This window comes from Desulfovibrio sp. JC022 (assembly GCF_010470665.1).
Classification (GTDB): domain Bacteria; phylum Desulfobacterota; class Desulfovibrionia; order Desulfovibrionales; family Desulfovibrionaceae; genus Maridesulfovibrio.
In genome coordinates this window covers 287,246-402,588 of sequence record NZ_VOPZ01000007.1, presented here as the reverse complement: position 1 = coordinate 402,588, position 115,343 = coordinate 287,246, and the positions used below count along the sequence as shown (strand labels likewise).

General features: G+C 47.7%; 100 protein-coding genes and 1 tRNA gene (1 of these 101 cut by a window edge). 52 read left to right on the top strand and 49 right to left on the bottom strand.

The genetic code is table 11. From position 1 onward, the window contains the following. The 5 genes from FMS18_RS13745 to FMS18_RS13725 all read left to right on the top strand — a co-directional run. On the top strand, positions 1-444 hold the final stretch of the coding sequence (locus FMS18_RS13745) for a hypothetical protein (protein ID WP_163295242.1). It extends 1,653 nt beyond the left edge of the window; only the last 444 of its 2,097 coding nucleotides appear in the window; the start codon falls outside the window, past its left edge; it ends in the stop codon at positions 442-444. Next, positions 441-938, top strand: coding sequence for a hypothetical protein (locus FMS18_RS13740; protein ID WP_163295241.1), 498 nt, complete (start codon positions 441-443; stop codon positions 936-938). Before FMS18_RS13745 ends, FMS18_RS13740 begins: the two co-directional genes overlap by 4 nt. Before the next feature lie 52 nt (positions 939-990). Continuing rightward, positions 991-1,764, top strand: a complete 774-nt coding sequence (locus FMS18_RS13735) for a hypothetical protein (RefSeq protein WP_239061043.1) — start codon at positions 991-993, stop codon at positions 1,762-1,764. Between the two features lie 122 nt (positions 1,765-1,886). Further along, entirely contained in the window at positions 1,887-4,277 is a 2,391-nt protein-coding gene (locus FMS18_RS13730) for a hypothetical protein (protein WP_163295239.1), read from the top strand. Beyond that, positions 4,277-4,501, top strand: a complete 225-nt coding sequence (locus FMS18_RS13725) for a hypothetical protein (protein WP_163295238.1) — start codon at positions 4,277-4,279, stop codon at positions 4,499-4,501. Before FMS18_RS13730 ends, FMS18_RS13725 begins: the two co-directional genes overlap by 1 nt. Positions 4,502-4,547: 46 nt before the next feature. Here the strand turns inward: FMS18_RS13725 and FMS18_RS13720 are convergent, their stop codons facing one another. Then, on the bottom strand, positions 4,548-5,534 hold the full coding sequence (locus FMS18_RS13720; protein WP_163295237.1) for a DUF3089 domain-containing protein: 987 nt from the start codon (positions 5,532-5,534) through the stop codon (positions 4,548-4,550). A 243-nt stretch (positions 5,535-5,777) separates the two neighbouring features. Here FMS18_RS13720 and FMS18_RS13715 point away from each other — a divergent pair, with 243 nt between their 5' ends. The 4 genes from FMS18_RS13715 to FMS18_RS13700 all read left to right on the top strand — a co-directional run bounded on the left by FMS18_RS13715 (position 5,778) and on the right by FMS18_RS13700 (position 9,087). Then, entirely contained in the window at positions 5,778-6,953 is a 1,176-nt protein-coding gene (locus tag FMS18_RS13715) for an 8-amino-7-oxononanoate synthase (protein WP_163295236.1), read from the top strand. Then, positions 6,953-7,570: an alpha/beta hydrolase gene (locus tag FMS18_RS13710; protein WP_163295235.1), complete on the top strand. Its 618-nt coding sequence runs from the start codon at positions 6,953-6,955 to the stop codon at positions 7,568-7,570. Before FMS18_RS13715 ends, FMS18_RS13710 begins: the two co-directional genes overlap by 1 nt. Then, positions 7,560-8,309: a methyltransferase domain-containing protein gene (locus FMS18_RS13705; RefSeq protein WP_163295234.1), complete on the top strand. Its 750-nt coding sequence runs from the start codon at positions 7,560-7,562 to the stop codon at positions 8,307-8,309. The genes FMS18_RS13710 and FMS18_RS13705 overlap by 11 nt, the downstream gene beginning before the upstream one ends. A gap of 97 nt (positions 8,310-8,406) precedes the next feature. Then, positions 8,407-9,087: a CBS domain-containing protein gene (locus FMS18_RS13700; protein ID WP_163295233.1), complete on the top strand. Its 681-nt coding sequence runs from the start codon at positions 8,407-8,409 to the stop codon at positions 9,085-9,087. Between the two features lie 56 nt (positions 9,088-9,143). Here the strand turns inward: FMS18_RS13700 and FMS18_RS13695 are convergent, their stop codons facing one another. Together FMS18_RS13695 and FMS18_RS13690 are read right to left on the bottom strand one after the other, a co-directional pair. Next, on the bottom strand, positions 9,144-9,521 hold the full coding sequence (locus FMS18_RS13695) for a hypothetical protein (RefSeq protein ID WP_163295232.1): 378 nt from the start codon (positions 9,519-9,521) through the stop codon (positions 9,144-9,146). A gap of 68 nt (positions 9,522-9,589) precedes the next feature. Continuing rightward, positions 9,590-9,847 (bottom strand): hypothetical protein, encoded by a 258-nt coding sequence (locus tag FMS18_RS13690; RefSeq protein ID WP_163295231.1) that lies wholly within the window; start codon positions 9,845-9,847, stop codon positions 9,590-9,592. A gap of 219 nt (positions 9,848-10,066) precedes the next feature. Between FMS18_RS13690 and FMS18_RS13685 the strand changes: the two genes are divergently transcribed. Together FMS18_RS13685 and FMS18_RS13680 are read left to right on the top strand one after the other, a co-directional pair. Beyond that, positions 10,067-11,221: a sensor histidine kinase gene (locus FMS18_RS13685; RefSeq protein ID WP_163295230.1), complete on the top strand. Its 1,155-nt coding sequence runs from the start codon at positions 10,067-10,069 to the stop codon at positions 11,219-11,221. A 20-nt stretch (positions 11,222-11,241) separates the two neighbouring features. Further along, positions 11,242-12,813 carry a response regulator gene (locus FMS18_RS13680; protein WP_163295229.1) on the top strand — a complete coding sequence of 524 codons (1,572 nt, stop codon included), beginning with the start codon at positions 11,242-11,244 and terminating at the stop codon, positions 12,811-12,813. 59 nt (positions 12,814-12,872) lie between these two features. Here FMS18_RS13680 and plsY read toward each other — a convergent pair whose 3' ends face one another. The 3 genes from plsY to FMS18_RS13665 form a co-directional block, all read right to left on the bottom strand. Further along, positions 12,873-13,460: a glycerol-3-phosphate 1-O-acyltransferase PlsY gene (gene plsY / locus FMS18_RS13675; protein WP_163295228.1), complete on the bottom strand. Its 588-nt coding sequence runs from the start codon at positions 13,458-13,460 to the stop codon at positions 12,873-12,875. A gap of 207 nt (positions 13,461-13,667) precedes the next feature. Next, a complete protein-coding gene (locus FMS18_RS13670; RefSeq protein ID WP_163295227.1) occupies positions 13,668-15,731 on the bottom strand; it encodes a ribonuclease catalytic domain-containing protein in 2,064 nt (687 codons plus the stop codon). Between the two features lie 307 nt (positions 15,732-16,038). Beyond that, a complete protein-coding gene (locus tag FMS18_RS13665; protein WP_163295226.1) occupies positions 16,039-17,313 on the bottom strand; it encodes an IMP cyclohydrolase in 1,275 nt (424 codons plus the stop codon). A 193-nt stretch (positions 17,314-17,506) separates the two neighbouring features. Between FMS18_RS13665 and FMS18_RS13660 the strand changes: the two genes are divergently transcribed. Next, positions 17,507-17,863, top strand: coding sequence for a hypothetical protein (locus FMS18_RS13660; protein WP_306774086.1), 357 nt, complete (start codon positions 17,507-17,509; stop codon positions 17,861-17,863). On the opposite strand, the gene FMS18_RS13655 is transcribed toward FMS18_RS13660, so the two are convergent. Continuing rightward, positions 17,804-19,093 (bottom strand): transglycosylase SLT domain-containing protein, encoded by a 1,290-nt coding sequence (locus FMS18_RS13655; RefSeq protein WP_368854170.1) that lies wholly within the window; start codon positions 19,091-19,093, stop codon positions 17,804-17,806. The genes FMS18_RS13660 and FMS18_RS13655 overlap by 60 nt on opposite strands. 424 nt (positions 19,094-19,517) lie before the next feature. On the opposite strand from FMS18_RS13655, the gene FMS18_RS13650 reads away from it, so the two are divergent. Both FMS18_RS13650 and FMS18_RS13645 read left to right on the top strand, forming a co-directional pair. After that, positions 19,518-20,798 (top strand): adenylosuccinate synthase, encoded by a 1,281-nt coding sequence (locus FMS18_RS13650; protein WP_163295223.1) that lies wholly within the window; start codon positions 19,518-19,520, stop codon positions 20,796-20,798. Positions 20,799-20,902: 104 nt separating this feature from the next. Then, positions 20,903-21,769, top strand: coding sequence for a DNA polymerase III subunit delta' (locus FMS18_RS13645; RefSeq protein ID WP_163295222.1), 867 nt, complete (start codon positions 20,903-20,905; stop codon positions 21,767-21,769). Positions 21,770-21,779: 10 nt separating this feature from the next. Here the strand turns inward: FMS18_RS13645 and FMS18_RS13640 are convergent, their stop codons facing one another. From FMS18_RS13640 to FMS18_RS13615, 6 genes are all read right to left on the bottom strand, one after another. Then, positions 21,780-23,264 (bottom strand): S41 family peptidase, encoded by a 1,485-nt coding sequence (locus FMS18_RS13640; protein WP_163295221.1) that lies wholly within the window; start codon positions 23,262-23,264, stop codon positions 21,780-21,782. A 178-nt stretch (positions 23,265-23,442) separates the two neighbouring features. Further along, positions 23,443-24,219, bottom strand: coding sequence for an ABC transporter substrate-binding protein (locus FMS18_RS13635; RefSeq protein ID WP_163295220.1), 777 nt, complete (start codon positions 24,217-24,219; stop codon positions 23,443-23,445). A 709-nt stretch (positions 24,220-24,928) separates the two neighbouring features. Then, positions 24,929-25,939: an alpha-hydroxy-acid oxidizing protein gene (locus FMS18_RS13630; protein WP_203544637.1), complete on the bottom strand. Its 1,011-nt coding sequence runs from the start codon at positions 25,937-25,939 to the stop codon at positions 24,929-24,931. A 19-nt stretch (positions 25,940-25,958) separates the two neighbouring features. Further along, the gene (locus FMS18_RS13625) at positions 25,959-26,756 is read right to left on the bottom strand and encodes a sulfite exporter TauE/SafE family protein (RefSeq protein WP_163295219.1); all 798 of its coding nucleotides are present in this window, start codon (positions 26,754-26,756) and stop codon (positions 25,959-25,961) included. 28 nt (positions 26,757-26,784) lie between these two features. Then, complete coding sequence (locus tag FMS18_RS13620) at positions 26,785-27,483, bottom strand: FadR/GntR family transcriptional regulator (RefSeq protein ID WP_163295218.1); 699 nt, start codon at positions 27,481-27,483, stop codon at positions 26,785-26,787. 146 nt (positions 27,484-27,629) lie between these two features. Beyond that, positions 27,630-28,280, bottom strand: a complete 651-nt coding sequence (locus FMS18_RS13615) for a succinate dehydrogenase/fumarate reductase cytochrome b subunit (RefSeq protein WP_136672573.1) — start codon at positions 28,278-28,280, stop codon at positions 27,630-27,632. A gap of 333 nt (positions 28,281-28,613) precedes the next feature. Here FMS18_RS13615 and FMS18_RS13610 point away from each other — a divergent pair, with 333 nt between their 5' ends. Next, on the top strand, positions 28,614-31,451 hold the full coding sequence (locus FMS18_RS13610) for a pitrilysin family protein (RefSeq protein ID WP_163295217.1): 2,838 nt from the start codon (positions 28,614-28,616) through the stop codon (positions 31,449-31,451). Between the two features lie 45 nt (positions 31,452-31,496). Here FMS18_RS13610 and FMS18_RS13605 read toward each other — a convergent pair whose 3' ends face one another. Continuing rightward, complete coding sequence (locus FMS18_RS13605) at positions 31,497-32,126, bottom strand: YigZ family protein (RefSeq protein WP_163295216.1); 630 nt, start codon at positions 32,124-32,126, stop codon at positions 31,497-31,499. A 186-nt stretch (positions 32,127-32,312) separates the two neighbouring features. On the opposite strand from FMS18_RS13605, the gene FMS18_RS13600 reads away from it, so the two are divergent. From FMS18_RS13600 to FMS18_RS13590, 3 genes are all read left to right on the top strand, one after another. Then, a complete protein-coding gene (locus tag FMS18_RS13600) occupies positions 32,313-32,657 on the top strand; it encodes a DVU0772 family protein (RefSeq protein WP_163295215.1) in 345 nt (114 codons plus the stop codon). 149 nt (positions 32,658-32,806) lie between these two features. Further along, on the top strand, positions 32,807-34,786 hold the full coding sequence (locus FMS18_RS13595) for an ATP-binding protein (protein WP_163295214.1): 1,980 nt from the start codon (positions 32,807-32,809) through the stop codon (positions 34,784-34,786). A gap of 205 nt (positions 34,787-34,991) precedes the next feature. Next, entirely contained in the window at positions 34,992-36,182 is a 1,191-nt protein-coding gene (locus FMS18_RS13590; RefSeq protein ID WP_163295213.1) for a PLP-dependent aminotransferase family protein, read from the top strand. Between the two features lie 80 nt (positions 36,183-36,262). On the opposite strand, the gene FMS18_RS13585 is transcribed toward FMS18_RS13590, so the two are convergent. After that, positions 36,263-37,984, bottom strand: coding sequence for a bacteriohemerythrin (locus FMS18_RS13585; protein WP_163295212.1), 1,722 nt, complete (start codon positions 37,982-37,984; stop codon positions 36,263-36,265). 153 nt (positions 37,985-38,137) lie between these two features. Continuing rightward, on the bottom strand, positions 38,138-39,070 hold the full coding sequence (locus tag FMS18_RS13580) for a LysR family transcriptional regulator (protein WP_163295211.1): 933 nt from the start codon (positions 39,068-39,070) through the stop codon (positions 38,138-38,140). A gap of 115 nt (positions 39,071-39,185) precedes the next feature. On the opposite strand from FMS18_RS13580, the gene FMS18_RS13575 reads away from it, so the two are divergent. Then, entirely contained in the window at positions 39,186-39,674 is a 489-nt protein-coding gene (locus tag FMS18_RS13575; RefSeq protein WP_239061041.1) for a hypothetical protein, read from the top strand. Positions 39,675-39,689: 15 nt separating this feature from the next. Here FMS18_RS13575 and FMS18_RS13570 read toward each other — a convergent pair whose 3' ends face one another. The 11 genes from FMS18_RS13570 to FMS18_RS13520 form a co-directional block, all read right to left on the bottom strand. After that, on the bottom strand, positions 39,690-40,460 hold the full coding sequence (locus tag FMS18_RS13570) for an ABC transporter substrate-binding protein (protein ID WP_163295209.1): 771 nt from the start codon (positions 40,458-40,460) through the stop codon (positions 39,690-39,692). 67 nt (positions 40,461-40,527) lie between these two features. Further along, positions 40,528-41,295: an ABC transporter substrate-binding protein gene (locus FMS18_RS13565; RefSeq protein WP_163295208.1), complete on the bottom strand. Its 768-nt coding sequence runs from the start codon at positions 41,293-41,295 to the stop codon at positions 40,528-40,530. Between the two features lie 69 nt (positions 41,296-41,364). Further along, positions 41,365-42,276, bottom strand: coding sequence for a phosphate acyltransferase (locus tag FMS18_RS13560; protein ID WP_163295207.1), 912 nt, complete (start codon positions 42,274-42,276; stop codon positions 41,365-41,367). 65 nt (positions 42,277-42,341) lie between these two features. Beyond that, positions 42,342-42,821 carry an acetolactate synthase small subunit gene (gene ilvN / locus FMS18_RS13555; protein ID WP_163295206.1) on the bottom strand — a complete coding sequence of 160 codons (480 nt, stop codon included), beginning with the start codon at positions 42,819-42,821 and terminating at the stop codon, positions 42,342-42,344. A 99-nt stretch (positions 42,822-42,920) separates the two neighbouring features. Then, on the bottom strand, positions 42,921-46,043 hold the full coding sequence (locus tag FMS18_RS13550) for an EAL domain-containing protein (RefSeq protein WP_163295205.1): 3,123 nt from the start codon (positions 46,041-46,043) through the stop codon (positions 42,921-42,923). A gap of 87 nt (positions 46,044-46,130) precedes the next feature. After that, positions 46,131-48,176, bottom strand: coding sequence for a transglutaminase domain-containing protein (locus FMS18_RS13545; RefSeq protein ID WP_239061040.1), 2,046 nt, complete (start codon positions 48,174-48,176; stop codon positions 46,131-46,133). A 251-nt stretch (positions 48,177-48,427) separates the two neighbouring features. Continuing rightward, positions 48,428-48,745: an iron-sulfur cluster biosynthesis family protein gene (locus FMS18_RS13540; protein ID WP_163295203.1), complete on the bottom strand. Its 318-nt coding sequence runs from the start codon at positions 48,743-48,745 to the stop codon at positions 48,428-48,430. 150 nt (positions 48,746-48,895) lie between these two features. After that, positions 48,896-49,732 (bottom strand): AraC family transcriptional regulator, encoded by an 837-nt coding sequence (locus tag FMS18_RS13535; RefSeq protein WP_163295202.1) that lies wholly within the window; start codon positions 49,730-49,732, stop codon positions 48,896-48,898. Positions 49,733-49,742: 10 nt separating this feature from the next. After that, entirely contained in the window at positions 49,743-50,135 is a 393-nt protein-coding gene (locus FMS18_RS13530; protein WP_163295201.1) for a cupin domain-containing protein, read from the bottom strand. A 167-nt stretch (positions 50,136-50,302) separates the two neighbouring features. Further along, positions 50,303-50,698: an OsmC family protein gene (locus FMS18_RS13525; RefSeq protein ID WP_163295200.1), complete on the bottom strand. Its 396-nt coding sequence runs from the start codon at positions 50,696-50,698 to the stop codon at positions 50,303-50,305. Positions 50,699-50,827: 129 nt separating this feature from the next. Beyond that, positions 50,828-51,289, bottom strand: a complete 462-nt coding sequence (locus FMS18_RS13520) for a YkgJ family cysteine cluster protein (RefSeq protein ID WP_163295199.1) — start codon at positions 51,287-51,289, stop codon at positions 50,828-50,830. A 469-nt stretch (positions 51,290-51,758) separates the two neighbouring features. On the opposite strand from FMS18_RS13520, the gene FMS18_RS13515 reads away from it, so the two are divergent. From FMS18_RS13515 to FMS18_RS13450, 14 genes are all read left to right on the top strand, one after another. Further along, positions 51,759-53,078, top strand: coding sequence for a diguanylate cyclase (locus FMS18_RS13515; protein WP_163295198.1), 1,320 nt, complete (start codon positions 51,759-51,761; stop codon positions 53,076-53,078). A gap of 572 nt (positions 53,079-53,650) precedes the next feature. Beyond that, positions 53,651-54,028: an NADH-quinone oxidoreductase subunit A gene (locus FMS18_RS13510; protein WP_163295197.1), complete on the top strand. Its 378-nt coding sequence runs from the start codon at positions 53,651-53,653 to the stop codon at positions 54,026-54,028. Beyond that, positions 54,007-54,546, top strand: coding sequence for an NADH-quinone oxidoreductase subunit B (locus tag FMS18_RS13505; protein WP_163295196.1), 540 nt, complete (start codon positions 54,007-54,009; stop codon positions 54,544-54,546). The genes FMS18_RS13510 and FMS18_RS13505 overlap by 22 nt, the downstream gene beginning before the upstream one ends. After that, a complete protein-coding gene (locus FMS18_RS13500; protein ID WP_239061039.1) occupies positions 54,543-55,091 on the top strand; it encodes an NADH-quinone oxidoreductase subunit C in 549 nt (182 codons plus the stop codon). The genes FMS18_RS13505 and FMS18_RS13500 overlap by 4 nt, the downstream gene beginning before the upstream one ends. Further along, complete coding sequence (locus FMS18_RS13495; RefSeq protein WP_163295195.1) at positions 55,088-56,239, top strand: NADH-quinone oxidoreductase subunit D; 1,152 nt, start codon at positions 55,088-55,090, stop codon at positions 56,237-56,239. Before FMS18_RS13500 ends, FMS18_RS13495 begins: the two co-directional genes overlap by 4 nt. Before the next feature lie 172 nt (positions 56,240-56,411). Then, positions 56,412-57,380, top strand: a complete 969-nt coding sequence (gene nuoH, locus FMS18_RS13490; protein ID WP_163295194.1) for an NADH-quinone oxidoreductase subunit NuoH — start codon at positions 56,412-56,414, stop codon at positions 57,378-57,380. A 12-nt stretch (positions 57,381-57,392) separates the two neighbouring features. After that, on the top strand, positions 57,393-58,010 hold the full coding sequence (locus tag FMS18_RS13485) for a 4Fe-4S binding protein (protein ID WP_163295193.1): 618 nt from the start codon (positions 57,393-57,395) through the stop codon (positions 58,008-58,010). Continuing rightward, positions 58,007-58,531: an NADH-quinone oxidoreductase subunit J gene (locus tag FMS18_RS13480; protein ID WP_163295192.1), complete on the top strand. Its 525-nt coding sequence runs from the start codon at positions 58,007-58,009 to the stop codon at positions 58,529-58,531. Before FMS18_RS13485 ends, FMS18_RS13480 begins: the two co-directional genes overlap by 4 nt. Next, entirely contained in the window at positions 58,531-58,839 is a 309-nt protein-coding gene (gene nuoK, locus FMS18_RS13475) for an NADH-quinone oxidoreductase subunit NuoK (protein WP_136672539.1), read from the top strand. The genes FMS18_RS13480 and nuoK overlap by 1 nt, the downstream gene beginning before the upstream one ends. A 4-nt stretch (positions 58,840-58,843) precedes the next feature. Further along, positions 58,844-60,337, top strand: a complete 1,494-nt coding sequence (locus FMS18_RS13470; protein WP_163295191.1) for a monovalent cation/H+ antiporter subunit D family protein — start codon at positions 58,844-58,846, stop codon at positions 60,335-60,337. Positions 60,338-60,348: 11 nt separating this feature from the next. Further along, positions 60,349-60,633, top strand: coding sequence for a hypothetical protein (locus tag FMS18_RS13465; RefSeq protein WP_203544636.1), 285 nt, complete (start codon positions 60,349-60,351; stop codon positions 60,631-60,633). Beyond that, positions 60,623-62,395 carry a Na(+)/H(+) antiporter subunit D gene (locus tag FMS18_RS13460; protein WP_163295190.1) on the top strand — a complete coding sequence of 591 codons (1,773 nt, stop codon included), beginning with the start codon at positions 60,623-60,625 and terminating at the stop codon, positions 62,393-62,395. Before FMS18_RS13465 ends, FMS18_RS13460 begins: the two co-directional genes overlap by 11 nt. A gap of 15 nt (positions 62,396-62,410) precedes the next feature. Beyond that, the gene (locus FMS18_RS13455) at positions 62,411-63,946 is read left to right on the top strand and encodes a NuoM family protein (RefSeq protein WP_163295189.1); all 1,536 of its coding nucleotides are present in this window, start codon (positions 62,411-62,413) and stop codon (positions 63,944-63,946) included. An 18-nt stretch (positions 63,947-63,964) separates the two neighbouring features. Beyond that, positions 63,965-65,386 (top strand): NADH-quinone oxidoreductase subunit N, encoded by a 1,422-nt coding sequence (locus tag FMS18_RS13450; protein ID WP_163295188.1) that lies wholly within the window; start codon positions 63,965-63,967, stop codon positions 65,384-65,386. A 108-nt stretch (positions 65,387-65,494) separates the two neighbouring features. Here the strand turns inward: FMS18_RS13450 and FMS18_RS13445 are convergent, their stop codons facing one another. The 3 genes from FMS18_RS13445 to FMS18_RS13435 all read right to left on the bottom strand — a co-directional run bounded on the left by FMS18_RS13445 (position 65,495) and on the right by FMS18_RS13435 (position 68,695). Further along, complete coding sequence (locus tag FMS18_RS13445) at positions 65,495-66,187, bottom strand: hypothetical protein (RefSeq protein WP_163295187.1); 693 nt, start codon at positions 66,185-66,187, stop codon at positions 65,495-65,497. A gap of 142 nt (positions 66,188-66,329) precedes the next feature. Continuing rightward, positions 66,330-68,456: a ferrous iron transport protein B gene (gene feoB, locus FMS18_RS13440; RefSeq protein ID WP_163295186.1), complete on the bottom strand. Its 2,127-nt coding sequence runs from the start codon at positions 68,454-68,456 to the stop codon at positions 66,330-66,332. 2 nt (positions 68,457-68,458) lie between these two features. Further along, complete coding sequence (locus tag FMS18_RS13435; protein WP_163295185.1) at positions 68,459-68,695, bottom strand: FeoA family protein; 237 nt, start codon at positions 68,693-68,695, stop codon at positions 68,459-68,461. A 518-nt stretch (positions 68,696-69,213) separates the two neighbouring features. Here FMS18_RS13435 and FMS18_RS13430 point away from each other — a divergent pair. Continuing rightward, positions 69,214-69,777 carry a type I restriction enzyme HsdR N-terminal domain-containing protein gene (locus tag FMS18_RS13430; RefSeq protein ID WP_163295184.1) on the top strand — a complete coding sequence of 188 codons (564 nt, stop codon included), beginning with the start codon at positions 69,214-69,216 and terminating at the stop codon, positions 69,775-69,777. 105 nt (positions 69,778-69,882) lie between these two features. On the opposite strand, the gene FMS18_RS13425 is transcribed toward FMS18_RS13430, so the two are convergent. The 4 genes from FMS18_RS13425 to FMS18_RS20485 form a co-directional block, all read right to left on the bottom strand. After that, complete coding sequence (locus FMS18_RS13425) at positions 69,883-71,640, bottom strand: AMP-binding protein (RefSeq protein ID WP_163295183.1); 1,758 nt, start codon at positions 71,638-71,640, stop codon at positions 69,883-69,885. Positions 71,641-71,741: 101 nt separating this feature from the next. Next, entirely contained in the window at positions 71,742-72,194 is a 453-nt protein-coding gene (locus FMS18_RS13420) for an acyltransferase (protein ID WP_163295182.1), read from the bottom strand. 390 nt (positions 72,195-72,584) lie between these two features. Further along, the gene (locus tag FMS18_RS13415) at positions 72,585-74,183 is read right to left on the bottom strand and encodes a sodium:solute symporter (RefSeq protein WP_163295181.1); all 1,599 of its coding nucleotides are present in this window, start codon (positions 74,181-74,183) and stop codon (positions 72,585-72,587) included. Continuing rightward, entirely contained in the window at positions 74,183-74,344 is a 162-nt protein-coding gene (locus FMS18_RS20485) for a symporter small accessory protein (protein ID WP_203544634.1), read from the bottom strand. Before FMS18_RS20485 ends, FMS18_RS13415 begins: the two co-directional genes overlap by 1 nt. 492 nt (positions 74,345-74,836) lie before the next feature. Here FMS18_RS20485 and gdhA point away from each other — a divergent pair, with 492 nt between their 5' ends. From gdhA to FMS18_RS13395, 4 genes are all read left to right on the top strand, one after another. Beyond that, positions 74,837-76,183 (top strand): NADP-specific glutamate dehydrogenase, encoded by a 1,347-nt coding sequence (gdhA, locus tag FMS18_RS13410; protein WP_163295180.1) that lies wholly within the window; start codon positions 74,837-74,839, stop codon positions 76,181-76,183. Positions 76,184-76,444: 261 nt separating this feature from the next. After that, positions 76,445-79,435, top strand: coding sequence for a PEP/pyruvate-binding domain-containing protein (locus FMS18_RS13405; protein ID WP_239061038.1), 2,991 nt, complete (start codon positions 76,445-76,447; stop codon positions 79,433-79,435). An 81-nt stretch (positions 79,436-79,516) separates the two neighbouring features. Beyond that, positions 79,517-79,858, top strand: coding sequence for an STAS domain-containing protein (locus FMS18_RS13400; RefSeq protein WP_163295179.1), 342 nt, complete (start codon positions 79,517-79,519; stop codon positions 79,856-79,858). Positions 79,859-79,978: 120 nt separating this feature from the next. Further along, the gene (locus FMS18_RS13395; protein ID WP_163295178.1) at positions 79,979-80,455 is read left to right on the top strand and encodes an STAS domain-containing protein; all 477 of its coding nucleotides are present in this window, start codon (positions 79,979-79,981) and stop codon (positions 80,453-80,455) included. Between the two features lie 182 nt (positions 80,456-80,637). Here the strand turns inward: FMS18_RS13395 and FMS18_RS13390 are convergent, their stop codons facing one another. After that, positions 80,638-83,724: an efflux RND transporter permease subunit gene (locus tag FMS18_RS13390; RefSeq protein ID WP_163295177.1), complete on the bottom strand. Its 3,087-nt coding sequence runs from the start codon at positions 83,722-83,724 to the stop codon at positions 80,638-80,640. Positions 83,725-83,726: 2 nt separating this feature from the next. Continuing rightward, positions 83,727-84,896, bottom strand: a complete 1,170-nt coding sequence (locus FMS18_RS13385; protein ID WP_163295176.1) for an efflux RND transporter periplasmic adaptor subunit — start codon at positions 84,894-84,896, stop codon at positions 83,727-83,729. A 290-nt stretch (positions 84,897-85,186) separates the two neighbouring features. Here FMS18_RS13385 and FMS18_RS13380 point away from each other — a divergent pair, with 290 nt between their 5' ends. The 5 genes from FMS18_RS13380 to FMS18_RS13360 all read left to right on the top strand — a co-directional run bounded on the left by FMS18_RS13380 (position 85,187) and on the right by FMS18_RS13360 (position 90,841). Beyond that, positions 85,187-86,926 carry a DAK2 domain-containing protein gene (locus FMS18_RS13380; RefSeq protein WP_368854169.1) on the top strand — a complete coding sequence of 580 codons (1,740 nt, stop codon included), beginning with the start codon at positions 85,187-85,189 and terminating at the stop codon, positions 86,924-86,926. Positions 86,927-87,665: 739 nt separating this feature from the next. Further along, positions 87,666-88,394, top strand: coding sequence for an amino acid ABC transporter ATP-binding protein (locus FMS18_RS13375; RefSeq protein WP_163295174.1), 729 nt, complete (start codon positions 87,666-87,668; stop codon positions 88,392-88,394). A gap of 57 nt (positions 88,395-88,451) precedes the next feature. Beyond that, positions 88,452-89,267, top strand: a complete 816-nt coding sequence (locus tag FMS18_RS13370) for an ABC transporter substrate-binding protein (protein ID WP_163295173.1) — start codon at positions 88,452-88,454, stop codon at positions 89,265-89,267. 164 nt (positions 89,268-89,431) lie between these two features. Then, entirely contained in the window at positions 89,432-90,133 is a 702-nt protein-coding gene (locus tag FMS18_RS13365; protein ID WP_163295172.1) for an amino acid ABC transporter permease, read from the top strand. 12 nt (positions 90,134-90,145) lie between these two features. Continuing rightward, positions 90,146-90,841 carry an amino acid ABC transporter permease gene (locus tag FMS18_RS13360; protein WP_163295171.1) on the top strand — a complete coding sequence of 232 codons (696 nt, stop codon included), beginning with the start codon at positions 90,146-90,148 and terminating at the stop codon, positions 90,839-90,841. 163 nt (positions 90,842-91,004) lie between these two features. Here the strand turns inward: FMS18_RS13360 and FMS18_RS13355 are convergent, their stop codons facing one another. From FMS18_RS13355 to FMS18_RS13335, 5 genes are all read right to left on the bottom strand, one after another. Beyond that, positions 91,005-91,331, bottom strand: a complete 327-nt coding sequence (locus FMS18_RS13355) for a hypothetical protein (protein WP_163295170.1) — start codon at positions 91,329-91,331, stop codon at positions 91,005-91,007. A gap of 140 nt (positions 91,332-91,471) precedes the next feature. Further along, positions 91,472-91,945, bottom strand: coding sequence for a hypothetical protein (locus FMS18_RS13350; RefSeq protein WP_163295169.1), 474 nt, complete (start codon positions 91,943-91,945; stop codon positions 91,472-91,474). A 58-nt stretch (positions 91,946-92,003) separates the two neighbouring features. Beyond that, positions 92,004-92,237: a SlyX family protein gene (locus tag FMS18_RS13345; RefSeq protein WP_163295168.1), complete on the bottom strand. Its 234-nt coding sequence runs from the start codon at positions 92,235-92,237 to the stop codon at positions 92,004-92,006. A gap of 60 nt (positions 92,238-92,297) precedes the next feature. Then, the gene (locus FMS18_RS13340; protein ID WP_163295167.1) at positions 92,298-92,567 is read right to left on the bottom strand and encodes a hypothetical protein; all 270 of its coding nucleotides are present in this window, start codon (positions 92,565-92,567) and stop codon (positions 92,298-92,300) included. Between the two features lie 48 nt (positions 92,568-92,615). Further along, positions 92,616-92,879 (bottom strand): FeoA domain-containing protein, encoded by a 264-nt coding sequence (locus FMS18_RS13335; protein WP_239061037.1) that lies wholly within the window; start codon positions 92,877-92,879, stop codon positions 92,616-92,618. A 179-nt stretch (positions 92,880-93,058) separates the two neighbouring features. On the opposite strand from FMS18_RS13335, the gene carB reads away from it, so the two are divergent. The 5 genes from carB (at position 93,059) to FMS18_RS13310 (ending at position 103,084) form a co-directional block, all read left to right on the top strand. Further along, positions 93,059-96,292, top strand: a complete 3,234-nt coding sequence (gene carB, locus FMS18_RS13330; protein WP_163295165.1) for a carbamoyl-phosphate synthase large subunit — start codon at positions 93,059-93,061, stop codon at positions 96,290-96,292. Positions 96,293-96,369: 77 nt separating this feature from the next. Next, positions 96,370-97,758: an amidophosphoribosyltransferase gene (gene purF / locus FMS18_RS13325; protein ID WP_163295164.1), complete on the top strand. Its 1,389-nt coding sequence runs from the start codon at positions 96,370-96,372 to the stop codon at positions 97,756-97,758. A 27-nt stretch (positions 97,759-97,785) separates the two neighbouring features. Beyond that, complete coding sequence (locus FMS18_RS13320) at positions 97,786-98,316, top strand: YkgJ family cysteine cluster protein (protein ID WP_163295163.1); 531 nt, start codon at positions 97,786-97,788, stop codon at positions 98,314-98,316. Between the two features lie 12 nt (positions 98,317-98,328). Further along, positions 98,329-100,740 carry a penicillin-binding protein 1A gene (locus FMS18_RS13315; protein ID WP_163295162.1) on the top strand — a complete coding sequence of 804 codons (2,412 nt, stop codon included), beginning with the start codon at positions 98,329-98,331 and terminating at the stop codon, positions 100,738-100,740. Positions 100,741-100,924: 184 nt separating this feature from the next. Then, positions 100,925-103,084: a methyl-accepting chemotaxis protein gene (locus FMS18_RS13310; RefSeq protein WP_163295161.1), complete on the top strand. Its 2,160-nt coding sequence runs from the start codon at positions 100,925-100,927 to the stop codon at positions 103,082-103,084. Between the two features lie 45 nt (positions 103,085-103,129). Here the strand turns inward: FMS18_RS13310 and FMS18_RS13305 are convergent, their stop codons facing one another. From FMS18_RS13305 to FMS18_RS13280, 6 genes are all read right to left on the bottom strand, one after another. After that, on the bottom strand, positions 103,130-103,825 hold the full coding sequence (locus tag FMS18_RS13305; RefSeq protein WP_163295160.1) for an orotate phosphoribosyltransferase: 696 nt from the start codon (positions 103,823-103,825) through the stop codon (positions 103,130-103,132). A 67-nt stretch (positions 103,826-103,892) separates the two neighbouring features. Then, entirely contained in the window at positions 103,893-104,936 is a 1,044-nt protein-coding gene (gene pyrC, locus FMS18_RS13300) for a dihydroorotase (RefSeq protein ID WP_163295159.1), read from the bottom strand. Beyond that, entirely contained in the window at positions 104,933-106,261 is a 1,329-nt protein-coding gene (locus tag FMS18_RS13295; RefSeq protein ID WP_203544633.1) for a Zn-dependent hydrolase, read from the bottom strand. Before FMS18_RS13295 ends, pyrC begins: the two co-directional genes overlap by 4 nt. 18 nt (positions 106,262-106,279) lie before the next feature. Next, complete coding sequence (locus FMS18_RS13290) at positions 106,280-107,557, bottom strand: TRAP transporter large permease (RefSeq protein WP_163295158.1); 1,278 nt, start codon at positions 107,555-107,557, stop codon at positions 106,280-106,282. 15 nt (positions 107,558-107,572) lie between these two features. After that, complete coding sequence (locus tag FMS18_RS13285) at positions 107,573-108,091, bottom strand: TRAP transporter small permease (protein WP_163295157.1); 519 nt, start codon at positions 108,089-108,091, stop codon at positions 107,573-107,575. Between the two features lie 134 nt (positions 108,092-108,225). Continuing rightward, the gene (locus FMS18_RS13280) at positions 108,226-109,245 is read right to left on the bottom strand and encodes a TRAP transporter substrate-binding protein (RefSeq protein ID WP_163295156.1); all 1,020 of its coding nucleotides are present in this window, start codon (positions 109,243-109,245) and stop codon (positions 108,226-108,228) included. A gap of 374 nt (positions 109,246-109,619) precedes the next feature. Between FMS18_RS13280 and FMS18_RS13275 the strand changes: the two genes are divergently transcribed. Continuing rightward, entirely contained in the window at positions 109,620-110,504 is an 885-nt protein-coding gene (locus FMS18_RS13275) for a helix-turn-helix domain-containing protein (protein ID WP_163295155.1), read from the top strand. 117 nt (positions 110,505-110,621) lie between these two features. On the opposite strand, the gene FMS18_RS13270 is transcribed toward FMS18_RS13275, so the two are convergent. Further along, on the bottom strand, positions 110,622-112,598 hold the full coding sequence (locus FMS18_RS13270) for a peptidase U32 family protein (protein ID WP_163295154.1): 1,977 nt from the start codon (positions 112,596-112,598) through the stop codon (positions 110,622-110,624). A 56-nt stretch (positions 112,599-112,654) separates the two neighbouring features. Between FMS18_RS13270 and FMS18_RS13265 the strand changes: the two genes are divergently transcribed. The 3 genes from FMS18_RS13265 to FMS18_RS13255 all read left to right on the top strand — a co-directional run bounded on the left by FMS18_RS13265 (position 112,655) and on the right by FMS18_RS13255 (position 114,554). Beyond that, a complete protein-coding gene (locus FMS18_RS13265; RefSeq protein ID WP_163295153.1) occupies positions 112,655-113,449 on the top strand; it encodes a dihydroorotate dehydrogenase electron transfer subunit in 795 nt (264 codons plus the stop codon). A 3-nt stretch (positions 113,450-113,452) separates the two neighbouring features. Continuing rightward, the gene (locus FMS18_RS13260; protein ID WP_163295152.1) at positions 113,453-114,370 is read left to right on the top strand and encodes a dihydroorotate dehydrogenase; all 918 of its coding nucleotides are present in this window, start codon (positions 113,453-113,455) and stop codon (positions 114,368-114,370) included. A 94-nt stretch (positions 114,371-114,464) separates the two neighbouring features. Then, a tRNA-Ser gene (locus tag FMS18_RS13255) sits at positions 114,465-114,554 on the top strand. A 73-nt stretch (positions 114,555-114,627) separates the two neighbouring features. Here the strand turns inward: FMS18_RS13255 and FMS18_RS13250 are convergent. Further along, positions 114,628-115,152 (bottom strand): hypothetical protein, encoded by a 525-nt coding sequence (locus tag FMS18_RS13250; protein ID WP_163295151.1) that lies wholly within the window; start codon positions 115,150-115,152, stop codon positions 114,628-114,630. Between the last annotated feature and the right edge of the window lie 191 nt (positions 115,153-115,343).

The window sequence follows — 115,343 nt, the reverse complement described above, 5'->3', positions numbered from 1 at the left end:
GAAGGTAAGACCGTTTCTGTGCTGGCTGACGGAGCCGTGCGTCCTGAAGTGGTTGTTAAGGATGGCTCTATTACTCTGGCCGCTCCGGCAAAGGTGGTTCATGCCGGGCTTCCCTATGTTTCCAATATGAAGACCCTGCGTATTGAGGGCGGGGCCATGTCCGGCGGAACTGCGCAAGGTCGAAAGAAGCGAATCTCCCATGTGATTGTGCGTTTATTCCAGTCCCTCGGCTTGCAGGTAGGCTATGACGGAGACCATCTGGAACGTGCCCCTTTCCGTACTTCGGCGGATAAGGTTGGCGGTGCCCCGGCACTTTACACTGGTGATTATGAAGTCAAGTTCAACCGGGGCTATGACCGTGACGGACAGATTTATATCCGGCAGGACCAGCCTCTGCCGTTATCCGTGCTGGCACTTATTCCCGAAGTGTCGGTGTATTCATGAGCCGGTTGAAAAGAGGATCGGCCCTCAAGCTGGGTATTCCCATGCTGCGCGATATTGATTTTGTGGCTGCCAATATCCGTGAAACAGATAGCAGCGACCTGGAAGGACTTCATCCCGGTAAATCCGTACGTGAGATCATCATGGGCGATGTGCAGTATTCCAAGCTGGTTTACGGATTGTACCTGAATGGTGCAATTCAGGGCATTTTCGGGGTCATTCCCATTATGTCAGGTGTTGGAACTCCGTGGGTTGTGGGGATCAGGGCGGTGGATGAAAGGCCCTTACCGTTTGCAAGAGCATCACGAAGGCTGCTTGATATGTTGCAGCGTTCTTTTCCATTGCTGGATACATGGGTTTGTGCGCGCAATATTAAAAGCGTGCTTTGGCACAAGTGGTGCGGTTTTGAATTTGAAAAAGAAAAGGTCCGCTTGGGCAGGGATGAATATTACCGTGCCCTGCGCCGGACAGGACAGATAAAGATGGAGGTGATTTAAGATGGCAATGGGGGTTATTTATAATTATGGCTCACAAATGCTTGTAGGAGCAATGAGTAATATGGCCATGGGAGCCGCGACAAGAGGACTGTCAGGGCAGGGTTCTTCGTGGAGTAGTGTTGGGTCGGATGCTTTGAGTGGAACTTTTAGTGGAGGGATTGGTGCTTTTGCCGGAGGTGGGGCTGGCAGCCTTTCAAGTCTGACAGGCAGTACCAGTGGAGCATCCGGCACAAGTGGCACTTCGTCCGGTGCAACTTCATCAACTGGTGGAAGCTTACTCGGTGGTGGGATTGGCGGATCAAACTATTTGGGCATGATGACCCAGTTCGGTCAGTCTGTTCTCGGCGGCAGTCAGGCTCGTGGTGAAGTGGAATACAATTCCCAGATGACTGAGATGAATAATTATCATCTTATGCAGCAGGGCGTTTATAATCGTGGAGTCAGCTATAAGGAAGCACAGCTCATCAAGCAGGATGCTGAAATCAAACTGGCGACATTGCGGCGTGAATTGTATCGCCGTAACCATTCTGTTTCCGGGCACAAGGGAGTTCGGCTGGATTCCGGTTCCGTTGTGGATGTGAGGGAAGACACCATTAAACAGGCTGCTTATGATGCTGAGATCGTGAAATATCAGGCTGAGGTTAATTCCAACAGGATGATTGAGAAAGGTGATTTGTCGGTCTGGTCCGCGCATAGTCAGTCTGTGTTGAATTATAATAGGACGCAGGAGGGGACCAATGCTGATAATTCGGCAATTAATTCTGCACTTCTTTCGCAGGGGACCCAGGTGGCTGGGAGTTTGCTGAGTTCAAAGATGGGTGGATAGTTTTTTTGCAAAAAATTATGCAGGGCGGACCTGAGTCGGGTTACTCAGGTCCGCCCTTGTTTTTAATCTGTAAATATCAGGCAGGTAATTTAATGGGTTAATAACGTTAACAGGAGAAAACTATGACTGTGGTTTCAAGTAGTAACACCATTACTTTTGCGGGGGATGGTGTTCAGAATAATTTTGATTTCAATTTCCGTATCTTCAAGGCTGAGGATCTTTGCGCTGTTGTGCGTGATAGTGAAGGTCGGGAGGAGAGGCTGGTTGCGGGGAGTGATTTTAAAATCATTTCCGGTCTCGGTGCTGATTCAGGGGGGCGGGTGCAATATCCTGTCTCCGGCGAGCCTCTCCCGACGGGGAAAAGCATTACCCTTTACCGGGAAATTCCATATACGCAGGAATTGGAACTGGTGGATAACGATCCTTTTTCCGCACAACTTTTGAATGAAGTATTTGATCGCGGGGTTATGCGTGACCAGCAGTTGCAGGAGCAGTTGGACAGAGCACTTAAGTATGAGATTTCAACACCGGGAGAAGATCGCCTTTCAACTAAGGAAATGATGCAGACCATTACAACTGCAAAGGATGATGCTGTATCCGCCCGCAGCGGTGCGCTTGAAGCTGAGGGAAATACCCGTGGTTTGCTTGTTGATGCACAGGCAGCACGGGGAGGAGCGGAAGCAGCCAGGGATAAAGCCGAAACAGCCCGGACAGCAGCCGAGGAAGCAAGAGATTCCGCAATCAAAATTGCTGTAGGAGATTTAAGTTCTCTGCGTAGTTCTGTGCCTGTGCTGTCAGCTCCGGCTGAGACCCCGGAAGGAACTACGGTTTTAATTGTTATCTCAGACCATATTGAAGATGGCGTTACTTCGTATGAAATAAATACCTTAGGGTTTGGTACAGCATCCATTTCCGGTAATACAATCAGTTGGACCCTTGAAAACATAGACGCTGATATTCTCAAAAGCATTGAAGTGGTCAGAAGGCGCAGAGGAGAACTCTATTCTGATACAGCGGCACACCGGCTGCTGGTAAAACATATTTCCGTTCAGGACGGACCGACCATGGTTTTTGCGGATTCCAGCGCAGGTTACCCCGGAGCGACCGCTGATGCTGATGGGGTTCATGCTCCGGCTCATTCCGTGGGGGCGGATAATGTTAATCAGGTTGTATCCGCCAAACCTGAGATTGTGCAGACCAGCGGCAAGTTGAGTTTGCTCGCAGGCACCAGCGAGAGCGTTCTGAAAATAGGCGAGAATTACACTGGCCCGGTTGTAACTGATCAGGGTGATGGGGAAGTTTCCACTTGCGTTGAAGATGCTGAATCTACGACTGACAAATCTCAAGTGCTGGATATTTTCGGGGATGGTTCCTGCCTCTCGCTTTACACCTTTAATGATACGCTGCTGGATGCCGGACCTTACGACAGGTTTAACCTGCCGCAAGAGGCGAATTGCTTTGTAGCAGGCAAATTCGGGAAGGGTTTTACCGTACCTTCAGCTACTCCAAATATTATGACTGTTGGTGGAACCAACATGGTCCCGGTTGATGGAGCGAGAACGGTTTCCGTTTGGGTAAAATTCAACACTGCATCTGCTGCCGGCGCAAGGGTTTGGAACCTGCAAGGCGGTTCCGACGCATCAACCTACACAACAGATATTGGAGGTTTGTACTGTCCGACAGCTGGCAAGGTTAAAGCAATCCTAAATTCAGGAGGTTTTAACAGTCCTGAGTTTGACGACCCCGGAGATTGGTTCTTGATGGTCTTCGAATCCAGTCCCGAGACAGGCGGTAAAATCTACGTAAACAACACCCTGCTCATGGAAGGAATTGCTCACGTCGAAGCAAATTACGCTTATCGTCTTTATCAGGCAACATCTGCTCATGGTTTTGTAGATCAGGCACGTATTTTTAATCGTGTTTTGACTGCCGAAGAGCGGGCTATGCTGCTCACTGAAACCGTACCGGGGTATGCGGCAACCCTCACACAGCCCCTACCCGGAGTGCCTACCAAGGCGGTGAAGAAACTGTCAGTAGAGATCAAGGTCGGGGCGGGTGTAGCGGGTGAATATTTAGGGCCGAAGAAGGTACTTACCTTGAGTGAACCTGTTGCTGCTGACCCGACTAAAGTTAAAGTAGTCTCCAATGAGTCCATCAAAGATCAAATCTTCAAAGCTGACGGCCTGCACAAAAAGCTTTTAGTCGATGACGTAGAGGTCGAGATTGAATCAGTGAGCGAGGTAGATAATGGAGATGGAACGTTTACTGCCACCATCACCCTGAAAAGCCCACTGGCACAAGCCCCCACAGCGGACACCGTGGTCGCGATCCCGGATCGCTGTACACTCACACCTGCCAGCTACACCTACGCGCTGGATGGTGATGACCTCAAAATTACCGGGGCGGAAATCGCGCTGGAGGACAACCCGGCACTGAAGCGGCTGGCTTTGGCAGTTAGCGGAGAAGGTGTTACCTTTAAAGGCGGTAAAATTTATATTAAGGAGAAACCGTAATGGGTGAAATGATACATAAAGTTGAAGAGCAGGACGGTGTTTCCATTCATCGTAAAATTCCGGCAAAGCGGAGTCATGAGGATTTTGATAGCAGCCAGATGAGTTCGCAAACCCGTGCGGCTTTTGCTCGTGTCTGCCGTGACGGATCAGCCTCTGCGGATGACTACAGGCATGTTTTCGAGTCTGTGCTGGGCAGAAGTGTGGTCAGTGATATTTTGCAGTAACCATAGATGAGAAAGGGGTTGGTGATAATTTTACCAACCCCTTTTTTTATTTGTGTTTTTTAAGGTAGGCATCGCAGCGTTGCTTAACGTTATCCTGTACGTTGTAGAAAAAGAAGTCATAGTCATAGCGGTGGTACACTTCTTTACCCAGAGACATGTTCAGCTGCTTTAAAATTTCCGGAGCCGGAGTGGGAATTTCCAATGCGCCTTCTTCATTTATTCGGGCGGCTGTGAAGTTGTTGATGAGCAGTTTTTTACCGGGTGCGAGGAATATCTTGGCTTTTATGTTTATGGATGCCGGAAATTCTTTTGTCTCGGTATTCCATGATAGCGGATTAACGCAGCGTGCCCCTTTTTGGATTGTGGGTGATATTCCGCCGGGACCGATGGTGTTCCATGTGATCAGGCACCCGGTCTGGTCCGGTTTTTCGCTCAGTTTTAATTTCAGGTCGCTGAGGTCCTTGTCTGTGAATGTCCAGCCGGGCATGTACGCTGCAACAAGTTTGTTTCTATCCAGCAGTTTCGGATTCTTGCTCAGTAGGGTCAGCAGAACCTTTGACCCCTGACTGTGGCTGGCCAGAATGAAGGGACGACCGTTGTTCAGGTTGTTGAGGTAATATTTGAAGGCTGCTTCAATATCTGAGACCGGTGTTTTCAGGTAATCCTGCAAACGCTGATCATCCATTTGTAATACTTCGATATTCATCTGGCGGTAGCGGGGAGCAAAAACATTACATGAGTCTGCAAAAGCGGAAGTGATCCACTGAACTGTATCCCGGTCTGTAATATGATTAAGTTTCTGGTTGTTCAGGTCTGCAATGAAGTGTCCGTTGGCCGGAGGTCCATACGTTGTGGGGTGTACGAAAAAAACATCAACTTTATGCATAATGTTTTCATCTTTAATGGACCAGAATTTATCTTGGGCGTAGTCGGGTGCATCCGGCAAAGGTGTGATGTTTTTGGTGTTGCAGGCGCACAGAATGACGGTCATGGTTATTAGAAATGTGTAAGTAGCAATTTTCTTGAATATCATTTGCTTTCTCCGGGTTGCATTAATGATTATGTGAATTGGTTATAGACTTAATCCTGTTGCTGTCAACGGAGTATGCTGATTTTGCGATGTCTGTTTGTATAAATAAGGTCAATGAACACGGGGTATGAGGTGTAAAATTACTTTACCTGAAAAACATGGTTGCTATTCTGGGCCATGAGCTTTATTTTTTCCGTTCACCATTTGGAAATTCCCTTTTATTTTTGACCGCCGGATTTTGTTTTTATGACTCCAAAGAGTTTTTATCGCCGTATTGAGGGTGAATTGGCTGAACTTGAAAATAGTTCCCTGCTCAGGAGCGTTCCCGATGTGGATTGTGGAGCGGACAAGGAACTTGTGTTCAAGCATAGAAAGCTGCTCAACCTTGCATCCAATGACTATCTCGGACTGGCAAATGACGAACATCTTGCCCGTGCGGCTGTTGAAGCCGTGGAACAATACGGTTGCGGTTCGGCTGCTTCGCGGCTGGTTACCGGGAATTTTAAAATCTACGATGAATTGGAGCGTGAGCTTGCCGCATTTAAAGAGCAGGAAGATTCCATGCTTTTTACTTCCGGGTATGCTGCCAACCTTGCCATCATGGATAGTTTTGCCACTCGCCGCACAATTGTTTTTTCCGATAAGCTTAACCATGCCAGTATATTGGACGGTATCAGAATGTCCGGGGCTCGTCAGGTGCGTTATCGCCACAATGACATAGGCCATCTCACGAAAAGGATGGAAGCAGCCAAGGATGCGGACTCAAAAATTCTGATAACTGATACTATTTTCAGCATGGACGGCGATCTGGCATATTTGGAAGAAATTACTGATCTTTGTGATTTTTACGATACCATGTTTGTTGTGGACGAAGCTCATGCCGAAGGAGTTTTCGGGGCCGGTAAGGGGATAGCCCATGAACGGGGGCTTGCTAAGCGAATTGATCTGCACATGGGGGCTTTCTCCAAAGGTTTCGGTTCCCTTGGCGGGGCTGTTTCCGGGCGTAAGGAACTTATATCCTATTTGCGGAACAAAGGGCGTTCTTTTGTTTTTACCACCGCCTTGCCTCCGGCAGTTATCGGTGCGAATCTTGCCGCCCTGCGGCTGGTTGCCACTGATCCGTCACGGGGAGAGAAACTGCTGCGCGTGAGTCGTGAGTTAAAGGTTTATCTTGAATCGTGTGGATTTGATTGCGGGCAGTCTGAAAGCCAGATTATCCCGGTGGTTCTGGGGGATAATGAAAAAGCTCTTACAGCACGCGAAAAGTTGATCGCAAAGGGACTTTATACGGCTGCTATCAGGCCTCCCACTGTACCGGAAGGAACAGCCCGTTTGCGCCTTTCCCTGCGTGCTGATTTTACTGATATTGATCTGCAAAAAATAAAGGGCGCATTTGCCGGATTGAAGGCGGAACTGGAATAATGAACGTAGTTTTTGTGGGCGGATGGGCAACTTCCGCACAGCAATATCCCGCATTGGCGGAGTCTGCGCGTTTTTTAGTCCCTTTTACCGGATTTGATCCTCTGGAACTCCCTGATCTGGTTAAGGACGGGGGCGATGTTTTGGTGGGCTGGTCCACCGGGGCGCATATGCTTTTGAGGGATTGTCGTCATTTATTCGAATTATATGACAAGGTTCTCTTGATAGCTCCGTTTTTATCGTTTACCGACTCTTTTCCCGCAAGGTTGGTCCGGGGAATGATTGCCGGAATGGAAAGCGACCCTGCTGCTGTTGTGAGGTCTTTTCATGAAAATTGCGCAGAGCCGCAGCCGCCTGATTATGCCCCGACAGATCATGACCCTCTGGTTGCCGGGCTTGAATATCTTGTTGATTCAAAGATTGAACCGGACGCTAAAATGAGCCTGCCGAATTGCATTATGGTTCATGGTTCCCGTGACCGTATTGTCCGGCGCAAGGCTTTTGCAAAAGTCAGTGCTGTGGTTGAGGGAGCTGAGGTCATGAGTGTTGAAAGCGGGCATAAAATTTCAGAATCGCAATTAATGAGCATTCTCAGGGGACATTATTCAAGTGAAAAATAGGATTCGTCAGTGTTTCGGAAAGGCAGCCGCCAGTTATAGTAAGGCCGCATCCGTGCAGCGTATAGTTGCCGGGAATTGTGCTGCTCTTTGCCCGGAAGCTGAATTTAGAAATGTTTTGGACATCGGTTCTGGCGTTGGTTTTTTGCACGATGAACTGCGCGAACGCATCACTTACGGTAACTATTTTTCCCTTGATCTGGTGCGGCCTATGCTGATGGAGCAGAAAGATTCCGGGGCCTTGCTTGTGGCAGCGGATGGCGAAGAGCTTCCTTTTGCAGCTGAAAGTTTTGACCTGCTGGTAAGTTCCTCGGCTATGCAATGGTACGCTGATCCGGAAAAATCCATTCCGCGCAGTTTTGAGGTTTTAAAGTCCGGTGGCAGGTTTGCCATAGCCATTTTTGCAAACGGGACCCTTTGTGAACTTGCCAAAGTGAGTTCAAAGACCGGATTCGGTTCAGTAAAGGAATTGAAGAGTTGCTCTTTTTACAGAGAGTTATTTAACAGTATAGCAGGACTTAAGGTGGATTACGCAAGTGAGGAGCATCAGGTGTTCTTCCCTTCCGTAAAACACTTCCTGAAAAAGCATCAGATGACCGGGGCCGTAGCTTCCAGCGAGAATATCTCGTGGGGAAAGGAAAAATACCGCCGGTTTGTTGAAGAGTATGAAAATTTATACAGGGGAGAATCAGGCATAAAAGCCAGTTACAGGGTTTTTCTTGCTTATGGAGAGAAATTATAGCTGCTTCTTTTTGGAGTGGGGCAGTTTCCCTTTGACTTTTTTGCTGATCAATACGAACTTCTTCGTAAGATTAATGATGAGATTCAGGAGTTAAGATATGTTAGTAGGGGATTGGATGACTGAAGAGGTGCTGACCCTCATGCCGGGTGCGCCCATAATTGACGCCATGGAAATGATGCGTGATGCCGGAATCAGGCAGATTCCGGTAACCGAGGCATCCGGCCTTGTGGTTGGTATTGTTTCCGACAGGGATGTGCGTGACGCAATGCCTTCCAAATTTTTGCCCGGAGATAATACCACCGGTAAAGGTGACGGGTTAATGGGTCTCAAAATTAAGGACATCATGACCCATGATCCTTATATCGTTTCCCCGGATACATGCATGGAAGTTGCCGCTGAATTACTTTTGGAGAAGAAGATCGGCGGATTGCCTGTTGTTGATGAGTTCGGCCTTGTCGGGATTGTTACTGAAGTTGATATTTACCGTTTCCTGACTACGGTTACCGGCGTAAGCAAAGGAAGTTCCCAGTTTGCCTTTGTGCTCGAAGATACAGTCTCCGCTCTTGAAGATTTGCTGAGTGATCTTTGGGCAAGGGGGGTAAGGCTTTCAACTGTTTTTACTTCTTATGAAGGGGTGGCGCAGGGATCTCGCCGTGTTTTTGTCTGGGTGCAGAAGCTTGATGACGATATAGTGGAATCATTGGTCATGCACCTGAAGAAGGCTTACGACTTCAAGTACCATGTCCACCGGGGCGAGACGTATAAGAATGAATTTTAAGTGTTTTTTCACTGATAAAAAAGCCGTACTGGGATTCCAGTGCGGCTTTTTTGTTTTTAGAGCAGATTCAGTTTTTTAGCTTCTTCGTAAAGTTCTATCGAGACCATATTCAGGGTCAAAAGAGCTGCAATTACATCAATGTTTTTTTCCGTGGCGTAAATTTCAGCGGAAAGGAACTGTGCTTCACTCAGTATTCCCCTATGGACTAGCCAGCCTCTGAGATCCTTGGGATCTTCTTGGGGTTTTGTCGCAGCTTCGGTTTTAATTCCTGCTTTTAAAAAAGTTTTTAGATCTTCCAGTTTACGTGCAAGTTCTTTGCGTTTGTCACGAAGGCTTTGTAGTGATTCGACCAGTTTTTTTTCTTTTCGTAGCAGTTCATTATATTTTATTTCAAAGTTGCCGTTTATCATTTTGCAGGCAACTACTGTGGTCATTGTTCCGAATAAGACAAAAATAATAGAAAAGGTCATGGCTATGGTATCTTGTTGTTTTGTCTTAGCAGTTATGATTCATTTGAATCGGTATCAAGATCGACTGAGTCTATATTCAGTTCATCTATTTTGGTTTGAGTCTCCGCAATTTCATTTTCAATTAAGTTGATTTCTGAGCGAATTTTTTCCATGGATTTTTCCATGTGTTGCTCTTTCAACTCATATGCTTTCATTCGTTGTGCATATTTTGCATTTTGTGCAGAGTATACTGAATAAATAATGAAAGCAAAAATGATGATTGCAATTGATGCGACAAGCAGTTCCGTCATTTCAATTCATCCCTGTGTGTATATATTGCTGAAACCTTAGTTTATATATCTTTCATATTCAAGAGAAAATAGCTATCCGTTTAAAATAATATGTAATGTGCACGACAGAATTAAATTATTAGTCGATTGAGGCCATAATACTATTTGAATTTTTCATTAACTGGGGTAATCTACTGATAGGATTGCTCAATTATATTTGTTTTTTCGGCGAGGGTTTGCATGGACAATGATAATCTGTTCGCAGATGATGAATTACTTTTTTCCGGTGAGGAATCAGCAGAGTCTACGGTTCGTGAGGTTGAACCGTGGAAGGTGTTGATTGTTGATGATGAGCCGGATGTTCATTCCATGACCAGAATGGTTCTTGGGGACTTTGCGTTTGAGGGGCGCCCCTTAGATTTTGTCAGTGCACATTCAGGCGAGGAATCAATAGATATTCTTAAAGTAGATCCTGATTTTGCTGTGGTCCTTCTTGATGTCGTTATGGAGACTAATACCGCCGGACTTGATGTTGCTCACAGAGTCAGGAATGAATTGAACAATCAGTTCATCAGGATTATTCTCAGGACCGGGCAGCCCGGTTTTGCTCCGGAGCATAAGGTCATTACTGAGCTGGACATCAATGATTACTGGCAGAAGGCGGAGTTGACTTCAAGAAGGTTGACCACATCTATGACTACGGCCCTTCGGTCCTACCGAGATTTGCGCAAAATTGAACTTAACCGCGAAAGCCTTGCTCAGATGGCTAAGTCTGTTGCCCACCAGATTCGCAACCGGACCATGACTATCAACGGGTTTGTCAATATTGCCGCCCGTAAGCTGGGCCCTGATTCCGAGGCGGCAGAGTATCTTGAAACTATCTCCCATGAAGCAGCCCGACTGGAAAATATCGTGAACAGTGTTTCCTCTTTTGCTGCTATAGATCGTTGTGATCATTGCAGTGCGGATATTAAAGAGGTTTCCGAAAAAGCGATGGAGCTTTGCCGGGAGTATGCGCAAGAGCTTGGGAAGGATGTTCAGTTCACTACGGATTTTACGCAGCAGAGAGTGGATTCACGCCCGGACCTGCTTTCAAAGGTGGTAATCGAGCTTGTTAATAATGCGGTTGTTTTTGCTGATGAGAAGGAACCACGTGTCAGTGTCGAGGCCAAAGTAGAAGAAAATTTTTGTAAGCTGGTTGTCTCGGATAATGGATCATGCATTTCTGATGAAGATTTGCCTTATATTTTTGATCCTTTTTTTACGACAAAACCGGAAGCCGTTGGAATGGGGTTAAGTATTGTAAACCGAATTACCAGCGGCTATAATTGGAATGTCGATGTTTCCTGTTCGGATGAAGGCGGAGCTGTTTTTACGCTGGCAATTCCCCTGTGATTTTCAAGTGAGGTCAGGTTATGGTAGATGGATCTAATCCGGTTGATAATGATGAGCTCTTCTTTGCCGATGAGACTCCCGAAGAAACCGGGGGAAGAAAAGCTAAGAATTGGAAGATACTTATCGTTGATGATGAAGATGATGTACATAGCACAACCCGTTTAGTTTTGGATGACTTTGCCTTTGAAGGGGCCGGGCTGGAGTTTTTGAGTGCGTATTCAGCTGAGGAAGCTGTTACTGTTCTGAAGGAGCACCCTGATATCGCGGTGATTCTTCTTGATGTGGTCATGGAGACCAATCACGCCGGGCTGGAACTGGTCAGGACCATACGTGAAGAAATGAAGAATTCCATGGTTCGCATTATTTTGCGTACCGGACAGCCGGGGCAGGCTCCAGAGCGTCAGGTTATTATCGAATATGACATCAATGATTATAAGCATAAGGCTGAATTGACTGCTCAGCGTTTATTCACGTCAGTTCTTTCGTCATTGCGGTCCTATCGGGATCTTCAGGTGATTGAGCAGAACCGTAAGGGGTTGAAGCATATTATTGAAGCTTCCGGCAGCCTTTTTCAGCAGCAGTCTGTGGGGCGTTTGGCACAAGGCGTACTTACGCAGGTTATTTCGCTTATAGGTTTGCGCGATTCTGTTTATCTGGAGGGTGACGGTGTTGCTGTTTCCAGCCCGGATAAGGAAAGTATGAGGATTATTGCCTCTACCGGTAAGTATGCAACTTGTAATTCATCAATTGAAGAGTGTCCTGTTTTGTCCCAACAAACCAGGGAGCAACTAGAGAGTGTCCGTGAACAAGGATGTGGTTGTTTCGCGAACAATGACTATATCGGTTACCTGCCTACCCATCAGATGGGTTCCCACCTTCTTTATGTGGAAAATTGCGGAAATGAATTCAGCGAACAGGATGAGGATTTGCTGAAAATCTTTTCGGATAACGTAGGTGTTGCCTTTGACAATATCTATCTCAATCAGGAAATTCTTGATACCCAGAAAGAAATAGTGCGCATGCTTGGCGAGGTGGTGGAATTTCGCTCCAAGGAAACCGCATTTCACGTAATTCGCGTTTCGGAAATTGCCCGTATTCTGGGGATGGCTGTCGGCCTCGACCCGGTAAAGGTGGATGAACTTTACTATGCATCTCCCATGCATGATGTGGGCAAAATCGGCATTCCGGATTCAATTCTGCTCAAGCCGGGTAAGCTGAGCGACGAAGAGATGGCAGTCATGCGCAGTCACACTGAAATTGGGTACAACATTCTTCGGGCCAGCAATCGTAAATTGCTTAAGGCGGCTGCAACCATTGCCCACGAACATCATGAGTACTGGGATGGCTCGGGGTATCCTCAAGGCTTGAAGGGTGAAGAAATCAGCATAGCAGGGCGCATAATCTGTATTACAGATGTCTTTGATGCGCTCTGCAGCGATAGGGTTTATAAGGAGTCTTGGGAAGTTGACCGGGCGTTGGAGTTCCTGAAGTCAAAGAGGGAGACTATGTTTGATCCTGCCTTGGTTGATCTTTTCTTCGAGAATCTTGAAAAGATAATGGAGATCAGGGAAAAGTATAGGGATAAATTTTAATAAAAAAAGGGAGCCGATCGGCTCCCTTTTTTCATTGTGGTATTGAATAGTGTGCGTAGTTATTTTTTCTTTTTCCAAGAATTTTCTTCGCCTTTAGCCAGACGTTTGATGTTTTCCCGGTGGGTCCAGAAGAGGAGCAGGGTCATTCCGCAGGCCAGCGGGACCATGCCGATATGGCCTGTCACCAACGAGAAGAAGGGCAGGGCTACTGCAAAAGTAAGCGAGCCCATGGAAACAAATCCGGAAAGGGCTATTACGGCCAGTAGCATTACGATGGAGTAAAGTGTTGCCGCCGGGGCTAGTGCCAGAAATACTCCGATGGTGGTAGCCACTGCCTTGCCGCCCTTCATATCCATAAAGATAGAAAATACATGTCCGATAACGGCTGCTGCGGCTACAAGTGAAATAAAAATCCAGTTGTGGCTGTACTGGTAGGCCATGAGCACAGGGACGAAGCCTTTGGCGACATCTAGAACAAGTGCGGCCACGCCGTATTTGAATCCACACAGACGGGCCACATTGGTGGCTCCGGTGCTTTTACTTCCTGCTGTGCGGATGTCTATGTTGTAGCAAATCTTTCCGATAAAAAGTCCGAAGGGAATAGATCCCAGAAAATAGGCGAAAACCAGCCAGAATATCCAGAGCATGCGCGAACTCCTTTAAGTCTTTTTCGTTTCAGGTCTGCCGGGTCAACTTACCGCTGTTTTCCCCTATGCGGTATAGTCCGGGCTGCCAGTAAGTTTCCGTTTGATGACGGCATTTAAAGTCTTGTGCGACTTAAAAAAACCGAAATTACATTATGCTAATTTCCGTTAAAAAAACAACTGGAAATAAGCATCTCCTCTCCTTGAAATTTATTCTTCCATAGCTTCTACAACACGCAGTTCATTGGTCAGCGGGTCGATTTTATTAAAGCGAATCTGAAAGCCCTGACCGGGGTAGAGTTTGTCACCCAGCATGGGCCGGGGAACCCTTACGTTGATCTGGATTTCAGGCATGGCCAGCGTAGCAAGAGGACCGTTGTCATCCACTACAACAGCATGGTGCCACCCTTTTCTGTTCTGGGCCAGATAAAGAAGCTTCCAGTAGCGGGGCCTGAATCTCTGGATTTTGATTACCGACTGCAAACGTATCTGCAAATTGTCGGCAAGTGCTTTTAAACCTTCCGCATCCCACTTAGGTTTTTCTTCTACAAGGTAATGGCAGAGCTGGGCCATGTTGATGAAGTCCGCGTAGCGGCGCAGCGGTGAAGTGATCGGGCTGTATCCGGTCACTGCCAGTGTGGCGTGTTTTTTGGGTGTGGTATCCATCTGAGGGGGAACCATCTGACGCACCCGCATAAAAATTTCGTGCGGTTCGGTAATAATTCCGCTCAGATCGGAGGGTAAAGCTATGTCCTGCGTGCGATAAAGCAGGGGGAAATCATTTTCTTCGGCAAATTTACCCAGCCCGGAGTTGGCGAGGATCATGAATTCGCTGATAATCTGGTCCGCGCGGGTAGTCTTCTCTTTGGAAGACATGATAACTTTGGTCTGCTGAGGCCAGCCTTCAAGGGACAGTTCCGGTTCGGGCCTGCGGATGACAATTGCACCGTGTTTGATGCGTTCCTGAAGCAGTTTTTCAGAAAGCTCAAATGCGAGAGCCATTTCATCGTCGCTGCCTTCTTCGAGCATCTGTTCCACTGCAAGGTAGGTGGAGTTGTCAGTGAGCTTAACCCAGCCATTATGGGGAGAAACCGATTGCAGAATTCCTTGTGCATCCAGTTCAAAAGTCGTGATCAGGGCCGGGCGTACTTCCCCGGAAAAGAGGCTGAACGCCCCGATACCGAGAGCTTCGGGCATCATGTGGCTGGTGCCTTCAGGTAAGTACACGCTGGTTCCGCGATTCATGACTGCCTGATCAAGGTCAGAATCGAAGTTCCAATCCATACAGGGGCGGGCAAGAGCAATGGTCAAGGTGTATCCGCCGTCTTCCTTTTTCACGAGATTGAAGGCGTCATCAATATCTTTGGTGGTGGCGGAATCGATGCTGCGCATAGGCAATGGGCAGGGATCGCCGGCTTTTGTTTCCACAGCTTTGATCAGTTTGCCAATTTCATTGCTGTGTTCAGCGGACCAGCTGTCGTCAAAAGCGTAATCCGCTTCATCCAGCAGATAGTTGTGGTGCGGATGCACGATTCCCCAGCCTTGAGCAAGCAGCAACGGCAGATGGGGGTGGTCAGGCAATCCTTTGCGCAGGGCGGACCACATTTTGTTGGATTTATCTTCATTCAATCCGGAAACTCTGTCCATGAGAAAGGATTTAAGCCCTTCGGCAATTTCCTCGGACATGGCCGGAATCTGGTCCGGTCTGATTTTTCCGCCGGATTCACGGGCGGTCCAGATCCTTTTGAAAAGGTCCTGACCTACACTCATAATCTCTTCATGAGCCTTTTCTTCGGCCTGCTGTTTCAGGCGGAGATCAACTTTTTCCTGAGTGTAGATGATGAATTCAGGAGGCTGAAATTTAAAGTGGGTTTTGGCCGCGATCATGGCCCGTCCAAGGGCGGAGATCTGGTCGGCATCCGGCTTTTCCCAGAGAAGTCCTGCGAACCAGTTCAGGGGTGCTTTTTCAAGTTCACCCTGAGCCAGATCCCAGATTTCCATGGTATCAAGTCCGGCTTGAAGCTCGCCCCGTTTTTCCTGATGGGCGACCATGTAGTCCAGCATTTCCTGACGGGATGCCGATGCGGAATATTGCGGTCCGATCCAAGGAAGTACCCGTGCTGCGGGCATCTTGGTTTCACGCTTGTTGATGGTGTAGAGTTTGAGCTTTCCGGATTGCTCTTCCATGACAAATGCTAGCTGTGGCTGGTTGCCATGCATGAATTCCACAATATTTCCGGGCGCTACGTAACGTCCTTCCTTGAATAGGGACATGTAAATCCTTCCGGGAACTGCTGTGTTTGCTTGTACAGTAAACGTTTCCCGCACTCCGCCTGCTCGCAATCAGGTGGAAGAAATGTTCTAACTTGTAAGTCGTAAAAAAAAATAAACCCCGAACGTCTGAAAAGACATCCGGGCATTCTTAACATAAATGTTTAACTATTGAAATGGCAGGCCTAAGCTAAAATAAATTTGAGATTCGAAGCGGCGAAGCCTTATTAAAAAGTTTGGAAAGGATGGGGTCTGGGGAAGGAAAACTTTTTCGAAAAGTTTTCCTTCCCCAGACGCCGGAGGCATTTTCTTAATGCTTAAAAGATCTTTGGCCGGTAAAGACCATGGCGACCTGCGGTGAGGCTTCGTTGGTAGCCTGAATCACTTCGTGGTCGCGAATGGAACCGCCGGGCTGGGCAATGGCGGTGATGCCCTGCGCCATGCACATATCTACGCCGTCGCGGAAGGGGAAGAAACCGTCAGAAACCAGCACGGAACCTTTAAGTCCGCCCTTGGCTTCAACTGCGGCCTGTTCGATCTCAGCGAGATCCTTGGCGGCCTGTTCGTCTTTGAGGGCTTTAAGCTTCAGCTCGAAAAGAGACATCTTGAATTTTTCAAAGCAGAGTCCGTCAGCGTACTTGATGCGTGCCTTGGTCACAGCCAGCTCAACGCAACCTACGCGGTCCTGTTCACCGGTGCCGATGGCAGTGGTTACGCCGTCTTTGGCAAAAATTACGGAGTTGGAGGTTACACCTGCTTCAACAGCCCATGCGAAGAGCATGTCATCTGTTTCCTGCTTGGAAGGAGCGCGGGAAGAGAAGCTGGAACCGTCTTTTTCAGCAGTGGCGGGGATGAAATCTTCAGCGTCGAGGATACGGTTGCGGAAAGAGAACTGCACAACCATACCGCCGTCCATGAGTGATTTTACATCAAGGAAAGGCTGGCCGAGCATTTTTTCCAGATCGGCAATGCCGGGAATCTGAAGGATGCGCAGGTTTTTGCGTTTCTTGAGCACTTCGAGGGTTCCCTCTTCAAAAGAAGGAGCAGCAACAACTTCAAAATATGCACTGTCGACAACTTCAGCCGCTTCCATAGTGAAAGGACGGTTGACTACAATGGCTCCGCCGAATGCGGCAATACGGTCGGCCTGAAAAGCATTACGCAGGGCTACACCTACGCCTTCTTCAGACCATGATGCACCGCAGGGGTTGTTATGCTTAAGGATAACAGCCGCAGGCTTGGCGGTGAGGTATTGCAGGATGTTCAGGGCGTTGTCCACATCGGTCAGGTTGGTTTTGCCGGGATGCTTGCCCGCCTGAATCATGTGCTCTTCGGTGAGTGCGGAAACAAGTCCCTGTCCTTCGCCGCGAAATTTGATGCCGTCGTATTCTAGTCCGCCGGAAACCAGCTCATAAAGTGCTGCGGGCTGATCCGGGTTTTCGCCGTAACGAAGTCCCTTGGTTTCGCCGTCGATTTCCCAGGTCCTTTTTTTGAAGGTCAGTTTCTGGTCGCCGAGGGTAACGGTCATGTCAGCGGGAAAAGGGTCCTGCTGCAAGGTTTTGTACATCTTTTTAAGATCACTCATTGTTGTTCTCCGTGAATTGTTGCCTTGTGGTAAGCCGCTCATAGCACACCCTTTTCCGACGGGCAATTTTGAATTGCGGTCCCGGCAATCTTTTTGTAGGTTAAATTTGATCCAGTGCGCAGGAAAAAACTTAAATTTTTCCATGAGATTCAGTTACAGCACTTTATTGGGAGAATATATGTCAGAAGGTTATATGGAAAAGGCTTTGTTGAAATTGGCAAAACAGCTCAATGCCTACGATGAGGCTTCTCTTACAGAGTTATGGAATAAGTACGAAGCTGAAGTTTCCAATTTCGAGCCCACCCGTAAATGGGAAGAGGCCGCAGTTGTATTCGGAATGATACAGGCTGTGCGGCTTAAAAACCAGCTCTTTAATTATCATTGGGCCCAGACTGCCGGGCCGGAATCCATGTCTCCACGTCCGGATTTTATTCCCGGTAAGGGTGAGGATGATTTGTTCGGCTCAAAGCCGGGGAACAAATCAGGCGGTTCAGCGGGCGGTAGCAAGGGGAGCAAGGTAATCAGACTCCAGCCCAGGAAGGATAGCTAATCCATTCATGATATAATAATAGTAGCGAATGCTATCAACATAATCCACGGCTTCATACCCACGTGTGTAGCCGTGTTTTGTTTTGGAATGGTATTTGGTGCGGGTCAGCAGCGGAAAAACCTGTTTGAGAGAACGCCATGTGCCCGGATGTCTGCTGGTATACTTGGCAATATCAATGGCATCGTAAACATGGCCTAAACCCTGATTGTAGGCCGCAAGAGTAAACAGCCAGCGGTCCCAGCCGTCTACATCGCGGCTTTCCAGCTTGTCCCAGATAAATCTCAGGTAGCGGGCTCCGCCGTTAATTGCCTGTTTAGGGTCCAGTCTGCTTGTTAACCCTAAAAGTTGAGCGGTATCGTTAGTGAGCTGCATGAGTCCGCGAACCCCGGTTTTGCTGCGTGCCAGCGGGTCAAAGCGGGATTCCTGATACATAACCGCAGTGAGCAGCAGCGGATCGATATTGTATTTTTTCGCGGCCTTGAGGATATATTTACGGTAGCGGGGCAGTTTTTCCCGGATATCTTTGCGCAGGGAATAAAGATCATAAAAGTCTGTCTCATCCGGGATAAAACCAAAATATTTTTCCTGTAAATCCTCAATGGTGCCGTTGGTGGTTACCAGATGCCAGTAGTCTTCAGATTTTTGGCCAAGGCCGTGGACATCCTTGCGCAGGTACCATCTGTATTCCAGCTCATCTCCGAAATAATCGGTGATCCTGAGTTTATGCAGGAACGGTCTAATGGGCTTGAACGTGCCGGACTCCACCAGATGGAAACGCATTGTCTTATTGTTATTGTATTGCAGCAGCGGTTCCAGATGGACGGCATCGCTGCCGCTGATCATGGTTGGCAGACAGTCGAGCTGTTCGCTGAGATTGGTGAAAGTTTTTACCAATCCTGAATGGGCGGGGACAAAAACTTCCTGATCGCAGAGCTCAAATGGAGTGCGTAGTTCAAATCTGCGGATGTGGTGCAGCATTGCCGCTGGGTCCTTTTCATAAACAGGCCCCGTAAGCAGCGGAGTTGTGGTTGCTTTTAAGTCAGGATTGTACCCGGTGGCCAGCATGATATCGGCCTTTCCTTTGGTCAGGGCTTCAAAGGCTTCATCATGGGTAGCATAGGCCTTGATATCAAGGTCTGTGTTGATGAATTCTATAAATTCGTCGACCAGTTCACGTTCAAATCCGGGACCCCATGGGGAAAGTTTAGGAAAGACACGTTCAGTGTTCACTGCGGCAACCCGGATTGTGCCGGGAAGGGGAATGACATATTTTACTGAATAAATGTAATAAAAAAGGGATAATAACGCCAAGTACACAACAATATTGAAAATATGTTGTGAAAAAAGTGTCAAAATACCCGTTTTTGGGTCATTTAATTTGCTTTGATGTATTGACATTTCCCCTAAAGATTTTTTACGCATTAAAACCCGTCTGCCGTGCTTAGTACTGGCATACCTCCTCCAAAGGGGGTATTAACAGCAGGTAAGCAGATAGTCTTGGGCGGCCTTAACGGATTTTAATTTATGAGCGACAGGCCCGTTCCTGTTAATATACGTCAGACGTAGTGCCGCTATCAAGTAATCAAATTACAGCAAGAATTCCATGCCTTAAGTCAAGTGCATGCGGAAATACTGTAGAAGGAGCACATTAGTAATGGCTAATACCGTAATCGTGGGAACCCAGTGGGGGGACGAAGGCAAGGGCAAAATCGTTGATATGCTCGCCGAACAAGCAGGTGCGATTGTACGTTTCCAGGGTGGAAACAACGCCGGTCACACACTTGTTGTGGAAGGAGAGCAGTGTATCCTGCATCTCATCCCGTCCGGGGTTCTTCATCAAGGTAAAAAGTGCCTCATCGGTAACGGGGTAGTACTCGACCCCGAGGTTTTTCTCAAGGAGATTGACGGACTCGCCGAAAAGGGCGTGGACGTATCCCCTGAGCGTTTGATGATCAGTAAGAAAACACAGATTATCATGTCGTACCACAGACTGATGGACAATTGCCGCGAATCCCTTAAATCCGCTGATAACAAGATCGGAACCACCGGTCGCGGTATCGGTCCCTGCTACGAAGATAAAATGAACCGTTGCGGTATCCGTGCCGCCGATCTCGCTGATCCTGAATTGCTGCGTGAAAAAATCGTGGCCGGTCTTCAGGAAAAGAACGTTCTTTTTGAAAAACTTTTCAATGTCGAAGCTCTTGATGCTGAAAAGGTATATCAGGAAATCCTGCCCATCGCAGAAAGGGTAGCACCTTATCTTGCTGATGTTTCATCCATTATTCAGGATGTAAACAAGGAAGGCAAGGACGTGCTTTTCGAAGGAGCACAGGGCGTGCATCTTGATATCGATCACGGAACCTATCCGTTTGTTACCTCTTCCAATGTTGTTTCCGGTAACGCAGCAGCAGGTGCCGGATGCGGTCCTCGCCAGCTGGAACGTATCATCGGTATCTGCAAGGCGTACACCACTCGTGTTGGTGCCGGGCCTTTCGCAACCGAACTGTTCGACGAAATCGGTGAAACATTGCAGAAGAACGGTCACGAGTTTGGTGCAACCACCGGACGTAAGCGCCGCTGCGGCTGGTTGGACATGGTTGTCCTGCGTGAAACCGCAAGACTCTGTGATCTCACCGAGTTCGCATTGACTAAGCTGGACGTTCTTTCCGGTCTTAAAGAAATCAAAATCTGCGTTGCTTACGAGTATCGCGGTGAAAAAGTCGATTATCCCCCGCAGGAACAGAACGGCATGGCTCACGTCAAGCCCGTTTATGAATCCATGCCCGGCTGGGATGAAGATATCACCAAGGCTTCCAGCTACGATGAGCTGCCCGAAGCCGCGCGTAACTACATTGCACGCATTGAAGAACTCTCCGGCGTAAAAGTCGGCATAGTCTCTGTCGGTCCCGACCGCGCTCAGACTATTGTAAGATAATATTGCTTACTTTGATTACTGGTAGAGGTAGATTGTTTTAACAATCTACCTCTACCAGATCCCATCTTTCAGAATCTTTTATTAGGCTTTGTTGCTGGCACACCATGTTCACATCTATTAAAGAAACTGCTTCGAGGCAGAATCTGGTTCTGCCCAGATTTGCGAAGCTGGCCCAGAAGCCTCCGCAATGTTTGCTGATTGAAGGCGGCAGTGCTGATGAGCGTATGGACATGGCTCGTTACTGGGCTTGCGTGCTGAACTGTGAGAACGGTCAGGACCCGTGCGGAACCTGCCAGTCCTGCCAGCAGATTGCAGATAATGCTTTTAACGATTTTTTACTTATCGATCGTGAAGAAAATGATAGCGGCACCGGACTGAAGCAGGATATTTCCGTAGACTCTATTCGTGAACTTCTCCCGGTCTGGGGACAACCTCCCCATGGCGGCGGCACCCGTGTTACCGTGGTCCGTGAGGCGCAACACCTAAACGGCAACTCTGCCAACGCGCTGCTCAAGACTCTTGAAGAACCCCGCCCCGGTAACGTTTTTGTTCTCACTGCACCGCAGCGTGAGCGACTGCTCGAAACCCTTGTCTCCCGAAGCTGGGTGATTACCCTTGCTTGGCCTACAGATCAGCAGAATTCCCCGGAAGTGGCGCAGTGGGTCAATGCCATGGTCCATTTCTGGCGTTCCGGTCAGGGCTGGTTTGCGCGTACTTCCGCAAAAGGCGCGCTGGATAAAGAAATGGGCTTGCAGGTGGTCATGGGCTGTCAGCGGGAACTCAAGAACGCACTTCTAAATCCCCAATCAACTTCTGCTGCCAACGCCCTTTCAGGGTTATTTGATGCCAAAGGATTGCGCAGGCTCGACCTTGTGCTTGGCAAGGCGCAGGAGTCCCTTAATTACAATGTGAATCCACCTCTGGTGCTGGATTGGGTTTGCACTGCCGCCATGCCGAAGAAGCGGCGGTAGGAATTCAACCTTACAACGAGTTTAGAAAATCTACTGCATAGGCCAGTTCGGTATCAACCCTATTGGCGTAATCTATCATTCTGGCTGATGTCTTTGGGACTCGAACGTCAGGCGTAATTCCGCCAATTCCGTTTTGGCTGTCCAGTTGTACTTCTTTATTTATGTCCAGTGATTGTCCATTGGGAAAACTGATTGTATATCCGAGGGGTATTTTGGCTTCTCCCCCGGTCATTCCAAATGATCCGTTTGTTCCGTAAAAACTTACAATGTAGCCGTTCTCGAGGTTTTGTATGGTCATTGCTACCCCTTCAGCAGAGCTGACGCTGTCCGGGTTTACGATGCCTACTATTGGGCCTCTGAATTGGGGATATTGCGGCATTATGTTCAACGGAAGTCCCCAGCCCAGTATGTAGGTGTCATCAGGACTTGGTAGAAGTATTTCGCGCTGTTCATTGTAGGCATTGTAGATATTCTGGTATTCGTAAAATGTTCTTTCAGAATAAAAAAATCCTGAGATCTTGGCTGCGAGCTCATCTGACCCTCCGCCGTTTGCCCGAAGATCAATGATAATTCCCGGAACATTTCTTCCGGTCAGGAATTCCATTGCCTCTTTGAACTTATCAAAGAGTTGATCAAAAGAAATATCATCGCTTTCCAGCGTGCCGAGCTGTATATAACCGTACCCGCTGGCAAGTACTTCGTATTTGATCGGGTCGGCTTCATCCACGCGGTCCCAAAGCCTTGTCCTGAATTCAACTTCTCCACCGTCATCTGCAGCCGCCAATGCTGGAGTTACAAATGGTCCGGTACCGTCTGCTTTAAAATATGTAACGGTAATATTGGTGCCGACGGGGTCCAAAGCGAGAGCTCTGTATTGTTCGAGAATGGTATGTTCATTTGTTGCTATAGAAGCTGGATTGGGGCGCCATATTGTAGATGCTTGTGATACTGCTGTGGCAATGGGGACGCCATCCCAATGAGTAATTTCGGAGCCGACATCAATTCCGGCGGCATTGGCTGGTCCTCCGGCTTTTACAAAGTTAGCTATAACTTTTCCATCATCTAAACCGATAATTCCGAGACCGTAAGTCCCTTTCGTGTTTGTAGTAATACCATTAATAGCCGTAGAGTTCCAAGTGACATGTCCATCAGGTATTGATCTGGTGTATTCAAGTAAAGCATTAATGTAATTGTCTGCATTTACTGCTGCTTCGGCTGCAACGACTTTTGGGCGGATAGTGTTGTCAAGCGTGTTCCAATTAATACTTTTCCAGTCACTGAATGCATATTGTTTTTGCATTAGCGCGTGAAATGCATCATATGCCTGCGTCCAGCTTAACCCACTGTAATCAGCAGCTTGAGTTTTCACAAAAGGATGATGGTTTGGGGATGTACCGCAACCGGTGTTTCCATTAAATATGAAAATGGAAAGTATGGCGAAAGCTAACGTTGCGTAATTTCTTGAAAAATAAATGTTTTTGAAATGTCCTGACATTTATATCCTGCTGTAGCTATGTGTCTGTTCATCTGAAAGTGAGATTATGTAGCATCTAACGGATATAAATAAAACTTGTATTGTTGCTTGCAATAAAAAAAGAAGCCCTCGTTTTGAAAAAGTTTCAAACGAGGATGATGAATATGTTTTATGTCCTCTGTTTTATATATGGATAACTTTAATCTATTTCGTGTTCGTCTGTCTCATTCATTATTTCATCGATGGCAGTATTTATCTTTTCAATTGTTTCATCTGAAACATTTCTGGAAAAGATTAGGTGACGTGTGTTTCCTTTGGTTATGTCGGCCATGGACATGAAATAGAATTCATCTTCCCGGTAGCTGGACTGCTGGATAATTTTAGAAGTCTCTATTGGTGCCAGAAGGCAAAAATCAATGCTCCCATCATGGAGCATTCTTACAAGTTGTTGAGTTGTACCGGATAATGCGTGGACTGAGTGGGAATGTTTGTCCAGCAAGGTGTCGATATATTTACCCATGGAATGCCCGGCAATATACCCAGTTTTGAATTTATTTTGTTCCAGAAGTTCTTTCAGTGTTTTGTGTCGACTAAATTTTTTATAGTCTTTTTTTCTTAGAAATATACCAATTGGTTTATTTTTGTAGATAGGTTGCGAAAATTTAGCGTATTCTTCGCGATCTTGTGTTTTGAACCATCCAATTGATGCAAAAGACCCCCCTTTTCTGATTGTATGTAATATCCTTTTTGATGGCATACTTTTGTAGGTGCATTCGCATCCTGCTTTATTCATAATTTTTTTGGTAAGATGTAATAAAAAACCATCCGGTTGATGCTGGGCGTTTGTAAAGTAGTAGGGTGGAAGTTCAATATAGCCAATTGTCAGCGGATCAGCATAAGATATCCCGTGCAATAAAAGCAGAATGGATAATACAGATGTTATGTATTTGGTTATGAGGTAAAAAAACTTTTTCATGTCTCTTTCATGCTGGTTTGTAAGACAGGCTCAAACTATCAAGTTTATATGTTTGTGATGCTCTTAATAATGACACATGTGGCGTGTTCTGTCCAACAGATGTCTATAAAAATTGACAAAAAGAAAACCCCGGATGGAACTTAAGTTCCGTCCGGGGGGCTTTAAAACATGTTTTACAGATTGATTGGAACAGTGTCCTAACCACATGTTAACGGTTTGCTTTTAGTATTACCTAAAGTACGCGTTTCAACCAAGATTAGCGGTTGTTTTGATGTTATCTACTACGCGTCTAAACCGATTTAATGGTTGGTTACAAAGTTAAACTTAATCCGTTTTGCCTTAGAAGAGGGGGTCCGTTTTCGCATTTGCCGGGATAACCGGCGATTTCCAATCTCTCCGTGGGCCCGTTGGAGGTCTTAAAAGAACTCTCGCGGTAGGCTCCCCTCGAATTGAGCCTCGCTTAGAGACTCGCTTTTAGAAAGTGATATCAAATCGATTTCACTCCCGTCTTGAGGGTTGGTTGCAAGTTGCGTTTGGAACAACTACCTCTGCCTTTGATTAAAAGATAACTCTGCTAAAGCTGTACGTCAACACCTAAAATATATTTTTTGGGTTACTCAAAAGAAATCAAATAAATTTAACTTGATGAATGGCCAAAAAAATGAGGCAAAACTTCATTTGAAGTTCTGCCTCGCTGGATGTTGGTCCATTAACGGTACAAAACTCTTATATCCACAAAGCTTGCTTTTTCAGTTCCGGTGAGAACCATAGCGGCGGTGAGTTCGGATTTGAGTTGGTCGATATATTTTTCCACACCTTCCTGTAAGCCGCCCATGGTCGCAATGGAGAAGGGGCGTCCGATCATGACCGCATCTGCGCCGAGGGCCAGCATTTTGAGCACATCGCTTCCTGTGCGCACGCCGCCGTCGACCATTACGCAACACTGTCCGGCCACTGCACGGGAGATTTCAAAGAGTACCTCCGCTGTGCCGGGGCAGGAGTCGAGCACGCGCCCGCCGTGGTTGGAAACAACAATTCCCTTGGCTCCGGCGTCAATTGCCATGCGTGCTTCATCCGGGGTCATAATGCCCTTGAGGATGAAGTCCGCATTTACGGATTCGATGATTTCACGCAGTTTACGCATGCATTTGGGGGTGACCGGACGGCCCATTTTTTTGAGGGTGATCAGTCCGGCGGCGTCAATGTCCATGCCGATGATCTTACTTCCGGTTTCTTCAGCTTTTTGGAGTTTTTCGTTTAATTCTTTGTCTTCCCACGGTTTGATGAAGGGAATGCCATGGCCTGCAACATCTTTAATCGCTGCAAATCCGCTTTCATGGATAAAGGGCGGTACGCCGTCTCCGGTACAGCCGATGATGCCTTTATCCTTGCAGCCTTTGAGTTTGTTGGTGACGTAAACCTGTTCGCTTATTTTGCCGCCCATATTGAATTCAACTCCACCGATGGGGGCGGCAATGACCGGGATATCAAGGTCAATGCCCATGATATTCACCGAGGTGTCCGGCTCGCTGAATTCATGGATGGTGCGCATGTTCAGTTTCAGGTCTTCAAGGGCTTTTACATTATTTTTAAAGCTTGCCGCAGTGCCAAGGCCGCCCATACCGGGAACTTCGCCCACGCAGGCTTTGCCGTTACAGACCGGGCATACTTTGCAATAGCCTTTCATCAAATCACGTGCGTTGTCGCGTACTTCTTTCATGTGGATTCTCCTTAAAATACTAAAAAATAGTAATTAACATACGGGTTGCTACGATAATAAGCAGCACTGCGAAAATCTTTTTGAGCTTGTCGACGGGCAGGCTGTGAGCCAGCCGCACACCGATGGGCGCTGTCAGCATACTTGCTGAAACAATCCCGATCAAGGCGGGCAGGTATACATAGCCGAAGCAGTAGGGAGGCAGTCCTTCTACGCCCAGCCCGGTCCAAATATATCCGGCTGTCCCTGCTAATGCGATGGGTAATCCTATGGCCGCAGCTGTGCCGATGGCGGTATGGATGACGATGTTGCACATGGTCAGGAAGGGCACGGAAAGGGTTCCGCCACCGATACCCACAAGGCTGGAAAATATTCCTATCACGCTACCGGCGGTAAACATCCCTTTGGAACCGGGAACCTGTCGCGATGCCTTGGGTTTAAGTCCGAAAAGCATCTGCGAGGCTACGTAGTAGAGGAAAATCACGAAGACGGCCTTCAGAAAATTGGTATTCATGAATGAAGTGGAAAGGGAACCGAGAAATGTTCCTACAATAATTCCCGGTGTGATGGTTTTGAAAATATCCCAGCGCACGGCTCCGCGCTTATTGTGTGAGCGCATGCTGGAGATGGAAGTGAAGATGATGCTCGCAAGGGAGGTTCCCAGTGCGATATGCATCAGGTGAACTTCCGGGATACCCAGCGGGGGCAGGGCGAAGACGAGAATAGGCACAATGACCAGTCCGCCGCCGATACCGAGCAGTCCTGCCAGAATTCCGGCGAAAATACCAAGTACAACGAAAATCAGTAAGGTAGAAAACATCAGTTCTTCCTCTACTTTTAGCTACAGGTTATTCAGGTTGATTACGGCCTGTTGCCGCTTCTTCGACTTCAGCTATGTGCTTGCGCATGGTTTCGCGGGCCATTGCCGGGTCGCGGTTTTCAAATGCTTCGAGGATTTTGAAATGCGCAGCGATGGAAGCCTGCTGTCTTGCGGGCGGTTGCAGAATTTCCGAGCGGCTTTCATCCATTATCTGCTCAAGGGCCTGCATCATTTCCGGGAAAATGGAGTTCCCGGTGGCCTTGGCAATTTCACGGTGCAGCAGGGCATCAAGGTCGCTGCTGTTCTTGCCGCTCTGGGATTTCATCTGCTGGTCGCAGACTATCAATTTTAAGCGGTTGAGTGTTTCATCATTCATTGAAGCAGCTGCCAGCGCGGCAATTTCCGGCTCAATCACTCTTCTGAACTGGAAAATGTCGCTTATTCTTTTTTTCTGGTCGCTGAAAGCGGTGGTGAATGCATCAAAGATGTCAGCGTCCATTTCTGCGAGAATATAGGTTCCATCTCCCCGGCGGCTTTCAACCAGATTTTTTTGTGCAAGAGACTTAATCGCTTCACGTATCGAACTTCTGGAAACCTTGAACCTTTCAGCTAAGGTCCTTTCAGCAGGTAGCTTATCTCCTTTTTTGAGATTGCCCGATTCAATCAGCTCGGCAATCTGCCGGGCCACTGATTGGTGCACTGTTTTTGCAGGATTTGTTGAATCCATAATAGGTCCTACCAATTTTTATTTTTGAACAATTGGTCTGACCAATATCATTGGTTTGAGAATCAGGCAATGGAAAGCGGAACATAAAAAAGCCGTCCACTTCATCAAAGTAGACGGCTTTTCCGCAAAGGGTTGCAGCAGAAAATCTATGTACTGAGAGTCATAAAGCGGGCCAGAGTGGCCAGGCCGATGCAGATGAAGAATACAGCCAGACCGGTGGCAAACTTGTTCAGCCCACCGCGCTGGTAATCCTTGATGAAGCCCCATTTAACCGCAATTCTATAGAGGCCGGCAACAACGTGCATAACCACCAACGGAGCCAGTACAAGGTAAAAGAAAATCCAAGGGCCGGACTGGATACGCTCAGCAGAGCGAGCCGCTGTAATGGGCAAGTCGCTTAGCACAGCCCACATGTGAATAGCACCCATGACCAGAATCAGCATGGCGGAAACCACCTGCACAATCCAAAGCCATGTATCGCGATGCTTGAGCATTTTTGCGTGTTTCCAGATGGTTTTCTGGCCTTCAAGTCTGAAGGGAATCTTGCGCGCTGCAAGGTAGAAATGAAAAAGGAAGAGCAGGAAAAGGAGCGGCCCGCCGATTTGGGCCATGTAGTTTTCCTCGTAAGTATGAGCAATGGTGTCCATGATTGATGGACTGAAAATCACACTTGAAACAAGGCTCATATGCATAAATACAAAAATGATAAGAGCCACCCCTGAAAACATCTGGAGCCAGTCCAGAATAGCGTCACTCTTGCCCCGCTTGACAGGAGCGACAGTAGAGTTGAAAGACATCAGCACCTCCGTTTAATAATTGAAATAAAATACCTCGCAACCGGTATTTTCCGCGCCGCAGATAATGTCCCTCCCCTGTTGTTTTGTCAATCAACTTAAACATTCATTGTTGTAGATAACATCTTGTAATCATGGGGGCGGAAGGCAAGTTTACGTTTTTCGTAATTGTGTTTGTATGAAATGATTTTTGACATCTTTTGTCTTCCTTCCGTTGACCTTGTCGCAACCTGTGTTTAATTTCTTTTTTAGTGTTTATGGGATATTGTTACTCGCCCTCTATTTATACGATAATTTGTACTTCAAACCTGATTGACATACCGGAGTTTAAAAGACATGGTCCCTCAAAAAAATGCGAAGGCCGTTGAGGCCGTTAAAGGATTTGATTTTGAAAAACTATGTATTCTTATGCTTCTTTGCGGGGTGCTGCTGATGAGTGCCGGATGCAAAGTTGAAAAAATAGATGCCAACAAAAAAGAAGATGTGGCTGCCGGAATAATTGAAAAAGAACCCGCAGTTGCTCCTGCTGCTGAGGCTGTCCAGTTCTCTGCTGATTCTGTTGCTGAAAAGGCTGCAACCGCTGAACTTAGCGGTGAGATCAAGAAAGCCTTAGCTTCGGGCGAAGGTCCGCATGTGATCAAACTCAGGAACGGTATGTCTGTTCTGATTAAGGAAGATGATCGCTTTCCGTTGGTTAACGTGCGTCTTTTCGTCCACGCCGGATCTTCTTATGAAGAATCGGAGCAGGCAGGGATCAGCCATTTACTTGAGCATATGGTCTTTAAAGGGACCGAAACCCGCGCTCCCGGTCAGACCGCCCGTGATATTGAGTCCGTGGGCGGTGATATGAATGCCGCTACCAGCTTTGACTACACTGTTTATTATGTGGAAGTCCCTGAGAATGAATGGAAGCTGGGCATGGATATCGTCACTGACATGACTTTCAACGCAAAGATTGATCCCGAAGAACTCAAATCCGAGCGTGAAGTTGTTCTTTCCGAGCTGGAGCGTGGTGAAGATAATCCCGGCAGCAGGATTTTCAAGACCCTGCAATCCATCGTCTGGAAAGATACCAGTTACCAGTGGCCCATCATCGGCTACCGTGACTCGGTAAAAGGAATTTCATCTGAAGATATCCATGCTTATATTGACCGTCTTTATCAGCCGCAGTCCATGCTGCTGACCGTTGTCGGTAAGATTGATCCCGAAGCAGTGGTTAAGGAAGCTGAAAAACTTTGCGGCAGCCGCAAGTCTGTTGCTCCGGTCGTTCCACCTACTGCTTTCCCTGTTCCCGCAACTGGCAAGACCACAGTCAAAGTGGTTCCCGGTAAATGGAATAAGGCGTACATCGGTGCGGCTTTCCCTATTCCCGGTCTTGATTCCGCTAAAATTGCCGGACTTGAAACCATGTGCGAACTTCTCGGCGGCGGTGAAACTTCCCGTCTGTACCGTAAGTTTAAGTATGAAAAACGCATGGTGGACAGCATCTCCGTATCATCCCTGACTCTTGAACGGGCCGGGATGCTTTACGTGTTCGCCACTCTTGATGCGGATAAGGTGGATGAATTCTGGAAAGAGCTTATGATTGAGCTTTCCTCTGTTGACTTTAAAGATTTTACTGACCGTGAAATGGACAGGGTGGTTATCAATCTTGAAGACTCCCTTTTCCTGACCAAGGAAACTCTTTCCGGGCTGGCTTCCAAGCTGGGCTATTTTCAGTTCTTTGAAGATGGACAGCAGGCTGAGGAGAATTATCTTTACGATCTGCGCAACGTTACTAGGGAGCAGTTGCAGCAGCTTTACGATGAATATTTCGATCCTGAAAAGCTGGCCGCCTGCATGCTCATGCCTGAAGGTGTTGAAGTTGATGCGCAGGACTTTGAGAAGGCCGTTGCAGATAACTGGCCCGCAAAGGTCAAAGATGCAGCTCAAGCAGACGCAGCCGGACCGGGTGAAGCAGCAACCATCGAACTCTCAAACGGTAGCAAGCTGGTTTTTATTCCCGATGAAACTTTGCCCTACACAGCTCTTTCCATGTACTGGGTTGGCGGTGACGCGGACCTTACTCCCGAAGAGCAGGGACTTGCAGCAATGGTTTCCCAGAGTCTGACCCGTGGAACTGAAAGTCTGAATGCAACCGAGCTTGAAGATTTTGTTTCCGACCGGGCTGCGTCACTCGGGGCTACTGCCGGGCGTGAGGTTTTTGCCATCAATGCAAAATTTCCGTCTCGCTTTACTGCGGATATCCTGCCGCTCATAAACGAAGTTATCACCAGTCCCCGCTTTGCGGCAGAGGAATTGGATCGGGCAAGACAGGATCAGGTTTCCGCTATCAAGCGCAAGGAAGACCGTCCTTTGGGACTTGCTTTCAGGAATATTTTTCCCTTTCTTTATAAAAACGGCAGCTATTCTTATTTCCATCTCGGTATGCCCGAAACAGTGGAGAAATTCACTCGCGAGGAAATACTTGCATACTGGCAGAAGCAGTCCTCCCGTCCCTTTGTAATTTCCATCTGCGGCGATTATGACCGCGATGCTCTTGCTGCTTTTGCAAAAGAGTTGGATGGCAAGTTGGTTGTGAAGGATACTGCTGTATCTGTCCCTGTACCCAATTGGGGAGGGGAGAAAGATCTGACCATGACCCTGCCGGATCGTAATCAGGCCCACCTGATGGTGATTTTCCCGGTTCCAGGCATGGAAGATGAACAGGCAACCGCAGGGCTTTCTCTGCTTCGGGCCTCTCTCGCAGGGCAGAGCGGGCTTCTTTTCCGTGACCTGCGTGATAAGCAGGGCCTTGGTTACACTGTGACCGCTTTTCTCTGGCAGGCACCCAAGACCGGATTTATGGCTTTCTACATCGGTACCAAGCCGGAACAGCTTGAACAGGCTATGACCGGATTTGAAAATACCGTTAAAATGCTTAAGGCGGAAGATCTGCCGGAAGATGAAATCCTGCGCGCCCGCAACATCCTGCGCGGCGAATACTATCAGGATCACCAGAGTCTGCTTTCCCGCAGTAGGGAGGCAGCCAGCCTGATCGTTAAGGGATTTCAGCCCGATCTGGATCAGAAAATTATCGAGCAGGCGTCAAAAACAGACGCTGCTCAAGTACGACTGTTGATTAATAAATACATCGACTGGGACAATAAATATATTCTGACTGTAAAACCGTAAGGTAAATTAAAAACCCTCACATCATATGATGTGAGGGTTTTTAATTTATCGCCAAATATCTTCCTCTTCCACCAGCAGTTCGGCAGTGCCGTTGGTATCTTCCACAATCCGTTCGCAAAAAGCATCCACCTGATTCGAGGGCATGATCAGTGTAAACATTAAGCTGGCCCCAAAAGATTGCTCTTCAATCTCAGCCCGGTACTCATCAAGCATACGCCGCAGCATGCCTTCCTGCGCATATGAAATTTCAAGACTGAGTATACGCATGGGCACTTTCATTACTACATCAAGTGCTTCCAGCCCTTGCTGCACTGCGCCGGAATAGGCCCGCACGAGACCTCCGGTTCCCAGTTTTATTCCTCCGAAATATCTTGTCACCACCACAGCAATATCGCCGATTCCGCTTCCCTGAAGGACTTGCAGCATGGGCTTGCCTGCTGTTCCCTGCGGTTCACCGTCATCACTCATGCCCATATCCCCGGTCTGGGGCGGCCCGGCTATAAAAGCGGAGCAGTGGTGCCTTGCATCCGGGAATTCTTTTTTGATCTCTGCAATTAATTGTTTTGCCTGATTACGGTCTTGAACTTGACATATATTACATATGAAACGGCTTTTTTTTATTATCTCTTCAGTACGGACCCCTTTTGCGGGGACAGGGTATGCTTGGTTGGTCATGATGAGTTAGTCTTTAATATGATTGGATTTGTTTGTTCATAAATCAATTGATGCCCATTGATACAGTACAGAAATTTAAATTTAAAGGAATTTATGACTTGACTCAGTAATAAGAATTGTTATTATTTAATCAAGGTTGATGGGAAAACAACTAATTTAGATATTTTTAGACGTAAGGAGAGAGTTATGGGAAGCCTTAGAGATTACAAGAATTGGGATATTGATTGGGAAATGACCCCTGAAGATGCTGTAACCCTGTACCTTGAGTGGGGAAACCATCCTTGGGATTCAAAGTTTGCTCCGGTAACTTCCAAGCATGATTATACTAACTATTTCACCGTTTACCTGTGGGACGAAAAGCCGAGGGTGCTGTTTGTCCGCAGGAACTCGGAAGAGGCTCGTGAACTGATGAGCATTGAACTGCCCAAGGACATTGCTGAAAGGTTCAGAAAGTCAGTCGGTGGACTGAAGGGTAATTATCCCGTGAACACCGAAGTAAGAGAATGGATTGAATCACAGATGAATAATTAGTTCCCATCTCCTTATCATCTAACCGCAGGGGGGCAGACTTAGTGTCTGTCCCCCTCATTTATTTTTTATGCGTTTTAATGTCTGATGTGGTATGGTTCTATGTAATTGTTTTTGGCGGCGGATAGCATATTTTGAAGGGAAGGGACCATATGCCTGATATGACAAAGCATCAGGAGCTTGGTGAGCTCCTGCCGGCGATGATTTGCGAGTTTTTACCGGATAGCACTCTTACTTATGTGAATAGGGCATATTGCGAGTATTTCGGTAAAGATGAAGATGAGCTTGTGGGTAATAAATTTTTGGAGTTCCTGCCTGCGGAAGCTGTAGATGCCGTCAGAAGCAGATACCTTACACTTACTCCTGATATCCCGGTTCATACCCATGTGCATGAAGTTGTCAGGGATGGTGAAATCTATTGGCATGAATGGACGAACCGGGCATTTTTTGATGATCAGGGACAGGCGATACGTTTTCAGGCTGTTGGGCAGGATACAACAGAACGCAAGCTCATGGAGGAATTGCTTCAGTCGCGGCTTATGTTGCGCGAATATTCCATCGGTCATAGCGTAGAAGAGATTGTTACCCGCATACTAGAGGAAGTGGAGAAGCTAACCTGTAGCGAGTATGCTTTTTTTCGTTTTGTAGAGTCTGATGAATTTATTCTTGAAGTTGAAGAACAGGTAAAACTGAATTCTTTTCTGCGGGAAAAGCATGAAGTGCATGTGTCAGATTTCTCCCTGCTGGATGATTGGTGTTCAGAATGCTTCCACAGATGTTGCTCTATTTATAATGCTTCAATTGAAGGGAGTGCAGTGTATCACGATTCACGGCATGATTTTGCGCAATACATTTTGATTACTCCTGTTTTGTATCAGGGAAAAATTTTTGCTGTTTTGGGGTTATGCAAAAAAGATCGTGTATTTTTAAAAAATGATAAGGAAGTGATTAATCAGTTGGCAACTACTGCCGTTGATGCTGTCGTTCATAAAATAATGAGTGATGCCCTGTTAAGAAGCAAGGAGCAGGCAGAAGCGGCAAGCAATGTAAAATCTGAATTTCTCGCCAATATGAGTCACGAAATACGAACGCCCATCAACGGAATAATGGGTATGCTTCAACTTTTGAAAACAACTGATCTTGATGCTGAACAGTTGGAGTATACCGACTATGCCTTGAAATCCAGCAGCAGGTTGAGTTCTCTGCTTACGGATATTCTTGATCTTACCATGGTTGAAGCCGGGCAACTTGAACTGCACCCCGCACCTTTTGAAATTTATGAAACTCTGGATTCTGTGCGCCAGCTTTTTATGCAGGAAGCACGGGAAAAAGGTCTAGGCTTGAACTTTAATGTCAATCCGCAGGTGCCAAGTTCGTTAGAGGGTGATTCACTCCGATTACAGCAGGTTCTTATTAATCTTGTAGGTAATGCCTTAAAATTTACCGAGCAGGGCAGGGTTGATGTTGAAGTCTCCTTGGACGAAGATTGCTCAAAAGGGCTTTTGTTTGAAGTCCGGGATACTGGAATCGGGATTTCAGATGATATGCAGGAGAAGCTTTTTGAGCCGTTTATTCAGGCAGACGGCAGTTACAAACGGAGGTTTCAGGGTGCTGGATTGGGATTGTCTATCTGTAAAAGGGTCCTTAATATAATGGGGGGCGAAGTTTCTGTCTCCAGTGCATTGGGGAAAGGGACAGTCTTTTCATTTACAATGCCCTTGACTGCTGAGAAATTAGCTTTATCCACTGAGGAGCGGCAACCTCTGCGGATTCTGATCGCTGATGATGATATGATCAGCAGATTTGCCATTCAGAGGCTGCTTGAAAAGATGGGATATGAAGTTCATATAGCTGAGAATGGGGGGCGTGCGCTAGAGATGCTTGCTGAAAGGGGGTATGTTCTTGCGTTGATAGATATCCAGATGCCAGTGATGGATGGGGTTGAGGTCATCAGGAAAGTCCGTTCTGGTGAACTTGGTGATGGGTTGCGTAGTCTTCCTATTATTGCGATCTCTGCATACGCAATGTCCGGTGATTCTGAAAAATTTAAAAATTCGGGCGCAAATGACTATCTTGCCAAGCCCTTACTGTTTGAAGATTTAGAGAATTCCATTCTGAAGAATCTCACTTGATACTCATTTTTTTTGTACTGTAATAAAAAAAGCATTCTGACACTTGTGTTCTAAATGAAAATCAGTATGCTTCCTTTCATCCCAGCGTTCGCATTTCTTTTTATCCGCAAATACGCAACGAACTGCCGAAATTTCACTGTTCTTTTGCAGTGGCGTAATTCTATATGCTTTTCTTTCGGCATCATATATTCCCAAGGAGGCTCGTATGCCCGTTAAGTTTGCCGACCGCATGTCCACCGTGCACAGGTCATTTATCCGTGAAATTCTGAAAGTAACTGAAGATGCATCCATTATCTCATTTGCCGGAGGTTTACCCAATCCTGAACTGTTTCCAGTGTCCGACCTTGAAGCTGCCGCAGTCAAGGTCATGCGCGAAAGCGGACCGCAGTCCATGCAGTATTCCACTACTGAAGGTTTTTTGCCCTTGCGTCAGTACATTGCTGACCGTTACAGGGAGAAGAAAGGGATTGAAGTTGATGCAGATGAAATTTTGATCACTTCCGGCTCACAGCAGTGTCTTGATCTGCTGGGTAAGGTTTTTCTCAATGCCGATGATAACGTCGTTATTGAACGTCCCGGATACCTCGGGGCTATTCAGTCTTTTTCAGTTTTCCAGTCTAATTTTCTTACTGTCGGGCTTGAGCAGGATGGTCCTGACCTTGGCGAGCTGGAGAGGGTGCTTGATGAAAATGAAGCCAAGATGTTCTATGCGGTAACCAATTTTCAAAATCCGTCCGGACTGACCTACAGTGCTGAAAAACGTCAGGGTGTGGCTGAAATCCTTAAAGGCCGCGATATCCTGTTTGTTGAGGATGATCCTTACGGCGAGCTTCGTTTTATGGGTGATTTTCAGAAACCTGTTGTGCGTGGTTATCTGAAAGATAACGGTATCCTGCTCGGTTCTTTTTCAAAAGTTGCGGCACCGGGATTCCGTCTTGGCTGGATGGTCTGCCCCGGCGAAATGCGTGATAAGCTGATTATTGCCAAGCAGGCTTCTGATCTGCACACCAGCACTTTTGCCCAGCGTGTTATGCATCAGTATGTCAATGATAATCCCTTGGATAATCATATTGAAAAGATTCGCGAACGGTACGGAAACCAGCGTGCAGCCATGGTCCGGGCCATTGAAGATCATTTCCCTGCTGAAGCCAAGGTAACCCGTCCTGAAGGCGGAATGTTTCTTTGGGTGACCCTGCCTGAAGGAATGTCTTCCATGGATCTTTTTGATGAAGCCATCAAGAACAAAGTTGCTTTTGTGCCGGGACGTCCTTTCTATGTGGACGGCAGCGGTGAGAATACTTTCCGCCTTAACTTCTCCAACTCTGATGAAGAACATATTGAAGAGGGCATCAAACGCCTTGGTGAAGGTATTAAGGATTTTATGAGCAAGTCATAGTTTGTAGATAGAATTTGAAAAATGAGAGGCTCTGAAACAGATGTTTCAGGGCCTCTTTTGGTGTCGGTGTATGTTTCCTTTTAATGGTAGCCATGCTCATGCATGAAGTCGGTGTACTTGGCATCCACCACCATGATGTGCTTGATGAGCCAATCCTTGAGGAAGCGGATAAGTTCAGTAGATGCGGTCAGCTTGCCTGCGTCAATTTCATCTTTGAAATCAGCAATTTTTTGAACAAATATTGCGTGCAGTTTTTTGTGTTCTTTAGTTTCAGGATATCTGTGCTTGTCGAATATTTTTTCTTCGTAACCAAAGTGATAAGTGGTGTATTCAAGGAGATCATTAGTGAAATCGGCAATTACATCGATAGATTTACGCTGTCTCATAGCACCGTATAATTCATTAATGAGATCAAGAAGCTTCATGTGGTGTTCGTCAATGGTGCGAACATTGACCGAAAGGTCGTCTGACCATTCAACAATTTTTCCGGAGCTGGTATCTACCACTCTTCCGGATGAAATACCCTGTACTATTGAATCAAGTTCTTCAACTACGCTTGCTATTTCATTAAGAGCATGAGCTGATGCGGACATGCCTTCCGATGTTTCGGAAGCAACCCGTGCCACATCGCTGATGGCCATGTTTATCTCTTCGGAAGCTGCGGATTGTTCTTCGCTTGCTGCGGCGATGGATTCGACCTGAGTGTTGGTTTCGTCAACAATGCCCACAATGGCTTCCATCAGTTCGCCGGACTTTGCTGCGGACTCGGTGGAATTAACGATATCTTCGGCTGCTGATTCAACTGCGGCGATATTCTCGCGGGCGTTATCCTGAATTTTGGATACTGCCTCACCAACGCCTTTGGTTGCGTCCATGGTTTTTTCTGCAAGTTTGCGTACTTCGTCAGCAACAACTGCAAAGCCGCGTCCAGCTTCACCGGCACGAGCCGCTTCGATTGCTGCGTTAAGAGCCAGCAAGTTGGTCTGGTCGGCAATATCAGTAATTACAGTCATAATTTGACCGATGTTGTCAGCCTGTTCACCAAGTGTGCCCATGGTCTCTTTGAGGTTAAGGATGGTTTCCTTGATCTGTTCAAAAGATTGGATGGCTTCGGTAACTCCCTCTGCGCCATGTACTGCATTTTCTTTTGATTGCGCGGAACTGTTTGCGGCAAGACCGGCATTCTGGGCAACCTCAAGAACAGTGCTGTTCATCTCTTCCATTGCGGTGGCTGTTTCAGTTACGCGGTCCCTTTGCAGGTCCATACCGGAGCTTACCTGATTGACCTGTGCGCTGAGTTCTTCGATTCCTGCGAAAAGTTTTCCTGAAATTCCGCCCGCGTTTGATGCTGATTTTGAGATTGCATCAAGAGCTTCTTTTTGTTCTGTCACTTCCTTGTTTGCCCTTTCAACTTCTGATTCTGCCGAATTAATCCGGCTGCGCAAACTTTCTGATTCATCTTTTGCCTTGCGGCACTCTTCAGCCAGCAAATGAACAGCTTCTCCTGCTTTTTTTGCTGTGTCATGTATTTCATCATCAAGATCGGCAGGGATGGACGTTTTCTTTTTGCCTTTGCTCAGGTCGACAAGATAGTTACTGAGAATTTTAAACTGGTCATCCAGTCCTGAATTTAAGGAAATAAATGCCAGCACTGTAGCTGCGAGAGCAATACAGATAATAATTATTTGCGATAGAGAAATGCCTGATTCAGCAGCGGGAAAAAAAGCAGTCATGACAACCGAAGCAACGGCCATCAGGAAAATAACTGCAATGGATAAGGTTAGTTTAAGTTTTACGGGCATGTTTTCTCCTTTTGCGGAAATTTCTTAAGTCCTGTTAATTCTCTATTCTTATAAAATAAAAAAAGATTATTGCGCAAGTGATTAGAACTAAAAAACTCTTTTTCTTTTAGGATAATAACAGTTTCGTTGCTGATTTGTAAAAGAGTATTTAATTTACCTCAGTTTCAATGGGGGTAGTGATCTTGCTACTTCTTTTATAATTGAGCGAATCCATTTTTGTGCAGGATCATTGTCATTTAAGGAATGCCAGTGCTGGGCTACTTCAAATCCAGTGTTTTCCAGTGGCATTCTTACAATACGCAATCTACCTTTTACTGCATACATTTCTGCCAGACGCTGGGCCACACTGCCTACAAGGTCTGAATTTTCCACTAGCGAAGGAATAACCGTTTCCTGTTGCAGCACAATCTTTATTTTCCTCTGTACGCCCTTGCGATAAAGATAATCTTCAAGAAACCCCAACCCGGATTCGGAAAGAGAAAGGGCTGCAAATTCACTGTCAGCCATTTCTTCCTCATTCATTACATTTCCTTTGATGGGGTGGTCATTGCGGACAACGCAGACTTCCCGGTCGTCAAAGAGTTTTTCCTTAAGTACCCCGGCATTATGTCCTCTGGGACAGCCAAGAAAGACATCAAGTTTTCCGCTTTGAAGCATTTCAATGCGTTTTTCATAAGTCATCTGAACCACACGAATGGATATGCCCGGAGCTTGTGATTCAATCCTCTTTAATATTCCCGGAAGCAGTAGCTTGCATAGGTAGTCGCTGAGCCCTAGGCAGAAAGTCCGTTTGGATGATGAAGGATCAAATTCCCCTCGGTCATGCAATGACTGGGTAATTGTTTTCAGGCTGGGAGTAATGTTGCGGTGTATTGTTTTACACAGCGGTGTAGGTTCCATGATGTTGCCCCGTCGAATGAAGAGGGGGTCATCAAAATAGTCGCGTAGCTTAGCAAGGGCGTGACTTACCGCAGATTGGCTCATAAACAGTTTGTTCCCGGCAAGAGTCAGGCTTTGCTCTGTAAAAATGGTGTCGAGTATTACCAGAAGGTTCAAGTCAAGGTTGGATGGATTAGTTTTGCTCATACAGGGAATGAATAATATTCAGTGGTAAAGGTTAATAAATAGGATTAGTTATCTCAGCGAAAGAATGCTTTTACGAAGTTATGAATTCTTGTGCGCGTAATTCTAAGAATACAGCATGAAACTGATTCATTCTCATCTTAATTACTTTATTTTAGGGGAAATTGAAATGCTTGCTCTTTACGGTTCAATCGCGGTTGTAGTGGCTTCTTCCGTGATTTATCACCTTGCTCAGAAAAGTATTGCCGGGGGTGGGTCTATTTTCGGCTCACTTGCTTTTGCATATGCCATAGCCATGGTTTTCAGTCTGGCGGGCATGTTTTTTCAGACTGGAAGGATAGAGGTTCTTAATATTGTAAGCTTCAAGAACTGGCCGGTTCTGCTGCTGGGGCTGGCTGTTTTCGGGATTGAAATCGGAGTGTTGCTTACTTACAAGGCTGGTGCCAATGTAAATACCCTGCCCATTATGGTTAACGGAGTGGTTATGGCTTGCCTGATTCCCCTTGGCGCACTTATTTACAGAGAGCATATTTCAATGAGTTCTGTACTTGGCATTATGCTCATTGGTTCCGGGGTCTGGGTCTTATGTTCGTCAGGTCATGCCTGATTTGAGGTTGCAGAGCTATTTACACGGAGTCTTCATTTCAGGCGGTAAGCCTACTTTGTGCATGATTTCATCGCATTCATCTGTATTTTTAAATTCTTTAAGCATATTGGAGAACTCGCGAACGATTTTTTCATTGCCCGGTTTATGGGTGAATCCGATATATAACGGAGTAACATGTATCGCTACAGGGCTGGGTACAACCTTGCTCTCAAGCTTCATGTTTCTTAAAATATGATTTCCCACAATGCGATAGCCAGCAACTAAATCTACTCGTCCAGCCATAAGTTTCAGGAAATTTTGGCGTATATTTTTAACTTCTTCAGTTTTGAATAGAGTGCTGTTGTCAAAGATCTTACCGTATGTGTATCCCTTGATTATTCCAATGTTTTTACCTTCGAGAGAAGATATTTTATCGTAAATAAACGGGTCGTCAACACGCTTGAATATTGTCGAAGTTATATTCATGAGCGGTTCTTCAGGATATATCAGCCAGCTTTGCCGTTCTTTTGTTTTGCGCAGCCCGAATATTCCATCCACTTTGCCGGATTCTGCCATGAGCAAAGCTCTTTTCCAGGGGACGAATTCAATTTTGAATTGGGTGTTCATTTTTGAAAAAACAATTTTTGCCAGTTCTACCTGTATTCCTTTCGTGGTTCCGTCTTCTTTATAGTAGTAAGGCGGGAAGGGGTCTGTTGCGAAAATAAGTTTCTTAGTGGCGGAACAATCTTCAGGCATTAACAATATGGACACCAAAATTGCGATGATGACATTTACTATTTTCTTCATATGCCCTCCGGCCATGGCTTCTCTTCTACCTGAAAAATAGCAGATTTTATTTGGTCTTATGCGAACTTTATTCGCACTGAATCATGTGTGGCGGTATTCCTATTTTGCTCATGGTTTCGGGGCATTGATCTGATCTTTTTAATTCTTTGAGAATACGTGAAAATTCACGGCTTAATTTGCCGTGTCCCGGCTTGCGGGCAAAGGCGATGTAAAATGGTGTTTTGTGGACTGGAACTGAACATGCAACGATCCGGTTTTGTAAATTTATATCTTTCAGAATGTAGTCTCCTACATCCTGGTAAGAAACCACAAGATCAATCCGCCCGGCCAGTAGTTTTAAAAAGTTCTGTTTGAGATTGGCTACTTTTGCTCTTTTGAATATATTGCTTTTATCAAACTGGTCGCCATAAGTGTAGCCGCCGATGACTCCGATAGTTTTGTTTTGTAGTGAATTTATTCCTGCGTAGACAAAAGGATCGTCTTTACGCTTAAAGATTACAGTGCTGACTTCGAAAGTCGGTTCTTCCGGGAAAATCAGCCAGCGCATCCGCTCTTCAGTTTTCCTGACGCCGAACAGGCCATCAATTTTACGGGATTCCGCCATGAGTATTGCCCGTTCCCAAGGTAGGACCGGGACTTCAAGTCTGACGTTCATTTTATCAAATATAACTTTTGCAAGTTCAATCTGAATTCCTTTGGCTGTGCCGTTTTCTTCGTATGAATAAGGGGGAAAGTGGTCCGTGGCGATGCTAATTATTTCTCCGGCAGGAGCGTAGTGCGGAATCAAAAATACGATCATCGCAATTGTGATGAAAATCTTTTTAGTGCTATCCATGTATTTTCCGGCTTATTGTTACAAGCTCTATTTCGTATGAAGGTAGAGCTTGTTGCGGTAAAGTTCCAGCTACATTCCTGAAAGGTAACAGGCCAGTGCTATGGAATGGAACTTTGAACTGTCCGAGTCACCCCTTGATGAAACCACAATAGGCACATCGCTGCCCACAACAACGCTGGCCATGGTCTTGCCTGCAATGGTTGTCAGTGCCTTATAAAGAATATTGCCGCTTTCAATTTCAGGGGTAAGCAGTATGTCGGCGCAACCGGCTACCGGGTTGTCTATTCCCTTGCAGGCTGCTGCTGTTGTGGAAATAGCAAGATCAAGAGCGAGCGGTCCGGCAACCTGTGCTTCACCAAAGGCATCTTCCGCAGCCATTTTGGCTAGAATATCCGCATCAAGGGTGGCCGGCATGGCCGGGTAGTTTACTTTCTCCGTGGCTGCGAGGATAGCTGCCTTGGGTTTTTCCATGCCGAGTTTGCGGGCAACATCAATGGCATTGCGCAGGATATCGGCCTTGCGTTGCAGATTGGGTTTGATGTTAACCCCGGCATCGGTCAGAAGAATCAGTCTTTTCTGGGAAGAAGCTTCAAATACACTTACGTGGCTGATGATTCCTTTTGTGGGAACCCCGGTCTGCTTATTGAGAATAGCCTTGAGTACAACACTGGTGCTGACCAGTCCTTTCATGATCAGGTCAGCTTTGCCTTCCTTGAAGAGGGTTACGGCTATTGCCACAGCTTCGGCATCATCATTTTCTTCATGAAATTCAAAACCATCTATGTTCAGCCCGTGTTCTTGCGCAACAGCGAGGGATTTTTCCCGGTTGCCGATAAATATTGGTTCGGCAATTCTTTCTTCATGAGCGGTGAGAGCGGAGCGGATTACAAATTCTTCAGCGCATGGGGCTATTGCCACGCGTGCAGGACGTTTATGATTACGAACCGCTGTAATGATTTCACCAAGTGATGTTATGGTCATGTGCGCACCTTTTTACGGTCTGGATGTTCCGTTTGAATTAAGATTAATTCCGCCATTATTAAGCGTTATTCATCTCCGCGTTTGAGTGCGATCATACCGGTGCGGCACAGACTTTTGATTCCGAAAGGCTGGAGTATCTTTATAAGCCCTTCTACACGTTCCTGATCTCCGCTGAGTTCAACTGTGATGGTTTTTTGACCCATGCCAACCACATCTGCCCGGAATACTTCGAAAATCTGCATGATCTGAGACATGGTGTCTTTGTTTACTTCAACTTTTATCAGAACCAGCTCGCGGTCTACAAATTCCTTACGGGCGAGATCGTCCAGTTGAATAACAAAGTCCATGGCTTTGAGCTCTTCTGTCACTTTGGTTATTTCATCCTTGCTTCCTTCGGCGCAGATGACCATGCGTGATACTTCCATATTCTCTGTTTCGCCACAGGAAATGGAAGTAATGTTGATTTTATTGTCCTGAAAAGCCGCTGAGGATTCGGCCAGAACTCCGGTTTTGTTTCTTACCAGTGCGGATATGGTGTGTTTCATCTTTACTCCTGAGAATGACAGTTCTTTTTCAGGAAGTATACACGCAAAACCATCCGCGAACAAGCAAGGACAGTATAAGGAATGGAGATAGGAGAGAGGTTAGATTGATGTTAATCCGGGGGGGCAGAAACCTTTGGAACGCATTTTGACCAGTTTTTCCGCATCATCTTTGGTCTGGGGTTTGTCAAAGTAAAATCCCTGAACATAGTCACAGCCGATCTCTTTAAGCAGGATGAGCTGTTGCCGTGTTTCAACGCCTTCAGCAATAACATCCATACTCAAACTGTGTCCCAATGCGTTTACAGCGCGAACGATTTCAAGTGATTCATGATCTCCGGCCATGTGGCTGACGAAAGAACGGTCTATCTTTACCGTGGAGGCCGGGAACCGTTGCAGCTGGGCCAGAGATGAATATCCGGTTCCGAAGTCATCCACCGCAAGCCTGATGCCCATTTCTCCGATTTTTTTCAGATTCAAGGAGGATGCAGCATTGCGTTCCATGATGGCTGATTCGGTTATTTCGAGCTTGAGATTGTCCGGGGGAATCTCAGTTTCCTGCATAATCGTCTGGATGGCGTCAGCCAGATCCGGCTTGGAAAGCTGGCTGGGCGAGAGGTTGGCAGTCAGAAAAAGGTCGCTGGCATTGGGGTAGTCCCGTATCCATACGGACATGAATTTGCACGCTTCAAAGAGAATAATCCGGTCAAGTTCAACAATCAGCCCGGTTTCCTCGGCCACCGGTATAATCTGGTCTGGGGTCAGGAATCCCCGCTCGGGATGGTTCCAGCGTACAAGAGCTTCGAATCCTGCCAGATTCTTGTTTTGTATGCTGTAAACTGGTTGAAAATATGGGAAAAATTCGTTCTCCGGGATGCCTTGTCTGATTTCAGTTTCGATCAGCAGGCTTTGCAGGGCTTTTTCGTGCATGGTTTTGTTAAAGACCTTGAACTTGTTTACCCCTTGTTCTTTGGCCTTATACATACTGATGTCAGCATCGCGGATGATGTGTTCGGGGTGGTCGTAGCTTGAAGTCTTGAAAACGATACCGATGCTGGAACTTATCACCACTTCCCGTGAGGAAATATTGACCGGTTTACGGATTTCATTACGGATATCGCGGATTATCTGGATAACCTGTTGCGGGGTGGAAAAATCTTCAATCAAGACCGCGAATTCATCGCCGCCCATTCTTGCAACAGTGTCGACTGAGCGCAGACAGTGCTTGATCCTTTTGCCTACTTCAACAAGCAGTTCATCTCCGGCCTGATGCCCGAGACTGTCGTTGATGCGTTTGAACATGTCGATATCAAGCATGAGTACCGCAAAGGATCTTTCCGGTATCTTGCGGGTCATATCCAGAGTTTCTTCCAGTCGCTCCAGAAAAAAAGTGCGATTGGGCAATCCGGTCAGGGAGTCGTGCAGCGATTGGTATGAAAGTCTGCGTTCATACTCTTTACGCTGCGAAATATCATCATAAATTATAAATGTTCCTGAAATTTCATCATTGTATAGAAACGGGTAGCCGAGGATTGAAACCGGAATCAGCCTGCCGTTTTTATGGCGGCGCATATCTTCTGTGCGGTATGTTTCTCCGGCTAGAATTTTTTTCAGGTTGGCTCTGATTTTACCCGTGTTGGACGGGGAGAGGTTTTCACAGCAGGGAGCCATTTCTTCTGTGGCGTAGCCGAAGAGCTTTGTGAAGGCCCGGTTTGTATCCACAACATTCCCTTTGGAGTCAGTGAGGGCTATGGCTTGCGGAGAGCTTTCAAACAGCTGCATGAAGCGGGATTTGTGCCGGAAAATTTTGCGTTCGGCCACTATCTCGAGAGTGGAGTCAAATGCTGTCCCGGTGTAAAGTATGGGTTTCCCCTGATCATCATATGAGGTCCGGGCATTGATGGTCGCCCATTTTTCTTTTCCATGGCGATGGGTGATGCGCAGGAGCATTCCGTTGACCGATCCGTCCGTGCGCAGACGTTTTAGAAAATTAAGGCGTCCTTCCCGGTCATAAAGAAACTTTGAGCCTCGGTCGTTTTCCGCCAGCATTTCTTCAACGCTATCGTAGCCCATGATTGATGCCATGGCCGGGTTGGCAACAGTAACTTTTCCCCGTGCAGAGACCTGAAAAATAGCAACGGTCGCGTTTTCAAATATTGAGCGGAATTTTTTCTCACTTTCCAGCAGGGCTGTCTCGGCTTGCCTGCGCAGCAGGGCTGCGGCAACCTGCTCGGAGATAGCAACCATCAGGTCAATATCCTGAGAGTTATATACTCCGGCCCGTTCGTATGACTGAATAGCCATAACTCCCATTGTTTTGCCCCCGAATTTAAGGGGGATGCCCATCCATGATTTTGCGGGCGAACCTATGTGATTGATTTTATTTGTTCTTTGGTCTCTAAAGTCATCTTCGTCCAGCAGCAGGGGGTGGCCAGCTTTAATAACTTCCACACTTAAGCTTTTACCTTCGACCAACTGCAAAACTTCATTTGGAGACGTGAAGTCTTTTTCATCAGCATAATAAGGAAAAGTTAAACTTTTCTGCTCTTCGTTATATAGGCCTACAAAGAAATTTTCAGCTTCAATAAATGGTTTGATGCTTTCGTGGACCTGCTGGAGGAATATGGGCGTGTCCGCAGTTGAATTCAGGGCGGATGAAATTTTGTAAAGGATCAGGTTGATGTTTTCGGTCTGCTTTCTTGCCGAAATATCGCGAAGTGATTCAATGGCACCTATCGTGTTGCCGTTCTGGTCCTGAATGGGAGCAGATTGAACCCACAGATTAGTGCTTTTGCGGTTGCCCAGATTCTGGATGCAGATTTCAGCAGCTAGGGCTTGTCCTCTGCGGCTGATAGCCTCGTAAGCAATTTCGCCTATTTCATCACAGCCGTTTACAACGTCGATCAGTCCCGGTGTCCTTTTGCCATGAATAATTTTGATGTGTTCGAAGTTCTTTTTGCCGATGACGTCTTCTGCCCTGGTTCCGGTCAGTTTTTCAAGGGCCGGATTCCAGGCAACAACAATGCCTTCTTTGTTGATGATGAATGCGGGATCGGGAATAAAGTGTAGAATACTTACAGCAGGGGAGTGCGGGACAAGTGTAGATGCATCTAGACCGGAGTACGTTTTTTCAACGAGGTCTATAAAATGAGACAATTCATCGACCAGCTCAATAGACTGTTCGCCAATGGTGTCTTTTAATTGTTTTTCCAGCAATTCGTGCATCGTAGATAAGGAGTACTTTATTAATTGTTGAGTTGCAAGTTAAGTGCCCACTTTTTTGAAATATCGTGATTTTTATTTATAGTAGCCTTATTTGCCGATTTTGTGGACATTAATAGTCGGTTCGTTGTTTTTATTCCTCTGCACACTTATCAGGTAATATTCTCCGCGAGGGGTGCTTAGTTCCCATGCTTTGCTTTTGGGGTCCATCTTACCTTGAACAGTTTTTTCGATAATATGAAATCTACTCTTGTCTATTAATTTAGATACGGAAAAATCTTTGAAATATTGCGGATTTCGTTTTTTGCTCTCAAAATAGGGGAGCTTGAATTGAATGTTCCGCCATGGGGAATAAAAAGATTTACTTTGCTCAGTTGCGTTTTTATTGCCTGTTTGTCCGGGAATCTGGGGATAAAAAGGCTGCCAGTTTTTACCGTCATGAAATTCAATCCAGCCCTGTTCATCAAGATAGCGGGCCGGAATGCCCGCGCTGCGCAGCAATGCCGTATTGAAGATGCAGATTTCAGTCAGCGAGGAAGCTTTGCGGGTATCCAGTACTTTTTCAGGAGTGAGTGAATTTCCCAATGAACCCCGTTGAATTGTGGATATTTCGGTATTGAATAGTTCAATCTTTTTCAGCAGTTTCTTCAATTTACCTGTTTTGGCAAGGTTGAACTTCTCATGCATAAGTTTGCGCCAGCTGCTTTGCTGTTCATACATAATACGCGGATTAAGAACGTATTCAGTGAATATCTGATCAGTGTAATTTAATCCCGCAGCTTCAGCCTGCTCGCGGGCCAAATCAGAAAGCCGGGCAATTTCGATCAACTCGTCAGTTGTAATGGTTAGCAGGTCTGCCGGGGGCATTATAGATATCAGTTTGATTAATGAACTCCGGTTGCGGGTAGGGCAGTTGGCAATAGCCCGTTGAATTTGCGGGGTGTTTAGTCCCGCTTTTGCAATGGCTCCGGCATTTTCAGGAGATGCTGTTTCAGCTGCTTTCATCATGCCTTCCAGCTTTTGCAATCGTTGCTTTTTTATGGAATCAAATTCCGCTTTTTGGGCACCCTCTGAATTTTTGGGCGGAGTCTTGAGATTAAGCGTATCCTTATAGGAAAAACGGAAACTGATGACTCCTTCGGGCTTATTGTTCGCTTGCAGTCGAAGTATGAGCGGGGTGCGTTCAGTTTGCTCGCCGGGAATCCAGATTGATCCGGCATATGCGGATTTGTTTTTCTGTGCAGCTGAAATCAACACAGATCCGGGTCCGAGTGTTATTGCTGTTTTGCCTTCTGCGTCAGTGGTTTTGCTGGCAACAGGTCGAAATGATGCGTAATTTAATACCGAGAAGAATATTCTTGTCTTCGGAACTGGTTTACCATTGGAGTCGGTTACCAGAATTTCAGTTTTACTTACCGGGGCATACCGCGCGGTGGTGTTGATGAGCGTGCAGCCGAAAGAACGGCCCAGAATCGGATAATCCGGTGATGCTGCATCACCATATGCATAAGACATGACCAGCGGGGCTTTGCGGACCGACCCGCTGAACCATGCATGATCAAGTCCGTAGTCCGGGTTGGCTGATTCAATGTAATGCCATTTGCCGTCCACCTGAACTTCAGTCCATGTATGGTTGTCGTTGGAATGCTGCCATGCCGGAACCATGGCCTGCCTTGCGGGAATGCCCACACTGCGCAATGCACTGACTGTAAGGATTACCGCTTCTTCGCATCTTCCCCAGCCTCGGTTGATGGTCATGAGCGGATTTTGATCCCAGCGTTGTGTGGATTTGAATCCAGTCTTGGAGAAACACCAGCGGTTTACAGCCAGCACGGCTTCTTCCATGGATGAACATTCAGATACCAGCGGAAGAATTTCATTATAAAAATTTTTGCGCCAACTGATTGCTTTCTCCTGACTTACCCGATGGGGCAAAACGTAGTGCAGGAAATCAGTCCATGAAACATTTTTTCCCCATGGTGTGGATTCGCGGGCAAGCAATGCATAGTCAAGGTTTTCCGCCAATTCAGCGGCTGAAAGGCCGGCTCGGTCAGCAGGGGGCAGGTTGGCAACCAGAAATTGGGCTGCCTGACGTTTTTTCGGCATGTCTGCGTAGTTGTGCAGAAAGTCGTTCAATTCTCCGCGGTTGCTGCCCGAAGTTTTCAGAATTGTGTCAATTGGTTCTGCGTATGGGGAAAATTGATTCTGATATTGTTTAGTTGAACATGCGCATAGTGAAATGCATAGTGAAATTAGATAGATAATATGGGCGAGGTGTTTTGTTGGCAGCATGCATACTGATCTAACATATAGTCTGCTGCATGTAAAAAAAGACCGGAACCATATGGTCCCGGTCTAAGTTTTAATGATGGAGTCCTGGAGGCTTATTAGCCGCAACCGCATCCTCCGCCGCAGCCACCGCATCCGCTTTCGGCTTCTTCAAAGACGAGTGAGGAAGAGATTTCAATTCCCATGGGGCTGAGATCTATGACCATAGGCTTGGCCTGATCGAAAAGCTCCTGATCTACGACAAAGTCATAGCCTTCGAGATTGATGGTTTCGTCACCGTCTTTGGCGGAATCAATTCCGAGGGCCAAACGGGTTCCGCTACATGCGGAGGCGATGTATATGCGAATCGGCTCTTTGTCTTTTTCTTCAAAGTGCTGATCAAGAACTTCTTTTGCTTTTTCTGTGATCTTAAGCATTATTCTCTCCTTTTGAGGTTCGTTTTCTAACAGAATAGCTCTCATGCAAGGTAAGTCAACCTGATTTGCTGAAAAAAGAGTTCACTATTTGCGTAGCTTTTAGGTTCAGCAGTTTTGCATTTAAAAATCCTATTTCGGGCAGGATTCAGGCTACCTGTTCTCCCGGAGAAAACGTCCGGGTGATATACCTATTACCCTCTTGAAGTGGCGGGAAAAATGACTTTGGTCAGAAAAACCGGAATTAAGTGCAGCTTCCGTTAATGATTCTCCTGATTGAATCCGGGATTTAGCTTCGTGTATCCGGCGGGAGATAATGTATTCCTGCGGGGAAATTCCATATCTCTTTACAAAAAGTTTTTGCAGGTGGAATGGACTGAGACATCCTATGTCTGCGATATTGTTTAATGTTATCTTTTCTTTGAAGTTTTTATCAACATATTGTTTTACCCTATCCAAGGCTTCGTGTTGCGGACCCGTTTGTTCAAGTATTATTGTTTGGGTGCTGAAATGTTCAATGGCGTGGTAGAGAAATGTATTTAGGGCGGTCTGCTTCTCAAGCATTGTGCCTGTTGTTTTTTGTAAGGCGAATAAATCGTTGAATGAGTCCTCTTCAAAATCTGTATAAACTAATTCAGGTTTAAAATGGGGGGCGATGCCTGATATTCCGCTAATTTCTTCGGTCAGCTTTTGTAGATACGAAGTGCTGACGCAAAGGGTGCGATAGGAATGGGGGCCGAATTTATTTCCTGAAATTGATTCGCAGCTGTGAGGAGTACCGGGGGGAAGTATACACATCTCCCCGGCACGGTACGAATATATTTGAGAATTAATGCTGACCTTACGCTCGCCACAGTCAATCAGGCTGAAGATGAAACTGGAGTGTACGTGACGCGGAAAATGATTAGCAATTCCAGTTGCCTCAACAAGAGCCACGTCCGGCATACCTTCCAGTTCATGGAAGATCAGTATTTCATTTTGTTTTGTCATTTGCCTGAGTTCATATCAAAGCCGGGAAAAACTTGGCAAGCAGGGTCAGTCCTTCGGGGCCGGCCTTTACACTGTGTTGTTCCCCTTTGGGAATAACAGCGGATTTTCCGGGATGGTATGATGTGGTTTTGTCCGCAAGTTTTGCATTGCCGTTGCCGCCGATGATTTCATGCAGCTCCCATTGATTTTCATGGACATGTGTTTCAAGAGTGCAGTCGGGATCAATACGGACAAGGTGACAGCTGAGTTGATCCGCTGTTTTGTCCCCGGTTATCAGGTGTTTGAGGTATACTCCTTTAAATGCCGGATGCGGATTCCATTTTAGATCCGAGCAATTGATGGGGCCGGAAGTTGTTTCAATGGTACCGTTTGCGGCAAGGGTGGGAAATTCTTCATTGGTCATCATATTCTCCTGTTTGTTGGTAGTTTTTTACCTGCCTTTCTTATAGGCGGGCACAGGATGAATAGTATTGTACGATCTTGTGAAAGTGTTTTTGATAAATAAAAAGCGGACAAGGTTTTTCACCTTATCCGCATTCGCTATTAGCTGAATTAATGGAACAGCAAAGTTTATACTATTTCAAGCTGGAAAGCCGGGGGACTCAGCAGCAGCTTTTTGATTGGACAGAGGTCCAGCGCACGGAGCAGGGCGGCTTTGTATTTTTCAGGAAAACCTTCTGGAATGGTCAGTTCATATGTGAATTTGCTTATTTGGTTTCCTTCATCATTGAATTTGTATCTGATCTTAAGGCCCAGGTCATCCATGGGAAGGGACTTAGATTCACAGAAAATGCGGGCATAATGGGCCGCGCAGGTTGCCAGTGAAGCCAGGAAAAGCTGTGTCGGCTCCGGGGCGGAACCTTCTCCTCCCTCGGTAACGGGCATATCAACGTCTATACAGTAATCATCACCAACAGCTGAAAGTTTTTTACCCGGCCCGAATTCTATTTTGATTTCATTGGTCATCATGACTCCAATACGCCATAAGTGTTGATAAATAGTGCTGCTGCAGCAGCAATCTAAAAATAGCTCTGAAATGTGATAAAAATCAATGCTTTTTATGCTGTAAAATCGGGGAAATATGTGTTTTTAAGGTTACTTTCCGTTGGGGATGTGCCCGGATTTGATGCTGTCTTGGTCATCCATTGCATCATGCAGCACTTTTTCGAAATCTATTTCAGTAGACATGCGAAAGCCGCATCCCGCTGGTAGCTCCCCGAATTGCATGAAAATTGAGGGGTTTGGGAAGCTTCGGCAAAGTCGGGGGCGATTTTCGTAATCGTCGCAGGTGCCGTTTTTGTTAAGACTGGTGCAGGAAAATTTCAGATAGCCTTCCTCGGTTTTCCCACAGATTTCAAAACGCGATAATTTTTCATCTTCATCAATTGCTTTTGAGAAATGTTTTTTTGTTTTCAGCCATTTGCCGCCAACGTGAAGACAGATGGAACGGCAGCAGCTGCCGCAGAGTTTGCAGTTGCCGCGTATAACTACGTTCTGTCTTTTTCTTTTTAGACGCCATTTGCGGTATTGAAGTTCCAGATACTCGAAAAAGTTCATCCGGTGAAAATAGTCCTCTATGTTGCGGAATGCAAGGGGGCACCAAAAAGAAAGACCCCGCTGGATGAGGGGGTGAAATCCTCATCAGCGGGGCTTGCGGCGTTCGGGTCAGGTTGCGCCAAACCTCCCTTGTGCCGTCTGGAAGAAAGGGTGTTTGTTCGGTGATGAACAAAGAGTGAAAGTAAAATTTATGTCATGAAAGGAATTCCTTTCCGTGTGTTGTTGAGCCATTTATATGGAACGACTTTTCATATGTCTAATATATAATTCATGCCTGTTTGATATGTTTTAAGTCTTGATTGGAGCGGTTGCGCTGCTTGCTGAGGAAAATTAGGCAAGGAAGTTCTTTTCAGAATTATGTTTGGTTTTGATCTCATTTGCGGACGGGGCGTTCTTTGTCTTCTCTCAACTTTGTTTATGTTCAGTTATGGGTTTTATAAATTTTGATTTTATATTAACTGATGAAAACATGGAAAATAGCCTGAAAATATTGCTGGTGGACGATAATGCCGTCAACTTGACCCTTCTTGAGCGTTTGCTGAAAGATGAAGGGGCTGAGTTGTACAAGGCTATGGATGGGGAGGAGGCAATAGGGCTTTGCCGGGAAAATGATTTTGCCCTTATTCTGCTCGATGTGCAGATGCCCGGAATGGATGGTTATGAAACTGCTCGTGTCATTAAGAATATTGAGTCGTGCTGTCTTGTTCCGATCATTTTTCTAACCGCTATTTATAAAGATCCGTCATATGCCCGCATGGGGTATGAAGCCGGTGCAGTTGACTTTCTTACGCAACCCATTGATCCGCCGACTTTAAGGGGTAAGGTCGGGGTCTTTTTGGAGTTGAAGAGACAGAAAGACAGGCTTGAGCGCGAGATTGCGCAACGTATTAAAACTGAAAAGGCCTTACGTGCTGCCGAGGAAAGGTACCGCAACATATTTGAAAGGGCTGTGGAGGGGATTTTCAGATCTACTCTCGATGGTGAATTTGAGGAGATCAATCCGGCTTTTGCTCGTATTCTTGGCTACGAGACTTCTGAGGAGGCTGTAGAGAAGGTCCATACCGATACTTTGTACAAGAATCGTGGCGACAGAAAGGCTTTTTTAGAAAAGTTGATGCAGGAGAAATCACTCAGTGATTATGAGCTGCGCTTCAGGCGCAAGGACGGTTCTTTGATCTGGGTTTCTGAGAGTTGCCGCTTGTTTGAGGAGGGCGGTGAATTCTATATTGAGGGTGTGGTTGAAGATATTACCCATCGCAAACTCTGTGAACTGGAGTTGCAGGAAAAAGCAACTCTGGATGCCCTGACCGGAATTCCCAACCGCTATCTCTTTTTTGACCGTTTGGGCAAATCCGTCGCTAACGCCGGACGCTATGGGGAAAAACTGGCCCTGCTTTTTATCGATCTGAATGATTTTAAGCAGGTCAATGACCAGTATGGGCATCATACAGGAGATATGCTGCTGTCCAAGGTCGCCGGAAGGTTGAAGTCCCGCTTGCGTTTGTCTGATACTTTTGCCCGGCTGGGCGGTGATGAATTCTGTGTTCTGCTTGAACGTCCAGCGGACCGGGATAGTATTGCGCAGGTTGCAGATGAATTCATTGATTGTCTTTCAGCTCCGTTTGAATTTGACGGAATCAGTTGTTGTGTAGGGGCATCTATAGGCATCAGTATCTATCCTGAAAATGGTTCTAAATCCGAGGAGTTGGTCAAAAAGGCTGATCAGGCCATGTACCGAGTTAAGGAACAGAAGGATTGCAAGTACTGTTTTTATAGCGGAGAGGAATAATACGCTGAATTTTTACTGTATCTTTTTATGCCCGGAAGGATTCCGGGAGAAAGGTGTTTCCGTTAGCTCTTAGCGGGAACACCTTCTTTTTTATCAGCTGGTTAACTTAAACGGGGTATGGATAATTAATTCTGTGTCGTTTTGATACTATATTAGTTGTTATTTATGGTTTGTGAAATATATTCTTTTCTTTCATCCCTTATACTTTGCGCTTTTAAGTAGCAATAAGCTTGGTGTGTCGAAATATTTTGTTAAAACACTATTGAGTCTATTGTAGATTGTGTTATTAGTAAGCGGAAAATTTGTTTTGCATTATTCTCTTTGTTTTAAATCTTTGAATTTAAAATAAATTATTTTGTGATTAATTGAACTATCGAAGGTTTAACAGTTGCTAAACCCTGTAAAAATAGCAAGCATCCTTGACACAGGAATGGTCGGGTGCGATAAATTCAATAAAAATTATTTTAAGATTTTTTTTAGACTTTTTCTTTTAAGCTCTTTGCAGTTTTACAAAAAAAATACTAATAGGCTTCTTGTGTCACTAATTTTAAAAAAGTAAGAGAGGTGCGAGAATGGTTTTTACCTGGCTTCAGTTCGCCATCTTCATGTTTTTGATAGGTGGGCTTCTCTTTGCGGGCGGGCCTCTAATTCTGTCCGCCCTTGTTCATCCACGCGCTAAAGGCGGTGACATGGGCATGCCCTATGAGTGCGGTATGAAACCGCACGGAAGGGCATGGAATCAATTCGGCATCAGCTACTATGTCTATGCATTGCTGTTTCTGGCCTTTGACGTAGACGTTCTCTATCTTTTCCCGGTTTCCGTCTGGTACCCCCATACCGAAGGAATGTTTTATTTCCTTGAAGTTGCCGGCTTCCTGTCTGTTCTCGCAATCGCGATCATTTATTTCTGGAAAAAAGGAGTATTCACATGGCCGAGAAAAATCTCCTGACCCCCGGCGGGCATGTGGTCGAGGACGGTCTTGTCCGCCTCGAACTTGCTGAAGACGCCATGAATATCTGCCGCTCCATGTCGCTCTGGCCCATGACCTTCGGGCTGGCCTGCTGCGCCATTGAGATGATGGCCGTGGGTATGGCCCGGTATGATATGGCCCGTTTCGGGGCCGAGGTTTTTCGTCCTTCTGCCCGGCAGGCGGACCTGATGATCGTAGCCGGGACGGTGACCAAAAAGATGGCTCCGGCGGTTGTTCGTCTTTATGAACAGATGCCGGCTCCAAAATGGGTGCTAGCTCTTGGTAACTGCGCTATTTCCGGCGGTCCATTTAAGTTCAAGGGGCAGTACGGAATAGTGGAAGGTGTGGACAATCTCATTCCTGTTGATGTCTACGTTCCCGGTTGCCCGCCGAGGCCCGAAGCTTTGCTTGAGGGGCTTTTTCAGATTCAGGAAAAGGTGACCGGAAAACGCTGGTGGCCCGTCCCTGAAGAGTTAGCGAAGGAGCGCGCCTTATGATGGATGCTCAAACACTGGACAGTAAATTAAGTCTCCCGGTGACTCCGCTTATGGTCGGCAAGGGATGTGTCGAAAATTCCGGCATAACCATGAATGTTTTCCTCATGTCCGATGACATCATGCAGGCAGCTGAGGCCATGCTTAAGCAGGCCTACCATCTTGAAAACATTGATGCCCTTGATGTGGCTGAAGGTTTTTTGATTACGTATCATTACGAGCATTTCACCAAACCGGGACGTATTGCCCATCGGGTACTGGTCTGCCGGGATGAAGCTGAATTACCGTCAATCTCTTCCATATTCCAAGGAGCGGATTGGCACGAGCGTGAGTGTCATGATTTTCACGGCGTAAATTTTGCGGGACACCCTAATCTTTTGCCGCTGCTGCTTGACCCGGAAACTCCCGCAGGGGTTTTGCTTAAAGATGATAAAGGCCGTAAGCCGCTTCGCGAGATTCTCAATCCCGGCGAAATAGTTTTCAAAGGGGAAGGATTCACTCTCTTTGATGAGGAAGCTCCAGAATCGGAAGAGGAGTCTGCATCATGAATACATTTCCTGAAGGTGACTACTACACCAATCATTTTGAGAAGGGCGCAGACGATCACACCATGATCCTGAACATGGGACCGCAGCATCCTTCCACCCACGGCGTTCTGCGGGTCATCCTTGAACTGGACGGCGAATACATTGTCCGCGCCGAGCCTGTGCTGGGTTACCTGCATCGCATGCACGAGAAAATGGCTGAGGTGAAAAGCTGGGTCCAGTTTATCCCGAATATGGGCCGTGTGGATTACCTGCACCCATTGGCATGGAATCATGCTTATGTGGGCGCAGTGGAAAAACTGGCCGGGATCGAAGTCCCAGAACGGGCCGAGTTTATCCGGGTTATTACCACCGAGCTTAACCGTATTTCCTCACACCTGCTCTGGTGGGGTGCCTATTTGCTGGACCTCGGCGCATTCACCCCGATCATGTACGCATTTGATGACCGTGAAATCATGATGGACATGATGCAGAAGGTGACCGGAGCCAGACTGACTTACAGTAATTTCCGTTTCGGCGGGGTGGTACACGATCTTGATGATGATTTTGCTGGTAAGTGTACCGAATTTATTAAACGTCTGCGTGATCGTCTGCCCATGTACAAGGATCTGGTTACCGACAACATAATTCTGCGTAAACGTATCGAGGAAATCGGCTACATGGATGCGGATATGTGTAATCGCTACGGTGCCACCGGACCTCTTATCCGTGGCGCAGGTGTTGAGCATGATACCCGCAGAGCAGAGCCTTACTCCATTTACGATCGTTTTGATTGGAAGGTTCCGGTTTATTACGAAGCTGATGCCATGGCTCGTTATATGGTGCGCATGGAAGAGATCGAGCAAAGCCTGAATATTGTTGAGCAGGCCTTGGAACAGCTTCCTGAAGGTGAGCATATTATCAAAAAGGCTCCCAAGCCCACTTGGAAGGCCCCGGCAGGTGAAGTTTACTTCTCAACTGAGGGTGCTCGCGGCAAGGTCGGAATCCACATCGTTAGTGACGGCAGTAAGGTTCCGTACCGGATCAAGCTACGCGCACCGGGGTTTTCCAACCTGTCTCTTTTCGCAGAATGTGCGCAAGGAACTATGCTGGCTGATGCGGTTGCCATTTTAGGTAGTTTAGACATGGTTATACCTGAGATTGACAGATAGATTATTGTTAACAACGGCGAAGCCCTAATAAAAGTTTTTGGGATTCTTAAACCCTTTTACCAAAAGGGTTTAAGGCACCCGGCAGGCCTCGCAGCCGTTAGGCGAGAAGCTTTGCTTCGAGTCTTACGGATGAGTGAGACCGTTAGGGTCGCCGAAGGCATAGGAGCAACATATGGCTCAAATTCCTGTAGAACTCGTAAAACTGCTCATCGCGCTGGTGGCAATCGCTGCTTTTGTGGGATTGAACGGGCTGGTGCTGGTCTACCTTGAACGTAAGGTTGCCGGATTCGTGCAGCGCAGGCCCGGACCTTATGAAGTAGGGCCGCAAGGGTTGCTGCAACCGTTGGCTGATGCAGTAAAATTGATCGGGAAGCAGCTTTTTACCCCCAGCGGTTCAGATAAATTGCTTTTCTGGATGGCTCCGATTCTGTCTTTCATGCCCGTACTTTTGTTGTTTTTGCCTATTCCGTTCGGTCCCGTTGCAACCGGGATGGAAATGGACCTCGGGTTGCTGCTCATTCTGGCCTTTGCTGGCTTGAATGTGCTGGCAATCTGCCTTGCGGGCTGGGGTTCAAATAACAAATGGGGAATTCTTGGTGCGGCAAGGGCGGTGGCCCAGTCTGTGGCTTATGAAATTCCCTTGCTGCTTTCAGTGCTGGCAATCGCTTTCATGACCGGAAGCCTGAATCTGACTACTGTTGTAGAAGGGCAGGGCGGCTGGCCGTGGCAGTGGAATGTGTTTTTACAACCGCTGGCTTTCATCATTTATTTCATCAGTGCGCTGGGCGAAACCAACCGCGCTCCTTTTGACCTGCCGGAAGCGGAAAGTGAACTGACCGCCGGGTTCCATACTGAATATTCAGGCATGGGTTTCGGTATGTTTTTCCTTGCTGAATACGCCAACATGATCGTGGTCTGCTCCGTGGCTGCGGCCCTGTTTCTTGGCGGCTGGCAGGGACCGTTCTTTGACGGCGCATGGTGGTTCCTTGCCAAGGTCTATACTCTACTGCTGGTTATGATCTGGCTGCGTTGGACTTATCCCCGCGTGCGCTTTGACCAGCTTTTGAATATCAACTGGAAATGGCTCATGCCCTTAGCTTTGTTGAACCTGTTTATCACTGCTTTTGTGATGAAGTTGTAGGAGGGCGTAACAGTGAGTGTAATTAAAAAATTCTGGGACGATGTGACTTCGCTCTGGTCCTTGATAGTAGGCTTGAAAGTCACGGGCAAAAACTTTGTCGATAAAAATGTGACCCTCCATTACCCGCGCGAGACAGTAACCTCCGGGCAGCTTGAAGGATTTCGCGGTCCGTTGGAATTGATCGGTAAGCCCAAGGCCCCGGCTAAGCCTAAATGTATCGCTTGTATGATGTGCGTTACCGCCTGTCCAAGCAAATGCATTACTGTAGTTAAGGCGAAAGCTCCCAAGCCCACTGAAGCTGAACTTCAGGCCATGAAGGAGGCGGAAGAGCGCGGCGAAAAGGTCAAGAAGCCCAAGGCTCCCAAAGAACCGGTTAAGTTTTTTTATGATTTCTCGCTTTGTTCACTTTGTGGATCATGCGTGGAAAATTGTCCCGCAAAAGCTCTCAGATATTCATCAAATGTGTACCTGACCGTGACTGATCGCAAGGAACTCAAAATGGACCTGCTGGCAAGGCTCGGCGCACAGGCCGAGGCGTCTATTGCAGAGAAGGAGGCGCAAAAAGCGGCAGAGTCTCCTAAAAATATTGAAGCTGAAACTACTGAAAAACAGGCAGGGACAGAATCATGATGGAAACGCTCGCTAAAATTGCTTTCGCTGTCTACACGCTGCTGATACTCGGCGGCGGGTGTATAGCTGTGGGCGCACATAGTCTGGTTCGGGCCATGGTGGGGTTGATCTCATCCCTGCTGGGCGTGGCCGGAATGTACATGCTCATGGCAGCACCGTTCATGGCCTTCATGCAGATTCTCATCTACGTGGGTGCGGTCTGCGTACTCATCTTCTTTGCCATCATGCTTACTCAGGCTGATGATCATGGAGTGGAATCCGGAAGCCGCAGGCCGGGCAAGTCCGCATTGGCGGCCCTGACCTTTATCACCCCGGTCTTTTTGATCGGATTCATTCTGGTTAAATTCCAGCCTGCATCCATCAATATCCCGGTTGAGGTTCCGTTGGTCCAGATCGGTAAGGGGTTGCTGGAAGATTATCCTGTGGCATTTGAGTTGATTTCAGTGGTTCTGCTGGCAGCCATGGCCGGGGCTGTTTTGCTGGCCTTCGAACAGAAAGGCAAGAAAGGGAGGAAAGCATAATGAGTCCTCTTTTAATGTATCAACTGGTGGCACTTCTGCTGCTGGCTATCGGGCTGTACGGTATTGTCTGGCGTAAATCGCTGGTGGGTATGCTCATTTCTGTGGAGCTGATGCTCAATGGCGCAGGGCTGTCCATTGTTGCTGCCTCCCAGCTTACCGAGGCCGGAAGCGCAGTAGGGCAGATCGCCGCACTCTTTGTCATGGGGCTGGCCGCTGCTGAAGCGACCCTTGTGCTGGCAATAATCATTGTGGTGGCAAAACGGTTCAAGTCCGTTGAAACCGACGCAATAACAAGGCTGAAAGGGTAACCGTATGACAGTTAGCACAGAATTCATCACCAGTGCTCGTATTCTCGTTCCGCTGGCAATCACCCTGGTGGCACCGTTTCTTATCTGGTTCTTCCGGGAGAATATCAATCGTCGTGAAGCTGTTTCCATTTGGGCCGGGATACTGACCTTTATTTCCGTGGTATCAATGGTCCCTGATGTTCTGGACGGAAAGATTGTTGAGTATACTTTGTTCACCCTGTTTCCGGGTGTGAATGTCTCTTTCGCTGCTGACGGGTTGGCTTTTGTTTTCGCCCTGATTGCTTCGTTACTCTGGGTTTTCGCTACAAGCTATAATATAGGCTACATGCGTACCCTTAATGAACATGCCCAGACCAGATATTATTTCTGTTTTGCGGTGGCCATTTTCGGCGCGATTGGCGTAGCTTTCTCGGCAAATATTTTTACTCTCTATCTTTTCTACGAAATCATTTCCGTATTCACCTATCCGCTGGTTGCTCACCATCAGGATGATGTTTCCTTTAACGGGGCACGGAAATATATGGTTTACCTCATGGGTACTTCCAAGTTGTTCCTGCTTCCGGCCATGGTTATGACCTATGTGCTCTGCGGAACCCTGGATTTCCATCTGGGTGATGTGGCGCAAGGGATCTTCCCGGCGGACGCAGACCCCACATTAGTAACCATAACCTACGTGCTTTACATCGCAGGTCTGGCAAAAGCCGCACTCATGCCGTTTCACAACTGGCTTCCTTCAGCAATGGTCGCTCCGACGCCGGTCTCCGCACTGCTGCATGCGGTGGCAGTTGTGAAGGCCGGGGTGTTCTCGGTTTCCCGCGTGATCCTCTCCGGATTCGGGGTGGATCTAATGGATAAACTGGGGCTGGGATTGCCGACAGCCTACCTTGCGGCATTTACCATTGTTACCGCCTCACTTATCGCCCTGACCAAGGATGATATTAAGGCTCGGCTTGCCTACTCCACGGTCAGTCAGCTTTCTTATATCATTATCGGTGTAGCCATGTTGACTCCTGATGCTGTGCAGGGCGGGTTGATGCATATTGCCCACCACGCTTTTTCCAAGATTACTTTGTTCTTCGGTGCCGGTGCCATTTACGTGGCAACCCACCTTAAGAAGATCAGCCTCATGGACGGGCTGGGACGGCGCATGCCTTGGACTTTCGGGGCCTTTGCCATCGCCTCGCTATCCATGATCGGGGTGCCTCCGGTCTGCGGATTCGCCACCAAGTGGTATCTGGTCAAAGGAGCGGTAAGTATAGGGCAATGGGGACTTTTGGTAGCCTTACTGGCAAGTACTTTGCTCAACGCCGGGTACTTCGGTCCCATCGTTTACCGGGCTTTCTTCAAGGCCCCGGCAGAAGGCGCAAATATTGAGCAATATAATGAAGCCCCGCTGTGTATGGTTATTCCGCTGTTCACCACGGCATTGATCTCGGTCTGGCTGGGACTTTATCCCCAGACCTTCCTGAACTTCATTAACGTGTTCGGTAAATTCTAAGGAGAACCACCATGATAGATAAACTTGGAAACTGGTTCGAAACTCAACGCACGCAGAATATGAAGTTCTGGAAGATCCTCTTCGCAGGCTTTCTTGTGCTGCTGGTGGTTCTGAATTTCTTCATTCATCCGCACCATGTGGAATATTATTATGATGGTTATCCCGGATTCTGGGAAATCTTTGCCCTTGTTGCTTCAGTGGGCATGGTTTTCCTGATGAAGGTGCTCATTCAGCCTTTTCTGGTAGGACCTGAAGAAGGCGAGGATTATACAGAAGGAGGAAACAATGACCATTAACGGTTTTCTCCATCCGGCACTGGCTTTTATCGCTCTGGCAATGGCTTTGCCGTTCTTCCGGGGCAGGAACTGGAAATGGCTGCTGCTTATACCGCCGGTGATCGCCATTGCAGTGGTTTTTACTGCCACGCTGGGTAACTTCGGGGTCATTCCCTATCTCGGCAATGTGCTGGTTCTGGGCAGGGTGGATAAACTGTCGTTGGTTTTTGCCAACGTCTTTGCCATCCAGTCACTCATCGGCATGATTTACGCCCTGCATATGGATGACAAAGCGCATCATGCTGCGGCAGCCCTGTACGTTGCCGGATCATTCGGTTGTGTCTTTGCAGGCGATTATCTGTCCCTGTTCATCTTCTGGGAACTCATGGCTGTGGCTTCCACTTTCTTGGTCTGGCTGCACCGTACCAAGACTTCCAGTGCGGCAGGGTTCAGGTACTTCCTGTTCCATATGCTCGGCGGGCTGTTCCTGCTGGGCGGACTGCTGCTTCGCTATTCCGAGATCGGCACATTTGCCTTTCTGCCTGTCGATCCGCAGGGCATGGAATATTACGATTGGCTGATCCTGATCGGGTTCTGCGTCAACGCCGCTGTGGTGCCTCTGCACGCATGGCTGCCTGATGCCTATCCTGAAGCGACTATTCCCGGCGCGGTATTCATGTGCGCATTTACCACCAAGACCGCAGTTTACGTTCTGGCCCGTGGATTCTCCGGGGTCTATGCTCTGGCTGTAGCCGGAACATTCATGGCGGTCTACGGAGTGCTTTACGCGTCCATGGAGAACAACGCGCGCAGGATTCTTTCCTACCACATTGTTTCTCAGGTCGGTTACATGGTCGCGGGTATCGGTATCGGTACAGCCATGTGCCTTAACGGCGCAGTGGCTCACGCTTATGCCCACATCCTTTATAAAGGATTGCTCTTCATGAGTGTGGGAACAATTCTCTACGCTGTCGGCACTGCTGACCTTGACCGCCTCGGCGGGCTGGTCGGGAAGATGCCTGTGGTCATGCTGCTTTATATGGTCGGGGCGGTTTCCATTTCCGGTATGCCGCTTTTCAACGGATTTGTAAGTAAAACAATGACCATCACCGGGGCTGCTGAATCACACCATACCCTGCTTGCCGTAGGGCTTGAGATTGCCGCAGTGGGTACGTTCCTTTCGGTGGGGATCAAGCTACCGTACTTCGCTTTCTGGGGTAAGCCCGCAAAGACGGATATTAAGTTAAATCCCATTCCAAAGAATATGTATGTGGCCATGGGCATCGCGGCCTTCCTCTGCTTTGCGCAGGGTGTTTATCCCCAGATGCTCTATAAGCTGCTGCCGTTCCCCGTGGAATATGATCCTTATACTCCTTGGCATCTGTTGCAGGCGGCTATGCTGCTTGGTTTTACCGGAGCCGGGTTCTGGATCATGCGCAAGGTTATTGTACCGCATCACGGACGCAACTTTGATTTTGACAAGCTTTACCGCTTCATCGGTAATATGGGGCTGCTCTTTGTCTGCCGTCCCATCGCTTGGGCGGATTCAATATGGGCCACCGTTTATCGGGTGATCGGTTTGAAGTGGCTGATGGATTCCGCCGCCGGCTCATCTTGGTTTGACCGCAAGGGTATTGATACTGTTGTGGACGGAACCGCGTACACCGTACGCGATATCGGCAGGACAGGGGCGAAGATACAGACCGGACGCTTGCAGGATTACCTCGGGCTGGCTGTGTTTATCGCACTCTGCGTTTACGGACTTGTCTGGTACTTTGGATAAACTGGAGAGAATGCAATGCAAGAAGTAGCTTATCCTGTTCTGACCGTCCTGATCTTTTTTCCGCTGCTGGCGGCCATCGGACTTTTTTTCCTCCGTGGCGAGAACACAGTGCGGATTTATACTCTGGTCGTGTCAGTCATAGAACTCGCGCTCTCGTACCCTCTCTTTGCCGGATTCAAACTGGAATCCGCCGCTTTCCAGTTTGTGGAAAGGATGGATTGGGTAGGGCAGTGGGGTGTTGAATATTACCTTGGTACCGACGGCATCAGCTTTTTGATGATTATTTTAACCATCGCTGTGCTGCCGCTCTGTGTACTTTGTTCGTGGACCTACATCACTACAAGGATTAAGGAATTCCATTTCTGTCTGCTGTTCATGACCGCAGCCTGCGTGGGAGTTTTTACCGCCCTTGATCTGGTCCTTTTCTACGTATTCTGGGAAGCAATGCTGGTGCCCATGTATCTGCTTATCGCGGTTTGGGGCGGACCTGAGAAGCGTTATGCATCGCTCAAGTTCTTCCTCTACACCTTGGCAGGATCGGCACTGCTGCTGGTGGCAATTGTTGCCTTCAGAGTTGCCGGAGGAACCTTCGCTATTCCCGAACTCATGGAGCAGAACTTTGCTTTCAGTTTTCAGTTCTGGGCATTTTTGGCCCTTGCACTGGCTTTTGCGATTAAAGTTCCAATGTTCCCGTTCCACACATGGCTTCCAGCCGCGCACGTACAGGCTCCCACTGCCGGGTCGGTTATTCTGGCTTCTGTGCTTTTGAAAATGGGAACCTACGGGTTTTTACGCTTCAATCTGCCCTTAACTCCGGCAGCCAGTGAATACTTTGCCCCGTTCATGATTGCCATTTCCATTGCCGGAATTCTGTACGGCGGGATTGTGGCTCTCGGGCAGAACGACATAAAAAAAGTTATTGCCTACTCATCTGTGGGCCATATGGGATTTGTCACTCTCGGCATATTTCTTTTCAATCAGCGCGGGCTGGAAGGCGCGCTCTTCCAGATGCTCAACCACGGGATAACTACCGGCGGTCTGTTTATGATGATCGGTGCTGTCTACGAGCGCAGTCACAGCCGTGAATTGGGAGATAACTTAGGTCTTGGTAAATACATGCCAGCCTACATGTTCTTCTGGGGGCTGTTCGCGTTGTCCTCTTTCGGCTTTCCCGGAACCAACAGCTTTGTGGGTGAGATTCTCGTCTTTGTGGGCGCGTTTGAGCAAAATCCGTGGATCGGTGCACTGATGGTGCCCGGAGCCATGGTTGCCGCAGCCTACATGCTGCGGGTTTCCCTCAAGCTCGCATGGGGCCGCCCGACTTCATGGAAGCAATGGCCTGACCTCAACTTGCGTGAATGGACCTATCTGGTCGTTCCGGCTGTTTTTGTCCTTTATATCGGTCTGGCACCGGGGCTTTGTTTTAAGGTAATGGATGCCTCGCTCATCAAGCTGGAGAAGGACGTGAAGGAAGGGGCGAAGGTTGTTTCCATTGAAAAGGAACGGCCCATGGAAATGGCACTTAATTCCCTTAAGGGAATCTTGAAGTAAGCAACAGGAGATATTGAAATGAATGTGAATCCATATCCTTTCATGCCGGAACTTTCCATGTTCCTGATTATTGCCCTGTTGTTTGTGCAGGCGGTAGGCAGTGAGCGGATGCGCCATAAGGTCGGTGTCTGGCTGCCCATTGCGTCTCTTTTGCCGATTGCGGTCTCTCTGCTCTCTGTCGGGCAGGAAGGGTTGTTCTTTCATGGGGCCTATCAGATTGATCCGCTTTCGCAGTTTTTTAAGGTAGCCATAGCCATCGGCTTTAGTGTGACGATATTTAATGCCACCCGACAGCCCACTTTGGTGACCGAAAAAAGGTCCGACTATTTCCTTTTTCTCGCCATCAGCGCATGGGGACTCATGATGCTGGCTTCATCCGTGGAGCTGATCACCATGTATCTTGCGCTGGAGCTTTCATCTTATGCCCTTTATGCGATCATCGCACTTAGGGCCAAGGACAAAGGCGCGGCTGAAGCGGCAATTAAGTATATCATGTTCGGCGCGGTATCCACGGCACTTGCCTTGTACGGATTTTCCTACATCCTTGCCGGAATGCACACTACCTACCTTGCGGAACTGGTCCAGAAGACATGGTCTTTCGAGGCCGCACCCATGGCTGTAACTGGCATGGGATTGTTCTTGCTGGGTATGTTTTATAAGCTGGCTCTGTTTCCGTTTCACTTCTGGTGCCCGGACGTTTACGAGGGTGCAAGCAACGAAACTGCCGCTTTTGTGGCAACCCTGCCCAAGCTCGGTGCGGTGGTAATCCTGATACGCCTCGCAGCCATGTTCAAGCCCGGTTACGATATCACAACCGTGATCGCCGTACTGGGTGCCTTGTCCATGACCTTCGGTAACCTTGCCGCATTGGCTCAAAAGGATGTGAAACGTATCCTCGGGTATTCCTCAGTTGCCCATGCGGGTTACATTATGATCGGACTTGTTTCCGGCACTGCCGAAGGACTTGCTGCCGCGTCATTTTACGCACTGGCTTACGTGGCAATGAACCTGACCTGTTTCTGGGTGGTCAGCCGCGTATCCGTGGATGGACGTAACTTGCAACTGGATGACCTGAATGGGTTACACAAGCGTGCACCGGCCCTTGCTTTTGCCTTGGCTGTTGGAGCTTTCGCATTAGTCGGCCTGCCACCCATGGCAGGATTCATGGGCAAGCTGTTCCTGTTTTCCTCAGGCTGGAATCATGGCTACAACTGGCTGATCATTATCGCCGGGATTAACACTGCCATTTCTATTTACTACTATCTGGGATTGGTTCGCCATGCCTATACCAAGGATGCTGCCGAGGATCTGCCTCTGCCGGACACTTCCGTATTCAGCTTCGCCGGGGCGGCTCTGCTTTCCCTGCTGGTGCTGGGACTAGGCATGATGCCCGCGGGCGTGTTTGATTTCGCGTTGAAGGTTGGGAGTGTTGTGCCGTAAGGTTTGTTGATTAAAAATTAAGAAATTGAAACGCCCCTCTGTCATCTGGCAGGGGGGCGTTTTACTGTGAAATTTATGTTGGGGTAATTGGGTCAATATGCGCGATAATTAATCTTCTCGTAACTCAACCAGCGTATCAATAGTAAATCCCATAAATCTATACTCGCCCCGAATCATGCCCAGTCCTGATGCGAAGGTGAATACTTTTGTTGTCGGTGAATAGTAGCCTTCCATAACTTCGATAAGTAGAATCCGCCGTTTTTTGCCAAGTACCACCTCTTCGCTTTCTTCTATTATCCTGCTTGTATATTTCTTTTTACCCGGTTTGTGTTCTTTTTTGTAATCCGGTCCGTTCATTGCAAGGTCTAAGGTGATTCCTTCTTCTGTATTTGGGGAAATTTCCTTGTAGATTATCTTTGTGCCCACAGCTTGTTGCGTATATCGGGTGACCAGTTCATTGTTTTTAATAGGAAGGGGAGTGTAACCTTCCGGGTATTTAGTAGGCACTTCTTTTGCCTGAGGATCTATCGGGAATGGTGGGGGAGGAAAAATAAGTCTTTCTTCCATGGTGTACACTCCGTCTGCAGAAACTCCGAGACAGGTTCGTTTAGAAATAATTCCTCCGGGATTGTCGAAAGCAATAGTTTTACCCGGTGCAGGGCCAATGAACATATCTGGTGTAAGGTCGTTACTGATGCGTACATTATTGTATCTGCTCAATATTAAGATTAACACCAGTAGAGTGCTGATTATGGCTAATTGCTTCTTGGAAAACTTTCGTGTCGGTATCTTTTTTATCATAACGGGATACCCTTTAGCAGATTTCGTCGAGGGAAGGAAATTGGTTGTTCGGCGGTTCATATTGATTATAGTTCTTGCCATAAAAAAGCGGAGGTCTGGGTTACAGATCTCCGCTTTCTTTCAGGGTGGGGATGGTGCTAAATTACAAATTCAAAGGCCTAAGCTGAGGTTCTTCCTCTACTTCTTTACTGCCCAGATATTTAAGCGTGCCGTAAATTCCTCCAAGAATAGCAACTGCGATTCCCATGTAGAGAGGATTTCTGCCTTCAGCGATCTGATAGAACAAGGTGGATACTGACCAGCCCAGTGCGGTGCAGTACATTGCCATTACTGCGGAGTAGAAGCCGCCCATTTCCTGTCTGGTGGCTCCGATAACCGCAAGGCAGGGGAAGTACATGAGTACAAAGAGCAGGTAGGCAAAGGCGGAGTACACGGTGAAGTTAGCTGCAAGGTGCTTGTATACTGAAGCATCTGCACCGATTTCTTCGGATACGGTTGCGCTGTCTTCGCTGATCAGTCCGATTCCGAGCAGATCCACAGAGGTTACTACACCTACAAGGCCATCCATTACAGTGCCGAATGCTTCATTAACTGCTCCGCCGATATCTAGCCCGCCTTCCTCTTCGGCTGCGGCTTCGGTATCAGGAGCAGATGCAGCTTCATCCATGGAAGCGTAGAGTGAGTTTACAGTTCCGACGATTGCTTCCTTAGCGAAGAGTCCGGTGAATAGTGCTACGGATGCAGGCCAGTTTTCTTCTTCAATACCCATGGGCTTGAAGATAGGGGAAATGGATTTCCCGGCTATGGAGAGTACAGAGTTCTGGGAATCCTCGTTACCGAAGGTCAGCTGCCCGTTATCGATACCTACAGAGTTGAGCATGGAGAGTATGAAAACAGCGGTGACAACGATTACACCAGCACGTTTGACAAAACCTTTCATACGCAGCCACGCGCTTTTGAAAACCGCGCTGATTCTGGGAATGTGGTAAAGGGGAAGATCCATTACGAAGTGGGATGCTGTTCCTTTGAAAAGGGTGTTTTTAAGCAGGAAGCCGGTAAAAATAGCCATGGCCAGCCCGGAAAGGTAAATAAGGAATACAGCCAGCCCGGAATATGCGCCGAACAGGGCTACGCAAAAGAGGGCGTAAACAGGCAGACGTGCGCCGCAGGACATGAACGGGGCCATGAAAATGGTCATGAAACGGTCACGCTTTGAAGTAAGGGTTCTGGCAGCCATAACAGCAGGAACGGTACAACCGAAGCCTACAACCATGGGGATGAAGGCTGATCCGGGCAAGCCTATTTTGCGCATGAAACGGTCGGCAACAACTGCAACGCGGGCCATGTAGCCGAAGTCTTCAAGGATCGCCAGCGCGAGGAACATGAAGAATACAACCGGAATAAAGGTGGCAACAGTCTGGATACCGGCACCGATGCCGCCAAGTGTTACGCTGACCCATTCAGGCGCACCCATCGTGCTAAGCAGGTCTGCGGGAATGTCGATAAAAATCAGTCCGGCCATGATGTCGAAAAAGTCGATGAAAACAGAACCGAGGCCGATGGCGAACCAGAAGGTCAGGAACATGGAAAGAAGAAACACGGGGATAGCCGCGAACTTGTTCATGACGATGTTGTCCACCCGGTTGGTGAAGTTCTGGCTGCGGTCTTTTTTCTCTTTGAGAACTTTGGAGTAGATGGTGTCGATGTGGTTGTATTTTTCAACCGTGTCCATCACTTCCTGACGGGTTGGATGCGAGTCGTGCTCCGGGAGATTCTGTGACTCCAAGGCAAGGGCTTCCACTGCTTTGGCGACGGAGTTCTTGTCTACTGCGATCACCGGAATAACCGGAACTCCCAACTCTTTGCTCAGTTTATCCACATCAACATCGATTCCTTCGCTTTCGGCAACATCAAGCATGTTCAGCAGGATAACGATCTGGTCGGTGCGTTCCTTGAGATCCATGGTCAGGAACAGGTTGCGGGAAAGGTTGGTGGCATCAACAACGTTGACGATCATGTCGTATTCGCCGCTGCGGATAACGCGCTCAGCTACCTTCTGGTCTTCGGTATCAGGGCTAAGGTTGTAGGTTCCGGGCAGGTCTACAAGCTCAACCTTGGCACCGGAAAGTGAAAAAGTGCCTTCAATTTTTTCTACAGTAACGCCGGGCCAGTTACCGACTTTCTGGCGGGCACCGGTCAATGCGTTGAAGAGGGTAGTCTTACCGCTGTTGGGCACGCCCGCAATGGCAATTCTTTCTATTTTATGCATGACTATAATTCCTCTACTTTGATCTGATCAGCTTCTTGTTTGCGCAGGGCTATGCGGCTACCCCGGATTTCAAAAATCATGGGGTCGGAAATTTTGATAGGTGCGAGGGCAATTTTGGTGCCTTCAACAAAGCCCATTTTACGAAGCTTCTGGGAGTATTCGGAAGTTTCGGTTTCAAAACCGAGAACTGCGTAAGTACGGCCTTCAAGTATCTTGGAAAGATTTATGTTTTTAGTCATTTGTGTCTCCGTATATTAATGACTGTTGATCTATTCTTGAATTAGACATTGAAAATCATTGTCAACAAGATTTCTGACTATCTGAGTATGGAATATGCGTCAAGAAGAAAATGAAATTAATTTTCAATTGTGATTAGGATCTTGACCGAAATTATGTGGACCTGATTAATTGGTAGTAATTCTGTCATTGGCAAAGCTTGCGAAAGCTTTCCAAAGATTTTAATATAAAGACGATTGCATGACTCACAGGGAGTTGTGCTTCAAGGATAAAGAAGGGCGGGCGACTTGATTGGCAGGTCGTCAACCCTTCTTTTGTTTTTATTCCCTTGCACAACAACCCAGCATGCTTATATAATTATGGAATAAATTAAGAAGCCAATGACGACTTCCCTGATTAAAACGTTTTGGGATTCTTAAACCCTTTTGGAAAAGGGTTTAAGCCGCCGGAGGCGAGGTCAATTTAATCAAAAGCGCGTAGCGCATCAAAATAAGCCCCGCAGGGCCGCCGGAGCAATTATATGCATGAAACAAGTATGGGTGGAACATTGCGCGATTATTTGAGTGGTGAAGAAATAGAAGAGACCACTTACGAGGAATTCCGTCAGGCACTGGCAAAGTTGCTGGTGGAAGAGCTCGGCTACCCCAAAGATTCCCTGAAAGCCAAGATCGACCTCTGTTTTGATATAGATGGCGAGGAAATGTGCCGCACCATCGACCTTGTTATCCATGATAAAGACGGCCTGCCGATCATGCTGGTCATGTTCTGCGCCGGGGATGTGGGTAGTTATGAGCGCGAGGCCGTCTGCGCGGGTAAACTTTTTCAGGGCGGTCCGGTTCCTTACGTGGTTATTTCCGATTCCATGGATGCCTTTCTGCTGGATGCCATTTCCGGCAAGACTCTGGCCCACGGTATGAAATCAGTACCGCACTATGAAGATCTGCTGAAAATGACCGCAGATTACAAACGTGAACCGCTTCCAGCCGAAAAGCGTACCAAGATCGAAAGGATTTTCTACACCTACACCGGATTCCTGCAAGGCACCTGCTGTAGCGAGTCTTGTTCTTTGCCGCCTAAGAAGTAAGGTTGGGTAAATTTTTGATTGAGAACAGGCCGCAGCGTTCAACGTTGCGGCCTGTCTTTAGTGTCCGGGCTCGTAAACAAGGGTGTATTCCACTCCCTAAAAAAATTATCGTTTTTGGTTTTCTTCCATATCTATATAAAGATAACGCTTAATTTTTTTGGTGGGGGTTTTTTCAAACGGTTCGACTTGTTCGATTACCTTGGAGAGCTTTGCGAAACTGGAGACTTTGCCGTTGACGGTCTTCTTGATGGAATCGAGATGCTTCTGTACTGCATCACGGGCTTTTGATTCAATCATTTTGCCGGTGCCGCGCTCTTCGTCAAATTTGACATAGTCGAGATGAACACGGGCAACGAGCTTGCCCTCAGCGCGATAGACGATTGATTCCAATACTTGATCACATTCGCCGATAATGGATTCGACTTCTTCGGGATAAATGTTTTCACCACTGGGGCCGATAATTACATTCTTCAGACGACCGCGCAGGAAAATGTATCCATCCTCGTCAATGTAACCGAGATCGCCGGTGCGCAGAAAGCCGTTTTCCATGAGAACTTCTTCCGTGACTTTAGGTGCCTTATAGTACCCTTGCATGACGTTGGGGCCCTTAACCAGAATCTCGCCTTCGCCGGTTTCGGGATCTGGATTATCGATTTTAATTTCCATGCCCTGGAGAAGACGTCCGGCAGAACGGAAGCGGGCGGATCTTGGGGGTTCACCTGAACAGAGCGGACTGGTCTCGGTCATACCGTAGCCGACAGTATAGGGTAGACCGGAATGCATGAGAAAGTCCTCGACTTCAGGGGCCAGGAACGCACCGCCGATGGGCATGCAGCGAAGCTGTCCGCCAAAGGCTTCCATGAGTTTCTTACCGGCGACCGCATAGAGCTTTTTACGAGCGGCACCGAGTTTCATGACATTGCGCATGATGCCCGAGCCTTTGAGCTTGGGCTGGACGCGGTTCTTAAAGATCTTTTCAATAATCAGCGGCACGATGAGCAGCAGGGTCGGTTTGACCTTGCCCATGGCCGGAAGCAGGGTTTTAGGCGTGGGCGGCTTGCGAAGGTAATGGATAGATGCACCGTGGATAAGCGGCAGGACCATACCCAGTGTACATTCGAAAGTGTGTGCCAGCGGCAGGACCGAAACAAGACGGTCTTCGGTGTTCACGTCAATGATATTGGCACTTGCCATGGCGTTGAACACGATATTGCGGTGCGTGAGGATGACGCCTTTGGAGCTTCCCGTGGTGCCGGAGGTGTATAGGATCGCGGCAACGTCATTAACGTCGATTTCCGTTGATGGGCGAACGTATTCCTTGCCCATGTCCGTGTATTTCTCAAGCTCCTTGCTGATTCGTTCCTTGACCTGCTCTTTGACCTGCTCAAAAGATTTGCGCGCTTGAATTATGCCTTCCTTGAAAGTTTGACGCAGTCCGTCAGCAGTGGAAAGTGAAAAGTCATTGAGAGTGATGACGGTATGGAGATTGTCGGATTCGTACTCATCCACCTTGGGCGTCAACCGTTCGGAAACGAAGATGGCCTTGGATTCGGAATGGCGTAGAATGTGATGTACTGCACCTTCGTGAAATTCGGTGAGTATAGGAATGGCAATGGCACCCATGCAGGTGATGGCAAGATAGGCGGCACTCCAGTTGGGCATGTTCTCGCTCAGGATGGCAACTTTGTCGCCCTTGGTTATGCTGCGGCTGTGAAGTAACAGAGAAATGTCGTCTACCAGCTTTTTGAATTCGCGGTAGGTCATGGGGGCTTCGCCAACAAAGCAGACAGCGGGGCGATCAGCATATTTATCGGCACTCAGTGCCAGCGCATTTTTCAGGGTCGGGGTGTCTTGCAGGCTCACGGACAAGTCTCCTTATATCCTTATATGTAAATGAGTTTGCCAGTTTGACCGCTAAATTGAGTTGGGTCAAGCGGAACGCGCCCTGCCTCCATTTAACTATGCTATTTTACATTCTCACCGTCTACCAAGGGATTGCACCCCTTTTCGTAAAACACATCGGGAGTCCATGTTACGTTGTTCTTAATTACTTTTGCGGGGTTACCGGCAGCAAGGGACTGCGGCGGAATTTCTTTACTGAGAACAGTTCGGACACCAAGTATTGAATCACGCCCCACAGTTGCTCCCTTCAGCAGCAAGGCTTCAAGGCCAATCCAAACATGGTTGGCTACGGTTATGTCCCGACCATAGTTGATGCGCTTTCCTGTCTCGGCGTCAACAATCGAGTGGGCATCGCCTGTCCAGGCCCGTACTCCTTCACTTATGAGACAATCCTCTCCGATAACGAGTTTGGTGCCAACTTCAAATGAAATCAACTCCGCTTCGATGATTGTGGTTCTTGCACCTATCGCTATTAGGCCTCCTCCATGGATAAGGCGTAAAACACCAGCATTCATTTGAACATCACTACCAATAAAAAGGCGATGATGATCACCACGGATAGAGATCTTCACTGATCCGAGTCGAGCACTGGGGTGGATTCTAATAATGTTGTCATTCCCGATAATGTCTATGTTCGCTTGAGATATACTTGCACTTTCATATTCAAGAAGATTTCTATCTCCACAGATCTTTATGTTGTCATCGCTACTGTTTGGCATTTGATTAGCTACTTTTTGCGTTATGTGTTCGTTTCTAAGAGGTTGTAAGTATTAGATTTACTATGGTGGGTGTTTATAGGTGTTCTATATCTGTTTTGTTGTTGGCAAGTCAAACTGTCCATTTAAACAAAAAAAGGGTGTAATCAACATAGATTACACCCTTTATCTTTAGAAGTTCCAATAATTCTACATATTCGCCCAGCAAAGTTTCAAATGTTCTTTGTTCATCTTGGGCGTAATCATCGCCACCCCGATAGCCAGTGCCATTGATACGGGCAGCGCGACCACGTTGGGGTCAACCCATTGCAGCAGCCAGATCCATGATCCTTTGGCGGCGGAGGATACGAGGGTATCCATTCCGGTCAGGGCCTTGCAGAGTCCGATAGCCTTAGCCTCTTTGACGTGTACGAAAAGCAGCCAGAACATGGATGCGCTGAACCCGCCTACCATGGAGATCTTTGCGGCTTTCTTGGTCATGCCTTTCCAGTAAAGTCCCAGCAGATAGATGGGCAGGAAAGATGCGGCGCAGAGGCCGAAGAAGAAAGCGGTTGCGCGGGCAATGATGGACGGAGGCAGAACCCATGCCCAGAGGATTGCGGCGAGCAGGGTGATAGCAACTCCGATTTTGGTGATTTTTACGGATTTGTCTGCCGGAACATTGATGAATCTTTCAAAGAAGTCACGGCCCAGCGCGGTTCCGCCCACGTGGTACTGGGAGGAAAGGGTGGACATCCCGGCTGCAAGCATTGCTAGCAGGAACAGGGCTGAAAACCATGAAGGCATCATCTGTTCGATGTACATGGGAATTATTTTATCCATGTTTCCGCCTGCGACAGCGATAGATATTTTACCTACTTCTTTGTAGAATACAGCATTTGAAAGTGCTCCGGTGAGAAAGGCTACCCCGGTCATGAGCGGGATGAATATTCCGCCGTAGAGTACCGCGCGGTTCAGCTCGCGGTCAGAAGGGACAGTCATGAAACGCACAGCCAGTTGCGGCTGGGCCAGAACGCCGATACCCACGCCGTAAACAATTGTGGTGTAGATTACGAGCCAGAGCGGGGTGCCGAACTTCGCGCCTTGGGTCCAGCCGATCATGCCGCCTTTCTGGAGTTTGGCAGGCATGAGGTTAACCATATCGGTCAAGGCCTGATGCGCTTCAGTTACTCCTCCGAGCATGGAGTAGGTGGAGACAATAAGGATGATCATCATAATTGCCATGATCAGCCCCTGAAAAGCATCAGTGTACATAACCGCTTTCATGCCGCCTGAAATTACATAACCCGCAAGAATGAAGCTGATTAAGATCAGCGCGGTATCGTAAGGTATACCGAATGAAATTTCCATCATACGTGAAATTCCGATCAGCACCGCCGCAGCGTAAACAGGGATAAAGAGAAAAATAATCCCGCCTGCAAAACCCTGAATGAATTTAGAATCGTAACGGCGGCCCAGCAGTTCCGGGAAGGTGTGGCTCTCAAGGGCCAGCCCCATTCTACGGGTGCGCTTGCCGAAAAAGACCATGGCGATAAGCACGCCGACCACGATGGTGGCAAGGGTCAGCCAGAGCAGAGGGAATCCGAACAGGCCCGCCGCTCCGCCGAAACCGATGATGGCGGAAGTGGATACAAAGGTCGCACCGTAAGACATTGCCATGATGAACGGGTTCATCTGTCGCCCGGCGAGCATGTAGTCGGTGGATTTTTTTGTGGACTGCCAGCCCTTGAAGCCGAGGTAGAAAATTACGCCAAGGTAGATGCAGGTAATGACGATCTTGGTAACCATTACTTATCCCCTTTCCCTTTTACTTCCACGTTCAATGCGGTGGCGTCGGGTTTGCCCCGGTTGTTCCAGTTCAGGATTCCATAGACCACGCAACCGAACGATGAGAGCAGGCAAAGCCAGAATACTGCCGCAATCTCAACGGATCCAAGTCCTAACATCATTTGAAGCCTCCAATGATATTGAGTTGATTAAAATTGTAAAAATGCCGTGTTCAGTTGAAATGATGAAGTTTTTTGATAAGGACAGGCTGGTTGTAGAACCCGAGGCAGAAAATAAAAAAGGCCGCGGGCTGTTCGCCTGCGGCCTGGAAGAAAACTCATTCAACTTTCGCTTACGCGAGTGAACACCTCCAGACCACAGGGCTGGTAAAGCTAAAAAAGTTAAAAAAGAAAAATAGAGCTTTGTTGGTGTTCATGATTTTCTGTTTACAGTAAGTGTTTACTTACTGTCAACCTGTTTGTGTTACGATTGGGTTTCGATGTGTCTGATTGATGGATCAAAAAGTACAAATTTAGCAAAAAAAAGATGATAATTCCTAGTGATTTTTTGAAAAGATGTGTGGACTTAGTCGGTTAGTGGTGGAATAAAGGAATTGAAAATTTTTTGTAAGTCAATTTCATATCAACTGCTTAAGGCCGATTAGGAGGCTGTGCATGGAAATTTTGGAACTGGTCAAAAACAGGGACCCCAATGAACGTGAATTCCATCAGGCTGTGAGCGAGGTTGTTGAATCGATCAAGCCTGTTCTTGACCGCAATCCCGAATACCGCAGTGCCGGGATTATGGAAAGAATTGTTGAACCGGAACGGGTGATTCTGTTCCGCGTACCCTGGGCTGACGATGACGGCGACGTACACGTCAACCGCGGATTCCGCGTGGAAATGAACAGCGCGATTGGTCCGTACAAAGGCGGCCTGCGTTTTCACCCTTCGGTAAACCTCGGTATTCTCAAATTTCTGGCCTTTGAACAGGTCTTCAAGAATGCCCTGACTTCTCTGCCCATGGGCGGCGGTAAGGGCGGTTCCGACTTCGATCCCAAGGGTAAGTCGGACATGGAAGTGATGCGTTTCTGCCAGAGCTTCATGCTTGAACTTTCCCGGCACATCGGTCCTAATACTGATATTCCTGCTGGAGATATTGGTGTGGGTGCGCGTGAAATCGGCTATATGTTCGGTATGTATAAGAAAATTCGCAATGAATTTACCGGCGTGCTGACCGGAAAGGGCCTCAACTGGGGCGGTAGTCTGATTCGTCCTGAAGCCACTGGTTACGGATCGGTCTATTTTGCTGCTGAAATGCTTAACGCTCAGGGACAGACTCTTGAAGGTAAGACCGCACTTGTTTCCGGTTCCGGTAACGTAGCCCAGTTTACCATGGAAAAGCTGCTTGAACTCGGCTGTACCCCGGTTACTTTTTCCGATTCATCGGGCTACGTCTATGATGAAAAGGGTGTTGATCGTGAGAAACTTGAGTACATCATGCAGCTCAAGAATGTGCGTCGCGGTAGGGTCAAGGAATATGTCGAAAAGTATCCTGAAGCAGTCTACACGCCGGTTGATCTCGATCAGGAATTTAATCCGCTCTGGAATCACAAGGCTGATTGCGCTTTCCCTTCCGCAACCCAGAACGAAATCAACGGCAAGGACGCTTCAAACCTTGTAGCTAACGGTGTCCGTGTGATTTCCGAGGGTGCGAATATGCCGACTATGCCTGAAGGTATCGAGATTTTTCTTGATGCCGGACTGCTTTACGGACCGGGCAAGGCTGCCAACGCAGGCGGTGTTTCCGTTTCAGGGCTTGAAATGAGCCAGAACAGCATGCGACTCAACTGGCCTCGTGAGGAAGTTGATAATCGTCTCAAGCACATCATGCACAATATTCACAAGTCCTGCATGGATACTGCCGAGCATTACGGCACACCTTACAACTACGTGAACGGAGCCAATATCGCAGGTTTCGTAAAAGTAGCACAGGCCATGCTTGATCAGGGTGTTGTTTAAAAATGTCTCCGACGGCTGGGGAAGGGAAACTTTTGGGAAAAGTTTCCCTTCCCCAGACCCCATCCCTTCAAAACTTTTTAGCGGGTTTGTGCGTCCGTGGCGCATAATCTTTGCGTACCATCTTGTATTACCATTCTATTTAGTTTTTCATGATAATTTTTAATGTTATGACAAAATATAACTATTAAAACGTTTTGGGATTCTTAAACCTTTTTGGAAAAGGGTTTAAGGCCCCCGGCGGGGTCGCCGAAGGCTTCTCTTATGACAGACAAAATGAGATTTTTGGGCGGGCAGAGCCGCAAATTCAGCCTTTACCATGATTTGATGCAGGTTAAGGTCCGGGATATACTTCTTATTTCCAGTCCCTATGATGCTTGGGTTATGGAAGAAGACAGCCGTATTTCCGAACGTATCGTCAGTGAATACCGTGGCCTTAATTTGAGTCGTCCTCCGCGTCTGACTTGGGTTTCCAATATTGATGAGGCCCTTGAACTTCTGGATGTGCGTTTTTTCGATCTTGTTATCCTGATGCCCCACCTGACCAATATGGACTGCTGCGATATGGGGCGCCGTATCAAGGATAAAATTCCGGGTATCCCGGTGGCGATGCTGGCCCATAAACAACTTGCCGTTCCCGATGAGGTGCTTTGCGAAGGTACGGACCGTCAGTTTGTCTGGTCCGGTGATGCCGAACTGCTGGTAGCCATGGTCAAAAACCTCGAAGACCTGCTCAATGTGGAGCATGACACTTCCGAGGTCGGGATCAGGGTTATCATTGTTGTGGAAGATTCGCCCCGTTATCTGGCTTCGTTCCTGCCTATCCTTTATAAGGAGTTGGTGCGTCAGACACAGTCCGTGCTTGAGGAGGGACTGAACTCCGAGCACCGCTTGCTGACTATGAGGGCGCGCCCTAAGATACTGACTGCCCGTACCTATGAAGAGGCTATGGTTCTTTTTGAAAAATACGAACCGTATATCCTTGGTGTAATTTCTGATGTGCGCTTTCCGCGCATGGGCATTCTGGATGGAAATTCAGGCATTGAGCTGCTCAAAACCATCAAGGGGTCCCGTGATGATATTCCCCTGCTTTTGACCAGTAATGAACCGGAAAACAAAGAACGGGCAAAGGCTGTTCCGGCCAGTTTTGTGGATAAGAATTCCCCGGATCTAATGTCCGAAGTTCGAAAGTTTGTAATGGACCATCTCGGCTTCGGTGATTTTATTTTTCGTGATCTGGAAGGGAATGAGGTGGCGCGGGCTTCCAGCCTTTATTCATTGGAAAAATGTCTGCGTACTATTCCAGATGACATTTTCATGCAGCATTGCATAAGTAATGATATTTCCCGCTGGTTTTATGCCCGTACTGAAATTACTCTTGCCAACAAGCTCCGTCCGCTCAGAGAAAAGGATTTTCCTGATGCGGACTCCCACCGCAAACATATGCTTTCACTTATCCGTGAAAGACGCATGCAGCGTCAGCAGGGGGTTATTGTTTCATTTAATCCCAAAGATTTTGACCCGGATACGGACTTTTTAAAGATCGGTGCCGGATCGCTGGGCGGCAAGGCTCGCGGCATGGCTTTTATCTGTTCCATGCTGGCCCGTAATTCATGGCTGCACGAAAAGTATAAAGATGTGGTTATTACTGCCCCGCGTACCCTGACCATCGGTACTTCCGGGTTTGATGATTTCATGGAGATGAATGATCTTTCCTATCTTGCCACGACCGATCTTGAAGATGAAAAGGTTGCCGAAATTTTCAGCGAAGCTTTTTTTCCCGGCTGGATCGAGGCCCAGCTCTGGGCTTATTTGCAGGAAGTTAAATATCCGCTTTCCATCCGCTCATCCAGCCTGCTGGAAGATGCCCAGTATCAGGCCTACGCCGGATTGTATCAGACCTATATGATTCCCAATGACCACCCGGATATTGAACAGCGTCTGCAACAGCTGGTAAACGGCATCAAGCTGGTCTGGGCCTCTACATACTACAAAGCTCCGAAATCTTTTTCCCAGCGTGTCAATCAGCGCACGGATGAGGAAAAAATGGCGGTCATTATTCAAGAGGTGGCCGGGCAGGAGTACGGAGACTATTTTTTTCCTGCCATTTCCGGGGTAGGACAGTCCTACAACTATTATCCTTTCGGGAAGATGAAGCCGGAACACGGGGTGGCGACCATTGCCCTTGGCATCGGAAAATCAGTTGTGGATGGAGAGCAGTGCATCCGTTTTTCACCTCGTTATCCTAAGATTCTGCCCCAGTGCCCAACTTTGCAGGATTCTCTGAAAAACGCCCAGACTTCATTCTACGGGCTGCGCATGGGCAATGGTGAAGTGTACGACATCCATGGCGATGCCAACCTTGAGAAGCTGGATATTGCTGATTTTGAGGATACGGTTCCGGTGCGCAGGCTCGCTTCCACTTATCTTGCTGAGGAGGGCAGGATCAGGGATACCGCAGCCATTCCCGGTCCCAAGGTGGTCCTTTTTGCCCCCGTCCTCAAGCATAAGCTTCTTCCGCTTCCGGGAGTTCTGACCGATGTTTTGAAGCTTGCAGAGCACGGTATGGGCGGTCCGGTGGAAATGGAATTCTGTATCAATCTTTTTGATGACGGGCGTAAGCCTGAATTCAACCTCTTACAGCTTAGGCCCATGAGTGCACGGGCAGACCTCAACCGGATTGATATTTCCGAACAGGAATTGAAAAATGCGGTCTGTGTTTCCAGCCATGCCCTCGGCAATGCAGAGAAAGAAGATATAGTAGATCTTCTTATTGTTCGCCCTGATTGTTTCGATGTGTCCAAGACCCGCCAGATAGCTATGGAAATTTCGGCTATAAACAGGAGATTGATCAAGCAGAATCGTAGATATCTGCTGGCCGGGCCCGGACGCTGGGGCTCGGCGGATCATTGGCTGGGAATCCCGGTGGAGTGGCCTGATATTTCAAATGTCTCAGCAATTATTGAAACTTCCAGTGAATCGCTCAAGGTTGAACCTTCGCAGGGGTCGCATTTCTTCCACAATATTACGACCTTGGGGATCAATTACCTGATGGTCCTTGAAAAACCGGGTGATTTTATGAACTGGGAATGGTTTGAAAATCAGCCCACGATTGAGAAGGGAGAATTTATAAGTCACCTAAGATTGCCGGCCCCGGTAATACTCAAAGTTGACGGCAGAAGTTCACAGGGAGTTATTCTCCCGGCTAAGGGCAGTGAAGATTATTGCCTGCTGCGTGAGTGCGTGGCGGAATAAATTTCCCCTTTACTGAATAGGATTTCATCCTTATTTTGTTTGCATTGACTATTAATCAGCAAATCAGAGCAGGAAGGGGTCATGTTTGATTTTATTGAAGAGGAACGGGAGGATTGTCTTCTCTTATGCCCTAAAGGAAGTTTCAACCATTCCACAGTGCCTTTGATCCGAGATCGTTTATACAGTCATTGCTGTGATGACGGTTGCCGGATTGTCATGAGTATGAAGGACGTTGATTTTATCGACAGTGCCGGACTGGGAGTAATGGTTCATGCCCATAAATACTGCGATAAGTATGGCGGTATGATCGTTTACAGCGACATGAATGATATGATTGCGAAGAATATGAAAATGCTGACCATGGATCGTTATCTGAACTTCAGCCCGAATATTGATTCAGCTTTGCTGAAGTTCGACTGGTAGTAATTTTTATAGCAGGTGAATTTTTCAGGCGGGTCTGTTTTTTCAGGCCCGTTTTTTTTATTGGTAAAATTTATAACTCCTTAATAAAAATATTGGCATTCATGATGCATGGATTAACCCATGACTAGCATAAATGACAGTATAGAGCGCGTTGGTCTCGGGGCCAATGCCTTGAAGTTAAAGGAAAAGGTGGAGGGGCAAAATTCTGACACTATGCAGAGTATCGACTCTGTTATTGATCAGGCTTTTGATATTCAATTTGATTTTATTGAGAGGCAAAAGGGAGAGTTTGCCATTTTTGCCCCCAAGGGACGGATCAGCAATAATACTGTGAAGTTTTTCAAGAACAGAATCTATAATGCCGCCGGAGAAGCTGGTGGTAAGACAATAATTAATCTTAGGTATGCCAGTCTGATAGACAGTGTCGGGCTCGGAGTATTAATCAATACCCACAAGATGGCTGAAAAGAATGGCGGGATGGTCGTTTATACTGATGTCCCGGAAAGAATCATGAAGAATCTTAAGATGTTGTACATGGATCGGTTCTTAAATTTTGCTCCTGACATGAAGCAGGCAGTAAAGATGATGGACTGGTAAGTCCGCTACCATACGTACTGATAAACCCCGGCTCTGATAATTCAGGGCCGGGGTTTTTATTTTACTACACATTGCCAAATAAAGCGGCGAAGCCAAATTAAAAGTTTTTGGGTTCTTAGCCCTTTTTTCAAAAAGGGCTAAGCCGCCGGAGCAAGATTGTTATATCAAAAGCGCGCAGCGCATCACTCCCCTTCCTTATGCGGAATACCGAGCAGGTCTCGCTTGGCACGTCCGCGTTCATATGACCATTTTTGGTATGAATCCATGTAGGTATAGAAGACCGGAGTCAGATAGAGTGTAACCACCTGCGAGAGAATCAGTCCGCCCACAATGGCAAGCCCCATGGGCTGGCGTGCCTGAGCCCCGGCACCAAGCCCAAGCGCAATGGGCATAGCCCCGGCAATTGCTGCGATAGTTGTCATCATGATCGGGCGGAATCTTTCCAACGATCCTTTCATGGCTGCTTCAGCCGGGGATAGATTCTCTTTCTTTTCGGCTTCAAGAGCGAAATCTACCACCATAATAGCGTTTTTCTTAACAATACCGATAAGCATGATGACACCCACAATGCCGAACAGGTCGAGGTCCTTACCGAAAAGGGTCAGGGTGATAAGCCCGCCGATGGCTGCTGAGGGCAGCCCGGAGATAATAGTGATGGGGTGGATGTAGCTTTCATAAAGAATTCCCAGAATCATGAAAATGATGAAAACAGCAATAGCCAGCAGGAAATAAACACTGGCCATGGATTTTTGGAATTCGTCAGCTGTTCCTTCAAAATTGGAAACCACAGTATCCGGCAGGGTGTCGAGGGCCAGTTTGTTGATGGCTGAGGTTGCGTCACTAAGTGAATAGCCGGGAGCGATGTTGAATGAATAAGTTACCGAGGGCAGCATGCCGGTATGGTTGACCTGCATGGGGCCGGGCTTCTCGTCAAAATTGGCAATTGCGTCCAGCCTGATCAGATCGCCGTTTTTGTTGGCAACGTGCAGCTTCATCAGGTCACGCGGGTCGCGCTGGTTGTAGGGCAGTACTTGCAGGATGACCCAGTACTGGTCTGTGTCTCCGTAAATAGTCGAGACCTTGCGTTCGGAATACGCGGAGTTGAGAGTGTTCTCAATATCATGTGCGGTGACCCCGTAGTAGGATGCTTTGTCTCGGTCAATCTTGACCCAGAGTTCCGGGTTCTGGTCCAGCAGATCAGAAGTCAGGCCGGTCAAAAACGGTATTTGGCGCATCTGCATTTCAAACTGCGGGGCAATGGAATACAGCTCCTGCTGATCCGGGGCCTGTACCGTGTACTGGTAGAGGTTTTTGGTGGATTTGGCGGTCAGCCTGATCATGGGCGGATTCTGAATCCAGACCATGATGCCCGGTTCTTGGTTGAGTTTGTACATCAACTGTCGGGCTACCTGATCCGCAGTCATTTCACGATCCCCCGGAGAGACCAGCATGGGGAAGATGTAGCCCTGATTCTGAATAGGAGCCCCGGCTACGGTAATGACGCTTTTGATGTTTTCATCGGCCATGAGGAGCGGTTCAAGCTTTTTTACATGATCCTTCATGGCGTTGTAGGATATGCCCTGCTTGGCTTGCGCAAATCCCTGACAATAGCTCATGTCGTCTGTGGGGAGAAATCCCTTGGGGATGACCATGAAAAAATGAATGGTCGCCAGCAGGATTAATCCGGCTGCCCCCATGGTCCATGCCCGGTGGCGCATGACAAAATGCAGGGAGCGGTCATACATGCGCAGCAGGAAATCGAATATGGGATCGGACTCGGAAAGCTTACTGCCCGGTTTGAGAATGCGGCTGGCAAGCATGGGGGTCATGGTCAGTGAGACCACGCCCGAGGCAAGAATCGCCACGGTAATGGTCATGGCGAATTCATGCAGGATACGCCCGATGATCCCGGACATATACATGAGCGGAATGAATACAACCGCCAGTGACAGGGTCATGGAGATGATGGTGAAGGTGATTTGTTTGGCACCGTCCAGTGCAGCTTGATACGGTTTCTTGCCCATTTCCAGATGACGGACAATATTTTCGATCATAACTACGGCATCATCAACAACAAATCCTACAGATAGGGTCAAGGCCAGTAAGGAAAGTGTATCCAGCGAGTAGCCCAGCACGTACATAATGGCAAAGGTAAAAACGATGGATACCGGTACCGCAACCGATGCGATGATGGTTGCTGAGAAGTTTTTCAGGAAAAAGAAGATAACGCAGATAACGAAAAAGATTGCCAGCAGCAGGGTCTCCTGAACATCATTAACCGCTTCCTCAATGGGCACAGAGCGGTCGTAGAGGACCTTCATCTGGATACCGGCGGGAATCTGGTTGCGGATGGTGGGCAACATTTCCCTGATGGTTTCGCAGACCTGAATGGTGTTGGAACCGGGCTGTTTTTTGATAGCGATAACAATGCCGCGCTTGCCGTCAATCCACGAGCCTGATTTGTCGGACTGGACCGAGTTGACGACCTCACCAACTTCGGAAAGGCGCACGGTCCTGCCGTCCTCTGACTCAAAGATCATAGGCATGAATTCATCAGCATTTTTGAGCTGTCCGGTAGCTTCCACGGTTACGGACTGCTTTTTATTATCCAGCGTGCCTACAGGTTCCTTTACGTTCTGATCGGCAATGGCCTGACGGATGTCATCAATATTCATGCCCCGCGCAGCAAGTTTTTCCGGATTAACCCGGACCCGCACCGCCAGTTTGGATTCACCATAGACTTCCACCTTGGAGACGCCGTTGACCATGGAGATGGTGTCGGTCAGAAAGGTGGTCGTGTATTCGTTAACTTTATAAAGAGGCATTGATTCCGACCAGATAGCCATATAGAGTACCGGGTCGTCAGCCGGATTGAATTTTTCATAGTAGGGCTGCTGCGGAAGGTCGGTGGGCAGGTTGCCGCTGGCCCGAGAGATTGCTGCCTGCGTGTCCGATGCTGCACCGTCAATGTTGCGGTCAAGGTCGAATTGCAGGGTGATCAGGGTCTGTCCCTGCGAGTTGACGGAACTCATGGAGCGTAGCCCCGGTGTGGATGTAAATTCCTTTTCCAGCGGGGTTGCAACCGATGAGGCCATAGTGGATGGACTTGCTCCGGGCAGGGTTGCGGTGACCTGTAAGGTCGGAAATTCAACCGCAGGCAGGTAACTTACCGGAAGCCGCAAATAGCCCACTATTCCGAAAAAGACCATGCCGATGACCACAAGTGAGGTCATGACCGGACGTTTGATGAAAATTTCGGTGACATTCATGATTAATCACCGCTCTTGGTTTCTGGTCCGTTTGCTGTGCTGTTACCTGATTGTTTTTTGATGCTGATAGCCGCACCGGGGTAGAGTCGCAATTGTCCGTCTGAAACCACCACTTCCTTATCTTTCAGCCCGTTGTCGATGATATCAAGCTTTCCGGCTCTGCGATTTACCTTGATGGGGCGCATGTCAACGGTGTTGTTGCTGTTGGCTATCCAGACGAATTTTCCTTCCGGCCCGGTGCAGGTGGCTTCCATGGGAATGCGGATGACATCTTCATCGTACAGCTTGAGCCGGATTTCAACATAGTTTCCGGGCCAGAGGGCGTGGTTGTCATTTTCAAATCTGCCCTGCATCCAGATGGTCCCGGTTTTGGTATCCACCTGATTATCAATAAAGGTCAACTTGCCTGTTTCCGGTTTATCGCGGCCTTCGGTAATGGCAAGGACTTCCAGAGTATTGTTGCTTGAGTATTTCTGCACTTCGGCCAGATATTTTTGAGGCAGGTAGAAGTTTACGGCAATAGGGGAAATTTTGTTGATAACTACCAGTTCATCTTTGTTCTCTTCGATAAGATTTCCTTCCGTGGGAGTGACATATCCGGCAAGGCCGTCAATGGGGGAGCGGATGAAGCAGTATTTGAGATCGTTGCGCGCATCATTGAGCTTTGCCTGGGTTACCGCAATTTCATCACTGGCGGTTTTCATATCCAGACGTTTTTCTTCAAAATTTTCTTCACTGACAACTTTGCGCTTCACAAGGTCGCGATAGCGATTGTAATCTTTTTTTGCCTGTTCATATTTTGTTATGTCGGAAGCAAGTTCAGCTTTAAGCTGTCCTATGGAAGCCTCATAGGGCGAAGGGTCCATAGTGAACAGCTGTTGGCCTTTGTCCACGTATTCTCCGTCATTAATGAATATTTTGCTCAGGTATCCGGTAACCCTTGAACGGACAGTAATGGAGTCCACAGCCTTTACTGTTCCGATGGCGGTAAGGTAGTAGGGCGTATTTATAAGTTCAGCCTTAGCAATAGTAACAGGTGCGGGCGGGTAGCTGTTTGCTGACTGTTTATCATCCTTGCAGCCGGGTAATGCAATGCAAAGGGAAAGGATGGATAATAGAAATAGAAATCGGGGGAAGTGACGCATTGAGATGGATATTTCAGTCCGGGACATTGGCAAAACTCCTTACTGCTGAGATATAGCAAATATATATCCTAAATTATTGTTACTTAAAAGCCTGTGTAGGTTTATTTTTGTTTATTTCATAAAAACACAGATGAATTTATTTGTATAATAACTTGATTTCTTATCATATACCATGCAAGTAGAGATTGCTTTTGTGACGATTGTTACAATGTTTAATTTGCCACTTTAAAATAAATATTTAGCTCTTTTTATATATGACTACAGCAAATACTGTGAAAATTGACTATGTTGACGGTGTCCGCTTCAGGAGGGGTGTTGTGGCTGCCGCAAGCAAGCTTATAGCCAATTCCCCGCATTTGGACGCCATCAACGTATTTCCGGTTCCCGACGGGGATACCGGGGCGAATATGGCAGGCACCATGCGCAGCATAGTGAGTTCCACCGGTAAATCTGTGGAGCGTTCCATTGAAAAAATGACCGCCCTTATTGCGGAATCCGCCCTTGACGGGGCTAAAGGGAACTCCGGTGCCATTTTGGCTCAGTTTCTGTGTGGATTCGCTGAGGGTGTGAAAGATATGCCTAAGCTTTCTCCTTCGGATTTTGCCAAAGCGGCTTCCTTGGCAGCAAAGCGTTCCTGTGAGGCTATTTCCGACCCTAAAGATGGTACCATTGTTAGTGTTATTCGGGATTGGGCTGCGCATCTGCATGCCAATGGCGATAACTACCGTGATTTCCATCATCTTCTTTCCGATTCTCTTGAATTTGCGCGGAATTCCGCAAAATGCACAACTGAAAAGCTTGCAGAGCTCAAGGCTGCCGGTGTTGTAGATGCCGGAGCGCAGGGGTTTGTCTATCTTCTGGAAGGTATTGTTGACCTGCTGGAAAACGGAAAAATCGAAAAGAGCTTTCTCCCGGACGCCCGAAATTCCAAATCCTTTGGAAATGTTCAGGCTAAGGTTGCTGTTGAATCCCTTGATTTTCGTTTCTGTACCGAATTTCTCATTAAAGGTGAGAATATTGATAAAAACGCTATTCGGAATGCCATCTCTGAAATGGGCGACAGTTTGATCGTGGCCGGAACTCCCGGTTCGGTTAAGATTCATATTCATACCAACGATCCCGATGCCGTGGAAAATATTGTCAACGGTTATGGCGAAGTCGTTAAGCGCAAGGTGGACGATATGCTGGTTCAGCATAAACGCCTTCTTGCCGATGACCGCAAGGTCGGTATCCTTACTGACAGTACTTGTGACCTTCCCGATGAAATTTTGGAGGAATTTGATATCCGCGTGGTTCCCATGCGCTTATCTATTGATGAAAATGAGTACATTGATCAGGTTACCCTCAGTTCCGGCGAATTTTATAAAATTCTGCCCGGAGCAAGCAAGGCTCTTACTTCCCAGCCTTCACCGGGTGATATGAAGCGGGCTTATGCCAAAGTTTCATCTGATTACGAAGATGTGGTTTCCATGCATGTCGCCAAAGTTCTCAGCGGGACTTTTCAGAATGCCCTGACTGTGAGCAATCCTTTTGACAATGTTTCTGCTATCGACAGTAAGATGTTGTCTGTAGGTCTTGGTCTGCCTGTGCTTGAGGCTGCCCGTGCTGCCCAGAAGGGAGCTACTGCCGCCGAGGTCCGCAGGGTTGCTGACCGTGCTGTTGAAAATGTCAAAATATTCGTGACCATTGATACTCTCGATTATGCCGTGCGCGGCGGACGTATGAGCAAGGGGCAGGGTTTCATTGCCAAGACATTGAACATCAAGCCTATCTTGCAGTTCGCCGGAGAAGGTAAGCCCAGAGTTGTGGCTAAGTCTTTCGGTGTGAAGCGTCAGGAAGATGCTTTGATCAAGCTGGTCAAGGATAATGCATATGGCCGCGGACGTTTTCGCTATGCCATTTCCCATGCAGATACCCCCGAGACCGCTGAAAAATTTATACGTATCCTCAAAGCAGAGTTTGGCGTAGATCCGGAATTTGTTGTTGAGGCTTCTCCTGTCTTGGGACTGCATTCCGGTCCCGGAGCATGTGCGGTGGCTTTCATTACCGACGAATAGTTCTTCAGTCTCCATATAAAAGCTGATTCAGCGGGAGCAGGTTATGCCTGTTCCCGCTTTTTTTGTGTCTTCTGGGGTTCAATAATACTCTAATTTGTTGTGGAGAGGGTGTTTCTGTTGTATAATTGTCGATTGTTTGATCAATCAAAAATTAACAACTATGGCAACAAGCTTTTTGCGATAGGTTTTAGGGAGTGATGGGCGACCTGAAGCGGCTTCATCTGGGGCTTCCCGGCATGTTTTGTTTTGCCTGTATAAAACATTATCTGTCAGTGTTGAGTTTTATAGATAGGTTCTTGGGAGTGGTAGGTTTAAGTTTTTGGCATTTTTTTTTATAAAAAAGAAAAAAGATATTTAAATTTCATTTTTCCGAAAAAATATTTCTCTTTTTTGTATATTTATTTCACATGTCCTGCCAAAGGTGTTATAGGTGTCATCAAGCTTGGAATCCCCGTCATTTCGAGAAAAATGGATTTTAGCTCTCTGCATGCAGTGTGTTTGAATCAGTCTTTTTTTGCATATACGGCAACTCTGTTTTGGGATTCTACATAAATGGAAAAAGCGGGGTAATTCCTTGACTTTTCTTTGTTTTAGGCTATAAAAGTCTCTCATTCTCGGAATCTGGGCGAAATCGACGCAATCTTGAAGAATGGCGGCCGTAATCATGAATATACGCGTTTTTTACTATGACGGCCGGTCCTGAACTTAATAAACAGTACGGGAGTTGGAGTTAAGCATTATGGCAATGATTGAAATTAAGAATCTCCACAAGTGGTACGGGGATTTTCACGTATTAAAAGGTATCAATGACCATGTGGATAAAGGTGAAGTTCTTGTAATCTGTGGTCCTAGCGGGTCCGGTAAGAGTACTTTTATCCGCTGCATCAACAGGCTTGAAGATTACCAAAAAGGGACCATTACCTTCGATGATAAAGACATACTTGACAAGAGTGTAAATATTAATGAACTGCGCGCCGAAATTGGCATTGTTTTTCAGCAGTTCAACCTTTATCCCCACCTGACTGTTCTGGATAACGTCACCCTTGCACCCCTGAAAGTGCGTAATATCCCCAAGGCTGAGGCCGAGGAAAATGCACTTTACCTTCTTGAAAGGGTTGGAATCCACGATCAGGCCCATAAGTACCCCGCAGAACTTTCCGGCGGACAGCAGCAGCGTGTCGCCATTGCAAGGGCGTTGGCTATGAAGCCCAAGGCCATGCTTTTTGACGAGCCAACTTCTGCGCTTGATCCGGAAATGATCAACGAAGTATTAAATGTAATGAAAGATCTTGCCCGTGAGGGCATGACCATGCTTTGCGTGACCCACGAAATGGGCTTTGCCCGCGAAGTGGCTGATCGCGTAATTTTCATGGATGGCGGTGAAGTCATTGAACAGGCTCCTCCGGAGGAGTTCTTCCGCAATCCTAAACATGAACGAGCCAAGATGTTTTTGAAGGAGATTTTGTAATTATCGCTCTTGCCGGCGGTATTGGTAGGTAACCTTAAATTTTTCAGGAGGACCCTGATGAGAAGACTCTCAATTGTTGTTGCTATGGTTTTGGCGATGGCCCTTTGCGCATCCGTCGCAATGGCCGATAAGTTGCAGGAAGTAAAAGCCCGCGGCGTTTTGGTCAGTGGTGTTAAAGATGCTGTTGTGCCTTTCGGTTACATCGATGCAGACACCAAGAAACTTGTCGGTCTTGATATCGACATCTGCAAATACATCGCCAAGGAACTGGGTGTTAAGGCTGAGTTCAAGCCCGTAACTTCCGCTACCCGTATCCCCATGGTTGTTCAGGGTTCTATTGACCTTGCCGCTGCTACCATGACTCACAAAATTGCCCGTGACGACACCATTGACTTCTCCATCACTTACTTCATGGACGGTCAGAAACTGCTCGTTAAAAAAGGTTCCGGCATCAATTCTGTTGCTGACCTGAAAGGCAAAAAAGTAGGTACTGCTAAAGGTTCCACTTCTGAGCAGAACATTCTGGCTGCACAGCCTGATTGTAAGGTTCTTTCCTTCGAAGGTTACCCCCAGGCAATGCTTGCTCTCAAACAGGGTAAAGTTAAAGCTGTTACTACTGACTCCACTATCCTCCTCGGTCTCAAGAACTCCGACCCCAACCCCGAAAAATGGGAAATCGTTGGTGAGTTCATTTCTCCCGAGCCTTACGGTATCGGCCTGCCCGAGAACGAGTCCAACTTCCGCGATGCAGTCAACCAGGCTCTCATCAAAATGTGGAAGAGCGGCGACTACAAGAAAGCATACAACAAGTGGTTCGGTCCTGATACCAAGTACTACCTGCCCCTTACCTGGAACATGGAAGTTTGGCCCTAAGCCGACGGTCCTTTAGTGCCGTGCCCACCAAATAAACATTTTAAAGTGTTTTTTATCAAAATAAATATGGATTTATTTTGAGGGCGGGGCTCTAGGTTTTAGTTCTGTAAGATAACGGGAAGGCCGTGCTTGCGCGGTCTTCCCGAAAACAACGGATAGATGTTTTGAATTATCAGTTTGATTGGAATCTGGTTCTCAGCGGACAGTACGGGCAGTGGATAATTGACGGGGTCAAAGTAACCCTCCAGATATCCGCAGTATCCATCGTATTTACACTGCTTCTTGGGACAATTGTCGCAGTTATGCGCATGTCCAAGTTCAAGCCTTTTGAATGGTTCAGCTTTGCATTTGTTGAGTTTTTTAGAAACACACCTTTGCTGATTCAGATATTTTTCTGGTATTTCGGCTCATATTCCATTTTGCCTGATGGGGTAAATGAATGGCTTTATGATCATGATTTCGAATTTGCGGCCGGGGTAATTTCCCTGACTGTTTATACCGCAGCATTTGTTGCTGAAGAAATCAGGGCCGGAATTAATTCCATTCCCAAGAATCAGCTGGAAGCTTCCCGCGCGACCGGGCTTTCCTTTCTGCAGGCCTATCGGTTCGTTATTTTGCCGCAGGCTTTCAGAATCATTATTCCTCCCCTTATTTCCCAGTCGTTGAACCTGATCAAAAACTCGTCACTGGTCATGACTATCGGGGTTATGGACCTCACATACATGGCCCGCCAGATTGAATCCTACACTTTCCATGGATTCGAGGCGTTTACTGTGGCGACCGTTATCTATCTGTGTATCTCGTTGATCGTGTCGCTCATGATCAATATGTATAATAAGCATTTCCTGCTGCAAATTAAATACTAGGAGTGGCGTCTCGTGCAATGGGATGTAGTTTGGAACAACTTGGATTATTTTCTCTGGGGCGCCTTTCCTGATGGACCCATCGGCGGTCTGGCAGCCAGTATTATTCTGGCTTTGCTCGGTATTTTCGGTGCTTTCTGGATCGGTCTTGCCGCAGGTTTGATGCGTCTTTCCCGCAATAGGCTGGTTAAGTCCGTATCTGTCGTCTATATTGAAGTTATTCGCGGGATTCCCCTGCTGATGCTCATCTTTTGGTTCTATTTTCTGGCTCCTGTTGTGCTTGGTCGCTCTCTGCCGGAATTTCAGTGTGCCCTGGTTGCTTTTATTGTTTTTACCGGTGCATATATCGGTGAAATCGTAAAGGCCGGGGTTATCGCCCTGCCGAGGGGACAGATGGAAGCCGCAAGGGGAACAGGTCTTTCTCATGTTCAGGCCATGCGTTACGTAATTCTGCCGCAGGCCTTGCGCAATATGATTCCTTCCTTTGTTAACCAGTTCGTATCCCTGACCAAGGATACCTCCCTTGCCTATATCATCGGGGTGAACGAGCTTACACGTACAGCCACACAGGTTAACAACAGAACCCTGTCCGCTCCCACGGAAATATTTATTGCCATCGCGATTCTTTATTTCATCGTCTGCTATGTGCTGACCTGGGCCAGCCGCCGTATGGAAGCGCATATGGCAAAGTATCAGGCCAGAGATCGTTAGCTTTCGTGGACTTGGATGTCTCTGCTGAGCGTTTCCGCACCTGTTGCTAATGGGTGTAAGGTTCTGTAGCAAGTGTTTTGTTATAGCAAATAAGAAAGGCAGTCCTGATCGGGCTGCCTTTCTTCGTTCAATGATAATTATAGTTTGATTTGCAGCAGCTGGATCAAGTGGAGAATTGCAATTTAAACTCTTGTTCCAGAATTTTTTTAGCCATTTCTTCATTTGCCGAATAAAGATCAGTGTCAAATAGGGCTTTGTGTCCTTTCCAGTGCTTCATGACACCCGAAAGATCCTGATAGGCGCAGGTGTGTCCCTGATGGTGAACATCGCGAAACCAGGCCATTGCCGTGTCGTATACTATTCCCAGATTGTTTTCGAATTCGTTCCACTTTTCCCCTTCTTTCAATTCTCGTTTGACACCTTCGAATACGTGGGCTCCGAAAGGGCGGGCCGGGCCGTATGGAACGGTTGCCGGACGTGCTTTCTTCATGTTGAGCAAAGCACACCACTCATTTACCCTGCATGAGGGTAAAGGCCACGGTTTAGTTCGCAGGCCGGGGCAAACCATTTAGTTTGATACGTCAGTCGGAATATATCCTTTTGGGTCGCTCGCCAGCATTATGAATTCTTTTAATGTTGGTCGATGATCCTGATATTTTCCGGTGAGCATTTTTTATGATGAAAAGCAGGGCACTGGATGCACAAGCCAATTTTACCGGCAGCAATATTGTCTCCGATGGAATTTATGAGAAGTTCTACCGGGTCCGCTGTGAAATATACATCATTGTGGATAGTCAGCACAAAATCTTTGTCAGTGTGCTCCCATCCATACTGGTAGCGGATTGAGTGACGGTAATTTACGTCTGTGAGTAGATCTTCGTCAATATGATTTATCCAACGCCAGTCTGACGGTTGATAAATGGTTATATTGTCCAGCAAATCCAGAACAAACTGTGCTCCTAAAGCCTTTGTTTCTTCCGGGCGGTCCTGCACAAACCAGATGCGGTCTATCCACTGTCCGCTATGTTTCATCAACGAGAGCAGGGATAGTGCTGTTTGAAACGGTTTGCCGTGAGCATTAATGAGAACGTCAATTTTTTGCATGGCGAAGTCCGTGACTGGAGAATTCAAAAAAGTTGAGTTTCAAAAAGGTATACTGTGTTTATACCTGCCCGTAATGTGGTGGTGGAACATCATCCTGCGGTGAAGCGTAGTCCACGGCTTCTTTGAGGTCTTTTATCTGCCTGACCATAAATTCAAGTTTCTTTTCAAGATCGCCGATTTGTTTCTGCTGGGCGATGATGAATTTATTCAACTCTTCAATTGTCTGATCCTGAAGCGCGAGTGCGCTTTCAAGACTTTCTATTCTTTCTTCTGTGGATTTTGTGTTGCTCATGGCTGGAAAGTGCCAGAAGAGCAGGGGGAAGGCAAATAAAAGTAAGCCGGTTGAAATTAATTACGCTTTAGTCTTTTTAGGGGGCAGGTCGTAAGGAACGTCCGTACCGTTGACGACCAGATTGATTACCCGGCCTTCTGTGCGTTCAACGAAATCTTTGTAATTCTTGAGGGAGTTCAGGGTGTTTACGCTGTCCTGAGTATTGGACCATACACCGTAGGATGCATTGTTCTGGTCATGAATCCTTTTCATTTCCAGAATTGTGAGTGACCACCAAGAGCGGTCATTGGCGAGAAGTTCAAGAGATTGCCACTTTGCGTCTGAACCCATGACTGATTCCTCTTGATTGAATTGGCGAAAAATTTAGTTGCGTGTATACTAAAAAGCACTGCATTTGTTGCAGTCGCAAACAGGGATGGCCATAATCTTGTTGGTCATTTCGTGTCCGATAGCAAACTGAGAGCTGCGGACACGGATATTCATTCTACCGTTACCATTGATAATATGTACGATAGTGCCCGGAATTATTCCCATGGAAAGGAGTCTGCTGCGGCAGCACCTTCCACCTTCAAATCCGGTTACTCTGACCGACATTCCGCCTTTGTAGCTGGAGAGCGGTCTTGCATTTGCTGTGTTTGCCATTACGTTCATTGCAATTGATATTTAAAGTCAGTTATGCTCTTTGTCAATGGCGTGAAGAGATTATCATACAAATAAGGTAGACAACTCTGTGCTTGCTCATTTGCGAGTAATGATTTATGACTTTCTGTCTCTTCACAAGTCCTAAAGCCAATATTTCAAACCATTATTGGATGGAGTTCATGCCTAAACGCACTGATATCAAAAAAATTATGCTTATCGGCTCCGGGCCGATCGTCATTGGTCAGGCCTGCGAGTTTGACTATTCCGGAACACAGGCCCTTAAAGCCCTTAAGGAAGAGGGTTACGAGGTTATCCTCGTCAACTCAAACCCCGCAACCATCATGACCGATCCCGTTCTAGCGGATCGAACCTACATTGAACCCATCGAACCCGGCACCATTGCCAAAATCATTGAAAAAGAACGACCGGATGCACTGCTGCCCACCTTGGGCGGTCAGACTGCGCTGAATACCGCCCTTGCTGTTGCAGAACTGGGCGTGCTTGAAAAATTCGGTGTAGAGCTTATCGGTGCATCTGTTGATGTTATTGAAAAGGCTGAAAGCCGTGAACTTTTCCGTGCTGCCATGGAGAAGATCGGTCTTAAGGTCCCCACCAGCCGCATTGCCCGCAACATTGATGATGTGCGCCGTTGCGGTAAGGAAATTGATTTCCCTATCATCATCCGTCCGGCATTCACCCTTGGTGGAACCGGCGGCGGTGTGGCTTACAATATGGAAGACCTTGAAGATATCGCCATGCAGGGTATATCTGCCAGTCTTCAGAACGAAGTCATGCTTGAGGAGTCCATTCTCGGCTGGAAAGAGTACGAGCTTGAGGTCATGCGTGACCGCAAGGACAACTGCGTAATCATCTGTTCCATTGAAAACATCGATCCCATGGGCGTGCATACCGGTGATTCCATCACTGTTGCGCCTGCTCAGACTTTGACCGATGTTGAATATCAGATGTTAAGGGATGCGTCCCTCGCCATCATGCGTGAAATCGGTGTTGAAACCGGTGGTTCCAACGTACAGTTTGCAATCAACCCTGAGAATGGTGAGCTTGCAATTATTGAGATGAACCCCCGTGTTTCCCGTTCTTCCGCATTGGCTTCCAAGGCGACCGGATTCCCCATTGCCAAGATCGCAGCCAAGCTTGCGGTTGGTTACACTCTTGATGAGATTCCCAACGACATTACTCGCGAGACAATGGCTTCTTTTGAACCGACCATTGACTACTGCGTAATCAAGATTCCAAGATTTACTTTTGAAAAATTCCCCGGTTCCGAGGATTATCTGACCACCGCCATGAAGAGTGTCGGTGAGACCATGGCAATCGGCAGAACTTTTAAGGAATGTTTGCAGAAAGGTCTACGGTCACTTGAAGTTGGTATGCCCGGTTTCGGCAAGGTTTTCGAGCCCGCTGAGATGGACCGCGATGAGTTGATCGGTTTGATCCGCAAGCCTAACTCCAAGCGTATGTTTTTCCTGCGGGAAGCTTTCCTTGCCGGTCTGACCCCTGAAGAAATTTTCGACATCACCAAGATTGATCCTTGGTATCTGCATCAGTTTGAAGATCTTGTTACTTTTGAAAAAGAACTCAGACAGTTCTCCCTTGAGATCGGTTTGTATTCCGGTGATGAACGGGTTGCGGCCATGTTTAAGAAAGCCAAGGAATACGGTTATTCCGATCCACAGCTGGCTACCATGTGGCGTGAGTCTGAAAAGAATGTCCGTGAATTCAGGAAAAATCTCGGCCTGATTCCTACTTACTATCTGGTTGATACCTGTGCCGCGGAGTTCGAGGCTTACACCCCTTATTTCTACTCCACTTACGAGTCAGGTCAGGAAGCTGAATCCATGAAGGAACGCAAGGTCATGATCCTTGGCGGCGGTCCCAACAGGATCGGGCAGGGGATTGAGTTTGACTATTGCTGCTGTCACTCCGCATTCGCGTTGGAAGACATGGGCGTGAAATCAATCATGGTCAACTCCAACCCGGAAACTGTCTCCACTGACTATGACACCTCCGACAGACTCTATTTTGAGCCGCTTACTTATGAAGATGTGCTTAACATCATTGAGTTTGAAAAGCCTGAAGGCGTCATTGTCCAGTTTGGCGGGCAGACTCCTTTGAACCTCGCTATTCCATTACTTAAGGCTGGGGTTCCCATTCTCGGAACTTCTCCTGACGCAATTGACCGCGCAGAAGACAGGGAGCGTTTTCAGGCACTGCTCCAGAAGCTAGAGCTCAAGCAGCCGCCGAATGGAACCGCCATGTCTCTTGATGACGCTAAGGCAATTGCCGAGCGTCTCGGATATCCTCTGGTGCTACGTCCTTCTTACGTTCTTGGTGGACGTGGTATGGACATTGTTTACAGTGACGAGGAATTTGATACTTATTTCCGCGAAGCCGCGGTTGTTTCTCCTGAGCACCCCATTCTCATCGACAAGTTTCTTGAGAATGCGGTTGAGGTGGATGTTGATGCTCTTTCCGACGGCGACCAAACCTATGTTGCCGGAGTGATGGAGCATATTGAGGAAGCTGGAATTCATTCCGGTGATTCTGCTTGCGTACTTCCTCCGCATACTTTGAGCGATGAGCTGGTCGCAGAAATTGAACGTCAGACTGTGGCCCTTGCTGAAGAGCTGGAAATTGTCGGTCTGATGAACATTCAGTTCGCGGTCAAAGATGGTGATGTTTACATCATTGAAGTAAACCCCCGTGCTTCCCGTACCGTACCTTTCGTAAGTAAGGCTACCGGTATCCAGCTTGCCAAGATGGCTACAAAGGTCATGCTTGGTGAAAAGCTTAAGGATCTCGACCCTTGGTCCATGCGTAAGGAAGGGTTCTACTCTGTTAAAGAAGCGGTATTCCCCTTTAACAGGTTTCCCAATGTGGATGTTAAGCTCGGACCTGAAATGCGTTCTACCGGCGAGGTTATGGGAATGGATTACACTCCTGGTCTCGCTTTCATGAAAGCTCAACTTGGTGCAGGGCTGAAGCTTCCCCTTGAGGGAACAGTCTTCATTTCCGTAAAGGATAGGGATAAGGATGCCATTATTCCCACTGCTCAGAATTTTCATGAATTAGGTTTTAAAATTCTGGCTACCGGTGGAACTGCTGATTTTCTAAACGAAAAGGGCATTATTACCGAGAAGATTCTTAAAGTTCATGAAGGACGTCCTCATGTAGTTGATTATATTAAGAATGGGGATATTGATTTACTTATTAACACTCCATCCGATAAGAGTACGGTCACTGACTCCAAGGAAATCAGGCAGACCACCTTACTTCACGGATTGGCATATACAACGACTGTCGCAGGAGCCCATGCCATGAGTTTGGCAATTAAGGAGCAACGCGGCAAAGGACTTGATGTGCAGTGCTTACAGCACTACCACAACATGTAAAAGACTTATAAACTGGAAATAACGGACCGGGCTTCACACGCACCGGTCCTTTCCTTTTTTTAGCAAGAGCAGGAAAGATGAAAAAAGAATATTGCGGACTGTTTGGGATTTACGGACACCCTGAAGCAGCAAGAATGACCTATTTCGGCCTTTACGCCATGCAGCATCGCGGGCAGGAATCTGCCGGGATCGTGACCTGGGATGGCGGAACTATCCGTGAACAGAAGGGCATGGGGCTTGTAGCCGATGTCTTTAACGAGCGCCATCTCGGGAAGGAACTTAAAGGCGATATTGGTATCGGGCATATTCGTTACTCCACAACCGGAGCTTCCCTGATCAGGAATGCTCAGCCTTTTCTCGTCAAGTTCGGTGATTTGAATTTGGCAATTGCCCATAACGGGAACCTCGTGAATACTCTTGAGCTGCGTAAAGAGCTCGAGGCACAGGGCTCCATCTTTCAGACCACTATGGATTCCGAGGTTTTTGTTCATCTGATCGCCAAGAATCTTAATGGTAATACCATTGAAGACGCGGTAATGAAGGCCTGTCGCAAGGTCAAAGGTGCATTTTCACTGCTGATCATGGCAAATGATAAGCTCATCGCTGTGAAAGATCCCAACGGATTCAGGCCGCTTGCCATTGGTCGTGTGGGTGATAACTACGTCTTTGCCTCTGAAACTTGTGCTTTCGATCTCATCGATGCTGAGGAAATTCGTCCTGTTAATGCCGGAGAGATGGTAGTTGTGGAAGACGGTAAACTCACTTCCTATACTTATTGCGAAAGTGCTCCCAAGCGTCAGTGTATTTTTGAATTGATTTATTTTGCCCGTCCGGACTCCACCGTGTTCGGTGAAGTTGTTTATGAGCGCCGCAAGAAAATGGGCGCGGTTCTGGCTACTGAGCAGCCTGTAGATGCTGATTTTGTTATGCCGTTTCCTGATTCCGGTAACTATGCCGCAGTAGGCTATTCTCAGGAATCAGGTCTACCGCTTGAACTTGCCATGATCCGTAACCATTACGTTGGCCGTACTTTTATTCAGCCTTCACAGGATATGCGCGACTTCAGCGTAAGGGTGAAGCTAAATCCGGTAAAATCCATGATCAAGGGCAAGAAGATCCTGATTGTGGAAGATTCCATCGTACGTGGAACCACCACCCGGACCAGAGTTAAAAAACTTCGTGAACTTGGTGCTCGTGAAATTCATATGCGGGTAAGTTGTCCCCCTATACGTAACCCATGTTATTACGGTATCGATTTTTCATCCAAGGGCGAACTTATTGCCGCCAACAGCACTGAAGAAGAAATCGCACGTTTCTTGGGCCTTGATTCTCTGCACTACCTGTCCATCGACGGTCTGCTCAGTTCAGTGGAAGAAAAAGATTCTTACTGCCTTGCCTGCTTTAACGGTGATTATCCCATTCCTCCCTGTAAGGGATACGGGAAAATGTGCTTTGAGGATGAGTAATAAAAGAACCGGGAGTTTTTGATTATCATGAACGATCCTTTTGTTTGTGCCAGATGCGGTGCCAAGGGGCCGACATGTTGTGAACTTACTCCGGGTACTGAGGAAGTCTGTTTTCCTGTTTCTGAATATGAACGGGAGCGCATTATGGAATGCGTTCCCGATTCCGGTGGTTTTGCTCTTCAGCTGAATACTTCGGTTTTTATTGAGAACATGCTCAGACTGTTTCCGGGACAACGTAGGACTGTAAAAAAACTTTTTCCTCCCGGCGGAACCCATTATCGGCTGGAAGTTGATTCCGGCGGAAAATGTTTGTTTCTTGGTAATGAAGGGTGTGTGCTTCCCAAGGAAGCCCGGCCGCTCTATTGCCGGCTTTTTCCTTTTTGGACAGATGAGAATGGCAGGATTACGCTTCTTGAGGTTGAAAACTGTCTTGCACAGCATGAAAACAAGACTCCGGGAAAGTTGTTCAAAGCTCTTGGAGTTACGCAGGCCGAAGTGCGCGAAATGCATAGTAGGCTGAGAATCGCTTGGGGATTTGTTCCCCATGCAGATGATTGATGAGAATCATAGATGAAAAAAGTATATAAAATATTACTGATAGTTACATTGGTGATGGGAATCCTCGGCGTCGGGTCCATGGCCGGTCTTTATTTTTGGGCATCCAGCGATCTGCCCGGATTCAAAAATATTACCGACTATAATCCGCCGCTTGTTACTACTGTTTATTCCCGCAACCACAAGGTTCTCGGATATTTCTACAAGGAAAAGCGTTTTCTGGTCCGCATGGACGAGATGACCCCGCTGCTGCCCAAGGCTTTTCTGGCGGCTGAAGATGCTTCCTTTTATCAGCATGACGGTGTTGATTTTACCGCCATCTCCCGTGCATTTGTTGCCAACATGAAAAGCGGTGCCAAAACTCAGGGTGGTAGTACCATTACCCAGCAGATCATCAAACGTCTGCTGCTGACTCCGGAAAAAAGCTATAAGCGTAAGCTTAAGGAAGCTATTCTTGCTTTCCGTCTGGAGCATTATCTTGAAAAAGATGAAATCCTGACCATTTACCTGAACCAGATTTATCTTGGCGCAGGTGCCTACGGTGTCGAAGCTGCTGCGCGTACCTATTTTGGCAAGCATGTTAATGAACTTTCCATTGCCGAATGTGCACTCCTTGCCGGACTGCCGCAGGCACCCAGCCGTTATGATCCGCTACGCCACCCGGAAAGAGCGAAAGCGCGTCAGCTTTATGTACTCGGCCAGATGTATGAGCATAACTGGATTTCCCGTGACGAGTACAACAAAGCCGTGGAACAGCCTCTTGTATACAAGAGCATGGAAGATCCTTCATGGAAACACGGCCCTTATTTTCTTGAGGAAGTGCGCCGTTGGCTGATCGATAAATATGGTGAGGAAACCGTCTATAAAGGCGGTCTCAACGTATACGCTTCCTGTGATATCAAGCATCAGGATGCTGCGGATCAGGCTGTTAAAAAAGGACTTGAAGCATCCACCAGACGTCGTGGCTGGAGAGGGCCGCTGCTGGAGCTGAAGCCTGCGGAATATGCGGGATTCCTTGCTTCTGAAATTATTCCTGAACCGGACCTTCGCCCCGGAAAATGGGTCAAGGTGCTTGTTACCAAGGTTTCCAAGAAGGAAGCTGCGGTTAAGTTTGGAAAATATGCGGCCTCCATGCCGGTTACGAGCATGAAATGGTGCCGTACCCCGGATGTGAAAAAAGCACCTGAAGATGTCCGTCCCAAGAAAGATGCCACCAAGATCCTCAAGAAGGGTGATGTGGTCTGGGCAAGACTCGATAAGGCCTTTTTTAAGGACGGCAGCGAAGTTAATTTTAATCAGGTAGATCCTGATACCGATACTCTTGGTGATGTCAGCTGGCAGGTTTCACTCATGCAGAAACCTGTTGTACAGGGCGCGCTTGTTTCCATGGATCCCAAGACAGGTGATGTTTTGGCTATGGTCGGTGGATATACCTTCAGCGGAACCCAGGGCAGCCAGTTCAACCGCGCAACTCAGGCTAAACGCCAGCCCGGTTCAGCTTTTAAGCCCATTGTATATTCTACAGCCATGGACAACGGGTTTACCCCGGCTTCTATCATGATGGACGCTCCGTTTGTTTATACTGATATGGAAGCTGGCAAGCTTTGGAAACCTCAGAACTTTGAGGGTGTTTTCTACGGTCCGACCTTGCTGCGCACGGCTCTGGTAAAGTCCAGAAACCTCGTAACCATCAGATTGGCCCGTAAGATGAGCATCGATAAAATCATCCAGCGTGCCAAAGACATGGGCCTTGAAGCAAATTTCCCCAGAGATCTTTCTGTGGCACTTGGTTCCGGGTCTGTAACTCTGCTGAATATGGTTGAAGCTTATTCAACCTTTGCACGGGGCGGATCACGGGTTAAAGCCCGTCTGGTACTTTCGGTGAATAGTGCATGGGGCGAACTTCTTTATGATTCAAAACCGGAAATTACTGATGCCATCAGCCCGCAGACAGCTTACATCATGTGTAACCTGATGAAGGAGGTTGTGCAGCATGGTACCGGCTGGAGAGCTAAGGTGCTTCGTCGTCCTGTTGCGGGCAAGACCGGAACTACCAACAACGAGCAGGATGCATGGTATATGGGATATTCTCCATACCTTGTTACCGGGGTATTTGTCGGTTTTGACCAGTTGACTCCCATGGGTAAATGGGAAACAGGCTCCCGCGCGGCCAGTCCGCTATGGGTTGCTTACCGCAAGAAGGTGGAGAAGGATTATCCCTATGAGGATTTCCCACAGCCCGAAGGTGTGGTCATGGCCAAGATTGATGCAGCTTCCGGCTTGCTTGCCGGGCCGAACTCCAAGGAAATCTACTTCCTGCCGTTCAAAGAGGGCACTCAGCCTACTAGAACCGCATCCGGTTCTGGTGAGGACGGTGATTCCGGTGGGGCCGGTTCCAGTGAGGATCTGTTTAAGCAGACGTTCTAAATTATCAAGTTTAATTGAAGTTTTTACCCCTCGTGCTCAAAAGTGCGGGGGGTATTTTTTTTGATTAGTAAAAATATATATTCGTATGTTACATTTCTGTTACGATGTGATTTGACGACTAATGGCGGTGTCTGCGTAAGATTTGTAATTTTCTGAGAAGTTCTCTGGCGGAGCGGGAGGTTGTATGAATTTATTGGGCAATCTGAAAATTAAGACCAAATTTTTAGGTAATATCATCATTGTTCTCAGTTTATGTGCTTCTGCGTTGGGTATGTACCAGTTTGCGTTGAGCGAAACAGGGGATGGCTATACGCATGTGCTCAGTGAAGAGGTTTATATCTCAATGCAGGTTCAGCAAGCAGAGATTGCCATGTTGGAAGCCCGTAGGGCTGAAAAGGATTTTATGCTCAGGAAAGATATGAAATATCCTCCTCGTGTTGAAAAGAAAGTGTCAGAAATTATTACGGCTATGGGCAGTATCTCTGAAACAGGGTTAAAGTCAGGGCTGACAGTAATAAGGCAGCTTGCCGAAACGATTATAAACGATGCTCAAAAATACCAAGATACATTTAAGGCTATTACGGAAAGCTATGTAGTCAAAGGTTTGTCACCCAAAGAAGGTTTGCAAGGTGAATTCAGAAAAGCTGCCCATATGATTATGGACCGTGTCCCGGCGTTTGCGGTGGATAATCTGTATATGCACTGGTTGCAGATGCGCAGGTATGAAAAGGATTTTATCAGAACAAAAAGTCCGAAATACCGTGACAGGTTTCTGGCTGAACTGAAGGCTTATGAAAAGGATGTCAGCGAAAGCGGGTGTATGGAACAGGCTAAGAATATTCAGCTTGCGGAGCTCAAAGTTTACGGGCGGGCAATGAAACGGATTATGCAGGGAGTTCCTGCTGATCTTCAGTCTTCATTGTACCTTAAAGCCAGGACCTCTGCCGGGAAGATGGAGAAGGCTTTGAAGTCGGTATTTGTTCCGCGTGTTGAAGCTTCGGTTCTTGCTGTGCGTAGGGCTGAAAAGGATTATCTGCTTCGGGGAAGCGATAAATATGTGAAGAAAACTCTTGCGGGACTCGAAAAGTTAAGTACAGCTTTTTCAGAGTCAGCGGTTCCGGCGGGGAATAGGGCTGAAATTGAAAAATGTATTGATATTTACCGTGCTTCATTCCGGTCTCTTGTGGATGAGAATCAGAAAATTGCCAAGCAGAATAGTGAAATGCGGGCTGCTGTTCATGCTATCGAACCAGAATTGGTGAAAATACATGATTTGGCAGAAGAACGTATGGGGCAGCGTACAGTTACTCTTAATGCAGAAGCCGGACTGTTTTCAAAAACAGCTATGGGTATTGGCGGGGCTGCTTTGTTTCTTGGTATTATCGTTTCATTGCTAGTGACGAATTCTATTGTCCGTCCGTTATGCACGGCAGAAAATACGGTTAAGAAAATGGCGGATGGAGACCTTAATCATGATGTTGAATCAACAAATCAAGATGAAACCGGGGTTATGCTTAATGCCATGGGTGATATGATATACAGGTTGCGTGATGTTGTTGGCGGAGTAAACTCGGCTGTATCAAATATTGCATCAGGGAGTGAAGAGCTGGCTTCAACTTCTGAATCCATGTCTCAGGGGACATCTGAGCAGGCAGCCAGTGTGGAAGAACTCTCCGCATCCATTAATTCTGTTACAACTTCTATTGAAAAGAATGTACGGAATTCAGAGGAGACGGCTCGTATAGCGAATAATGCATCTTCCAAGGCGGGTGAGAGCGGGGAGGTGGTTGCCGGTGCTGTCGGTGCCATGAAGGATATTGCCGAGAAGATTACTATCATTGAAGACATTGCCCGGCAGACCAATTTGCTGGCCCTTAATGCTGCTATTGAGGCTGCAAGAGCAGGGGAGCATGGCAAGGGATTTGCCGTAGTTGCCGCAGAGGTTCGGAAACTGGCAGAACGCAGTGGGGTGGCAGCCGGGGAAATCAGCGAGCTTTCGACGAATACCCTGAATGTTGCTGACAGGGCTGTTAAGATGCTGAATGAACTGGTCCCGGAAATCGGCAAGACTTCTGAGCTGGTAGGGGAAATTAATGCGACCTGTGCGGAGCAGGGTGAAGCTATCAAGCAGATTGGATCAGCTGTTTCACAAGTAGAAGTGGCAACCCAGTCTTCTGCTTCGGCTGCTGAAGAAGTTTCAGCGACTTCACAGGAACTGGCCGGTCAGGCTGAAAGTTTACGCCGTATGATGGGCTACTTCAAGTGTGATTCAAGCGTCCAAAGTTTTGCAGAGCCTAAAGCATTAGCTTCTGCTGAAGAGTTGGATGGAATGGATCGGTTTTAAATATGAAAATGGGGGATATCATATCCCCCATTTTCATTAAATAGCTTATTCAGGATAAGTAGAAATACCACCGTGTGCGGCGGACCAGTCAACGGGGTTGTTCAGGAATTTTTCAACTTCATCCAGAGATTTGGAATCGAAGTACTTTTCTTTCTTGGCAACATTGAGGATATCCCACCAGTTTGCGAGAGAAAGCATTTCGAGGCCTGCATCAGCAAGGGTTTCCTTTGCTTTGGGGAAGATGCCGTAGTGGAAGAGTACGAAGGTGTGGGTTACTTCAGCACCGGCTTTGCGCAGAGCCTGAGCAAAGTTAATCTTGCTGCGGCCGTCGGTGGTCAGGTCTTCAACCAGCAGGACTTTGGAACCTTCAGCGAAATCGCCTTCGATCTGAGCGTCACGGCCGAATCCTTTGGGTTTTTTGCGTACGTACTGCATGGGCAGCATGAGGCGATCGGAGAGCCATGCTGCAAAGGGGATACCTGCGGTTTCGCCACCGGCAACGCAATCGATGGATTCAAAACCGACTTCGCGCAGGATTACGGAAGCACCGAAATCCATCAGGGTCTGGCGTACGCGGGGGAAGGAAATGAGCTTGCGGCAATCAATGTAAACCGGGCTGGCCCAGCCGGAGGTGAATTTGAAAGGCTCATCTGCACGGAAGTGAACTGCTTCTACTTCGATGAGCATTTTCGCTGTGATTTCAGCGATTGTCTCTTTGTCGGGAAAGCTGGTAGGAACCATTTTTTCTCCTTGTGTTATTTGTATCGCGAAAAAAAAGCTGAACCGAAATATAACGGTTCAGCCTCTGTCAATCAACCAAATCCCAATAAAGGGGGGTGTCGGGTTTGAATATCTTTACGACATCGCCTCCGACTTTAATCTGCCAGTCTATTTCAACGGGTTCTTCTCGTTTGGCTAAAGAAATAGTGCTGCCATTGGGAGAAAACCCGTAAAATCTGGCACCGTATATGGAAGTAAAACCTTCGAGTTTGTCTAGAGCGGAAAGCTCATCAAACACCTGGGTTACATATCCTATTGATGTGGGGGCATTGAAAATACCCGCCGCAGCCCCGGCTTTTTCTTTGGCTCGGGCCGGATGAGGGGCAGAATCAGTGCCGAGGAAAAATCTTTCATCACCGGAAACAGCTGCATTGCGCACAGCCTCGCGGTCTTCAAATGTTTTGGCTACCGGCAGGCAGTACATGTAGGGATTCATGCCGCCCTTGAATAGATCATTGCGAGTCAACAGCAGATGATGCGGAGTGATGGTGGCAGCCATGTTTTCATCCTGCTCAAAAACGTAATCGACCCCGGCCTTGCTGGTCAGGTGTTCGAATACAATTTTAAGTTCGGGGAAATCTTTGCGAACCGGATCAAGCACACGTTCGATGAAGACTGCTTCCCGGTCAAAGACGTCCACTTCCGGGTCGGTCACTTCGCCGTGAACGGAAAGTGGCATGCCGATTTCCTGCATGGCTTCAAGTACGGGGTAGACATTTTTAATGTCGGTTACGCCGTTATCGGAATTGGTGGTCGCTCCGGCGGGGAAAAGTTTAACCGCATGAAATGCCTTGACTGCGTAAGCGGTGTGAATTTCATCCGCTGAGGTGGAGTCGGTCAGGTAGCAGGTCATGAGAGGTTCAAAGTGTGAACCTTCGGGTCTTACTGCAATGATGCGTTTGCGGTACTCTTCGGCAAGTCTGGCAGTGGTTACGGGAACCACCAGATTGGGCATGACAATGGCCCGTCCGTAAATTTTTGCACTGGAAGGAAGCACTGCCGCAAGCATATCACCGTCGCGCAGGTGAAGATGCCAATCATCAGGTCTTATGATTGTTATTTCGTTGTTCATATGCTGAACTCCGTGATTGTGCGATGCAGTACTGAAAGGCCCCGGATGAAATCTTCCATGTCCATTTCCTCTTCCGGGTTGTGGGAGCCGTTGCGGTTACGCACGAAAATCATGCCTGTGGAAACACCCGCGTTGGCGAAGAGCGAGGCATCGTGCCCAGCTCCACTTGGAATAGCTTCTACAGGTAACCCTTCTGCAATGCAAGCATTGTTTATGCGATCCACAATTTCCTGATCAATAACTGCCGGGGGAGTCTTGACCGGTTTATCAAATTCAAAATTTACCCTGCGTTCATGGGTGATGGTGGCGCACTCAGAGTGGAGCAGGGCTTCTATGGCTGCAAGGGTATGTTCATACTGGCTGCGGGCTTCGAAGCTGAAAGTTACCTCACCGGGAATACGCGACATGGCATGATGCTGCGGATCGGTACAGAGTATACCACAGGTTGCCACCAGATCGCCACCATGTTGCAGGATGGTGGTCCAGTGGTCGTCAATCCGGGTAATTAGTTCCGAGGTGGCGAAAACCGCATCTTTGCGCAGCCAGCGGGGGACAGCACCTGAATGGCCCGCCTCACCGATGCATTTGATCTTGCGGTGGCGGATGTTGCCCCGGATTCCGGTTACAGCGGCAACGGGCAGATTGCGGGCAATCATGACCGGACCCTGCTCAATGTGCAGTTCAAAGAAGGCTTTGATCTTTTTAGTATCAATGAGCATTTCACCCTTGGCAATGCGCTCAACATCCGCGCCGCAATCGGTCATGTGCTCTTTGAGCGGACGGCTGTCATCACGCTGAAGAAGTTCCTGTTCGGATTCTTCCAGTTTACCGAGCAGAGCCTTGGAACCGAGGTAACAGGCACCGAACCACGCGCTTTCTTCACCGCGCAGGGCGATGACCTTTACCGGAATTTCAGGAGTTTTACCGCTGCGTTTCATCTCGACAAGGCAAAGCAGTCCGGCGATGACTCCGGCGGCCCCATCATAATTTCCGCCTTGGGGGACGGAATCAAGGTGCGAACCGATGAGGATGTAGTCGGCGTCAGCAGGAGTTTTTTCAAGTTCGATGACAAGGTTTGCGGCATTGTCACGGTAGGTGGTCAAGCCTTCCTCGTGAGCGAAATTTTCGATCAGTTCAAAAGCCCGTGTTTCCGCTTCTCCGTATGATGGGCGGGATACCCCGGCCACATCACGGGATAGTTCTTCCAGATCGGCAAATAGCTTTTCCGCCTCGGCAGTCAGATGCTCAAGGGAGGCCGGGGTCTGGGGAACCGGATGCGGGCTGTTGCTGCCAGTTGCACCCATATTGTTGGTCATTGCGTTCATAATGATAACCTGCCTTTTTTAAGGGGCAATGAGGCTTGGCAGAAAGGTTGCCAGACCGGGAACATAGGTGACCAGAATAAGGACCAGAATATTAATGAACAGAAACGGCCAGACTCCGTTGATAATGGACATGACCGGCTTTTCCAGAGTGGAAGAGGCAACGAAAATATCCAGCCCGAAGGGCGGGGTGATCATGCCGATGCAGATGTTCAGGCAGACGATTTGACCAAAGTGGATAGGGTCAACACCCATTGAAAGTGCCACCGGATAAAGAGGCGGAACCAGGATCAGCAGAGCTGAGTTGGGATCGATGAACATTCCGGCAATAAAAAATGCGATGTTGACGATCATCAGGAAGGTGATCGGTCCGGCATCAATTTGAGTGAGAAAATCTGTGATCAGTACCGGAACCTGAGCAAGAGTGACAAAGTAGGAAAGTACACTCCCCATGGCCAGCAGGATAAAAATGATTGTGGTGGATATTGCAGCCCGTTCGGTAATGCTGATCAGTCGGGAAAAGGACAGGTTCTTGTATACGAATGCTTCAATAAGGATAGCATAGACAACGGATACAGCAGCTGCTTCTGTGGGAGTGAACAGGCCGGAATAAATACCGCCGAGAATGATAACCGGAAGTCCCAGTGCCCATGCAGCGGACCTGAAAACACTCAGAAAAGGTACGGTGCTTTTTTCTCCACGGCCTACGCCTTTGCGCAGGGATTCGAAGATGACCAGCCCGGCAAAAGCAAGACCGAGAGCCATACCGACACCGAGTCCGCCGATGAACAGCCCGGTGATTGAAGTCCCGGTCATCCAGCCGTAGATGATCAGGGTGATGGAGGGCGGAATGAGCAGGGCGGTTTCAGCACTGGAAATGATCAGGCCGAGGCTGAATTTCTCGCTGAATCCGGTTTTGCGCAGTTCCGGGTACATTAGTTTACCCATGGCAGCCACAGTTGCCGGCGCAGAGCCGGAAACGGAACCGAAAGCCATGGAACCGAAAATTGTGGTATGGCCGATGCCGCCGAGACGATGCCCGGTGAAGTGTTTGATCAGGTCGGTTAAGCGTTTGGCAATCTGTCCAGAAGCCATGAGTTCTGCGGCAAAGATGAAAAAAGGAATTGCCAGCAGGGTGGAAAAGTTGATTCCGCCGACCAGTTTTTGAATCAGCACTGGATCGGGAATACGGGGAAACATGAAGGTCTTGGTCAGGAATGCGGGCACGCCGAGCACCAGCAGCATTTCAAAACCGCAGACGAGCATCAAAAGGGCGATGAGGATAATTACGGGAGTCATGTTCAGCTACCTTTATTACTTGGTCACAGTGACGATGGGCCGGGTGTGGCGGTCGTTGATGCTAAGGAGTTCGAGCAGGTAGCGCAGGGCCAGCAGTCCGAAGCCGACAGTAGGTGCGATGTAGAGCCAGTACATGGGCAGGCCCAGAGTGGGGCTGAGCTGTCCGGTGCGCATGACGAATTTTACAAGGGCGATACCCAGCCAGACCAGATAGATACTGAAGACAGCTCCGGTAAGGTTGATCAGGGTGCCTACCACCTTGCGGGGCAGGTCGGGCATTTTTTCGAAAAGTGTGGTAACTGCCACCTGACGGCCCCGTTCAAGGGCAAGTCCGAGGGCGAGGAAAACTGCCCAGACCATAAGCAGTCTTGTGGCTTCATCTATCCATGCGAAAGTACTGGAGTACTGGGGCATTGTTTCCCGGACCAGAACATTGAATGTGTACAGGCCGACCATGATCAGATTGATGGAAATGATCAGTATTCTCTCGATTATCCGTATCCCGTCCAGCAGGGAACCAAGCAACTTACGCATCTGAAAAACTCCTGGTGTAACAACCTAAAAATAAATTTATTTTTAGGTGAATTTCTCACCAAATTCTCATCTTTTGATATTCTCAACAAAAAGCAGGAGAGGATATTCCTCTCCTGCCTTGAATTAACTTCTAACTATTTCATAATACGTGCGTATTCTTCTTCGTAAAGCTTGATCAGTTTCTGACCTGCAACACCTGCGCGGGCAAGGTAAGCCGCACTGGTTCTGGGGTACATGAGCTTACGCATGGCAGCGCGGTCGGCAGCATGTAGAGGAGATACTTTTACACCAGCTTTTTCGATAACAGCGAGTGCGTCTTTCTGAGCCTGCTCTTTGTGAGCTTCAACACCGGGCATTACTTCTATAAAAGCATCCACAATGATTTTCTGGTATTTCTCAGGCAGGGATTCCCAGTAGGAGGGGTTAAAGAGAACATAGTCTTCCATTGCGCCGTGTTCGGAAGTTACGAGATATTTCTGTACTTCGTAGAATTTCATGCGCTGAATGGTATCAAGGGGGTTCTCTTCGCCGTCTACAACGCCGTTCTGCAATGCGGTGTAGAGTTCACCGAAAGGCAGGGCGATGGCGGAAGCGCCGATAGCTGCAAACTGCTCGATGAGGATTTTGGAATCCATTACGCGGAAGGACTGGCCTTTGAAATCTGCGATGGTGGAGATAGGCTTGTTGGAGGTGAAGTTTTTACGACCATTGGGCCAGGTTGCTATTGCTTTGAAGCCTTTGGAATCAAAGGATTTGAGCAGTGCTTTACCGAATTTCCCCTGACGCAGTTCCTGAGCTTTTACGCGGTCAACAGGAAGTAGGAAGGGAATGTCCATAATGGAAACAGCAGGGTTGAATCCGCCGAGGAAAGCTGCGGCAGAAACAGTTCCTTCAATGGTTCCGAACTGAACGCCTTCGTTCATCTGACGCTGGTTGCCGAGCTGGGAAGAGGGGAAAATTTTGAATTCGACTTCGCCGCCGGTACGCTCTTTAACGAGCTTGGCAACTTTTTCCAGACCCTGATGGCGGGGCTGAAGGGGGGATTCAAGGTGACCGATGCGGGCTTCGTATTTGGCAGCATTGGCGGAAATAACTCCACCCATAACCATGCACAAAGCCAGAGCTACTGTAACAATTCGTCCGAAAAATTTCATTCTGGAAGCCTCCTGAAAGTGTGTAAGTGAAATTGCTGGGCAGTTTCACATGATCAAGTCGAGCCGGAACTTTGCTGTCCGGCAGTTTCCCGACTGGCAATCGGGTTTGATGGCAAACTTAACAGCCCGCAAAATGAATTTAAAGCAAATTCGTATCTGCTTGCAGTTATGATTTGATTGGATGAATTTGAATCAAAAAAAAGATTTTTGTCAATAAAAATCTCATTTTTGAAACAATTCAAAAAAATGTTCACAAAAATGAGATTTTGAGTCACAATTGATAACAATTATGACAAGCTAGATTTTCTGTGGGTGAAGTTGTTTCTATATTATATGTTTGAAAGTTGAATTTAAGCTCTCATGGAGATGGGCCGATGAATGAACTAAGTCCCAAGGAAATAGGATACCGTCTGAAGGCATTCAGGCTTGGTAGTAAGTACAGCACTGAAGAGATTGCAGCCAAGATAGGGATTTCAAGGGCGGCTTTGTACCGCTATGAAAAAGGGGACCCACCTAAGTTGGAAACCCTTGAGGCTATTGCCGAGCTTCTGGGTGTTTCACTTCCTTCTTTGATGGGAGTCGGCGTAGAATATATTTCTTCTGCGATTAGTTTCTTTGAGCGCATGCGCCAGAATGAAGCGGAGTCGGAGCAGCTTTCAGTTATGTTCGGGCTGGTTTCCTATTTGTTGACGACTGATGATTTCGATAAATATTTGGAGATTTCCATTAAGGAAGGATTGCCGGAAGAATTGCAGAATGATCCTGAAATTTTAAACCATATTTCTGAAATTCTTTCTGTATTACAGGAACGTAAAAAGGGCTACCGGCAGCGTAGGCCGAGTATGGTTAATCTGGCTTCTGCCACGAATCTTGAGCAGTTCCTGCGTAGCGGTTTTGTAGGTACGTTTGATTTGCCTGAAGATGTTTTGCAGGAGCGGCGCGAAGTTGCGCGGCGTGAAGTGGAAAATGTAATTACTCTACTCGAAGAGCAGCCCATCGGGGTCCAAATCGGAGTCCTGATTGATTCTGTGCCCAGCACACATTTTCAGATTTTTCGTCAGTCCGAGCGATCCACACTTTGTCTCAGTCCTTACAAGTTATGTCATTTTCCCAATGTACGATTGGGGGTGGGCATGTTAACATCGGCTCCTGAAGCACTTGAGTTGCATCAGCAGATGATTACCGAGCTTTGGGGCCGCGCCCTCAAAGGCCGCAGGGCTGCTGATTACCTGCGCAAGATGCTGGAAGATTGCAAATAAAAACGGGTTCCGCACAATTGTGCGAAACCCGTAGCGAAGCTTATTAAAAGTTTTTGAAGTGTCCAGAGAAACTTTTTTCAAAAAGTTTCTCTGGTCCCCGAAGGGCCGCCGGAGGCATTAAAGCAAAGTTAAATCCCAGTTGAAATTACTGGTTCTTTGCGGTTCGGGCACAGCGCGGGGCCACGGTTCCTGAATATCTAGGAACATGGTGTAGCCGGAATTCTCCAGCACCTTGCGTTCAGCTCCGAAATCGAGCGGCCAGCCGGGATAGATCCAGTAAGTCTGACCGTATTTACGGGCCCAGCAGATTTCTTTTTTCTGGCTGTAGATGGGGCTCATAAGTTCTGTTTCGTCAGCAATGATCCTTGAAAGGGCCAGCGGCCACATGCCGGTAAGCACGACTCCAAGCGGAAGCGGGCTGCTCTGCGGCAGGGAAAGGAAGTCATCGCGGGCCAGCTCCGGGCTGACGTAGGCGGAAGAGAATCCCATGTCGGCCAGCAGTTCGATGGTCAGCGGGTTGGAAACGTTACAGAACGGTCCGGCATGAAAGCGGACTTTTGCATTCTTTGGAAAAAAGGCTTTCTGCCATGGGGCATTGAGCACGAAGTCGCGTCCGTCTCCACTAAGGCAGATGTCGACAAGCTTCTGGACTTCTTTTTCTTCGTCAGGCCAGACTACCGGGGGCAAATGCCAAAAGATTTTGGATACAGCCGGACGCGGAGTGCGCTTGAGGGCGTTCATGGAAAGCCAGACATCGGTACCGAATTTTGTTTTTCCCTTGGGAGGATTGCGCTGTAAAGTATGGCGCGCGGTTCTTTCAGGAAGCGGACAGGGCTGCGGCAGCTCTACAATCATGTTGCTGCCTACGTTGTCTGCAACTTTGATCTTTGAAAGTCTGGAATCAAGTTTTTTGATTGCCTTGACCAAACCTTCTTCGCGGCGGTCGATAAGGAACACCCGTGTGCCTGATTTAAGGCGGGTTCTACCTTTAACCGGAATGGAGATCTTGCCTCGCTTGGGGATGAATTTACGGATCTTCATGGTCTGGTGTCCGGGCTGGTCCTGATAACCGATGCGCAGGAAGTCTCCGGCGAGCAGTTCCTGTCTACAGTTGAAGTAGGGCTTGCCGTTCTTTTCCTGTTTGGTGATACCGATCAGGAAGCCGGAACCGGTTTCGTTGGACGGGTCAAGCGGTGTGTATGGACGCTGCGGCAGGAATACGGAATGTGATGTGGGTCTGCCGAGGGCAAGTTCCAGTAATTCTACGGCATTTTTTTTGGCTTTGGCGTCATTGGGGTTGTCGCGCAGCATTTTGTACGCTGCTACTGTGTAGTAGACGTAGTGCGGACCTTTTTTGCGGCCTTCAATTTTCCATGAGCTGACCTTGGGAATTGCAAGGGTCGGTTTGGTCAGCACATCAAGGCTGAGGTCAAGGCAGGAGAAAAGACGTTTGGGTGCATCCTTGCGTTTGGCTCCGCCATAGAGTCTGCGGCAGGGCTGTACACAGCGACCGCGCAGGCTGCTTTTGCCGCCGAAGTAGGAGCTCCAATAGCAGCGGCCAGAAACGGAATAGCAAAGTGCGCCGTGCACGAACATCTCAAGGGTCATGGAATCTGGACAGGCTTCAGCCATCATCCTGATTTCGTCAAGGTTGAGTTCGCGAGGCACAACAACTCGGTCTACGCCCAGCTCTTCTGCGGTTTTGAGTGCCGCAGGGTGGCTGACGTTGGCGAGGGTGGAAAGATGCAGTTCGCCTTCGAATCCGGCCTGACGGGCGATATCGACCATAGCGATATCCTGAATGATCAGGGCATCCGGTTTTACAGTGCGGGATATGCGTTCCACAAGACGGGCTGCGGAGTTCAGATCGTCCGGTTTCATCAGGGTATTCATGGGAATATGGGTGCGAACACCGTTTTCCCGGCCCAGCTCCGCAAGGGCTGCAAGCTCGCTCGTAGCGAAATTATAAGCTTCCATACGAGCGGAAAAATGTTTAAGTCCGGCATATACAGCATCCGCACCTGCGGCTATGGCTGCAAGGAAAGATGATTTATCGCCTGCCGGAGCAAGAATTTCTGGTTTATGTTCATTCATAATGTATCACGCTTATGCCGCAAAGTGCGGTCAGCAAAAATCTACAGGATTAAATCATGAGTGCAAACAATTGCAGGGCTGTGAAAGTCATCAGCAACAAGCCCCTCGGGTTATCCTCACCCGGTGAGGAAATAGTCGAACTCAAACTCGAATATCCGGACTGGAAGCCGGGTTGGCGGGCCGGACAGTTCGTCATGATCAGGCCTATTTCATGGCCTTTGGACCTCGTCTGGGGACGTCCTTTCTCTATTTGTAACGCAGATGAGACCAGTCTGACCATCCTTTTTCAGGTGGTAGGTCGCGGGACAGCCCGTCTGCTGGAACTCAAAGAGGGCGATGAAGTAAATATCTGGGGACCGCTGGGTAACTTTTTCAGCAAACCGCAGAACCGTCCCGTACTCATGCTCGCCGGAGGAATGGGCATAGCTCCCTTTTGCGGTTATGTCGACTCCCATCCGCAGCCTGAAAATCTTAAATTGTTCTTTGCACACCGTCCGCCGCTGGAAAATTACCCTTATAAAGGTATTTCAGGCAAGGTCGATGTGGAAGATATTCGCGAAACCAAGCCGACCGATATCCCTGCTATCATCGCAAGGGTGGAGGAGCTGGTTAAGGAATATGCGGACAACGATGGTCTCATCGTAGCTTGCGGCCCAACCCCGTTCCTGAAAACAATCTGGAATGCGGCCAATAAATATGGCGCAGATGCGGAACTTTCTCTTGAAAACCGCATGGCCTGCGGCGTTGGTGCCTGTCTCGGCTGCGTCTGTAAGGACGGTGACGATCATCATACTCAGGTTTGTACAACCGGGCCTGTTTTCAAAGCCAATAATCTCAGTCTGGAGGGTTAAGAAATGGATGTATCAATTGATTTTGCCGGACTGAAGCTTAAGAATCCCATCCTCACAGCGTCCGGGACTTTCGGTTTCGGTCTTGAATTCAAACGCTTCGGCGATCTTGAATCACTGGGCGGAATTGTGGTCAAGGGACTTTCTCTCAAGCCGAGGGAAGGCAACCCTATGCCTAGAATTGCGGAAACTCCCTGCGGTATGCTCAACGCCATCGGTATTCAGAATCCCGGTGTTGAGGAATTCATAAATAAAAAACTTCCCAAGCTGCCGTGGAAGACTCTTCCCGTACTGGCCAACCTCTACGCTACCGATGCTGCTGAATTCGGCGAATTGGCCGGAGTTCTGGCTGGGGAAGAGGGCGTGGCAGCCCTTGAAGTCAATGTTTCCTGCCCCAACGTTAAAGAGGGCGGTATCGCCTTTGGTCAGGACCCCAGACAGATCACCAAGGTTGCCGAGGCGGTAAAGAAGAATGCCGGGAATAAGCCGGTTATCATCAAGCTTTCCCCAAACGTTACCGACATCACTGTTTGCGCAAAAGCAGCTGAAGACGGTGGAGCGGACGGTCTTTCGCTGATCAATACTCTTTCCGGCATGGCAGTGGATATTGAACGCAGAACTCCGCGTCTTGCTAACGTAATAGGTGGTTTGTCCGGTCCTGCTGTTAAGCCTGTAGCATTGCGTTGTGTGTATCAGGCCGTAAATGCGGTAAAGATTCCGGTAATGGGACTTGGCGGCATCACTACAGCTGAAGATGCTGCGGAATTCTTGCTGGTCGGAGCCAAAGCCGTGCAGATCGGAACCGGAAACTTCCTTAGTCCTGATACTGCTTTTAAGGTTGCGGAAGAACTTTCGAAAGTTTTGGAAAGGGTAAAAGCTGAGTCTATTGATGAGTTTATTGGTAGTCTCCAGTTGCCTAAATAGGTTCATTTTTTCATTTAATTTAAAATAATTGGGAAAAAATGAAAAAAGTGCTTGCCAAGCAAGTCTGATTTAGCTAAATCCTTTTCACCCAAGCGGAGAGGTGTCCGAGTCCGGCTTAAGGAGCACGCCTGGAAAGCGTGTATAGTTAACGCTATCGGAGGTTCGAATCCTCTCCTCTCCGCCAGCTTGAATTTATAAAGCCCCTTGCAACGATGTTGCGAGGGGCTTTTTCGTGTTTGCTTATGCGCGCTTAAGGCTTAGAAGGGTTGGCCGTTGTTGATGGTGATTCCACCTGATTTTGTTGTGCCTGCACTTCCGGCGTGACCGTAGTGGCGCATTGAAGCAACTAACGCTTTGCTCATTTTGTTGTCTTCTGATTTCCATTCAATGGTTGCGTGACCAAAGATTGAATATTTTTGAGTTCTATCGTCCATGGTAAAGAGTCTTGTTCCGTATGCGGGGATTTCGAATATTCCATCGCTAACAGCAACTCCTGTCCAGCCGCCGTTTACATACTCTCCAGAATATACATGGCCACGTGAGGTCTGGTCGTTTCCTTCGTGATCATAAATTGTTACTTTGCATTGTACCGGGGTGCTGGTGATATTTGATATTGATATATATGTATATGCATAGCTGTAGGAGTTTTTAAAGTACGTGAAAATGCCTGGAGCAACAGTTCTACCTTGAGCATGAAAAGTAGTGTTTTCAGCAAAAGCTGCTCCGCAGATAAAAATAGTAATAGTTAAGGACAGTAAGGCAGTAATAAATGTTTTTTTCATAATTTTTCCAAGATTTTAAATGTTGTTAAGGTTCTTTTTGTATATTCGGTATAATTTTTCAAATCTTAATGCCTATTCTGTTAAAAAAAAATAGTTTTATTGCTTGTAGCCGCACGTGAAATTATCCTCTCCGCCAGCTTGAATTTAAAAATCCCCTTGCAACGTTCTTGCAAGGGGATTTCTTAGTGATG

Excerpts from the sequence above, each read along its gene's own strand:
- FMS18_RS13265 (WP_163295153.1), top strand. The coding sequence starts at position 112,655 with ATGAGTGCAAACAATTGCAGGGCTGTGAAAGTCATCAGCAACAAGCCC.
- FMS18_RS13500 (WP_239061039.1), top strand. The coding sequence starts at position 54,543 with ATGATGGATGCTCAAACACTGGACAGTAAATTAAGTCTCCCGGTGACT.
- FMS18_RS13710 (WP_163295235.1), top strand. The coding sequence starts at position 6,953 with ATGAACGTAGTTTTTGTGGGCGGATGGGCAACTTCCGCACAGCAATAT.
- FMS18_RS13595 (WP_163295214.1), top strand. The coding sequence starts at position 32,807 with ATGCCTGATATGACAAAGCATCAGGAGCTTGGTGAGCTCCTGCCGGCG.
- FMS18_RS13585 (WP_163295212.1), bottom strand. The coding sequence starts at position 37,984 with ATGCCCGTAAAACTTAAACTAACCTTATCCATTGCAGTTATTTTCCTG.
- FMS18_RS13370 (WP_163295173.1), top strand. The coding sequence starts at position 88,452 with ATGAGAAGACTCTCAATTGTTGTTGCTATGGTTTTGGCGATGGCCCTT.
- FMS18_RS13335 (WP_239061037.1), bottom strand. The coding sequence starts at position 92,879 with ATGGCAAACACAGCAAATGCAAGACCGCTCTCCAGCTACAAAGGCGGA.
- FMS18_RS13570 (WP_163295209.1), bottom strand. The coding sequence starts at position 40,460 with ATGAAGAAAATAGTAAATGTCATCATCGCAATTTTGGTGTCCATATTG.
- FMS18_RS13250 (WP_163295151.1), bottom strand. The coding sequence starts at position 115,152 with ATGAAAAAAACATTTATTACTGCCTTACTGTCCTTAACTATTACTATT.
- FMS18_RS13460 (WP_163295190.1), top strand. The coding sequence starts at position 60,623 with ATGACCATTAACGGTTTTCTCCATCCGGCACTGGCTTTTATCGCTCTG.
- FMS18_RS13260 (WP_163295152.1), top strand. The coding sequence starts at position 113,453 with ATGGATGTATCAATTGATTTTGCCGGACTGAAGCTTAAGAATCCCATC.
- FMS18_RS13385 (WP_163295176.1), bottom strand. The coding sequence starts at position 84,896 with ATGTCCCGGACTGAAATATCCATCTCAATGCGTCACTTCCCCCGATTT.
- FMS18_RS13620 (WP_163295218.1), bottom strand. The coding sequence starts at position 27,483 with ATGGATTCAACAAATCCTGCAAAAACAGTGCACCAATCAGTGGCCCGG.
- FMS18_RS13700 (WP_163295233.1), top strand. The coding sequence starts at position 8,407 with ATGTTAGTAGGGGATTGGATGACTGAAGAGGTGCTGACCCTCATGCCG.
- FMS18_RS13615 (WP_136672573.1), bottom strand. The coding sequence starts at position 28,280 with ATGTCTTTCAACTCTACTGTCGCTCCTGTCAAGCGGGGCAAGAGTGAC.
- FMS18_RS13515 (WP_163295198.1), top strand. The coding sequence starts at position 51,759 with ATGGAAAATAGCCTGAAAATATTGCTGGTGGACGATAATGCCGTCAAC.
- FMS18_RS13270 (WP_163295154.1), bottom strand. The coding sequence starts at position 112,598 with ATGAATGAACATAAACCAGAAATTCTTGCTCCGGCAGGCGATAAATCA.
- feoB (WP_163295186.1), bottom strand. The coding sequence starts at position 68,456 with ATGCATAAAATAGAAAGAATTGCCATTGCGGGCGTGCCCAACAGCGGT.
- FMS18_RS20485 (WP_203544634.1), bottom strand. The coding sequence starts at position 74,344 with ATGATGTTAGGACTTGGATCCGTTGAGATTGCGGCAGTATTCTGGCTT.
- FMS18_RS13590 (WP_163295213.1), top strand. The coding sequence starts at position 34,992 with ATGCCCGTTAAGTTTGCCGACCGCATGTCCACCGTGCACAGGTCATTT.
- FMS18_RS13290 (WP_163295158.1), bottom strand. The coding sequence starts at position 107,557 with ATGACTCCCGTAATTATCCTCATCGCCCTTTTGATGCTCGTCTGCGGT.
- FMS18_RS13560 (WP_163295207.1), bottom strand. The coding sequence starts at position 42,276 with ATGACCATAACATCACTTGGTGAAATCATTACAGCGGTTCGTAATCAT.
- FMS18_RS13295 (WP_203544633.1), bottom strand. The coding sequence starts at position 106,261 with ATGAACGCAATGACCAACAATATGGGTGCAACTGGCAGCAACAGCCCG.
- FMS18_RS13400 (WP_163295179.1), top strand. The coding sequence starts at position 79,517 with ATGTTTGATTTTATTGAAGAGGAACGGGAGGATTGTCTTCTCTTATGC.
- FMS18_RS13315 (WP_163295162.1), top strand. The coding sequence starts at position 98,329 with ATGAAAAAAGTATATAAAATATTACTGATAGTTACATTGGTGATGGGA.
- FMS18_RS13575 (WP_239061041.1), top strand. The coding sequence starts at position 39,186 with ATGAAACTGATTCATTCTCATCTTAATTACTTTATTTTAGGGGAAATT.
- carB (WP_163295165.1), top strand. The coding sequence starts at position 93,059 with ATGCCTAAACGCACTGATATCAAAAAAATTATGCTTATCGGCTCCGGG.
- pyrC (WP_163295159.1), bottom strand. The coding sequence starts at position 104,936 with ATGAACAACGAAATAACAATCATAAGACCTGATGATTGGCATCTTCAC.
- gdhA (WP_163295180.1), top strand. The coding sequence starts at position 74,837 with ATGGAAATTTTGGAACTGGTCAAAAACAGGGACCCCAATGAACGTGAA.
- FMS18_RS13690 (WP_163295231.1), bottom strand. The coding sequence starts at position 9,847 with ATGACGGAACTGCTTGTCGCATCAATTGCAATCATCATTTTTGCTTTC.
- FMS18_RS13525 (WP_163295200.1), bottom strand. The coding sequence starts at position 50,698 with ATGACCAATGAAATCAAAATAGAATTCGGGCCGGGTAAAAAACTTTCA.
- FMS18_RS13650 (WP_163295223.1), top strand. The coding sequence starts at position 19,518 with ATGGCTAATACCGTAATCGTGGGAACCCAGTGGGGGGACGAAGGCAAG.
- FMS18_RS13730 (WP_163295239.1), top strand. The coding sequence starts at position 1,887 with ATGACTGTGGTTTCAAGTAGTAACACCATTACTTTTGCGGGGGATGGT.
- FMS18_RS13670 (WP_163295227.1), bottom strand. The coding sequence starts at position 15,731 with ATGTCCCTATTCAAGGAAGGACGTTACGTAGCGCCCGGAAATATTGTG.
- FMS18_RS13520 (WP_163295199.1), bottom strand. The coding sequence starts at position 51,289 with ATGAACTTTTTCGAGTATCTGGAACTTCAATACCGCAAATGGCGTCTA.
- nuoH (WP_163295194.1), top strand. The coding sequence starts at position 56,412 with ATGGCTCAAATTCCTGTAGAACTCGTAAAACTGCTCATCGCGCTGGTG.
- FMS18_RS13430 (WP_163295184.1), top strand. The coding sequence starts at position 69,214 with ATGCATGAAACAAGTATGGGTGGAACATTGCGCGATTATTTGAGTGGT.
- FMS18_RS13495 (WP_163295195.1), top strand. The coding sequence starts at position 55,088 with ATGAATACATTTCCTGAAGGTGACTACTACACCAATCATTTTGAGAAG.
- FMS18_RS13510 (WP_163295197.1), top strand. The coding sequence starts at position 53,651 with ATGGTTTTTACCTGGCTTCAGTTCGCCATCTTCATGTTTTTGATAGGT.
- FMS18_RS13480 (WP_163295192.1), top strand. The coding sequence starts at position 58,007 with ATGATGGAAACGCTCGCTAAAATTGCTTTCGCTGTCTACACGCTGCTG.
- FMS18_RS13630 (WP_203544637.1), bottom strand. The coding sequence starts at position 25,939 with ATGAAAGAAGTACGCGACAACGCACGTGATTTGATGAAAGGCTATTGC.
- FMS18_RS13340 (WP_163295167.1), bottom strand. The coding sequence starts at position 92,567 with ATGGGTTCAGACGCAAAGTGGCAATCTCTTGAACTTCTCGCCAATGAC.
- FMS18_RS13635 (WP_163295220.1), bottom strand. The coding sequence starts at position 24,219 with ATGAAAAAGTTTTTTTACCTCATAACCAAATACATAACATCTGTATTA.
- FMS18_RS13565 (WP_163295208.1), bottom strand. The coding sequence starts at position 41,295 with ATGGATAGCACTAAAAAGATTTTCATCACAATTGCGATGATCGTATTT.
- FMS18_RS13310 (WP_163295161.1), top strand. The coding sequence starts at position 100,925 with ATGAATTTATTGGGCAATCTGAAAATTAAGACCAAATTTTTAGGTAAT.
- FMS18_RS13580 (WP_163295211.1), bottom strand. The coding sequence starts at position 39,070 with ATGAGCAAAACTAATCCATCCAACCTTGACTTGAACCTTCTGGTAATA.
- FMS18_RS13625 (WP_163295219.1), bottom strand. The coding sequence starts at position 26,756 with ATGTTTTCTACCTTACTGATTTTCGTTGTACTTGGTATTTTCGCCGGA.
- FMS18_RS13350 (WP_163295169.1), bottom strand. The coding sequence starts at position 91,945 with ATGCAAAAAATTGACGTTCTCATTAATGCTCACGGCAAACCGTTTCAA.
- FMS18_RS13735 (WP_239061043.1), top strand. The coding sequence starts at position 991 with ATGAGTAATATGGCCATGGGAGCCGCGACAAGAGGACTGTCAGGGCAG.
- FMS18_RS13320 (WP_163295163.1), top strand. The coding sequence starts at position 97,786 with ATGAACGATCCTTTTGTTTGTGCCAGATGCGGTGCCAAGGGGCCGACA.
- FMS18_RS13640 (WP_163295221.1), bottom strand. The coding sequence starts at position 23,264 with ATGTCAGGACATTTCAAAAACATTTATTTTTCAAGAAATTACGCAACG.
- FMS18_RS13660 (WP_306774086.1), top strand. The coding sequence starts at position 17,507 with ATGGAAAAGGCTTTGTTGAAATTGGCAAAACAGCTCAATGCCTACGAT.
- FMS18_RS13355 (WP_163295170.1), bottom strand. The coding sequence starts at position 91,331 with ATGAAGAAAGCACGTCCGGCAACCGTTCCATACGGCCCGGCCCGCCCT.
- FMS18_RS13345 (WP_163295168.1), bottom strand. The coding sequence starts at position 92,237 with ATGAGCAACACAAAATCCACAGAAGAAAGAATAGAAAGTCTTGAAAGC.
- FMS18_RS13720 (WP_163295237.1), bottom strand. The coding sequence starts at position 5,534 with ATGATATTCAAGAAAATTGCTACTTACACATTTCTAATAACCATGACC.
- FMS18_RS13415 (WP_163295181.1), bottom strand. The coding sequence starts at position 74,183 with ATGGTTACCAAGATCGTCATTACCTGCATCTACCTTGGCGTAATTTTC.
- FMS18_RS13540 (WP_163295203.1), bottom strand. The coding sequence starts at position 48,745 with ATGCTTAAGATCACAGAAAAAGCAAAAGAAGTTCTTGATCAGCACTTT.
- FMS18_RS13530 (WP_163295201.1), bottom strand. The coding sequence starts at position 50,135 with ATGACCAATGAAGAATTTCCCACCCTTGCCGCAAACGGTACCATTGAA.
- FMS18_RS13420 (WP_163295182.1), bottom strand. The coding sequence starts at position 72,194 with ATGAATGCTGGTGTTTTACGCCTTATCCATGGAGGAGGCCTAATAGCG.
- FMS18_RS13725 (WP_163295238.1), top strand. The coding sequence starts at position 4,277 with ATGGGTGAAATGATACATAAAGTTGAAGAGCAGGACGGTGTTTCCATT.
- FMS18_RS13685 (WP_163295230.1), top strand. The coding sequence starts at position 10,067 with ATGGACAATGATAATCTGTTCGCAGATGATGAATTACTTTTTTCCGGT.
- FMS18_RS13435 (WP_163295185.1), bottom strand. The coding sequence starts at position 68,695 with ATGACTAAAAACATAAATCTTTCCAAGATACTTGAAGGCCGTACTTAC.
- FMS18_RS13610 (WP_163295217.1), top strand. The coding sequence starts at position 28,614 with ATGGTCCCTCAAAAAAATGCGAAGGCCGTTGAGGCCGTTAAAGGATTT.
- FMS18_RS13740 (WP_163295241.1), top strand. The coding sequence starts at position 441 with ATGAGCCGGTTGAAAAGAGGATCGGCCCTCAAGCTGGGTATTCCCATG.
- FMS18_RS13375 (WP_163295174.1), top strand. The coding sequence starts at position 87,666 with ATGGCAATGATTGAAATTAAGAATCTCCACAAGTGGTACGGGGATTTT.
- FMS18_RS13680 (WP_163295229.1), top strand. The coding sequence starts at position 11,242 with ATGGTAGATGGATCTAATCCGGTTGATAATGATGAGCTCTTCTTTGCC.
- FMS18_RS13395 (WP_163295178.1), top strand. The coding sequence starts at position 79,979 with ATGACTAGCATAAATGACAGTATAGAGCGCGTTGGTCTCGGGGCCAAT.
- FMS18_RS13665 (WP_163295226.1), bottom strand. The coding sequence starts at position 17,313 with ATGAGTGATCTTAAAAAGATGTACAAAACCTTGCAGCAGGACCCTTTT.
- FMS18_RS13275 (WP_163295155.1), top strand. The coding sequence starts at position 109,620 with ATGAATGAACTAAGTCCCAAGGAAATAGGATACCGTCTGAAGGCATTC.
- FMS18_RS13305 (WP_163295160.1), bottom strand. The coding sequence starts at position 103,825 with ATGGTTCCTACCAGCTTTCCCGACAAAGAGACAATCGCTGAAATCACA.
- FMS18_RS13455 (WP_163295189.1), top strand. The coding sequence starts at position 62,411 with ATGCAAGAAGTAGCTTATCCTGTTCTGACCGTCCTGATCTTTTTTCCG.
- FMS18_RS13605 (WP_163295216.1), bottom strand. The coding sequence starts at position 32,126 with ATGACCAACCAAGCATACCCTGTCCCCGCAAAAGGGGTCCGTACTGAA.
- plsY (WP_163295228.1), bottom strand. The coding sequence starts at position 13,460 with ATGCTCTGGATATTCTGGCTGGTTTTCGCCTATTTTCTGGGATCTATT.
- FMS18_RS13445 (WP_163295187.1), bottom strand. The coding sequence starts at position 66,187 with ATGATAAAAAAGATACCGACACGAAAGTTTTCCAAGAAGCAATTAGCC.
- FMS18_RS13505 (WP_163295196.1), top strand. The coding sequence starts at position 54,007 with ATGGCCGAGAAAAATCTCCTGACCCCCGGCGGGCATGTGGTCGAGGAC.
- FMS18_RS13405 (WP_239061038.1), top strand. The coding sequence starts at position 76,445 with ATGACAGACAAAATGAGATTTTTGGGCGGGCAGAGCCGCAAATTCAGC.
- FMS18_RS13600 (WP_163295215.1), top strand. The coding sequence starts at position 32,313 with ATGGGAAGCCTTAGAGATTACAAGAATTGGGATATTGATTGGGAAATG.
- FMS18_RS13470 (WP_163295191.1), top strand. The coding sequence starts at position 58,844 with ATGACAGTTAGCACAGAATTCATCACCAGTGCTCGTATTCTCGTTCCG.
- FMS18_RS13550 (WP_163295205.1), bottom strand. The coding sequence starts at position 46,043 with ATGCACGAATTGCTGGAAAAACAATTAAAAGACACCATTGGCGAACAG.
- FMS18_RS13715 (WP_163295236.1), top strand. The coding sequence starts at position 5,778 with ATGACTCCAAAGAGTTTTTATCGCCGTATTGAGGGTGAATTGGCTGAA.
- FMS18_RS13695 (WP_163295232.1), bottom strand. The coding sequence starts at position 9,521 with ATGACCACAGTAGTTGCCTGCAAAATGATAAACGGCAACTTTGAAATA.
- purF (WP_163295164.1), top strand. The coding sequence starts at position 96,370 with ATGAAAAAAGAATATTGCGGACTGTTTGGGATTTACGGACACCCTGAA.
- nuoK (WP_136672539.1), top strand. The coding sequence starts at position 58,531 with ATGAGTCCTCTTTTAATGTATCAACTGGTGGCACTTCTGCTGCTGGCT.
- FMS18_RS13645 (WP_163295222.1), top strand. The coding sequence starts at position 20,903 with ATGTTCACATCTATTAAAGAAACTGCTTCGAGGCAGAATCTGGTTCTG.
- FMS18_RS13465 (WP_203544636.1), top strand. The coding sequence starts at position 60,349 with ATGATAGATAAACTTGGAAACTGGTTCGAAACTCAACGCACGCAGAAT.
- FMS18_RS13450 (WP_163295188.1), top strand. The coding sequence starts at position 63,965 with ATGAATGTGAATCCATATCCTTTCATGCCGGAACTTTCCATGTTCCTG.
- FMS18_RS13390 (WP_163295177.1), bottom strand. The coding sequence starts at position 83,724 with ATGAATGTCACCGAAATTTTCATCAAACGTCCGGTCATGACCTCACTT.
- FMS18_RS13535 (WP_163295202.1), bottom strand. The coding sequence starts at position 49,732 with ATGACAAAACAAAATGAAATACTGATCTTCCATGAACTGGAAGGTATG.
- FMS18_RS13285 (WP_163295157.1), bottom strand. The coding sequence starts at position 108,091 with ATGCGTAAGTTGCTTGGTTCCCTGCTGGACGGGATACGGATAATCGAG.
- FMS18_RS13280 (WP_163295156.1), bottom strand. The coding sequence starts at position 109,245 with ATGAAATTTTTCGGACGAATTGTTACAGTAGCTCTGGCTTTGTGCATG.
- ilvN (WP_163295206.1), bottom strand. The coding sequence starts at position 42,821 with ATGAAACACACCATATCCGCACTGGTAAGAAACAAAACCGGAGTTCTG.